Source organism: Ruegeria marisflavi, from assembly GCF_025673445.1.
Taxonomy (GTDB): Bacteria; Pseudomonadota; Alphaproteobacteria; order Rhodobacterales; family Rhodobacteraceae; genus Ruegeria_B; species Ruegeria_B marisflavi.
On record NZ_JAOVQN010000018.1, the window covers coordinates 1 to 114275 of the forward strand.

Sequence of the window (114275 nt, forward strand, 5' to 3'; positions counted from 1 at the left end):
TGATCCCGCAAAAATCCACTCAACAACTCACGACCCTCAACCGTACCTACAACAGCACGACCGTTCACAGTCATCGAAATTGAAGCCATTCCTTCCTCCCTTCGAGATGCCTTTGCCCGGCTCAACCGCCAATCACGCGTTTGAACCAGCCTTTCTTCTTTTCACCATCCGGCGCCGTATCCGGCGCATTGCCATCGGGCTCGCCCGGCCCCTCAACCACCTCCTGAAAGCGGGTGAAGAACTGATCCGCCATCTTGCGGGCGAACCCGTCGATGATGCGGCTGCCCAGTTGCGCCAGCTTGCCGCCGACCTTGGCCTCGACGAGATAGTGCAGGATCGTGGAGCCGTCCGCGTTCTCTTCGAGCCGCACATTTGCGGCGCCCTTGGCAAATCCGGCGGCGCCGCCCTTGCCCTCGCCCGAGAGCGTCAGACTTTCGGGTTCCACCATATCCGACAGGACAACCGCGCCCTTGAAGGTCGCCTTTACCGGGCCGACCTTTTGCACCACGGTCGCCTCGAACCCGTCCGCGGCATTGCCGGACATCTCCTGGCAGCCCGGCACGCAATCCTTCAGCACTTCGGGGGACAGCAGTGCGGCCCAAACCGTGGCCCGATCGGCCGCAATCACCTTGGAGTCGCTCAGTTCCATGTCGTTCCGTCTCCGTCTGTTATGGCCTACGCTATGCGCCGCGGCCTGATTGTTCCATTCGACCTTGGGTGTAGATGCGCCCGATCTAGCGCAGCTCGGGGGCCGAGAATGTCAGCCCGTGGGTCTGAAAGATCCGGGCGATCCTCCCGTCCTGAATTCCGGTCAGGATCGCATCGTCCACCGCATAAGCCAGCGGGCGATAGGCGAAATGCACAGCCACCCCGACCGTCCAGCTGCCGACGCCAAAGCCGGGCAGTGGCGGCGTATGCACCCCGATCCCCTCGGCGGTGCCGAATTCGAGCTGGGCCAGCGGACCCATGGCGGCCTTGGTCTCGCCCGCTGCCAGCCCCGCCATCGCCGCCGCCATGTCGGGATAGCGGTGGATGTTGCCGCCCAGCTGCCCGCCCGGAAAGGAGGTCAGGTAGAAATCCGAAATAGAGTCGTTCTCGACCGCCACCGTATCGAAGCGGAAATAGGCCGGAACCGGCTTTTCCTCGGGATAGGCATCGGTCCGATAGGCGATTGCCACTTTCTCGACATGGTACTGGCCGGTGAACACGACCTGATCCACCCGGCAGGCATAGGTGCTGTCATAAGGGACATGCAGCATGACATTGGCCACCCTGCCGCCGACGACCGGCCCTTTCCAGACCCAGTTGCGCAGATCGGCATCGAGGTTCTCTCCGGCGGCGACCAGGTTGAAGCGCGCTTTGACCCCGAGGCTTTCGGCGATCAGGCGGCCGATCTCGATATCGACGCCGCGGGGCTTGCCGTTTTCCGCCCAGCTCCAGGGCGGGAAGTCCTCGTAGACCGCGAATTCGATCCAGCCCCGCTCTTGAATCTGGTCGAGGTCGGCGCCGACGATATCCCGGGCGGTGTTCTGTGGCCGGGCCTGCGGTACCACGTCCGAACAGCGCGTTTCAGCCAGGGCCGGGCCCGCAAGCCCGATCAGCATCAAGCCCAGAAAGACGCGCTGTCCGATCATCCGCGACCGCCCGTCAGTGCGCGGCCGACAGGCCGATGGTCAACGCCTCGGCCGCGCCGGTGAAATCCGGGCTGGCGCCCGAGATCAGTTCAGCTGCGCGCGAGGCCGCGCTGTCGGCGACCGGCGCGCCCGACGCGGTCCCGACCTTGCCGGCGATCTGCCACAGCTCCTCGGAGAGGGCCGACATATCGCCGCCACCGGCGGCAAGCACATCGCGGATTTCCTTGAGCCGCGGGTTGTACTCGTCGAGCGCCCCGTCATCTGGTCGGGTCTCGATATAGGTGCGGATGGCCCAGGCCGCCTTTTGCCCCAGAAGCTCGCCAAAGGCGGGCATCTTGGTGGTGCCGTTCTGGGTATAGCCGTCACGGAACCGTTCCACGAACCATTCATCACCATATTCGGCAGCCTCGAGATAGCGCAGGTCCGGCGCCAAACCGCCGGAGACGACGCCCAGCCCATGGCAGCGCGCGCAGTTCTGGTTGTAGCCCGAGTCTCCGATCGTGATCGCAGCCCGCCAAACCTCTTCGCCTGCGGCCTCGGCCCGATAGGGGTTCTCGATCAGCCATTCCTCGCCCACATCCGGCAGGGCGTCGGTGTTGACGGGCTGCGGCGCGACGTCGCCATGCGCCCAGGCCGTGCCCGCCCCCAGCACCATCGCGATTGCGCTGACCTTGATTGCGTCAAGCATCTTGGTTCCTCCAGTATCCTCACTCGGGGTCGGTGATAGCCCCTGATTTCCCTTGCCGGTATTCGACCTTGGTTTGATCCACCGGGGAATTGGGACTTTGGTCGAATAGGCGTGGGACGCACCGGGGGACTAGCTTTCCTTTGGGAGAGGACAGGACCGATGAAACAGCTTGCGAGATGCGCCGCCGGTTTGGTGTTTGGGCTGATGTCGCTGGCGGCGCAGGCCGAGGTGACTTTGTCTGCCGGATACCTGAAACAGGGGATCGAGGCGCCTGCGGTCCTGTCGAACCTCGACCCGGTACCGGAGACGCAAGGCGTGGATGGCGCGCAACTGGGCCTGGCCGACAACCAGAGCAGCGGCCGGTTTCTGGGGCATACCTATGCTCTGGAGGTTGCCGAGATCGCCCCGGGCGGCGACCTGCTGGCGGCGGCGCGAGGCCTGTTGACCGCGTCCCCATTCCTGCTACTCGATGCCCCCGCCGAGGATCTCCTGCGGGTGATCGACCTTCCCGAGGCGGCGGGCGCGATGATCTTCAACGTCTCCGCGCCCGACACGCGGTTGCGGGATGCCGATTGTCGGGCGAACCTGTTCCATACCCTCCCATCCGACGCGATGCGGGCGGATGCGCTGATGCAGGTGCTTCTTCGCAAGCGTTTTGCCAGGCTTGCGCTGGTCGCGGGCGAACATGCGGTGGACCGCGCCTTTGCCGATGCCCTGCGACGCTCGGCACAGAAATTCGGGCTGAAGCTGGTGGGGGAACGCGAGTGGCGTTTTGATGCCGACATGCGGCGCAACGCCAGCCAGGAGGTGCCGCTGTTCACTCAGGACCTGCCCGAGCATGACGTGCTGCTGGTAGCGGATGAGACAGGGGATTTTGGCCGCTACATCGCCTATAACACCTGGCTGCCGCGTCCCGTCGCCGGGTCCGAGGGGCTGGTGCCCGTGGCCTGGTCGCGGGTGGTTGAACAATGGGGCGCGGCGCAGTTGCAATCGCGGTTCCAAAAACTCACCCGGCGCGACATGCGCGACCGCGACTATGCCGCCTGGGCCGCCATGCGGGTGTTGGGCGAGGCGGTGACCCGCACCAACAGCGCCGATCCCGCAACCTTGCGCGCCTATATCCTGTCCGATGCCTTTGAACTGGCCGGGTTCAAGGGCCGCCCGATGAGCTTTCGCACCTGGAATGGCCAGTTGCGCCAGCCCATTCCGCTGGTCACCGACCGCGCGGTGGTGATGCAGGCCCCGGTCGAGGGCTTCCTGCACCAGCGCAACGAACTCGACACATTGGGCCTTGATGCGCCCGAATCCCGCTGCACCGCCTTTCAGGAGTGAACCATGAGGCTTGCCCCCCTCTTCTTGTCGCTATCCCTTGCCGCCCCCCTTGCCGCCGAAGAGATCTGGGTGACCAATGAAAAGGATGACACGATCAGCGTGATCGATGTCGCCACCCTGGAGGTGACACGCAGCATCCCCACTGGAGAGCGGCCGCGCGGGATCACTTTTTCCCACGATTTCAGCCGGGTCTATATCTGTGCGTCCGACAGTGACACGGTGCAGGTGATGGACCCCGAGACCGGGCAGATTCTGTTTGACCTGCCCTCGGGCGAGGACCCGGAACAATTCGTGCTGCACCCCGACGACCGCCATCTGTGGATCGCCAACGAGGATGACGCGGTGACAACCGTGGTCGATACCCAGAGCCGCACGGTGGTGGCGCAGATCGACGTGGGTATCGAGCCCGAGGGCATGGCGGTCAGCCCGGACGGACGGATCGTGATCACCACATCCGAGACCACCAACATGGCGCATTGGATCGACACCGAGACTCATGCGCTGTTCGCCAATACGCTGGTCGATGCCCGCCCGCGCCATGCCGAGTTCCTGCATGACGGGGCCGAATTGTGGGTCAGCTCGGAAATCGGTGGCACCGTGACCGTGTTCGACGTCGCCACCCAGACCGAGAAGGCCAAGATTGGCTTTGACATCCGTGGTGTGCACCCGGACCGGGTGCAGCCGGTAGGTTTCGAGGTGACGGCGGACGAAAAGACCGCCTTCGTCGCGCTGGGGCCGTCGAACCATGTCGCGGTGGTGGATACCGCCACCTATGAGGTCGAAGAGTACATCCTGGTGGGCCGCCGAGTCTGGCATATGGCGTTCAACAGCGACAAATCGCTCCTCTTCACCACCAATGGCGTTTCGGGGGATGTGACTGTGATCGACGTCGCCCGGCGCGCACCTGTCAAAACCATCAAGGTCGGGCGGTTCCCCTGGGGCGCCGCTTTGCGCCCGTAACGAAAGGACAGCCGATGATCAGACGCCTGCTTTGCGCTCTTGCCCTTACCTGTGTCGTGGCTGCCCCTGCCCTCGCGGATGGTGACAACCGTGGCTATGGCCTGGCCGGTATCCTGTCGGCCTCGAACAAGGAGGACCTGTCGCCAATCATCCTCTCGGCTGGGGAGCCGCTGTCCGAGGCGCCGTGGGAGTTGCGTTCGGGCTCCTATTACGAGTTCGAGATCCAGGGTGACGGCAGCCAGGAGCTTGGCCTGGTCGGGCCCGAGTTCTTTCGCGCCATCTGGATCGACGAGATCGTGGTCGAGGGGCTGGAAATTCGCCCGCTGGGGCTCGATTCGATCGAGTTTGACGAGGCGGGCGTGATGGAGATTGGGTTTGTCGCGATCAAGCCGGGGCAGTATTACCTGAAAGTGCCGGGCAGCACCGGCGACACCCAAAGGCTGGAGATCACCATCAAGTGACAGGATTGACGGTCCGCAACCTGAGCTACAGCTACGGGTCCCGGCGGGCGCTGGACGACGTGAGCTTTGACGTCGGGCCGGGCCGGTTCGCGGCGCTCCTGGGGCCGAACGGGGCCGGTAAATCGACCTTGTTTTCCCTTCTGACGCGGCTTTTCACGGCGCGCGACGGCGGAATCGAAATTGCCGGTCACGATCTGGCGCGCAATCCGCGCGCGGCGCTGGCTCGGATCGGTGTCGTGTTTCAACAGCCCACGCTGGATCTCGACCTGACGGTGCGGCGCAATCTCAGCTATTTCGCGGCGCTGCACGGGCTGTCCGGGCGCGAAGCGAGCAGCCGCATCGACGCGGCGCTGGAACGGTTGGGCATGGCCGAGCGCGCGCAGGAGCGTGCGCGCGACCTGAACGGCGGCCACCGGCGCCGGACCGAGATCGCGCGCTGTCTGATCCACGCGCCATCGGTTCTGCTGTTGGACGAGCCGACCGTGGGACTGGATGCAGCCAGCCGCAAGGCGATCACCGATCATGTACACGACCTCTCGCGCGACAGCGGACTGACCGTGCTCTGGGCCACGCATCTGACCGACGAGATCGAGGACAGCGACCACCTGCTGATTCTGCATCACGGGCGGCTGTTGCAGGAGGGTCTGGCCGGTGAACTGCGCGGCTCGCAAGGGTTGCGGGATCATTTCCTGAAACAGACCGCAGGCCCGCCATGAGGCATGCTGTTATCGCACTCAACGCCATCGTCCTGCGCGAGGCGCAGCGGTTCGTCCGGCAACGGGGCCGGTTCGTGGCGGCGCTGGTGCGGCCGCTGATCTGGCTTCTGGTCTTTGCGGCGGGGTTCCGGGCGGCCCTGGGCCTGTCGATCGCACCGCCCTATCAGACCTATATCACCTACGAGGTCTACATCGTGCCGGGGTTGTGCGGCATGATCCTGCTGTTCAACGGCATGCAATCCAGCCTGAGCCTGGTCTATGACCGCGAGATGGGTTCGATGCGGCTGTTGCTGACCGCACCGCTGCCGCGCTGGTGGCTGCTTTTTTGCCGGTTGGTGGCATCGACGGCAATCTCGATCCTGCAAGCCTATACGTTTCTGGCCGTGGCGGCGGCATTTGGCATCCGCATGCCCCTGGTGGGCTATCTGGCGGTGCTGCCCGCGCTGGCGGGGGCGGGCATCATGCTGGGCGCGCTGGGGTTGGCGCTGTCCTCGCTGATCAAGCAGTTGGAGAATTTCGCCGGGGTGATGAACTTTGTGATCTTCCCAATGTTCTTTCTGTCCACCGCGCTCTACCCGCTGTGGAAGATGGCCGAAAGCTCGACAGTGTTGCGGGACATCTGCGCCGTGAACCCGTTTACCCACTCGGTCGAGTTCATTCGCTTTGCCCTTTATGGCCAGTTCAACGGCCCGGCGCTTGGCTGGACCGTTCTGGCCGGGGCGATCTTCTTTGTCCTGGCGGTCTGGGGCTATGACCCGGCGCGTGGCCTGCTGCGGCGCAAGGGCTGAGTGCCGAGCTACGACCAAAGAACAAAGGAAAGTTCCGGCCCCTGTTGCTATGGGTCGGGACGGAAACGCGCGACACGGACCGCCTTGGCGGAGACTTCATTCAGGAGAGTCAGATGAAATCCGTTCCTTTCGCGCTTGCCGCCTTGCTGCTGGCAACTCCCGGCTTTGCCGATACCAAGTTCGACCAGATCAAGATCGGCGCCGGTGCCGCCCTGTTCGATGCCGAATGCCGCCGCTGCCATGCGTCGGACACCACTCATGACAGCTATGGCCCGCCGCTGGAAAACGTGGTCGGGCGCGGTGCGGGCACCTATCCCGACTATGATTATTCCATCGCGCTCGAAGCTTCGGGCATCGTCTGGACTCCGGCGGCCCTGCGCGCCTGGATGGAAGACAACAGCGGCTTTATGCCCGGCACCAAGATGCGCCACGTCGGGATCGAAGACCGCACCGTGCAGGATTTTATCCTGGCCTATCTGGGCAGTATCTCGCAACGCGATCCAAAGAAGATCTCGGACTGACATGCGCGAAACGGTCGGCGCCAAAAGGCGCCGGCGCAATTTATTTTTCCACTTTATATCAGATCACTACAAGTCATAATTTGCGCGCCACTTAAACTTTTGAGAGCGCACTTGACGACCGAAACACGCACATCGGCCGTGCCTTTTCGCCCGCCGAGTAACCGCCCCAAGCTGACCCTACGACCTTTGTTCAATTTCCCGCGAACCCGTTCGTTCCAATAATGCCGGACAGCCAAACGCCCGGTCTCTCGGGTTGATCCGGCTAGGAGAGGATGCAAGGGAGGATAATGATGAATCGTTTTGTCATGGCCGCAGCCGCAGGGCTGATCGCGGCCGCTGGCTGGCAGTCCGGCGCACTGGCCGCCGGTGTCACCGAAGAGGACCTGGCCAACGACCAGGCAATCACCACCAGCGTGCTGACCAACGGGATGGGGCGCAACCTGCAACGCTACAGCCCGCTCGACACGCTCAACAAAAGCAACGTCAAGAACCTGATGCCCGCCTGGGCCTTCAGCCTGGGTGGAGAGAAGCAGCGCGGGCAGGAAACCCAGCCGCTGATCCATGACGGGGTGATGTATATCACCGGCTCTTACAGCCGGATGTATGCCATCGACGTCAATACCGGCGAAGAGCTCTGGCAATACGATGCCCGCCTGCCCGAAGGGATCCTGCCCTGTTGCGACGTGATCAACCGGGGCGGCGCCATCTATGGCGACAAGATCTATTTCGGCACGCTCGACGCCCGTATCGTGGCGCTGGATCTGAAAACCGGCGATGTCGTCTGGAACAAGAAGATCGCCGATTACAAGGCAGGTTACTCCTATACCGCCGCGCCGCTGATCGTGAAGGGGCTGGTGATCACCGGCAACTCGGGCGGTGAGTTCGGCATCGTGGGCGAGGTACAGGCGCGCGACGCCGAAACCGGTGAGATGGTCTGGACCCGTCCGGTGATCGAGGGCCACATGGGCACGTTCAAGGGCCAGGAAAGCACCATGACCGGCACGCTGAACGCCAGCTGGCCGGGCGACATGTGGAAGACAGGCGGCGGCGCCACCTGGCTGGGCGGCTCTTATGACGCCGAAACCGACACGCTGGTCTTTGGCGCGGGCAACCCCGCCCCCTGGAACAGCTGGCTGCGCGACGCGGGCCAGGACAATTCCGGCAAGGGCGACAACCTCTATGCCGCCAGCCGTATCGGCATCAACCCCGACAACGGCGAGATCAAGTGGCATTTCCAGACCACCCCGCGCGAGGGTTGGGACTATGACGGTGTGAACGAGGTCGTGGCCTATACCGACCGCGACGGCAACAAGCGCTGGGCCACCGCCGACCGCAACGGGTTCTTCTACGTGTTGAATCGCGAGGATGGCAAGTTCGTGCGCGGCGCACCGTTCGTCAAGGATATCACCTGGGCTTCGGGCCTGGATGAGAACGGCCGCCCGATCTTCAACGAAGACAACCGTCCGGGCAACCCGGCAGCGGCGGCCGATGGCGCCAAGGGCGAAGTGATCTTTGCCTCTCCCTCGTTCCTGGGTGGCAAGAACTGGATGCCGATGGCCTTCAGCCAGAAGACCGGCAACTTCTATGTGCCCTCGAACGAATGGGGCATGGACATCTGGAACGAGCCGACCACCTACAAGAAGGGCGCGGCCTATATGGGCGCGGGCTTTACCATCAAGCCCAACTACGAGGACCATATCGGCAGCCTTAAGGCAATCGACCCGGATACCGGCGAGGTGAAGTGGGAGTTCAAGAACGACGCCCCGCTCTGGGCCGGCGTGATGACCACTGCCGGCGGGCTGGTGTTCACCGGTACGCCCGAGGGCAAGTTCATCGCCTTTGACGACGAGACAGGCGAGATCCTGTGGTCGTTCCAGACCGGCTCGGGTATCGTGGGCCAGCCGGTCACCTGGGAGATGGGCGGCGAGCAATATGTCTCGGTCATCTCCGGCTGGGGTGGCGCGGTGCCGCTCTGGGGGGGCGAGGTCGCCAAGAAGGTCAACTATCTCAACCAGGGCGGCACGCTCTGGACCTTCAAGCTGCCCAAGCAGCTTGCTGCGGCCAACTGAGCCACACGCGAAAAAAGAACAGGACCGCGCGCCGACCGAGGCGCGCGTTTCCTTTTGCCCGCTGAAAATCCGAACATTCGACCTTTGGCCAATGGTCATTCCGCCTCGCCTTGGTACACTCGGGATATGAACAGACCTATGGCCAGTCCCATGCAGATCCCAGCTTCCGCCCCTGCGGCGCGTACTTTCTCCTCGGCATTGATCGTCGACGATCATCCGCTGTTCTGCGATGCGCTGTCGATGACGCTGCAAGCGGTATCGGGCATTCGCAAGGTGGATACGGAATCGCGGCTTGAAGACGCGCTGGGGTTTCTGGTCAGCAAGGGCAAGCCGGATCTCATCATTCTAGACCTCAACCTGCCGGACGTGGACGGGTTGGAGGGCGTGGTGAGGATGCGCACCGCGGCCAAGGCGCCGGTGATCGTGGTTTCCTCATTGACCGACAGCCGGGTGATATCCGGGGTTGTCAGTGCGGGCGCCTCTGGTTTTGTTCCCAAGCATTCCCAGCGCGATGTGTTCCGCATCGCCGTCGAAAGGGTGGCACAGGGCGAGGTCTTTGTCCCCGATGGGTATCAGAAGCTTGCCAGAGAGGATGCAGAAGGCCCCGCCGTCGACGACGCGATCGAGCGGCTTTCGGCGCTGACCAACCAGCAGGCCCGGATCTTGCAGCTTGTGTGTGAGGGCAAGCTGAACAAGCAGATTGCCTATGACCTGTCGATTGCCGAGACAACGGTCAAGGCGCATGTCACCGCGATCATGCGCAAACTGGGCGTTCAAAGCCGCACGCAGGCGGTGCTTATCGCCAAGAAAACCAGTTTTTCGAGTTTCTTGTCAGAGTGATGGAAACACGCGTAACCTGCCTAGCAGGTTACCAGGGAGGAGCCATTGGACCTAACGCAAGGTCCTGAACCGGAGGCACAGGCCGGGCGGGCGGTTTTGCGCACCGCTTCGGTTCGGCATGACGTTCCCGAATCGCTTCGCGTGCTGGCGGACAGGATCGACGATGGCGATCTGGAGCTGGTAATTCTGTTTGTCAGCCCCGAGGCCGACGCGCGCCAGGTTCTCAAGGATGCGGCCGAAGCCCTGCCCGGGATACGGGTCGTCGGCTGCACCACCGCGGGCGAGATTTCGGCCGAGGGATATACCGAAGGCGAAATCGTGGCTATCGGATTTCCCAAAGAGAATTTTCGGATCGAAACCGGGATTATCGCTAAGTTGTCCGACTATGACGTCCAGTCGATGGTCGACCGAATGATCCAGACGCGCAACGATCTGGCGGCCTCGCGCCCGGATTGGCGGTACGAGTTCAACTTCCTTCTGGTCGATGGCCTGTCCACGCTGGAGGACAAGCTGGCCTCCGATCTTGCCATGGGTTTGGGCCCAGTCCAGATGTTCGGGGGGTCCGCAGGGGATGGCGAGACCTTTCAAAAGACCCTGGTATTCCACGAAGGTCAGGCGCACAGCGATGCGGCGGTGCTGATGCAGGTGCGCACCCGCTGCCCGATCCAGGTGTTCAAGACCGATCACCTGATCCCGTCCGAGCAGCGCATGGTCGTGACGGGCGCAGACCCGGTGCGCCGCACAGTGCATGAGATCAACGCCGAACCCGCCGCGCGTGAATACGCGCGCATTCTGGGCAAGGACCCCGAGCAGTTGACCACGTTTACCTTCGCGGCGCATCCGGTCGTAGTACGCATCGGCGGCCAGCATCACGTCCGGTCGATCCAGCGAGTGGCCGAGAACGGCGATCTGGTGTTCTTTTCGGCCATAGACGAAGGGCTGGTCCTGACGCTGGCCCATACCCGCGACATGCCCGAGCACCTGGGCGAGGAAATGGCGCGATTGTCGAGGGATGGCGCGCCCGCTGTCATTCTGGGCTGCGACTGCCTGCTGCGCCGGCTGGAAGCCCAGGAGAACCAGGTGATCAACAAGCTTTCGGAAATCCTGCGCGCAAACAAGGTTGTCGGCTTTTCGACCTATGGCGAACAGTTCAATTCCATGCATGTCAACCAGACACTGACCGGAGTTGCGATCTATCCGCCCGAAGAGGTTTGAACCGGCATGACCGCGTCCCTGATCAATCCCAACGACACGCCGGAACGGCAGATCGAGAAATTGACCAAGATCAACGCCGCCCTGATGCGCCGGGTCGAGCAAGCGGTGGACGCGTCCGGGGCCGCCTATGCACAGTTCGAACGCGCCGCCCTGCTGGAGGAGGAGGTCCGCAACCGGACCCGGGATCTGGAGCGGGCGCTGGACCTGCTCAACGACTCGAACGCCCGTCTGGCCGAAGCCAACCGCGCCACGGAAGAGGCCCGTTCGAACCTGGCCAACGCGATCGAGACGGTGCAGGAAGGATTTGCGCTGTTCGATCCCGACGAGCGGCTGGTGATGTGCAACTCGCGCTTTGGCCTGCACATGCCCGATATCCGCGACGGGTTTCGCCCCGGCATCTCGTTCCGCCAGTATGTCGATCTTGTCAGTGGTTCGCGTTACCTGTCGCTGCCCGAGAACATGACCTCGACACAGTGGGCCGAGGGACGGATGCGCCGTCACCAGGACGACCATGTCATCTTCAACGTGCGGATCGTGGGAAGCCGCTGGGTTCAGGTCAGCGAGCACCGAACCCCGGACGGCGGCACAGTGATCCTGCAAACCGATATCAGCGACATCATGCGGCTGGAGCGGCTGGAACGCGAACGGATGCTGGACGATCAGGCGCGGCTGATCCGCGCCACTCTGGAGCATCTCGACCAGGGTGTCTGCATCTTCAACAACCAGGCGCGTCTGGCCGGCTGGAATCAGCGCGTGGGCGAGATGCTATCGATCCCCGTGCGCAAGTTCTCGATGGGGATGGGGTTCTTTTCGCTGTTCGAGGGATTCGCACAGGTTTCGTCCTATTCCAGCGGCATCACACAAGAAGATATTCGGGCGTGGGTGACATCGACCGAAACCCGCCCTGCAATCAGTTTCGAGATCTGGCAGGGGCAGAACAAGACCCTGTCGGTTCACGCACAGGAGATGCCGGACAAGGGGTTCGTGATCTCCTTCAGCGATGTTTCGGCGGAACGGGCAGCCGTGCGGGCAATCCAGCAGGCCAATGAAATGCTCGAGGCGCGGGTGGCCGAGCGCACGCTGGAACTGGCCGATGCCCTGTCCGAGGCGGAGCGGGCGAATGCGTCGAAATCTCGGTTCGTCGCGGCGGCCAGCCATGACCTGTTACAACCGCTGTCGGCGGCCAAGCTCTATATCGCGTCGATCGAGCCGGGCCAGAACCCGGACCAGACCCATGTGATCGCCGAAAAAGCGCGCCGCTCGCTGGATAGCGTCGAGACGATACTCGAGGCGCTGCTGGACATCTCGACGCTGGATTCAGGCAAGGCCGAAGTCCATCGCGCGCCGGTCTCGCTGGGCCATATCCTGGCCCAACTGGCCGAGGAACTGGGACCGACGGCGCGGGCCAAGGGGCTGGATCTGCGGGTGGTTCCGACCGACGCAGTTGTTCTGTCGGATTACACCTACCTGCGCCGCATCGCTCAGAACCTGATCGGCAACGCGATCCGCTACACATCGCGCGGCAAGATCCTGGTCGGCGTGCGGCACAGGGCGCATTCGGTGCGGCTCGAAATCTGGGATACCGGCCCCGGCATCGCCCCGGAACAGCGCGACATCATCTTTCGTGAGTTCCAACGCCTGGAATCCGCCGCCTCGGCCGCCGAGGGAATGGGGCTGGGGCTGGCCATCGTTGAACGGGCCTGTGCCCTGCTGGGGCACCCTCTGGACCTTGTCTCGACCGTCGATCGCGGGTCGGGATTCCTGGTCGAGCTTGCGATCTCGCACGCACCTGATTTCAGCGGGCTGGTTTCGAACCGCAACAGCAGCAGGAATGAAACCGGCCTTGGCGGGCTGATCGTGCTGCTGATCGAAAACGACCGCGATTTGCGCAATGCCATGACGGTTGCCATGGAAGCCTGGGATGTCTGTGTCCTGCCGGTCGCAAGCGGCGACGAGGCAATGGACCTCATCGGCACCGAAGGTATCCTGCCGGATGCGATCATCGCGGACTGGCAACTGGACAGCGGCGCGTTGGGGACCGATGTCCTGGCCCGGATCGAGACGCAAATCGGTGCTGTGCCGTCCTGCGTCATCACGGCGTCGCGAACCCCCACGATCATCGAGACCTGCGCCAGGCAGGGTTGGCAGTTGTTCCACAAACCCGTCGCGGCCGAAGCCCTGCGGTCCTTTCTGTCCTCGGTGTCCCAGTCCATCCGCCAGCCTCTGCCCTAAGACCAAAGGAGAATATGCCCGAGAGGGATGCTGGGCTAGTCTGAGGTGAGACAACCAGCCAGTGGAGGTGAAAAATGGCCTGGACAGCACCCAAGACTCGCGAAGTGAACTGCGGCATGGAAATCAACATGTACGCCCCGGCAGAGGACGAAGGCGGCCGCGGCGCCGACCCCCTGTTCTAATCATTCCGACTGCGGAGGCCCGGGCAGATGCACATCATCGTACTGGGTGCCGCGGCCGGAGGTGGCCTGCCGCAATGGAATTGCGGTTGTGCCAATTGCAACGATGCGCGCGCCGGACGGCTCAGGCCGTCCGGCCAATCGTCTTTGGCGGTATCCGCCGATGGCGAACACTGGTCGATCCTGAACGCCTCGCCCGACATCCGGCAGCAGATGCTGGACACCCCTGCCCTGCATCCACGGGGTCTCAGGGGGTCGTCGGTGGCTTCGGTACTTGTCACTAACGGCGACATCGACCATATCGCGGGCCTTCTGTCTTTGCGCGAACAGACCCCGTTTAGCCTGTTCGCCACCGGCGAGATCCACGCGGTTCTGGACGGGAACCGCATCTTTGACGCGGTCTCGCATGACAAGGTTACGCGCCAGACCGTGTCCCTCGACATGCCGTTTGCCCTTCACAAGGGGCTTGAGGCGACGCTGTTCGCGGTCCCGGGCAAGGTTCCGCTGTTCCTGGAGGGCGAGAGCGTCGACACCGGCCTGATCGGCGAACAGACGGTCGGGCTGCGCCTGTCCGACGGGCGATCCGTTGCCTACTACATCCCCGGCTGCGCCTATGTGCCCGACGACCTGCTGAGCCGGCTGGCGGATGCCGATCACCTTCTGTTCGACGGCACGCTCTGGGACGACGACGAGATGATCCGCAGCGGCACTGGGGTAAAGACCGGGCGCCGGATGGGCCATATCTCGATCTCTGGCCCCGAAGGGTCGATCGCCCGGCTGGCGACTATCCCCGCGCGCAAGACCTTTGTGCATATCAACAACACCAACCCGGTCTGGCGCCCCGGCAGCGGCGAACGGGCCCATGTGGAACGTCACGGCTGGCAGGTTGCACAGGACGGAATGGAGATTATGACATGAGCCGCGAAAGCCTTGAAACCCGCCTGCGCGCCATCGGCGCCGAACGCTACCACGACAGGCATCCGTTTCATCACCGGTTGCATGGCGGTCAATGCACACCGGATCAGGTGCGCGCCTGGGTGATCAACCGCTGGGCCTATCAGGCGGCAATCCCGATGAAGGACGCTGCCTTCATGTCGCGCTGCACCGACCCCAATATCCGCCGCGAATGGCGCTCGCGGATCGAGGATCACGATGGCGGTGTCACCGAGGGCGGCGGCCTCAGGCGCTGGTTGAAACTGGCCGAGGCTGTGGGGCTCGACCCTGATTACGTGGCCTCTGGCGCGGGCATCCTGCCCGCCACCCGTTTCGCGGTCGAGGCCTATGTTCACTATGTGCGCGAACAACCCCTGCTTCAGGCGGTCGCCTCCTCGCTGACCGAGCTCTTTGCTCCGAAGATCCACGAGAACCGGATCGAGGGTCTGTTGAAACACTATGACTTCGCCAATGACAGCAGCCTCAGCTATTTCCGCAAGCGCCTGACCGAAGCACCGAAAGACGTGGCCTATGGGCTGAAATGGGTGCTGGACCATGCCGACACGCCCGAGAAAGAGGACATGGCCTGCGCGGCGCTGGTGTTCAAGACCGATGTGCTCTGGGCGCAGCTCGACGCACTCTGGGGCGCTTATGTCGACGGTCATGTGCCACCTGGGGCCTGGCGCCCCGGCGAGGGCATGGCATGACACTGGCGCTTGCTCCAGGTGACCGACCGTACCTGCCGCGCGGCGTCCGGATGCGGCCCGATCACGTGCGCGGCGGTCAGGTGCTGCTGGCCCCGGAAAAGGCGGTGGCGCTCGACCCCATCGGCGAGGCGATCCTGAGCCGGGTAAACGGCCAGGCAAGTTTTGCCGAGATCGTCGATGACCTGGCCGCGACATACAGCGCGCCCCGCGCGCAGATCGAGGGCGATGTGCAGACCTTTCTGCAAGGGCTGCGCGCCCGCGTGTTCCTGATGGTGCGGCCATGACAGCACCGCCCCCCATCGCGATGCTGGCCGAGCTGACCCATCGTTGCCCGCTGTCATGCCCCTATTGCTCGAACCCGGTCAAGATGGTTAGCCGCCAGGCGGAACTGGCCACCGAGGTCTGGGCCGACGCGTTCCGCCAGGCGGCGGAATTGGGCGTGCTGCAACTGCACCTGTCAGGCGGCGAGCCGGCCTCGCGCCCCGATCTGCCTGAGTTGACCCGCGCGGCGCATGAGGCGGGGCTTTATACCAACCTGATCACCAGCGGGATCGGGCTGACACCCAACCGGCTCGACGCGCTGGAGGCGGCGGGGCTGGATCATATCCAGCTGTCACTGCAAGGGACGCGGGCCGATCTGGCCGACCGGATCGGCGGCTACAAGGGCGGATTTGCGCGCAAGATGGCCGTTGCGCAGGAGATCAAGGCGCGGGGCATCCCCTTGACGCTCAACGCGGTGATGCACGGGCACAATCTGGACGATCTCGACCGCACCATCGAGATGGCGGTCGAACTGGGGGCGCGGCGGCTTGAAGTGGCCTGTGTCCAGTTTCACGGCTGGGCGACCCGGAACCGTGCCGCCCTGCTGCCCACCCGCGAACAAACAGAGGCGACCAAGCGCAAGGTGGCCGAGGCCGAGGCGCGCTTGCGCGGCACGCTGGCGTTTGATTTCGTGCCGCCGGATTACTATTCGGACTTCCCCAAGTCCTGTATGGGCGGCTGGGGATCAGCGGGGCTGAACATCGCGCCGGACGGCAAGGTCCTTCCCTGCCACGCCGCCGAGACCATTCCGCACCTCCGGTTCGAGCGCATCACCGAGCGGAACCTGCGCGACATCTGGTATGACAGCGATGCGTTCAACGCCTATCGCGGCACGGACTTCCTGCCCGAGACCTGCCGCAGTTGCGAACGCGTGACCGTCGATTTCGGCGGATGCCGGTGCCAGGCGCTGGCCATCGCCGGAGATGCGGCGGCCACCGATCCGATCTGCCGCAAATCGCCGGATCACCACCGGGTCACCACGATGCTGGAGGACGCCATGCGCGACGCCGAAGGAGCGGAGTTTACCTATCGCGTCGCCCCGCGCTGACGTCTGCTAGCCGCTCTGGCAACTCAGGTAGAGGTCGAGCACGGGATCGTCGGCAAGGTCAACATCCGCCAGCCTCAGGACCTCACCCGCCGCAACATCGCGGCGCAACCGCAGCCCATGGGCCAGCCCGATCGGCAAGGCATCCGCCGCCCGTGCGATCGGCTGCGCCTTGCCCCAGACGGTATAGCCGCCTTCGCCATCCAGCATCTCGCCCGCTTTCAGCCCCCGCTTGGCGACGCTGGCAACCGTTCCCCGCATCTCGCGCGCCATGCCGGTAGGTTCGCCCCGCAGCGCCGCCGAGAGGACCGAGACCGACAGTTCCAGCCCGATCAGGTGAAAGGGCTTGTACATCGCCGCAAAACGCCCCGTGCTGTCCGTGGGCAACCCGTACTGCCGGAAACAGGCAGCAGCATAGTCGTTTGGCGCCTCAAGCACCACATAGACGCCCCAGCGCAGATCGCGATAGACCGGCCGCCCGTCCCGTTCGAGCGAGGAGATCGTCTCGACCATGCCGACGCGATCCAGTTGCCCGCCCAACTCGCGTGGGCGCAGCACATGCGCCAGGTCGTCGACCCCGCAGGGTGGAAAGAACAGTCCCTGATCCGGCACATCCAACCCGCAGGCATTGGCGATGGCGACCATCTCGATGGCGCTTTTGGTGCCATCCAGGAAAGAGTTGAACATCTTGGGGTTCATGCCCGCCCGCGCCGCCTCCTCGGCGGTCAGGCCATAGTGGTCCCAGACCTCATCCGGGGTCACGGTATGATAGGTGGGCAGGTATTTTGTGCCCTTGCCCGCCGCCGCGACACGAAACCCTGTCGCCCGCGCCCAATCGATCATTTCCGCGACCAGCGCCGGCTGGTCACCATAGGCCATGGAATAGACCGTTCCGGCCGCGCGCGCGGCGCGCGCCAGCGCCGGGCCGGCCAGAACATCCGCCTCGACATTGACCATCACGACATGCTTGCCCCCGGCAATGGCGGCCTGTGCATGAGCGATTCCCGCGCGCGGATCACCGGTGGCCTCGATGATCACTTCGACATCGTCCCGTACCGCAAGGGCGCGACCATCCTCGACAAAAGCGGTATCGGCGATGCGCTCCTCGCTCCAGCCCACGGCGCGGCAGGCCGCGCGAGCGTGGTCCAGGTCCTGATCGGCAATCGCGCTCACCCGGAGACCCGCGATTGTCGGCACCTGGCCAAGGAACATCGAGCCGAATTTCCCCGCGCCGATCAGGGCGGCGGTCACGGGGTTTCCCGCTTCAGCGCGCTCAGCGGCCAGTCTTGCAAGATTCATGCGCTCTCCTCCCTGTTGACGCGCTAAGCCTGCGCCATTGCGCGGGCATCCAGCACAGCCTGCGCCCATTCAACTGGCCTTTCCTGCGGCAGGTTGTGGCCCGCGTCGCGAAAAACGCGGTAGTCGAACGGGCCGGTGAACCGGCTGAGATGGTCAGCGGTTCCGGCATTCACCCCATCATTGTCCCCGTCAATGGCCACGGTCGGCACACCAATCGGCGGCTGGGCCACCAGTTGCGTTTCGATATGGGCATAGGCGGGATCTCCGGGCACCAGCCCGAACCGGTGGCGGTAGGAATGGATCACAACCTCGACAAAATCGGGGTTGTCGAAGGCGGGCGCGCTGCGGTCGAAGACCGCGTCACTGAACGCCCATTTCGGCGACCACATCCGCCAGAGCGTGCGCGCGATGGCGCGCCGGTCCCGCTGCAATCCGCGACGGCCTCGCTCGGAATGAAAGTAGTACTGGTACCAATAGGTTGCCTCGACCTCAGGCGCTTCTGGTTCGCCCGACCGGGGTATGTTCTGGATGTTGTAGGAATTGCCGGTGACCAGAGCCACCACCCGCTCCGGCCAGAGGGCGGACAGGATGCAGGACGCCCGGCCGCCCCAGTCATACCCGCCCAGAACCGCGCGCCCGATCCCCAGCGCATCCATCAGCGCCAGCAGATCGGCGGCCAGCGCCGCCTGTTCGCCCGAACGGGGCGTGTCCGGCGACAGGAACCGCGTCGGACCATAGCCGCGCAGGTAGGGCAGGATCACCCGTGCTCCGGCATCCACCAGCAGCGCGGCGGTCTCGGCATAGGTTTCCACGTCATAGGGAAAGCCATGGCTCAGGATACAGGGCCAGCCGTCTGCCGGGCCGGTCTCCAGATAGGTGATATCCAGAACCCCTACCCTGACCGATTTTCTTTGCAACTCTCCAACCTCCAGATGTCGTCCTGTCCAGGCAGACTGCGAAACATCCGTGCCTCTGGCAAGCCCGGCCTAGGGCGCGAAGCCGCACCGCGTGAAACGGTATGGCAGTGCATACCGGAATCGCGCTAAACCCCGCGGGAACCCCCTGTTCCGCACCATTCTGCACCCGCGCGACAGGAGAAACAGGCAATCCGGGCAGCGCCGAGGCTGGCACACCCCGGCAGACCCAGGAGGATCGTCATGGGCGTTATCCGCGAAAGCGACCTGATCGAAAGCATCGCCGAGGCGCTGCAATACATCTCGTACTATCATCCGACGGATTTCATCAGCGCCATGACCAGCGCCTGGGAGCGTGAGGAAAACCCCGGCGCCAAGGCCGCGATGGCACAGATCCTCGTGAATTCGCGCATGTGCGCCATGGGCCGTCGCCCGATCTGTCAGGACACCGGCGCGGCCAATATCCATGTCAAGATCGGCGTACAGGCCAAGACCGATTTCACCCGCTCGCTGCAAGAGATCTGCGACGAAGGCACCCGGCAGGGGTACCAGCGCGACACCAACCCGCTGCGCGCCTCGGTGGTGGTCGACCCCTTCGGCACCCGCAAGAATTCGGGCGACAACACGCCCTGCATGCTGACCGTCGAGATGGTGGCGGGCGACAAGATCGACGTCGAGGTCGCGGCCAAGGGGGGCGGGTCCGAGAACAAGTCGAAATTCACCACGCTGAACCCCTCGGGCAATGTGGCCGATTGGGTGGTACAGACCGTCGAGACGCTGGGCGCCGGATGGTGCCCGCCCGGCGTGCTGGGTATCGGCGTGGGCGGCAATGCCGACAAGGCGATGGCACTGGCCAAACAAGCACTGAACGAGCCGCTGGATATGGCGGACCTGCTTCGCCGTGGCCCCTCGGACAAGACCGAGGAATTGCGGTTGGAAATCTATGACCGCGTCAACGCGCTGGGGATCGGCGCACAGGGCTTGGGCGGCGTGACCACCGTGCTCGACGTCAAGATCAAGAGCTTTCCGACCCACGCGGCCTCGCTGCCCGTGGGCCTGATCCCCAATTGCGCGGCCACAAGGCATGTGCATTTCACGCTCGACGGGTCGGGCCCGGCCGAATTCACCCCGCCGCCGATGGATCTCTACCCCGAGATCCTGCTGGAGAAGGCAGGGGAGCAGGCGACCAAGCTGAACCTCGACGATCTGACGGACGAGGTTCTGGCCACGCTGGAACCTGGCCAGACGCTGCTGGTGTCAGGCACGCTTTATACCGGGCGCGACGCGGCGCATAAGAGGATGATCGAGATGCTGGACCGGAGCGAGCCGCTGCCGGTCGATCTGAAGGGCAAGGCGATCTATTATGTGGGTCCGGTGGACGCCGTGGGCGACGAGGCCATTGGCCCGGCAGGCCCCACCACCTCGACCCGGATGGACAAGTTCACCGACCGTATTCTGGCCGACACCGGCCTGAAGGTGATGATCGGCAAGGCGGAACGCGGCCCGGTGGCGCTGGAGGCGATTGCCAGGCACAAGGCAGCCTATCTGATCGCCGTTGGCGGCGCGGCCTATCTGGTGTCCAAGGCGATCAAGGCGGCCAAGCCGGTCGCTTTCCAGGATCTCGGGATGGAAGCCATCTATGAGCTGAAGGTCGAGGACATGCCGGTGACCGTTGCCGTCGACACCCAAGGTAACTCGATCCATATCACCGGTCCCGCCAAATGGCGGCGGACCCCGGTCGCCGCGGGCTAAGAGACACGAAAGCCGCCCGGACACGATCCGGGCGGCTTTTTCAATCGAACTGGCGCTGCGCCACCCGGTCGTTGTCCTTGAGCTCCGCAGACGGGAACAGGATCAGGCGATCGCCTTCGCCAATGCCCGACAGGATCTCGGCATCGCGCCCGTTGTTCTGCCCCACCTCCACCTTGGTCAGAACCGCCCGGCCATCGCGCACGGCAAAGACGACCCATTCCCCGCCATGCCGGAACAGCGCGGCCGAAGGCGCCACCAGCGCATCTTCGCTGTTCCAGACAACGATGCGCACTTCGACCCGGTAGCCATGCCCCAGCGAAAGCCGCTCGGTCGCCGGAGTTCCGATGTCGACCGTCACCTCCACGCGCTGTTCCTCGACACCGAGGGCCGAGAATTTCGTGTACCCATAGGGATCGATCCGGCGGACGGTGCCGTTCAGATCGGTGTCACCGCCCCAGCTGGTGATGATCACCGGATCGCCCACCGTGACCCGTACCGCGTCCGAGGACAGCAATTCGGCCATCACCTCAAGATCGCCCTGAATGTCGCCGATCTCGAGGATCGGCTCGCCTGCAGGCAGGGTGGTTTCGCTCTTCTTGAATACCTTCAGGATGGTGCCGTCGATCGGCGCCCGCAGCGGAATGCCAATATCCGCCGGAACGCTGTCGGCCAGCGCGGTGGCCAGCCCAACATCGTCAAAGCCGATCAGCTGCGCGCGGGCGTTGGCCAGTTCCGCCTCGCGCATGGCAATGGCGGCCTGCACCGTGTCCAGGTTGGCGCGGGCGACCCGGGCGGCCTGTTCGGCGCGTTCCATCGTCACCGCGCTGGCAACCCCCCTCTCGACCAATGTTTTTGCCCGTTCCAGATCGCTTTCGGCAAAATCGAACTTTGCCTGCGCCGCGTTCAGGTCGGCATGCGCCAGCCTGAGCGCGGCCTCGGCTGCGGTCACGGCCGCATGGGCTTGCTCACGCGTGCGCACATCCAGAACCGAGGGTTTGGCCGGGCGCATCTGGGCGACGATGGTTTCACCGGCCACGACCCGTTCGCCGGGCAGCACGGTCACCCGTTGCAACTCTCCGGCGACGGGCGATGAGACCACATAGGGTTCCTTGACCCTGGTCCGTCCCTCCTCGTCGATGGTGACCATTATCGGCCCGCGCGCCGCCTCGGCCATGTCGACCAGAACCGGCCGGGGCCAGAACGCCAGAGCCAGGAAACCGCCCACCAGAACGATGGCACCTGCGGTCAGGACGGAACGGGATCTTCTGCTGTTTTGCCGGGGCACGGTCATCACTCTCTGTTCTTCAACGCCAGAACCAGATCGGTTCGGTCGATATCACGTTTCACCACCCAGCCCGATATCAAGGCCGCCGCGACGACAACCGTCGCCGCCTGGCCAAAGCTTGCAAGGCCGAAACTGGGCGGTATCTGGTATAGATCGGTACTGAATCCCGCGGAAATCGCAAAGCTGAGGCCATAACCGCCCAACGCCCCGACCGGAATGGCCAGCAGGGTCACAACGGCCAGTTCCCCAAGCAGGACAAAGGCGACTTCGGCCCGGGTGAAGCCCAGAACCCTCAGCCCTGCCAGATCCCGTTCGCGTTCAGCCTGCGCCACACGAGCGGCATTGTAGATAACGCCAAACGTGATGACGCCCGCGATCACCGCCATCACATAGCGCATCGCGCCCGCGCCCTGGTCCATCATCTTGCGCATGGCCGACCGGCTTTCCTCCTTGATTGCGACACCGGCGACCTGTGGCATGTCCTTGAGGCGGCGATAGACCTCTCCGGCGCTGTTTGCGTCGACGCGCAGATAGGCCGCCGATATCCGCCCCGGTTCGGACAACACCTGATTTAGGGCCTCGAACTGCATGAACGCCGGAGATCCGATCAGGGATTCGGCGACGGCGGCTACCTGCACCTCGACCTTCGGGCGGCGGCCTTCGCGCACATCGAGCGTCACGCGCTGTCCGGGGACAACCCCGAGTTTGCGGGCAAGTCCGGTCGACAGGATCAGCCCGTGGTCCGGGATGGCAATCGAATTGGTCTCGGCATCGACGGCGCGGTAGAGGCGCGGCGCAGAGACCAGCCCGCTTACCGCGCCGCGATGGCTGTAGCGTCCATTGCGGAACACTGTATCGACCACGCGGACCGGTTCCACCTCGATCACACCGGGCAGCGCCTCCAGGTCGAAGCGCACCTGACCGGCGACCGGATGGGCGAACGACACCATCAGATCGCTGCGGTCTATGTCGCTGAACGACACTGCGACCATGTCGTCGAAACTGGCCAGCAGCGATGCCATCGCAGCGGCCAGCGCGGTCGCGGCGCCCACCCCGGCCACAGCCCCCACCATGCGAAGCGGCTCGCGTGCCAGGCGGCGCAGGACCATGCGCGTGGGTTGGTCCAGCCAGCGCGCCAGCGCCCCGTGAAACGGCCGTGCGCGGTGAAAGTCGGCGGGTGCCGCCGCGCGCATCGCTACTGCCGGTGTCAGCGCGAACACCCGGCGCAGGACCAGCAGGCCACCGGCGGATGCGGCCGTCACGCTGGCGCCGAACCCAATGGCGAAACTGGACGGGTCCAGACGAAAGACGAGAAAGGGAAACTTGTAGTAGATCAGGTAGGCATCTATCAGAGCCCGCCCGGCCAGAATGCCCAGCATACTACCCAGGGCGGCGCCGCCGAGGCTGATCACCAGGACGAGCTTGAGGTAGTGCCCGCCGACTTCCCAATCGGTATAGCCGAACGCCTTCATCAACCCGATCTCGCGCCGCTCGGACTCGACCAGACGCGAAATGACGATGTAGAGCAGGAACGCCGCAACCGCCATGAATACCGGCGGTACCACTGCCGAAACCTGACGCAACCCCTGGATTTCCTGGGTTATGAACGTGTTCGACGGCAGATCCGCCAGCGCATATGCGCCGGCGCCACCATAGCTGTCGAGCAACCGGTCCGCCTCGGCGATCACCCCGGTCACATCCACGCCGCGCTCCAGCGACATCAACGCCTCGTTGAAGGCGCCATCCATGTCGAACATCGAGGCAATCGCGCTCGGGGCCATCCAGAGGACGGCAAAGCGCGCATCGTCCGGCACCATCTCGCCCGGGGCGGTGCTGTACAGAAACTCGGGCGACATCGCGAGACCGGCGATCGAGAATTCGTGCCGGGCGCCGTTCATCGTGGCGCTGATCCGGTCGCCCTGGCCCAGCCCGTGCGCCTTTGCGAAACTGTCCAACAGCAGAACCTGATCCGTTCTGCCTCCGGCCGGTCTTTGGCCTTCGGTCAGCAGAACCGCGTTCAGCCGAGGCTCATGTCGCAAGGACAGGGCCAGCCCCCGCACCGGAACCTCCAACCCCGGAAGGTCGATCAGCGCCGCGCCCGCGACCCGCGTTTCGGCGGCGGCCACACCCGGTATTTTCTGAAGATCCCGAAACAGGCGCTCGGGCGCGCGGGTCACCGGCGCATAGACCTCGGCCAGGCGGTACCTGTCATAATAGGCGCGCCGCGTCTCCTCGAGGCTGACCACCAGACCGCTCTGCATAACCTGAAGCAGCACGCCTACAGCGATCACCATGGAGATTGCAATCGCTTGTCCACGAATCCGCCACAGGTCCCGGCCCAGTTTGCGCGTCAGCGGTGACATGTGCCCCTTACCATTCGATCTCCTCGGGATTCAGCTTGGTCTCGTTCTCCTTGACCTCGATCACCTGCCCGTCGCTGAAACGGATCACCCGGTCGGCCATCGCCGCCTGCGATGCGGCATGGGTCACGACAAGAACCGTCGCGCCAAGTGTTTCGTTGACATCGCGCAGCACCTTGAGAACCGCCCGTCCGGTCGTGCTGTCAAGCGCGCCGGTCGGCTCGTCGCAGAACAGGACATCGGGCTGCTTCGCAACCGCCCGGGCAATCGCCACCCGCTGCTGCTCGCCGCCCGAAAGCTGGGCGGGGAAATGATCGGCCCGCTCGGACAGGCCCACCAGCGCCAGCGCCTTGTCCGGGTCCATCGGTTTTTGCGAGATCTCGGTCACCAGCTCGACATTCTCGCGCGCGGTCAGGCTGGGCATAAGGTTGTAGAACTGAAAGACAAAGCCCACGTGATCGCGCCTGTATCGCGTCAGCTCGCTGTCCGACATGGTGGTCAATTCGCGGTCGCGGAACAGCGCGGTGCCTTCGCTGGCTCGGTCCAGTCCCCCGATGATGTTGAGAAGTGTCGACTTTCCGCTGCCCGACGCGCCCAGCAGGACCACGAATTCCCCCGCCGGAATGTCGAGATCGACACCCCGCAGGGCATGTACGGCGGCTTCCCCGTGACCGTAGATCTTCTTGAGGTTTCGAATGGTATACGTGTTCCCGGTCAAGACCGCACCTTTCGATTATTCCCGAGCCATTCCCTTGTCCTGCGACAGGTCCGGGCCCGGGCTCAATCTAGGACCGCATAGCGTGTTTCAGCAAGGTTCGCGGGCCGGCGTCCACGCGGATGGCGTCGATACACCGCACATCCGGGCTGGTCTCCCGAGACCGGGTTCGTGACCGAAGGAGGACCCAGGCGGCGCTCCTGAATGTGGCGAGCGGGTCAACACATCGATCATGGCTGAGAGCAACTGGATGCCCCGCCAAACGGAAACCGGCCGGGTTCCGAGAGCAGGCGTGCGCGGTAGGCCGCGATGTCGGCGGCGTGCTGACGGGTGAGGTCGATATCGTCCCAGCCATTCAGCAGCTTGGTCCGCCAGACCTCATCCAACTGGAACGGCACTGACACGCCCGCGATACTCATCAATCGGGATGCCAGATCAGCGCTGCCTTGCGCCGGGCCCGAAGAGAGCGCCTTGGTCAAGAGCTCTGCATCCGTCTCGGTCACCTGGGCCGGAAGCAGGCCGTTATTGACCGCGTTTCCGGCAAAGATATCGCCGAAACTGGGCGCCACGACGACGCGTATCCCGGCATCGACAAGGGCGTAGACCGCCGCCTCGCGCGACGAGCCGCTGCCGAAGTTGCGACCCGCAACCAGAATGCAGGCATCCGGATGGGCATTGAGCGGGAACTCCGCGTCGAGCGCGCCTTCAGATGCGCGCCTCACGTCGTGCAGCAGGAACCGGCCATAACCCTCGGCGCGCGGTGTCGACATGAACCGCGCCGGGATCAGCTGATCGGTGTCGATATTGGCCATTGGCAGCAGCACTGCCTTGCCCCGCTGTTCAGCCCACCCCGCCATCAGAGCGCCCTCCCCTGCAACATGGGTCGAACGTCGCACAGCGTACCGGTGACCGCCGCCGCCGCCACCATGGCCGGTGACATCAGATGCGTGCGCGCGCCCTTGCCCTGGCGGCCGCGGAAGTTGCGGTTGGTGGAGGAGGCACATCGCTTGCCCGCCGCGACCAGATCGCCATTCATGCCGACGCACATGGAACAGCCCGAGGCGACCCAATCCAGCCCCGCCTCGGTGAACACGCGGTCCAACCCTTCTTGCTCGGCCTGCGCCTTGACCCGGGCCGAGCCGGGTGAGACCAGCCCCGTCACGCGCGCTTTCCGCCCGGCCAGAACCGCGGCGGCGGCGCGCAGATCCTCGATCCGGCCATTGGTACAGGAGCCGATGAACACCTGATCGACCGGTGTGCCCGCCAACGGGCGGCCCGGCACCAGCCCCATATAGTCTAGCGCGGCGCGGGCGGCCTGTGCCTTGGCGGGTGGCAGTGTTTCGGGGATGGGAACGGACGCGTCGATGGGCAGGGCCTGTTCGGGGCTGGTGCCCCAGGTCACGATGGGCGCGATTTCCTCGGCTGACAGGACGACGTCGCGGTCGAACCGGGCATCAGCATCGCTGGCCAGGGCCTGCCAGTTGTCGAGTGCCCGGGTCCAGTCATCGCCCCGCGGTGCATGCGGCCTGTCGCGCAGATAGGCAAAGCTCACCTCGTCCGGGGCCACCATGCCCATGCGCCCGCCGCCTTCGATGGTCAGGTTGCACAGGGTCATCCGCCCCTCCATCGACAGGCCGCGAATGGCACTGCCCGCATATTCCACAGCGTGGCCCTGTGCCCCGTCGGCGCCAAGCCGCGCGATCCAGTTGAGCGCGATATCCTTGGCCGACACACCCGCAGGCAACGCGCCGTCAACGGTGATCCGCATTGCACGCGGCTTGCGCTGCCAGATGGTCTGGGTTGCCAGCACATGCGCCACCTCGGTCGCGCCGATGCCGAAGGCCAGCGCGCCAAAAGCTCCGTGCGTCGAGGTGTGGCTGTCGCCGCAAGTGATCAGCAGGCCGGGCAGCGTCAGCCCCTGCTCCGGCCCGACCACATGCACGATCCCCTGATCGGGGTCATCAAGGTCAAACAGGCGCAGCCCATGCCGGGCGGCATTGCCGCGCAGGGTGTCGATCATCCGGGCGATCGCCGGATCGGCGATCGACCCCGCACGGCGCGTGGGCGCATAGTGATCCACCACCGCAAATGTCAGGCCGGGTTCGGCCACCGGCAGGCCCCGCTCGGCCAGCCGCGCAAAGGCGTGGTGCGATCCCTCGTGCACCAGGTGCCGGTCGACCCAAAGGAGCGCGCTGCCATCCTCGCGGCGCAGCACTTCGTGCATCGACCAGAGCCTGTCCAGCAAGGTCAGCGGCGCGCTCATCGGGGCGTATCCTTCAGCGGGGTGATGGCCGGTTCCCAATGGCGGCCCTCGCCATGATCGACCCGCGCCAGGCTCATGTCGAGACGGAACATGTCGGGCCGGTAAAGCCCGGTCAGAAACTCGACCCCCCGCCCCTCGGTGTCGCGCACGACCCGGTCCAGCGATAGCAAGGCCGCGCCTTCGGGCAGGCCCAAAGCCGAAGCCACCTCGGGGCCCGCAAGGGTGGCCGAAACCGACTGCCGCGCATCGGCGATCTGCACTCCGTTGCGCTCCAGCAGCACATGCAGCGGCTCGCGTGACAGATCGTCGTCAGAGATACCCGCCGCGATGCGCGACGGTACGTAGGTGGTCAGATGCGAATAGGCCGTTCCACTAATGCTGCGGGTCCGCTGGGCGATCTGCACCGCTTCGCCCGGTGCCAGGTCCAGCGCCCGCACCACATGCTCGGGTGCCTGATCCATGCGGCTCGACAACAGCCGTACCTCGGTGCTGCGCCCGATTTCCACCAGTTGCGGCAGCAGGGTCGAGAAATCCATCGTCACCGGCTGTGGCGCGGATGGCCGGGGCCGCACCCGGGTGCCGCTGCCCGCGCGCCGCGACAGGAACCCGTTTTCCGTCAGCGCATCCAGCGCCCGGCGCACGGTGACGCGGGACACACCGTAATCCTCGGCCAGCTGTTCTTCGCCCGGCAGTTTCTGGCGCGGCTCCAGCCGTCCGGCGGAAATCTGTTCCAGCAAGGACAGGTAGACGCGGCGCGATTTCGCGCCCGCAGGCATCCGCGCGCCGCCCCCCGTCTGCATCCGCACCACAGTCATTTTCGACCCGTTCGAAAGGAAAGAATTGTCTCTGACTATATCCCGGTTAAATGTATTATCAATGATACAGCTTTCATCCGGGGGAGGGATGCGATGCCGGTGGTCGAACTGCACCTGATCGAAGGGTACGGCGAAGAGGACAAGCGCCGCCTGGGCCATGCGCTGACGGATGCGGTGCGGTTCGTCGTGCCTGCTGCACCCGAAGGTGTCGTGGTCATGATCCGCGAAATGGCACCCGATGCCTATTACCGAGGGCGCAACACAAAGACCCCTGCCCCCGCCCTGCCCGACCCGGCCGCAGTGGTGCGTGCCTATCTGGACGCGATGGAGGCGCGCGATCTGGACGCCGCCCGCGCTATGCAAGGTGACGGGTTCACCATGTATTTCCCCGGCACCGGCCCGATGACCGAACTGTCCGAACTGATCGACTGGGCGCGTCCCCGATACCGCTTCGTTACCAAGACCTATGACGGGTTCGATGCAATGCCCGGCGCGGGCGACATCTCGGTCGTTTACTGCCGTGGCACGCTGTCAGGCGAATGGCTGGATGGCACGGCCTTTTCGGGCATCCGCTTCATTGACCGGTTCGAACTGGTGGCGGGCCGGATCACCCGGCAGGACGTGTGGAACGACATGGGCGAAGTGCGGGGGCGGACATGAGCGATATCGACCCGATCACCCTGTCGGTTCTGGCCGGGCGCATGGAACAGATCGCCGACGAGATGGACGCGACCCTGTTTCGCGCCGCCTTCAACCCGATCATCGCCGAGGCGCATGATGCCAGCCACGGGCTATACCATGCCGAAACCGGCGACACGCTGGTGCAGGGCAAATCGGGCCTGCCGATCTTTGTCGGTGTCATGTCCTTTGCCGTAAAGGCGGTGATCGAGAAAGTCGCCGCGGACGGCAATTTGGCCGATGGCGATATCTTCATCTTCAACGACGCTCATATCGGCGGCACGCATCTGAGCGACATGCGCCTGGTGCGCCCCTATTTCCGGGAGGGGAAACTGTTCTGCTGGCTGGCCTCGGTCGGGCATTGGCACGATGTGGGCGGCGCTGTGCCGGGCAACTACAACCCCGCTGCCACCGAGGTGTTCCAGGAGGCGTTTGTGCTGCCGCCCGTGCGGATGGCCCGCGCGGGTGTGGTCAACCAGGACATCATCGACATCCTGCTGCGCAACACCCGCCTGCCGCAATCGGCACAGGGTGATCTGAACGGCCAGTTGGGCGCGCTGGATCTGGGCGTGCGGCGGATGGACGAGTTGCTGGACGAATATGGCGCGGACACGGTCGATGCGGCGCTCGACGCGCTGGGCATCCGGGCCGAGCGGCTTATGCGCACGGAGCTTGCGGCCATTCCCGATGGGCGCTGGGAGGCCGATGATTTCCTCGACAACGATGGCATTACCGACACCCCGCTGCCGATCCGCGTGGCGCTGGAGATCCGGGGCGACCGGATGCATCTGGATTTCTCCGGCTCGGCCCCGAAATGTGCAGGCCCGGTCAATATCGCGCTGCCAACCACCATCGCCACCGTCTATGTGGCCATCAAGCACATCTTCCCGCTGCTGCCCGCCAATGCGGGTGTGATGCGGCCTATCGAGGTCACAGTGCCCGAGGGCTCGATCCTGTCGGCGGAGTTTCCCGCGCCCACCGGCGGCTATACCGAAACCATCCTGCGGATGATCGACGTTGTGTTCTGTGCCTTTGCCCAAGCGGTGCCGGACCGGGTGGTGGCCAATGCCTATGGCACCATCAACGCGCTCTCCATCGCCGGGCGGCGCAGCAATGGCAAGCCCTGGGTGATGTTCAGCTTTTACGGCGGCGGCCATGGCGGATCGCCCGAAAGCGACGGGCTGAACCATGGCAATGCACCGATTTCGACCGCGACCATCCCGCCGCTCGAGATCCTCGAGGCCGCCTATCCGGTGATGTTCCGGCAATGGGCGCTGAGGCGCGACAGCGCCGGTGCGGGGCGGCATCGCGGCGGCTTGGGCGCGGTCTATGAGATCGAGGTGCTGGAGGAGAACGGCGCCGAGGGTTTCCTGTTCGGCGAGCGCGGGCGTTTTGCGCCCAAGGGCGTGGCAGGTGGGCAGGAGGGCGCGCTGAACGTGTTCTCATATCAACAGGGCGCCGCGTGGCCGCACCCGCCGCTGGTATCCAAGATGCGTGGCATCCGCCTGAAACAGGGCGAGGCGGTGCGGCTGGAAACTCCCGGCGGCGGCGGCTATGGGCCGCCATCCGAACGCGACGCCGCTGCTGTGGCGCTGGACGTGGCGCGCGATTATCTGAGCGCGGCCGAGGCCGACCGCCTTTATGGACCAAACTGGCGCGAGGGCGTGCGATGAGCGGCAAGATGATCGGTGTCGATGTTGGCGGCACCTTCACGGATATCTTTGTTCTGGATGAAAGCGACGGCACGGCCCGCGTCGGCAAGGTGCCGACCTCGCGTCCCGACCAGTCCACGGGCTTCCTGCAAGGGATCACCGAGGCGGTCACCGATATCGGCAGTGTCGGCGTGGTGGTGCATGGCACCACGGCGGGCACCAATGCGCTCTTGGAGCGCAAGGGCGCGCGGACAGGTGTGATCTGCACCCAAGGCCTGCGCGACGTGCTGGAGATGCGCCGCCGCGACCGGCCCCGCACCTGGGGCCTACGCGGCGATTTCGAACCGGTTGTCGACCGGCGCGACCGTTTGGAAGTGCCCGAACGGACGCTGGCCGATGGCACCATCCGCACACCCGTCGACCTGGAGGCGGTGCGCACTGCCGCCCGGCAATTGCAGGATCAGGGCTGTGTCGCCGTCGCGATCCTGTTTGCCAATGCCTATGCCAACCCCGCCAACGAGGCCGCCGCCGTGGCCGCCCTGCGCGAGATCTGGCCCAACGAACATGTCTCGGCATCCTCGGAAATCCTGCCCGAGATCCGCGAATACGAGCGGTTCTCGACCACCGCGCTGAACGCCTATCTGCAACCCGAGGTCTCGGGTTACCTGGGGCGGCTCGGGGCGGCGCTGGACAAGGGCGGATTTGGTGGCGAATTCATGATCGTGCAGTCCAATGGCGGCGTGATGGATGTTGACACCGCCTGCCGTTTTCCGATCCGCACGGCGCTTTCGGGCCCTGCTGCGGGGGTGATCGCGGCGGGCTATATCGCCCGCTCGGCCGGGTTCGACAATGTGATCACCGGTGACATGGGTGGCACCAGCTTCGATGTCTCGCTGATCGCCGAAGGGCGCTCGATGCTGGCGCCGCAGACCTCGATCGACTTTGGCATGGTGGTGCGGACCCCGATGATCGAGATCACCACCATCGGCGCGGGCGGCGGCTCCATCGCCTGGGTGGACAAGGGGGGCCTGTTGAACATCGGCCCGGAAAGCGCAGGCTCCGATCCAGGGCCGGTGGCCTATGGGCTGGGTAACGACCGCCCCACCGTGACCGACGCCAACGTGGTGCTGGGCCGTATCGACCCCGAGAATCCCATCGGCGGCAAGCTTGCGCGGTTGGATGTCGAGGCGGCGGCGCGGGCCATCGACGCCCATGTCGGCCAGCCGCTGAGACTCGATACTCTGGCCGCCGCCGAGGCGATCCTGCGGGTGGCCAACTCGCGCATGGCAGGCGCCCTGCGGCTGGTCAGTATCGAGCGCGGTTTCGACCCCAAGAAATTCGCCTTCATGCCCTTTGGCGGCGGCGGCGCGCTGCATGCAGGCGCCATGCTGGCCGAGGTGGGGATCGCCCGCGCCATCGTGCCGCGCTATCCGGGCGTGACCTCGGCACTGGGTTGCGTGATCGCGGACATGCGGCAGGATTTCGTGCAGACCCTCAACGCGATGCTCGACGGGCTGGATACCGATATGCTGGGCACGGTGATGCAGAATCACCATGACCGCGGCATGGCGATGCTAGAGGCCGCCGGCACCCGGTTCGTGGCGCGCGAGGCGACATTCGGGCTCGACATGGCCTATATCGGCCAGACACACACGGTATCCGTGCCGATCCCGGTGAGCGTGACCGAGGGCAAGGTACAGCCGCCTACGCAAGCCCAGATCGCCGCCGCCTTTGACACCGTTTATCGCGACACGTTCGGGCGGCTTTTGCCTGGCGGGGTGCGGCGCATCCTGAACCTGCGAAGCGCGGTGACCGGCAAGCGGACCAAGTTCGACCTGGCCACGCTTGCGCCCACGGTGACCGACCCGGCCCGGCCGAAATCCTCTCGAAAGGTGCATTTCGGCACCGATTGGCATGAAACCGCGATCTATGACCGGCTGTCGCTGCCGGTCGGATCCGTGATCACCGGGCCCGCGATCCTGGAACAGCCCGATACCACGGTGCTGATCGAACCGGGCCTTGTGGGCCGGGTCGACCCGCTGGGCAATGTCATCATCGAAACCGGACCGGAGGCAGGCGCATGAGCGATCCACAAGGCTGGGCCCTGGCGCAGACCGCGCTGCTGACCATCGACCTGCAAAACGACTTCCTGCATCCCGAGGGCGCCTATGGCCGGGCCGGACAGGGAGCCGCCGCCATCGCCGCGCTTCCCGCCCGCATCGCACCGCTGGCGCGGGCGCTGAGGTCAAGGGGCGGGCTTTACATTTCGGCCCAGTTCACGCTGGTGCCCGGACCGGGTGGCCACCCCCTGATCTCGCCACATCTCAAGGCGCTACGCCCCTTTCTGACGCGCGGCGATTTCGCGCCCGGCAGTTTCGGGCATCAACTGGTCGATACGCTACTCCCTGCCGATTTCACCGTCGAGAAAGTGGCCTATTCCGCCTTTTACCAAACCCGACTGGAATACATCCTGCGCGCGATGGGCATCCGCCAGCTGATCGTCGGCGGCATCGTCACCAATGGCGGCGTCGCCTCGACCCTGCGCGACGCGCATCTGCGCGACATCGACACCGTGATGCTGACCGACGGCTGCGCCGCCTTTCGGGACGAGGTGCATGACGCCACCCTGCTGTCGCTGGGAACGGTCACGCATCAGATGACCTGTGCCGAGGCGCTTGGCTGGATGGAGGGCGCGTCATGACACTCAAGGCAAGACTGGCCAGAGATGGCATCGTTCTGGCGCCCGGCATCTATGATGGGCTTACCGCGCTGATCGCCGAACAGGCGGGGTTCGAGGCGCTTTACCTGAGCGGCGCGGCGGTGGCCTATACCCGCCTTGGCAGGCCCGATATCGGCCTGACCTCGGTCACCGAAATGGCCGAGACCATGACCCTGATCGCCGACCGCACCCGCCTGCCGGTGATCATCGACGCCGATACCGGCTTCGGCAACGCGCTGAACGCCCAGCGCACCATGCGGCTTTATGAACGTGCAGGCGCGGCAGCGTTGCAGGTCGAGGACCAGACCTATCCCAAGCGCTGCGGCCACCTGAAAGACAAGGCGCTGATCCCGGCTGCCGAGATGGCAGGCAAGATCGCCGCTATGGCCGACGCCCGCCGCTCGGACGCCACACTGATCATCGCCCGCACCGATGCCATCGCGGTCGAAGGCTTCGACGCGGCGCTGGAGCGCGCCGAGACCTATCTGGCCGCCGGAGCCGATGTTCTGTTCGTCGAGGCGCCGCAGACCGAGGCAGAGCTCTCGGCAATCGCGGACAGGTTCGCGGCGCGTGTCCCGCTGCTCGCCAATATGGTCGAGGGGGGCGCAACGCCGATCCGCTCGGCCGAGGCGTTGCAGGCGCTGGGCTTCCGCCTCGTGATCTTTCCCGGCGGCATCGTGCGGGCGCTCGCCCATACGGCGCACGACTATTACACCAGCCTGCGCGCGTATGGCACCACCGCGCCGTTCCGGGACAGGATGTATGATTTTGCCGGTCTGAACGAGGTAATCGGAACTGGTGAGATGCTGGAGCGCGGCAAACGCTATGACCCCGGACAGTGACCCGCATATCGCGCCGCCGCCCATCGCCTTCGATGTCGCCTGCCAGACTCTGATCATCGGCGCCGGGGCCTGTGGGTTGGTGGCGGCACTTGCGGCGCGCGAAGCGGGGCAAGAGGTGCTGGTGGTCGAGGCGGATGCAGTGCCGCGCGGCTCGACCGCGCTCTCGGCCGGGCTGATCCCAGCGCCCGGCACCACCATGCAGCGCGCGGCAGGGATCGAGGACAGCGCCCCACTCTTCGCGCAGGATATCCAGGCCAAGGCCAAGGGGCAGAACGACCCTGATCTGGTCGATACCCTGGCCGCAGGGGCCGGACCGGTCATCGACTGGCTGGCCGAGCGCCACGGCCTGCCCTTCTCGGTTGTCACCGACTTCGACTATCCCGGACACAGCCGACGCCGGATGCACGGCCTGCCCAGCCGCTCGGGCGAAGAGCTGATCGACGCACTGCGCCAGGCCTGCGAGGCGCAGGGGATCGACATCGTCTGTTCCCGGCGGGCGCAAATCCTGCATATGGAAGACGGCCGGGTATGCGGTGTTACGGTCGTTGGCCCAGACGGTACCAGAGAAAGCATCGCCTGCGACCGGCTAATCCTGGCCTGCAACGGCTTCGGCGGCAACCGGCAACTGGTCACCGAGCACATGCCCGAGATCCGCGAGGCGCTCTGGTTCGGGCATGACGCAAATCGGGGCGAGGCGGTGCTGTGGGGTGAAGAATTGGGGGCCGATCTGCGCCACCTTGGGGCCTATCAGGGGCACGGCAATGTCGCCCACCCGCATGGCATCCTGATCACCTGGGCGGTGATCACCTCGGGCGGCGTGCAGGTGAACCGCGATGGCCTGCGGTTCTGGGATGAAAGCCAGGGGTACTCCGAGGCCGCCCGCGCGGTGATGGCACAGCCGGGGGGCGAGGCATTTGCGATCTTCGACGCGCGTATCGCGGGTATCGCGCGGCAGTTCGAGGATTTTCGCCGCGCCGAAGCGACAGGCGCGATTCGGCAGGCGGAGACGCCAGCAGCACTGGCCCGATTGCTTGGCCTGCCGCCCGAGACCCTGGCGCATACGCTGCGGGACCTGCCGCAGAACGGGACAGATGCCTTCGGGCGGACATTCGCGACCCCGCCGCTTGCCCCGCCCTTTTGCGGCGTGCGGGTAACGGGGGCGCTGTTTCACACCCAGGGCGGATTGTGCACCGATACCCGCGCGCGTGTGCTTCGCCCCGATGGCACGCCGGTGCCGGGCCTATACGCAGGCGGCGGCGCGGCCTGTGGCGTCTCGGGCAGCGGCGACAGCGGATATCTCTCCGGCAACGGGTTGCTGAGCGCGGTTGTGCTGGGGTGGATCGCGGGATCGTGTATTGAGCCTCCGTCTTGAACCTGCCCGTAAATCACCATCTCATGTCTTGGAACAACGCCGAGGATATCATGCGCCCAACGCCCTATCTTGCCCCGATCCCCGTTCGTGGCCGCATCAGCAGGCCGCAGCCCAAGGGGTTGCCGGTCATCAACATGGGCTACAACGAGCTGCCCTATCCCCCCCTGCCCGCGATCCGCGCCGCGATGGAGACGGCCGCCGCCCGCGCCCAATCCTATGGCAGCCCACATTGTGACGCGCTACGCGATGCCTTGGGCACGGCGCACGGGCTGGACCTTGAACAAATAGTCTGCGGCAACGGATCAGAGGAACTGCTCGACGTCATCGCCCGCTGTTTTGCCCGGCCCGGCGACGAGATCCTGATCTCGGAGTTCGGCTATGTCCAGTTCGCCCTGACCGCCAACCGGGTGGGTGCGACATTGGTGAAGGCGCGCGAGCGCGACTACACCAGCGATGTCGACGCCCTGCTGGCGGCGGTGAGCGAGCGCACGCGGCTCTTGTTCCTGGCCAATCCGAACAACCCGACCGGCACCATGCTGGAGATGGAGGCGCTTTCCCGACTTACCCGCGACCTGCCTGCGCAGGTCGTGCTGGTGCTTGACCTCGCCTATGGCGAGTTCGCCGCACCCGACTATTGCGCCGCTGTGCACAGCTTGGCGGCAAACCACGAAAACATCGTTGTTACCCGGACCTTTTCCAAAGCCTATGGCCTCGCCGGGGCACGCGTTGGCTGGTGCCACGCGCCCGCCTGGATGGTGCCCGTCCTCTATGCCGCGCGCGGCATGGGCACTGTCAACGCGATGGCGCAGGCCGGGGCGGTGGCGGGTCTTGCAGACCCTGCCGCCATTCAGGCGCGGGTCGATCAGATCGTGTCGGAACGCGGGCGCCTGAGTGGCGCGCTGGGGCAACTGGGTCTGGTCGTCGTACCCAGCCGCACCAACTTCCTGATGGCCCGTTTCCGGGACGTCGATGCGGCCCGGACCGAGGCGCTGGTCGAGCATTTGTTCACGGATGCCGGGATCGTAGTCAACCGCACCCGCGAGGCGGGGCTGGAGGCCTTCTTCCGATTCTCGCTATCGCTGCCCGCGCATAACAATCTGCTACTGGACAGTGTGCGCAGGTTCATCGGGCAAAGTTAAACCGGGGATGGCGGCGCGGAAGGCGCCGGTGCTTTTTAAGTATTTTTGAACAGAAAGAAGCAAGAGGCGGGGTGCAAACTCCGATTTAGTAGCCCTTGACCGGCATCTTGTCGAGGTGCCGCAGCATGGCGGCGAAAGCGCCGATACGCTCCCTCTGATAGGCGGCGACATCGAGCCCGTCATAGTCGAGGAAACCGCGCCCGTCGCGCAGGCCGCGCCGACCCTCGGCCATGTTGGTCTCGATGATGTCGGGGGCGGCGAACCTGTCCTGCCCGGTAGCGCGGGTCATGTAGTGGCTGGCGTGGTAGAGGATGTCGCCGCCGCCCCAGTCGATAAATTCCAACAGGCCCAAGACAGCGAAGCGGAAGCCGAAGCCGTATTTTGTGGCCTTGTCGATATCGGCGCTGCTGGCAACGCCTTCTTCAACCAGACGGGCGGCCTCGTTCATGGCCAGAGCCTGGATGCGCGGCACGATATAGCCGGGGCTGGCGGCGCAAGTGACCGGAACCTTGCCGATCCCTTCCAGCAGGTCGATCAGGCGGGCGGTTATCGCCGGATCGGTGGCATCACCGGGCGAAACCTCGACCAGCGGCACCAGATAGGCGGGGTTGAGCCAGTGGGCGTTCAGGAAGCGTTCGGGCGGGGTGACAAATCCCTGAAGGTCGTTTGACAGGATGGTCGAGGTGGTCGAGGCGATGACCGCATCCTCGTCCGCATGGCGCGACAGGAGATCGAAAACCTCGCGCTTGGCCTCCAGCATCTCGGGCACGCCTTCGAAGACGAAGGGCACCCCGGCAAGCGCCGCCGCCAGATCGTCGTGGCCCACAACCTCGACACGCGCCAGCATGGCGTCAGCTTCGCCCGCCTGCATCAGGCCTACATCGACCATCAGCGCAAAGGTACTGCCCAGCTCGGCCCTTATCTCGGCCTTGAGCCGGTCGAATTCATCCATGGGTCGCGGCTTGGCGTCGATCAGGCGGACCGGGTGGCCGGAAAAGGCGAAGGCGACGGCCATGCCCCGGCCCATGCGCCCGGCGCCCACGGCAGCGATGGTTTCCCGCGCCACCATCTCAGGCCCCGTCCCGCAGCATGGTCTGCAAAGCGGCGCGGTCGGTCCCCGCCAACCCGAGGTTCTCCAATGTCCGGCCGCTCCGGCGGAAATCGTCGTCGCAGATCGCCGAGCCCAGCGCCAGGAGCCCCGTCGCCGTGGGCGCGGGCACCCCGGCCCAATCGGCGACCGAGACCAGCAAGGCCAGCCCCACCGCCACATCCTCGCGCATGTAGCGGTGCTGGGTCAGGACCAGGTGCTCGCGCCAGTCGCCGCTGTCGACCAGCTTGTCATGGGCCAGATTGCCGTACATCCAATCCGAGGTCTCATAGTGATCGGCCAGCGGGAAATGCGGCGCGCCGTAATCCAGCGCCTCGCGCACTGCTATACGCTCGGCATCGAGCCGTGTGGTGACCCGGCGAATGGCGGGCTGGGTACCTTCGTTGTGAATGTCCCAATGGTCGAAATGCTCGATCGGGCCCGCGTTCATCGTGATCAGCGGCGGGTGGATGATGGGCCCGGCGTTCATCAGCGCCCCCGACAGCGCATCGCCCGCCGGCTCGACCGACGGATAGGCCCGCGCAAGGACCGAATGCGCATGTTCCGCGTTACGAAGCGGATAGACCCCGGTCGGCAGACGGGTGGCACGGGTGGTGATGGCGACGGTATCGGCCCCGTGCAACCGCGTGAGGTATGGCAGAGTGCCGGTTTCGGCCCAGCTGACATCGGCGTGGTTTCCCGCCTTGCGGACGATATCGGCCATCATCCAGCTGCCAAAGCTGCCCGGCGGCAGAAAGACCACCTGCCCGTCTGTCAGGTAAGGAGCCATGGCTGCCGCGATGTCGGATTGGGCTGTGGCCGGCGTCGGGCAGACGATCAGTTCGGCGCCCCGGATCGCTTCGCCGATGTCATCCGTGACCATTGAAATGCGAATCGGACGCGCGCCCTCGAAATCCTTGAGCGTGACTACATTGCCGCGCGCCCTGAGCTCCTCTTGCGCGCGCGCATTCCGTCGCCAGAACCGTACGTTGTGCCCCTGCATCGACAGATCAACCGCCGCGGCGGTCGAACCGTTTCCGCCGCCTAGAACCGCAATTTCCATCGCCCTCTCCCGCACCAAATGCCTTGGGAACAGATTACATACATGAAAAATCATATATCAAGGATATTTCTATTGCATTGCCCCTACCTGGCGGTCTTACATGAAAATGCATAGAAGTCGGGACAGACCGACCTAACTTCACCTGAGGGAATGACCGCCCGACAGAAGGCGGCTCATCCTCCGTCGGATCAACAGGGAGTTGTGACATGAAGATCTTCAGCGGGCTTTCCAGAAAAGCCACTTATCTGATGGCGGCGACAGCACTCGCCGTCATGGCTGCCCCGATGTCGGCCAAGGCCGAGGACCGGGTCAGCGCGGTACATGCGTTCCCCGAGTTCCTGGTTTACACAAAGACCTTTCTCGCGATGGTCGCGGACATCAACGAACGCGGCAAGGGCGTCGTGCAGATTGACGTGCGGGGTGGCCCCGAGGCGATCGGCATGTTCGAGCAACCCGCCGCAGTCCGTGACGGCGTGGTCGACATGGTACACACGCCGGGCAGTTTCTATGGTGCCAACGTGCCCGAGATCGACGCGATGGTCGCCTCGCGCGTGACCCCGATGGAGGCCCGGGCCAATGGCGGCGCGGCACTGATGGACAAGGCGCATCAAGAGCGCTTCAACGTCCGTCACCTGGGTTGGATCGACGGCGGGATCAAGTTCCACATCTATATGAACAGCGAGCCCAAGTTCCGTGACGATGGCATCCTGGATCTCACCGGTGTCAAGCTGCGCGACAACCCGATCTATCATGCGTTCTTCGAGCAACTGAACGCGACCACCGCCTCCATGCCGGCGACCGAAGTCTATTCGGCGTTGGAAAAAGGCGTCGTCGACGCGGCGGCCTGGACCGAGATCGGCATTCCGCAGCTCAAGTGGAACGAGTTCCTCAAGTATCGGGTGGACCCGACCTTCTACAACACCGATATCGGCGTGATCTTCAACCTCGACGCGTGGAACGCGCTTTCCCCGGAAAGCCAGAAGCTGATCGAAGAGGTCGTGATCGAGTGGGAAGGCAAATCCTATGCCGACCGTCAGGCTGAAGTTGCTGCCGACGCCAAGACCCTGGCCGATGGCGGCATGACCTTTGTGGCCCATTCCGCCGAAGCGGGCGAGGTCTATCGCAAGATGGCCGACGATGCCGCCTGGGCGCGGATGTACGAGCGCATTGAAGGGGGCGGCGCCGGTGCCGAGACCTACAAGGCCCTGCGCAAGACCTATGCTCTGGACGAGTAACACAGCCTGAAGGCAGGCCGCGGCTGCGACGCCGTGGCCTGCCCCAGCAAACAGAGCCAAGAAATGATGCGCCTGATCGACCGTATTTGCGACCTGCTGGCCATACTGGCCGGTATCTATCTGGTAGGGATCATGTTCGGGATCGTGATCAGCGCGCTGGCCCGCACGCTGAACCTGTCCGGTTCGTGGTCCAGCCATATCTTCACCTTCACCGAATTCGGCCTTCTCTATATCGTGATGGCTGCCTCGCCCTGGCTGGTGCGCCATCGGGGCCATGTGTTCATTGAGCTTCTGAGCGCGGCCCTGCCGCTCCGGATGCAACAGCCCTACAGCCGGGTGATCTCGGCGCTTTGTGTCGTGATATGCCTTGTGCTGGTCTGGTACACCTGGGGCGCCACGGCCCGGGCCTGGAAGTTCGGCGATGCCGAAATGCGCAGCCTCGACATGCCGAAATACCTGCTTCTGGGCGCCATGCCGATCGGGTTCGGCCTGATGGCGGCACAGTTTCTCCGCTTCGTCTTTGGCCCCGAGACCATGCACACCGGCGAAGCGGGCGTGCACGAATGAAAATCAAGAATACAAGAGGCGCAGGCAATGGAATGGTATGAGGCGCTCGTCTTCCTGCTGGGGATGATCCTGTTCTTCATGGCGCTCGGGATACCGGTGGCGCTGGCCTTTCTCGCCGCCAACATGATCGGTGCGGCCTATTTCATGGGCGGGCGCGGCGATATCGCCAGCCAGATGGCACGCGGCATCGGGCAATTGGCCAACAACGCGATTCCCACCGTCACCTCGTTCAATCTGATGCCGGTGCCGATGTTCCTGCTGATGGGCGAGATCTTCTTCTTTACCGGGCTCGCCAACCGCATGTTCGGCGCGGTCGACCGGCTGATGGGCAAGCTGCCCGCGCGCCTGTCCTTTGTCACCGTCGCAGGTGGCACCGCCTTTGCCACGCTGTCGGGATCCTCGATGGGCTCCACCGCGCTTCTGGGCTCGCTGATGGTGCCCGAGATGCAGAAACGCGGCTACAAGAAGCACATGGCCATCGGCCCGATCCTGGGCACCGGGGGCCTCGCGATGCTGATCCCGCCCTCGGCGCTGGCGGTGCTGCTGGCGACGCTGGCGGAACTCGACATCGGCGACCTGCTGATCGCAGGCATCATGCCCGGGCTGATGCTGGCAATCTTCTACGCAATCCTGATCCTCGGCATGGCGCTCTACGATCCCAGCGCTGCCCCCGTCTATGAGGTGGAAAGCTCCAACTGGACAGAGAAACTGCGCCTGCTTTTCGTCGATATCCTGCCGATGGTCTCCATCGTGATCGGTGTGATCCTGGTAATCATGTTCGGCATCGCGACCCCTTCGGAAAGCGCCGCCTTCGGCTGCCTCGGCGTTGTCGTGCTGGCCGCCCTCTATCGCTCGCTGACCTGGGAGGGGATCGTGAAATCCGTGGCGGGCGCGCTGAAGGTGACCACCATGGCGCTCCTGATCATCTTCGGCTCGGCCACCTTCTCGGCGCTCCTGGCCTTCTCCGGCGCCTCCTCGGGGCTGATCCGCTGGGCCACGGGATTCGACCTGGAACCCACCACGATGCTCCTGATCATGTTCGCCATCCTGCTGGTTCTGGGCATGTTCATGGACCAGCTCAGCATGATGCTGCTGACCGTGCCGATCTTTTTTCCGCTGGCGCAGACACTGGGGTTCGATCTGATCTGGTTCGGGGTGATCGTGCTGCTGGCGCTCGAGATCAGCTTCACCACCCCGCCCTTTGGCCTGCTGCTCTTTGTGATGAAAGGGGTCTCGGCCCCCGGCACCAGCATGCGCGACATCTATGTGTCGGCCATTCCGTTCATCGGCTGTTCGATGCTGCTGGTTGCCCTGCTGATCGTGTTCCCGGGTATCGCGCTCTGGCTCCCCGGGCTCGGGCAGTAGCGGCTACAGGCATCGGCCCAAAGAGCGACGAGATCAGCGGGTCGGAGCCCACTTGCCGCGGAGGCTCCAGCGCACCGCGTGGGAGCCCGGCATTCGCTTCGAGCGAAACAGATCGCCTCATTGTGGGACAGTGCAGAGTGTATGAAAGATCAAGTGACCATTGGTGCAGAACATTATGTCAGTTTCAGCAGAATTGATCTAGAAACTCTAAGATCTCAGATTTGATCTGCGGCCAGCAAGGATCATTCGCTGACGGCAAATGGCTGGCACTTTCGTAAGTCACAAACCTGGCATTTGGAAGATGAGACGCCATCAGCCTACCCTGCTCGGCCGGATGCATCCGGTCGCCATCGCAGTGCAAGACGAGGCAAGGGGCTTTCACTTCCGAGAGAATGTCGGTCACATCGATATCATCAAGAACCTTGCGGTAGCGGCTTATTATTTCGGGCGTCACCATGTCACGCATCGCCTCCGCGAATTGCCTGCGATCTTCGACACTGGCCAAAGGCACTATGATGTCCGCCATCATGTCACGAAGCGACGGGTAGTCATCGTCCCACCCTGCCTTCATCATGGCCTGCATGGCCACCGCACGATCACGATCCCTTTGGGTGTGCCGTTTGGCCCGTCCTAGTGGGAAACCTCCGACCATGACGATCCCTTTGACCCGTTCAGGATAGCGCGCGGCAAATGCCGCGGCTACGGCGCACCCCTGCGACATACTGAGAATGGCCGAACTTTCGACTTTGGCGGCATCGAAAACAGTCCGCAAGTCTTCAACCATTTGCTCGAAGGTGATCTCGGGAATATCCCGATCAGACAACCCATTGCCGCGCGCGTCGAAGCGGATGAATCTGTGTGACTGTGAAAAGGATCTCACAAAGTGGGCGAGATGCGGAAGGCGCAAATCCATATCAAGACGACTGATCCATGCGGGCGCTTTCACCAGTGGCGCGCCTGTGCCCGCTGCGGTCCATGCCAGACGGACACCATCGTCGCTTTTGGCGAAACGAATATCTTCTCGGGCATCGGGGATCTTTTTCTTCGAGGCGAAATCGTCGCGCTTCGCAACGATTGACAAGACATGCAGCGGCTCCTCGATGTTCTTGAAGCGATGTATCCCTTCGTTGCGAAACGTGAGTGGAAGACTGCTCCCTGCCAGATCGGCAACAAGCTTGGAAATAAGAACACCGCCTTCGGGCGCTGCAGCCTCGAGCCTCGCCGCCACATTGACGGCCTCCCCAAAGATATCGCCAGCAGAGGCCGTGACATCCCCTGCGTGAATGCCCATCCGAAGTGCAAGCTGCTCCGAAAATCCATACGGTATTGAATCAGACCGCATCCACTCTTGAATTTCCGCCGCACATAGCACCGCGTCTCTGGCAGAACCGAACTCCACGATGGCTCCGTCACCCATCAGCTTTACAACACGCCCACCATGCGCCTTCACTTTTGGCCTAACCGAAGAACGAAACACTTGATCAAGCGCGCGAAGAAGTTCGTCTCGACCTTTCTCCATCAAGGCGCTGTAGCCGACCACGTCCATCGCCAAGATACTGGCAAGCCTGCGTTCCGCCATAAGCCTCCTCCTGCGATAGACACCCCATTGGAGAGCGTAATAAGCGGTCTCACTTGAAGCAACCATTGTGGTTTCAGAGAGTTCAACCTAAGCCTGCGAAGTAGAAGCGAAGAATAGGGCCAGGCCACAGGGGACCTGGGTCCGCATCGGGCTCGACACGCGCCCTTCGTTACGCCAGAGATCAAGATCCGTAAAGGGCGGGAGAATTTAACTGAGAGGGCCTTACATATTTATGCTTCCGCTGGCCCCCCGCAGCCTCACAGCCCCTTGGGATGGGTCATGAACTCTTCGATGATGTGATTGGGCGCTTTAGTATAGTCGCCCACCCGGCTCACCCCCTGCCCGGTCAGCCGTTTCAGACCCACCGCCATCTCGGCCATCTTGACCGCGATCGGAATGCCGTTGACCACCGGTGCCCCGTCGATCTGATGGTCGTGGAACTGAGAGAACAGCAGCATAGGAATCCCGCCACCGGGGATCAGCACATCGGTGCCCGCCGCCACCAGTGGCCGGCCCTGTTCCTCGAACAGGCGCTTGACCTCGGCGGCCTTGGCGGCGTCGCCATAGGCGCCCAGGATCTGCCCCGGCTCGAAGGTCATCGCATGTACTCCGGTCACCCGTTCACGCAGCCCGTACTTGCCGATCTGGTGATGAAACCACGGGATGAAACGCGGGTTGATGGTGACAATCCCCAGCCGCTGGCCCATCTGGCAGCACCATAGCATGGTCGCCTCGCCGAGACCGATCACCGGGATATCCACGACCGAGCGCGCCTCGTAGAGGCCCGCATCCTGGAAATGGCCGACGATAAACGCATCATAGCCCTCGCGCTCGGCCCGGATCGCGTTGCAGATCATCTCGCGTGCGCAGCGGAATTCCACCAGCGGATGCGCGTAGCTGTCAAAGGGCGTTATGCCCCGGATGTCGACCTGTGTCCCGGGTCCTGACACCGCATCGAGATGCGGCTGGAGCATGTCCCAGTACTCCGCCCCGTTTTCGTAATCCACATAGCTCTGATACCAGAGTTTCATCGCCGTCCTCCCTGTCCTGCCGCGCCGAACCGCGCCTTTGCCCTTCCAGTTCACTATGCAAGGATCGCGAGGCGCAGCCTCGCCCCACCCTGGCCATCACTCCGCGAAGGACCGCACCGTCCGCAGCGCCCCTTCCAGCGCCTTGCCTTCCTCGTCCTGCAACGCCGCCTCGCGCAGCCGCCGCACCCAGTCGGCGGCATCGGCTCGCCCGGCGACCAGATCGGCCCCTGCCATCACAAGATCGAACTTGGACAACCCCCGCGCATGGGTGTCGGAGTAGCCCTTGATCAACCTGCGGCAGCGCAAGAGTTCCACCGCCAGATCATAATCGGCCTGCCGCGCCTCGGTCACACGCTCTAACCAAGCGTCCAGATGCGCCTGCTCCTGTGCATGGCGCAGGGTGCGGCGGCGATAGCCGCGCAGCCCGGCCAGCAGGTAAAGCTGCAGGAAGCCGCTTACCCGGTCACTGCGGATGCGGCGGCCCCGGTTGAACCAACGGTCCAGCCGAGCCATCCATAATGCAGAGGCCTGCACCCGTGCCCCCAATCCCGCCGGCAGCAGCGAGGAAATCTCCTCGGCGCGCGGGTGCAGGAACTCGGTCACCTGCATCCCCTGCTCTGCCGAGCGCCCCATTTCGGCGTCGATACGTTCGCGCCGGGCGGCCCGCGTCTTGCGGTCGGCCACCCGGATCACATCGTCATAGGACATCGCATTGGCAATATGTTTGGCCGCCTCGTGGGTCAGAGCATGGTCGCGCACCGGGTCGTCAATGGCCGCGATCCGCTCCAGATGATCCAGATAGGCGGTGCCATAGGCGCAATCCTGAAACGCCACCACCTTTTGCAACCCGGCGCGGGCCATGTCGCGGATGAGCTCCGGCAGCGTCTCCACCCGGTTCAACAAAGCGGCCCAGTCCGACAGGGCAGCAGCCGGGCCGGAAACTTGCAATGCCGCCTCCAAAGGCTCCGCCTGCGGAACCTGAACCGCCCCCTGGACCGCTTCGAACCCGGCGGCAAAGGCGGCAAGGCTGGCCTCCACCCCCTTGCCCGAATTGCGGATCGCGGCCTCGAACGCCTCGCGCGAGAAGGGCAGAGCGCCCGATCCCGCCAGCGCACCAAACAGGCTGGCCGAGATGACCGACCCTTTGGCGACCGCCAACCTCTCCATATCGGCGCTCAGAAACCGCAGCGCGGCGATCTCTGCAGCGGCCATCACCTCGTCGGCCTGTGCGATCCCGTTGCCCGGCACCATCTTTTCCGATACCGCCAGCGCCCGGTGTTCCGAGGCGATCAGCACGGTCCGGTCGGGCGTGACAAAGCCGCGCTGGATAGCGCGGCCCGCCTCCATCATCTCGGCGGCGATCAGGATGTCTACATCCCCCGCAGCGGGGGCCAGCGAAAACACCGGCACCGCCACGCCCTCGGGCGCGATTTCGACGTAATAGATGGTGGCGCCAGTGCGCTGGGCCACGCCCGCGACCGAGGTCGCCTGTACCGCCCGGCCAGCAGCGCGGGCCACTGCCTCGATCCAGCCGGTCAGCACGCCGCCGCCCTGCCCGCCCACGGCCATGACCACCAGCTTGGTGATCGCACGGGCACTGTCGCCGCCCTGCGGTGTCATTGCGCTGTCCATCAGGGTCATGACACCTCTCCGAAATCAAGCACCTGCCGGGCGCGGCGCGCTTGCAGCCATGTGATGATGCGGCTGCGCCAGCCTGCCAACAGCCGCTCCCACCGCCCCGGATTGTGCACTAGGTCGGCGCGATAGAACGAGGGGCACAGAACGGCGGCATCCGCCACCTCGCCGCAATTGCCGCAACCGACACAGGTCTGGTCGATGCTGGCCACAGGATCGTCGCGCAGCGGGTCGTCCAGCACCGTGAGCGACAGCGAGGGACAGCCCGAGAGACGAATACAGGCATGGTCGCCGGTGCAGATATCCGCGTCCACGCCAAAGCGCGGCGCCTCGACGCGGCGCCCGTCGCGGATCGCCTGCGTACGCAACGGTTTCTCGCGCCGCTGCCGGTTCAGCATGCATTCCGACGAGGCCACGATCAGCTTCGGCCCGTCATAATCCGTGGTCAGCGCCTCGCGGATGGTGTCGCGCATATGGCCCACGTCATAGGTACGGTCGATCTGGCGCACCCATTTCACCCCAACCCCTTCCAGCGCCTTGGAAATCGGATTTCCCGTCGCCTTTGACGGGTTCTTGGCGCGGGAAGACAGCACATCCTGCCCGCCGGTGGCCGCCGAGTAATAGTTGTCGACCACGATGGCCACACTGTCCGAGCGATTGAACACCATGTTGCCGACCGAGGAGCTGAGCCCGTTATGCCAGAACCCGCCATCGCCGATGAACGAGACCGCCCGCCTCGCGCCGCCACCATCGAACGCCGCGTTCGAGGCCGGGCCAAGGCCATAGCCCATGGTCGAACCGCCAATCTCGAAGGGCGGCAGGGCGGCAAACAGGTGACAGCCGATATCGCCGGTGATCTGGTGCTTGCCCAGTTCCTGCTCGACCAGCTTCATCGCGGCGAAAATGGGCCGTTCCGGGCAGCCGGTGCAGAAGCCCGGCGGCCGGATCGGCACGGTCTGCGACAGGTCCGGCAATTCGGGCGGCGGCGCATTGGGGGCGATCACCTGCCCCGGCAACAGCTGTGGCGCCGTGTCCTTGAGGAAACCCGCGATCCCTTCCAGCATGATCTGGCCGGTATATTCGCCCGCCATCGGGAACAGGCCCTTGCCATGCAGGCGCACCGGCGACCCTGTGCGGTGCAACATCGCGGCCAGCCCCTGTTCGATGAACTCGGGCTGCCCCTCTTCGACGACCAGCAGCGCCTCCTTGCCCTTGGCAAACGCCAGAAACTCATCCTTCACCAGCGGATAGGTCACGTTCAACACATAGAGCGGGATTGCCGAACGCCCCTCTATATCGGCCAGACCCAACCGCTGGAGCGCACGGATCACGCCGTTATACATGCCGCCCTGTACCACCAGCCCCACGGGCGCGCTTTCGGGGCCAAAGACCTCGTTCAGCCCCCGCTCTGTGATGAACCGTTCGGCTGCGGGCCAGCGGTTTTCCACCTTGTCGCGCTCGTGCTGATAGGACATCGGCGGCAGCACCACGCGGGCGAAATCGCGGCGTGGCTCTGACAGCGCGTCGCGCACGCTGAGCGGGGGGCGCTGATTGTCGGCACACGCGAACTGGCCCGTGACATGACATGAGCGGATCCGCACCATCAGCATCACTGGTGTGTTCGACGCCTCGGACAGCTCAAACCCCTGTTTCACCGCCTGCACGATCGAGGGCAGGTTCGGACGCGGATCGAGCAGCCAGAATTGCGATTTCATCGCAAAGGCGTGGCTGCGTTCCTGCATGATCGAGGAACCCTCGCCATAATCCTCGCCAACGATCACCAGCGCGCCGCCGGTGACGCCGGACGAGGCCAGATTGGCCAGCGCGTCCGAGGCCACGTTGACCCCGACCGCGCCCTTGAAGGTGACCGCGCCCCGGATCGGGTAATGCACCGAAGCCGCCAGCATGGCCGCCGCCGCCGCCTCGGACGCGTTCGCCTCGAACCGCACGTCCAGCTCGCCCAGCAGGTCCTGAGCATCGGCCAGCACATCCATCAGGTGGCTGATCGGCGCCCCCTGATAACCGCCGACATAGCCCACGCCCGATTCCAGCAAGGCCTTGGTGATCGCCAGAATACCCTCGCCGGTGAAGGTCTCACCCGCCCCCAGCTTGAGGTCCTGCACCTCCCGTTTGAAGGATCGCTCTGCCATCTTGCGTCAGATCTCGTGGATGCGGATATTGGCGAGCATCTTGTGCAGCGTCGCCAGCAAGGCATGCCGCTCTGCCGAGGAGATGCCCTTGAACATCCGGTCATGGCTGGCCCGCATATGCGGCCAGAGCCGGTCATAGACCGCCCGCCCCTCTTGTGTCAGGAACACGCGGCTCGATCTCTGGTCGTCGCTGTCGACCTCGCGGCGCACCAGCCCGTCGGCCTGCAACCCGTCCAGCGCCCGCGACAGGGTGGATTGCTCGACCACCGCATAGATGCCGAGCATCCCGATGGGCAGGCCATCCTTGGCCGACAGGATTGCCAGCGCCCGCATCTTGGCGGTACTCAGCCCCAGCGCGGTCATCTCCTTGCGCAGGTTGGCGTTGTACCGCCCCATGATCCGGTTCATCAGGTAGGGCGCATAGCCATCAAGGCCGATTTCGGCCAACTCCCTGAGATGTTCGCTGTGATCGGTCGATTCGGCCATCTGGGTCTTTCGGTCGTTTCTATGCTCCAGAGTTCCCGAAATTATATGCAAATGCAAGTAAGTTGATCCCGGTGGGGGAGCATCTTGCCGGTTTTCCAGCTTCGGGCTTGTCAAACCTGTCCAGCCCGGCAATCACGGAACGGACACAAAGGGACCAGAGAAAGGGCGAACCCGCATCATGGACAAGATCTTCACCACCGAACGCGAGCTTCGTTTTGGCGACTGCGACATTTCCGGGACCGCCTATTTCCCCTCTTACCTCGATATCCTCAACAGCGTGAACGAAGAGTTCTGGGCCGTCATGGGCTTTCCCTGGCACCACATCATCTGGAATGAGCGCTGGGGCACGCCCACCGTGCACCTGAGCTGTGATTTCTCGAAACCCTCGTTCTTTGGCGAGACGCTGCGGTTCGAACTCGGGGTGGTCAAGGTCGGACGTTCCTCGGTCACCGTGCGACACCGGATCAGCTGTGGCGAGGAAATCCGCTGGTCCTCGACCCAGGTTCTGGCGGCCAGCGATCTGGACAAGCACATCTCGATTGCCTGGCCCGATGCGATGCGCGAGGCGCTGGAGACACGCCTCGCCACCCCCGAAGAGCTTGGGTTCTAGATCCTACATCTGCGCCGGCAGATAAAGCGCCAGCGCCGGCACGGCAAGCAACAGCGCCAGCCGGACGATATCCACCACCCAGAACGGCGTGACCCCGCGAAAGATCGTGCCGGTGGTCACGTCACCCACCACGCCCTTGAGAACGAAGACGTTCAATCCCACGGGCGGGGTGATCAGGCTGATCTCGGTCACCACGACAACGATGATACCGAACCAGATCGGGTCATAGCCGAGCGACGTGACCAGCGGAAAGAAGATCGGCACCGTCAGCAGCAGCATCGACAGCGACTCGAATACACAACCCAGCGCGATGTAGATCACCAGGATCACGGCCATGACCTGCCAGGGACGTAGATCATAGGCGGTGATCAGGTCGCTCAGCGCCGCAGGCAACCCCGCCACATTGACGAAGTTCGAGAATATCCAGGCCCCGATCAGCACCGCAAACAGGCTGGCCGCCGTGATCGAGGTTTCCAGCAGAACCTCCAACGTGTCCTTCAGGCTGAGCCGGCGCCGCGCCAGCGCGATCAGGAAAGCGCCCATCGCGCCCATCCCCGCCGCCTCGGTCGGTGAAAAGTTCAGGTTCAGCGGCGGAATGTCGAAGAGACCATAAAGCCCGCCGATCACCAGGAAGAACAGCAGCACCACGGCCCAGACCTCGCGCAGGGCCGCAAGCCGTCCGCGCAGCGGCACGCGAGGACCGGCGGGACCGGCCTCGGGTGTGCGCCAGACCGTCCAGCGCACCGCACAGAGATAAAGCAGGATGCCCAGCATCCCCGGCACGATGCCCGCGACAAAGAGCTTGCCGATCGAGGTCTCGGTCAAGAGGCCATATATCACCAGGATCACCGAGGGCGGGATCAGGATCCCCAGCGTGCCGCCCGCCGCGATGGATGCAGTGGAAAGCTCGTCGGAATATCCGAACCGGCGCATTTCGGGCATGGCCACCTTGGCCATGGTGGCTGCCGTGGCCAGCGACGAGCCGGAAATGGCGGCAAACCCGCCGCAGGCCACGATAGTGGCCATCGCGAGGCCACCGCGCAGGTGACCGAGAAAGGCGTTCGAAGCCGCGTAAAGCTCGCGACTGATGCCGCCCTTGTTCACGAACAGCCCCATCAGGATGAAGAGCGGCACCACCGACAGGCCATAGTCCTGGCTGGTGTCGATGATCAGCCGCGCCACCATCGAGATCGAGGCGCGGAAATTGCTTTCGGCCATGAAACCCACCATGCCGACAAATCCCATGGCAAAGGCGATGGGCACGCGCACGAGGATCAGGAAAAGAACTGCGGCAAAACCGATAAGCGATGCGGTCATGGCGCACTCCCCGCCAGACGTGGCGCCACGATCAGCAGCACGCCGCGCACCACCAGCACCACCGCAGTGACCAGCGTCATCGCCGCGATGAACCAGCCGACCACGTGCAGCGGCAGGCGCAGGTATTCCATGACATCTCCATAAGACCGCGACCGCTCAGCCAGGTCGAACACCCGCTGCGCGGGCAGGAACAGGATCGCGCCGCAGAACAGACAGACCGCCGCATCGCGCCAGCGCGACAGGCGGAACCGGGCAAATGGGGCATCCAGGAGATCCACGCTTACATGGGCATTCCGGCCCGACAGGACCGGCATGACCGAAAAAACCATCACCGCCATCAACAGGCGCGTCAGGTCGGCGGCCACCTCGATTGGCGCATTGAAGACCGAGCGCAGGACCACGTCGGCAAAAGTCATCACCATAAGGACGAACAGCGCGGCCGAGGCCAGAAGACCGGGCAGCCAGACGGAAAGGGAGAAAAAGCGCATCATATGGTCAATCGCAAACGTGCCGCCCCAAGGATCGGGGCGGCACATGCTTGCATGTCAGTTCGCGGCCATCTCGGCCTTGACCATCTCATAGGCGGCCTGCGCATCCACGCCCGCCCCTTCGAGTTCGGCCAGGACCTTGGCGGTCACTTCTGCCGCAATCGCGGCAAACTTGGCCTGATCCTCGGCCGAAGCGTCGACGATCTTGGTCCCCTCGGCCGACTTGGTGGCCTCGTACCCGATCATGTCCGACTTGTCCCAGGCCGCGCCTGCCATCCGGCTGGCTGGCTCACCAAACACCTTTTCATCCAGCGCCGCCTGAACATCGGCGGGCAGGCTGTCAAAGGTCTCCTGGCTCATGATGATGGCGAAAGACCCGCGATAGAAACCGCCGGGCATGTCGTAGAGGTTCTTGGCCACTTCGTTCAGCTTGAAGCCCACACGCTCGCCCACGTTCATCGCCACCGCGTCGGCGGCACCGGATTCCAGCGTCTCATAGACCTTGGGCGCGGGCACGTTGATCCCCACCAGCCCCAGCGCCGCGCCGACATCGCCCGCAACGCCGCCGCCGATCCGGGTCTTCAGCCCGTTCAGGTCGGCCAGCGAGGCCACATCCTTGCTGGTGTGGATCTGGCCCGGACCATGGGTATTGAGCGAGATCAGTTTGACGCCCCGGTGTTCATCCAGCTTGGCCAGATGCGCCTCGTGCACACGCCAATAAGCGACCGAGGCGGCCTCGGCATTGCCCTCAAAGCCCGGCAGTTCGATCAGCTTTGTGCCGATGAACCGGCCCGGCTGGTAGCCATGGAAGATGATCGCGATATCCGCCGCACCGTCCTGGATCAGGTCCATCTGCGCTGGCGGCGGCGCCAGGCCAAAGACCAGCTCGCCGCTGACCTGCCCGCCGCTGGCCTCTTCGATCATGCCGATCAGGCCAGCAAAAATCTCGGTGTTGATGCCGTGGGTCGGCGGCAGCCAGGTAGAGACGCGCAAGGTGGTGTCAGCGGCCCAGGCGGCCATGCTGGTGCTGGCGCAGACGACCGCTGCGGCGGCAAGGCGTGCAAAATGCTTCATGTAGTCCTCCCTCGTGATGCTGTGCCCGGCGTGACCGGAACTAGTGATCCCGGCGCAAGCATCACACCGCGCCTCGGCAGTTGTCAAGAAATATGAAATTGCATGTATTCCGGCGATCAGGTCGCATCGGGCCGGTCCAGAACGTCCAGCAACGTGCGCAAAACCCCCTTGATACGGGCGGCATCCGTATCGGCCAGCGCTGACAGCAACCGGGTTTCGTGCCGCCGCGCATCCTTGACCAGCGCTTCGGCCAGGTCCCTGCCCTCGGCGGTCAGACGCACCCGCACGCGCCGCTTGTCATTGGAATCGGCAACCCGGCTCACCAGCCCGCGCGCATCCATCTGATCAACGATTCGCGTCATCCGCGACTGCTCCATCAGCGACAGACGGGCCAGACGGGTGATCATCATACCATCATTGTCCACCAGACAGGCCAGCACCCGCCATTCGGGCACCCGCAGGCCGCGCGCGCGGACATGGTCATGAAACTGCGCGCTGGCCTGCTCGCTGGACGCCGCGAGAAGGTACAGCAGATATCCGGTCACAAAGGTGTCGTTCTGGGTTTCACTCATGAGGTCTGAATTTGTCTTGACTCGATTTATATGATTTTTCATATTTTAAGCAGGGAGGCGCCGAGATGCTCAAGCTGACAATTGCGCAGAAACTGGCCGTGACCAAGCGGATTTCGGCATTCACCCTGGTTGCGGCCGATGGTGAAGCCCTACCCGGCTACACCGCCGGGGCCCATATCGCCGTCGAAACCGCCTCCGGACCACGCAGCTATTCGCTGATCGACTGGCCCGGTGACACGCCCGGCCCCTATACCATCGCGGTCCAGCGCGAGGACGCGGGCGATGGCGGCAGCAAGGCCATGCATGCCTTGTCCGAAGGTGACACGATCACCACGGCCGAACCGAAGAATGACTTTGAGCTGCGGACCGAAGACAAGCCCGCGGCCCTGCTGGCGGGCGGCATCGGCGTGACACCGCTGATCTCGATGGCCACCACACTCCGGGCGCAATCACGGCCCTTTGTCTTTCACTATTCCGGCCGCAGCGCCGATGCGATGGCCTGGCTGGACAGGTCGCGCGACGAATTCGGGGGCAATTTCCACGCCCATTTCGACGATACCGCGCCGCTGGACCTGAACACGCTGATGGCCGATCTCACCGGCCACGCCCTATATATCTGTGGGCCAAAAGGCATGATCGAAGCTGCCCGCACCGCCGCCGAGGCGGCGGGTATCGCCGCCGCAGACATTCATGTGGAACTCTTCACCAATGCCGCGCCCAGCGCGGCCGACAGCGCGTTCGAGATCGAGATCGCCTCGTCAGGCGAGGTCATCACCGTGGCGCCCGGCCAGACCATCATCGAGGCGTTGGAGGCCGCTGGCCTCGACCCGCTCTATGATTGCCAACGCGGCGATTGCGGCATCTGCCAGACCGACGTGATCGCGGGCACCCCCGATCACCGCGACGTGGTGCTCAGCCAGGCCGAACGCGACAGCGGCAAGGTCATGCAAATCTGTGTCAGCCGGGCGCTCAGCGCGCGCCTCGTGCTCGATCTGTAAGGGAGGAAGGCATGAACGCGAACGATATCAGGGCGATGATCCAGCCCGCTCAGGTCCATCGCGACGTCTATATCAGCGATGCGGTCTATCAGCTGGAAATGCGCCACCTTTTCACCAATGCCTGGATCTTTGTCGGCCATGACAGCCAGACCCCGAACAAGGGCGATTACATCACCACACAGGTGGGCGACCAGCCAGTGATCATGGTGCGCCACACCGATGGCGAGGTGAAGGTTCTTTACAACCGCTGCCCGCACAAGGGCACCAAGATCGCCATCGACCGGGCCGGCAATACCGGCAAGTTCTTTCGCTGCCCGTATCACGCCTGGAGCTTCAAGACCGATGGCTGCCTGCTCGCCATCCCGCTGAAGAAGGGATACGAGGGCACCGGCCTGTCCGACAGCCAGAACGGCAAGGGGATGCAGGCGGTGGGCGCGGTGCACAATTATCGCGGCTTCGTCTTTGCCCGGTTGGCCGAAGACGGGATCGGGTTCGACGAGTTCTTTGGCGGCTCTCTCAGTTCCATCGACAACATGGTCGACCGCGCGCCTGAAGGCCGCGTGGAAATCTCCGGCCCGCCGCTGCGCTACATGCACAAGTGCAACTGGAAAATGCTGGTCGAAAACCAGACCGACACCTGCCATCCGATGGTCGCGCATGAAAGCTCGGCCGGGACAGCGGTCAAGATCTATGAGCAGATGGGCAACCCCGAACCGCGCCCGCCCGCGATGCAGATCATCGCGCCGTTCATGAGCCCTTATGAGTTCTTCGAGGACATGGGCATCCGCACCTGGCCCAATGGCCACGGCCATACCGGCGTCAACATGTCGATCCATTCGAAATACGATGCCATCCCCGGCTATTTCGAAGCGATGGTCGAAGCCTATGGCGAAAAGCGCGCCAAGGCCATTCTGGACGAGAACCGGCACAACACCGTCTATTTCCCCAATATCATGATCAAGGCGCCGCTGACGCAGCTGCGCAACTTCATCCCGCTGGGGGCAGACCGGACGCTGGTGGAAAGCTATGTCTACCGGCTGGTCGGCGCGCCCGAGCAGCTGACCGCCATGTCGGCTATGTACAACCGGATGATCAACGCCCCCACTTCGATCGTGGGTCATGACGATCTGGAGATGTACGAGCGCGCGCAAGAGGGGCTCCACGCCGAGGGCATGCAATGGGTCGATATCCGGCGGTTGCATACAGGGCCAGAGGATTTCGAGACCGAAGCGGTCGAAAACGGCACCACCGAACGGCAGATGCGCAACCAGTTCCACGCCTGGGCCAAGTTCATGACCATGTCGATGGAGGGCGCCCCCGGCGTCGCCGCCGAATGAGCGAGGGGAATGCAGCAATGACCACCCGCGACGACGTGATCGACTTCATCTATGCCGAAACAAGGATGCTGGACGAGGGACGCTATACCGAATGGCTCGACCTGTGGCTGCCCGATGCGGTCTACTGGATGCCGCTCGACTACAAGCAGGCCGATCCGGTCAACGCCACCTCGTTCCTTTACGAGGACAATTTCATGCTGCGCCTCAGGGTCGAGCGGCTGAATGGCGAGCGGACCTTTTCGCAGAAGCCCAAATCGCGCTGTAACCACGTGATCCAGCGCCCCTTTGTCGATGTCTTCGACCCAGAGGCGGGCAAGTTCCAGACCGTGACCAACATGCATTATGTCGAGACGCGGCTGGACGAACAGCAGCTCTTGGCCCTCACCGTGACGCATGATCTGGCGCTGGTGGATGGCGCTTTCCGTATCGCGGGCAAGAAGGTGGAGCTGCTCAATTGCGACGCCGCCTTTGGCAATATCCAGCTGCTGCCGTGAGCGCCGAGACGGTTTACGCCGCCATCGCGGCCACAGCGGCACGCTGGCCGGACCGCCCGCTGCTTGACGTTTTGCCCGGCACGGCGGCGGCCTATGACATCGCGGCCGGGCCGGTCAGCTATGGCACCTTCCTTGCGCGCGTGGATGCGCGGGCCGAGGCGCTGAAACAGGCGGGCTATGGCGCGGGAATGCGGGTGGCAGCGCTTTTGGAAAACCGGCCCGTGTTCTTTGAGCTCTTTGCCGCGCTCAACTGCATCGGCGCCTCGATCGTACCGATCAATCCCGACCTGCGGGCGGCCGAACTGGAATACCTGATCGGCCATGCGCAACCGGCGCTGATCGTCGCCCTGCCCGCCCGTGCCGAAGAACTGCGCGCGGCGGCCTTGGCTGCGGGTGTCACAACCCCGGTCATCGGGGACCAGGATGCACCGCCCCCACCCCGCGCCGAGGCCACCGTGACCGAGCCACGCACAGGCGAGGCGCGCGAGGCGGCGCTGCTCTATACCTCGGGCACCACCGGCAACCCCAAGGGCTGCGTGCTGCCCAATGCCTATTTCCTGCTGGCCGGGCGCTGGTATGCCGATCTGGGCGGGGTCGCGTCCCTGACCGAAACGGGCGAGCGGATGATCACGCCCCTGCCGATCTTTCACATGAACGCCATGGCCTATTCCTTCATGGCGATGGTCACCGTGGGCGGTTGCCTGATCGCGCTCGACCGCTTCCATCCGTCGAGCTGGTGGGCCGATGTGGCCGGGGCGCGCGCCACCTGCCTGCATTACCTGGGCGTCATGCCCTCGATCCTGATGTCCCTGCCCGAGGCACCTGCGGACCGCGCCCATCACGTGCGCTTCGGTTTCGGGGCGGGGATCGACCCCAAGCTGCAAGCCGGGTTCGAGGCGCGGTTCGGCTTTCCGCTGATCGAGGCCTGGGCGATGACCGAAACCGGGGCAGGCGCGGTAATCGCCGCCCATACGCATGACCGGCTGATCGGCCAATCCTGTCTGGGCCGGGCCGAGGGCTGGGTCGCGGCCCGCGTGGTCACCGATACCGGACAGGACGCCGCCCCGGACGAGCCGGGCGAACTCCTAGTCCGCAACGTCGGTCCCGACCCGCGCTACGGCTTCTTCTCGCATTACGACAAGAACCCCGAGGCCACGGCAGAAGCCTGGGAAGGCGGCTGGTTCCACACCGGGGATATCGTGCGCCGCGATGGTGACGGGCGGTTCTTCTTCGTGGACCGCAAGAAGAACGTAATCCGCCGCTCGGGCGAGAATATCGCCGCGGTCGAGGTGGAAAGCGTGTTGATGCGCCACCCGTCCATCCGGGCGGCGGGCGTGGCCGCTGTGCCCGACCCGATGCGCGGGGACGAGGTGTTCGCCTGTCTAACTGTCGATGCCCCCTCGCCCGATCTTGCCCAGCAGATCGCCCAATGGGCGCTGACCCAGATGGCCTATTACAAGGTGCCGGGCTATATTGCCTTTGTGGACAACCTGCCGATGACCCCGACCCAGAAGATCCAGCGCAAGGCGCTGAAAGAGATGGCCGAGGCGCTGTTGTCGGACCCAGCCACGGTGACGCTGACCCATCTCAAGAAACGGCAGGTGGCGTGATGGCACGACCTGCCAGCTATGAGGGCGTGGCGCTGGTTGCGCCCTTCTCGACGCCCTATCAGCGCTATTCCATCGACACCGCCCATCACTGGATTGCCACCGCTTTGCGCGGCTCGTTGCGGGCGGCGGGGCTGAAGCCCGGCGATCTGGACGGGTTCCAGGTCGCGTCCTTCACGCTGTTCCCCGATACCGCCGTGGGGCTGACCCAGCATCTGGGCCTCTGCCCGCGCTGGCTGGATCATATCCCGATGGGCGGCGCCTCGGCCGGGGTGGCCCTGCGCCGCGCCGCGCGCGCTGTGCAGGCGGGTGACGCCGAAATCATTGCCTGCGTCGCAGGCGACACCAACCATATCGACAGTTTCCGGCAGCTCTTGTCCAGCTTCTCACGCTTTGCGATGGATGCGAGCTATCCCTATGGCTACGGCGGCCCGAATGCGAGCTTTGCGCTGCTCACCGACCGCTACATGACCGAATACGGCGCCACGCGCGCGGATTTCGGGCGGCTCTGCGTGGCCCAGCGCGCCAATGCGCTGAAGAACCCGAACGCGGTGATGAAGAAACCCCTGACGATGGAGCAATACCTGAACGCCCGCCCCATCGCCGACCCGATTGCGCTCTTTGACTGCGTGATGCCCTGCGCCGGGGCCGAGGCGTTTCTGGTCATGTCCGAGGATCGGGCGCAATCGCTGAACCTGCCCTTTGCCCGGCTGGCCGCCGCCATCGAGCGGCACAATGCCCATGCCGACGACCCAATCCAGCTGCGCGGTGGCTGGACGATGGATGTGGATGTGCTCTGGGATCAGGCCGGAATGGGACCGCAGGACATGGATCTGGTGCAGACCTATGACGACTATCCGGTGATTTCGATGATGCAGATCGAGGATCTGGGGTTCTGCGCCAAGGGCGAAGGCCCGGCCTTCCTGCGCGAGAAGGATCTGACCGTTTCGGGCGACTTCCCCCACAACACCTCGGGCGGGCAGCTTTCCGGCGGTCAGGCCGGGGCGGCGGGCGGCTTCATCGGCATGGTCGAGGCGATCCGCCAGGTCACCGGACAGGCAGGCGGCACGCAGGTGCCGGGAGCGGAACGGGCGCTGGTGTCGGGCTTTGGCATGATCAACTTCGACCGTGGCCTCTGTTCCAGTGCGGCGGTCCTCACGACCGGAGCGCGCGCATGACCCATCCCCTGTCCCCGCCGCCCAGAAAAGACCCGCAGAAACGGTCGGTTTCACCGACTCGCCCGCCCGAGGTGCGGTCTCGCGCCGCCCTCCACCTGACCGCCGCCGCTGCCGAAGGCCGCTTTGCCCTGCAACGCTGCGCCGACTGCGGCAAGGTGCAATACCCGCCGCGCGATGCCTGTTCCGCCTGCCTGAGCACAGACCTGCCGTGGCAGGACATGGCGCCGGGCGGCACGCTGATCGCCGAGACCACGGTACAGACCTCGCCCCGGCTTTACTTCCGCGAGCGGATGCCATGGCGCGCGGGCACCGTGCAGCTCGATGCCGGCCCCACCGTGCTGGCCCATATCCATGGCGATGTGGCGCGCCACGCCCGCGTGCGCATCACCGCCCGGCTTGACCAGGCAGGCCAGGGCGTGCTGGTCGCCCTGCCCGAAACCGACACCCCGAACATGGAGGACGATCCGCTGATGCGTGCCCTCTCTGCCGACCCCAAACACCGCCGCGTGCTGATCACCGATGCCCGCAGTGCCCAGGCCCCCGCGCTGGCGCGCGCCCTGCAAAAGGCGGGTGCGGCGATCATCTTCGCCGGTGAGCCGGAAAGCTGGCGGCCCTATCCGCAGCGCGCCGAACTGGAGGCGCTGGGGGTGCAGATCCTGCCGATGGACGTGACCGACACCGCATCGGTGCAGAAACTGGCAGGCGAGATCGGTGGCAAGACCGATATCCTGATCAACACCGCCCGGTTCCTGCGCCCCGGCGGCGTGCTGGATCGAGGCGATACCGGCTTTGCCCGCGACGAGCTGGAGGTGAACTACCTCGGCCTGATGCGGCTGGCGCAGGCATTCGGCCCCGGCATGTGCACGCGCGCCTCGGACGGGGTGAACGCCGCCGCCGCATGGGTCAACCTGCTGAGTGTCGGCGCGCTGAGCAACGCGCGCCCCTTCGGCGCCTATTCCGCCAGCCAGGCGGGGGCCTATTCCCTCAGCCAATCGCTGCGCGCCGAATTCCGCCCCTCGGGCCTGAGGGTGATGAACGTGTTCTTTGGCCCCACCGAAGAGGACGACTGGTACCAGCCGCTACCACCACCGCGCGTCACCGCATCCGCATTGGCGCGGTCCGTCGTGGACGGACTGCAACGGGGATTGGAAGACGTCTGGTGCGGCGACATCGCCCAGGACCTGCGCGACCGCTTCCGCCGCGACCCCAAGGTGCTGGAACGCGAAATGACGCTGGGAGGAGAAGGCGCATGACCACTCTGGCCAATCTCGCCACCCGCATCGCCAGCGGAGAGATCCGGGTGGTGGACCTGACCCACACGCTCGACCCCGATTTCCCGGTCATCATCCTGCCGCCCGAATTCGGCCAATGCGCCCGCTTCCGGATGGAAGAGATCAGCGCCTATGACCATCGCGGCCCGGCGTGGAAATGGCACAATATCTCGATGTCCGAACATACCGGCACCCATTTCGACGCGCCAGCGCACTGGATCTCGGGCCGTGACCTGCCGCGCGCGGCGGTGGACGAGATCGACCCGGCCAACTTCATCGGCCCGGTCTGTGTCATCGACTGTTCGCAAGGCGCGGCAGAGGACGAAGATTTCGAACTGACCGTACCCCTGATCGAGGCGTGGGAGGCCAGCCATGGCCGCATCCCCGCCGGGGCCTGGGTGCTGATGCGCACCGACTGGTCGAAACGGCGCGGTGCCGCATACCTCAACATGCGTGAGGACGGGCCGCATTCGCCCGGTCCCACTCCGCAAGCGATCCGCTTTCTGATCGACCAGCGCGACATTCGCGGTTTTGGCGTCGAAACCGTGGGCACCGATGCCGGTCAGGGCAGCCATTATACCCCGCCCTACCCGGCGCATTACTACCTGCACGGCGCAGGGCGGTTCGGGCTGCAATGCCTGTCGGACCTCGACCAGCTACCGCCCACCGGCGCGGTGCTGATCGCAGCGCCCCTCAAGATCAAGAACGGCACCGGCAGCCCGCTCAGGGTACTGGCGCTGGTGGAGGAGACATGACCCATACCGCCGTCATCACCGGGGGCAACAAGGGCATCGGCGCCGATCTGGCGCAAGCGCTCCTGGCGCGCGACTACACGGTCGTGTCGATCTCGCGCCACGCCCCCGAGTTCACCCATCCCCGCCTCCACTCGGTCGAGGCCGATCTCCTGGACCCACAAGCTGTGGCCGATGCCGCCGCGCAAGCGGCATCCAGCCACCAGGTCACCCACCTGATCCACAACGCGGGCCTGATCTGGCCCAACCTGATCGAAGAGGCCGAAGCCTCGGACATCACCGGGCTGGCACAATTGCACCTCGGCTCGGCGTTGACCCTGCTCAAGGCGTTTCTGCCCACGATGAAGGCGCGGGCCTTCGGGCGGGTGATGTTCAACGGCTCGCGCGCGGCGCTCGGCGCGCCCACCCGCACCGCCTATGGCGCCACCAAGGCGGGCATGATCGGCATGGCCCGCACCTGGGCACTGGAACTGGCGCCGCATGGCATAACCGTCAACGTGGTGGCCCCGGGTCCGATCCTGACCGACAATTTCTGGGGTATCGTGGAAAAGGACAGCTCACAGCAAGAGGCGCTGGCCAAACGCATTCCCATGGGCCGCCTTGGCCGGGTCGATGACGTCACCCGCGCCTTTCTGTTCTTTTGCGACCCCGAAAACAGCTTTGTCACCGGCCAGACTCTCTATGTCTGCGGCGGCGCCAGTGTCGGATCGCTCCAAATCTGAGAAACAGAAGCCGCAGCTATGCGGCCTCTGTCTGTGCCGCCCCGATCGCAGCCCGCAGGGCAACGCGCTTTTGCGCGACCGCTTTAGCGTGGCGTTCACGGACGTGACCATAGCCCCGGATATGTTCGGGAAGGTCGAGCAATTCGATAATTCGCGCTGCCGCCGCGTCCGACCAGTGGGCGATGGCAAAGTCGATATCGGCCTCGTATTCGGTCAGCAACTGACGCGCTAGACGCACCTCCTCGGAATTGCGGAACGGGTCGAGGACGCTGCCGCGCAGGAAACGCAGCCGGTTCATCAGGCCAAAGGCCCGCATCGCGGTCTTGCCCTTGACCGCGCCCTTGACCTGCTTGCCGGTCTTGGGGTCGGTGCCCCCAAAGGGCCAGGCGCCGAAGAAAAAGGTCAGTTCCATATCACCCTCAAAGGTCGCTTCAAGCTGCGCGCGGAACTCAGGCTTGCCGTAAAGCCGCGCCACCTCCCATTCGTCCTTGACCGCCAGCAACTTGTAGTACCCCCGCGCGACCGCGCGCTGCGCCGCCTCGCTCAACCCGGCGTCGGCGATCCGATCCACCATGTCGGTATAGCGTTTGGCAAAGGCCGCGTCCTTGTAGGCGGTCAGCTCCGCCACCCGAAGGTCCATGATCTCAGCCAGCGTCGGTTCGCGGCGTTCACCCAGCGCGACAGGGGCATCATCGCCCGCCAACCGCCGGGCGGCAGCCGGATCGGCCAGCGCCAGGCGCCCCAGATCAAAGGCCTTGCGATTCCGGGCCACGGCAACACCGTTCAGATCAATAGCGCGGTGGATCGCCTCTAACGACAGTGGGATACCGCCCTGCTGCCAGGCTGCCCCCATCAGCACCATATTGGCATAGACCCGGTCGCCCATCACCCGCTCGGCCAAGTGCTGGGCCTCCAGCACCTGCGCATCCGCCCCCAAGAGCCCGGTCAGGCGGGCGGCCTGTTCCGCACCGCTCAATTGCCAGTCGGGATTTTTTGAAAACTCGGACGTCGGCACCACGGTCGTATCGCTTACCGCCACCGACTTGCCCGGCGTCAGTTTCGACAGCGCCTCATCGCCCGCCGCCACCACCAGATCACAGCCAATGAGCGCATCCGCCTCGCCCGCCGCGATACGCGTCGCGCGCATCTGCTCGGGGCTGAGCGCGATCTTGATATGGCTGTGCACGGCGCCGTATTTCTGCGCCAGCCCTGTAATGTCGAGGTTCGAGGAGTAGAACCCGTCGGCATGCGCCGCAACCGCCAGCGTCTGGCCCACGGTCACAACCCCGGCGCCCCCAATGCCCGAAACAAGAATGGACCACGACCCGTCGATGGCGCGTGGGCGCGGCGCCGGCAGGTGGCTCACGTCGATCTCGACCTCGGCTGCCTGCACCTTGCGCGGGGTGGCGCCGGTGACGGTCACGAAAGAGGGGCAGAACCCCTCGACGCAGGAGAAATCCTTGTTGCAGGACGACTGGTTGATCATCCGCTTTCGTCCGAACTCGGTTTCCAGCGGCTCGATCGCCATGCAGGCCGAGACGGTGGAACAGTCGCCGCAGCCTTCGCAGACCTCAGGATTGATGAACACCCGCTTGTCCGGATCGACCCATTTGCCGCGTTTGCGCAGCCGCCGCCGCTCGGTGGCGCAGGGCTGGTCATAGATGATCACGGTCACGCCGGGCAGCTTGCGCATCTCGGCCTGTACGACGGCCAGCTCGGTACGCGGATGCAGGGTGACCCCCTCGCCCAGCGCCTTGCCCTCGTATTTCTCGGGCTCGTCCGACACCAGCGCAACGCGCCCCACGCCCTCGGCCTTCAGCTGGCGCACCATCTGTTCCGGGCTCACCTCGCCATCATGTGGCTGCCCGCCGGTCATCGACACAAAGCCGTTATGCAGCAGCTTGTAGGTCATCGTGGCCTTGGCCGCGACCGCCGCGCGAATAGCCATCAGGCCCGAATGGAAATAGGTCCCGTCGCCCATGTTGGCGAACACATGCGTCTCGTCGGTGAACGGGTATTGCCCCAGCCACATCGCCCCCTCGCCACCCATATGGCTGACCGAGTTGGTTTTGGCCGGATCACGCATCATCGCCATCGTATGGCACCCGATCCCGGCCAGCGCCCGGCTGCCGTCGATCACCTGGGTCGAGCGCCCGTGCGGACAACCGGCGCAGAATGACGGCGCCCGGATCACCCCGCCCGCCAGCGCCGGTGGCCGGCTAGGATGGTTCGGCATCGACAGGCCGCAGTCGGGGTCTGTTTCCTGCGCCACCCGCACCAGAATGCGGGTGACCATGTTCGGATCGATCTCGCCAAACCCCGGGAAGGCCGTATCGCCCGCCTGCGGGTCATAGGCCCGGCCCGAGAATGTCTTGCCCACGATCCGGGGCGCGCGCGCCGTTCCATAAAGGCTGGCGCGGATCTGGTCCTCCAGCATTCCGCGTTTTTCCTCGACTACGACGATTGCGTCGAGCCCTTCGGCGAATTCCCTGATCACCGTATCGTCGAGCGGCCAGATCATGCCGACCTTCAACAGCCGCACCGGCATCCCGCCCAGTTTCCCGTCGCGATAGCCAAGCCCCGACAGCGCCTGGTTCAGGTCCTGCCAGGCCTTGCCAGCCGCCACCACGCCGATCCACGCGTCAGACGCACCGCTGATCCGGTTCAACCCATTGGCGCGGGCGTAATCCAGCGCCTTGCGCAGCTTGACGTCCCACAGCACCCGCTCCTGCTCCAGTATCGGCACAAAGGGTTTGATGGAGGTGTCCGGGCCGCCGTCCTCGGGCAGCGCGATGGCCGGGCTGTCCGGCGCCACATAGACCGAGCCGCCGCCCTCGACCACATCGGTCACCAGTTTCATGCCCACGATAGTGGATGAAAACCGGCTCATCGCGATCCCGTGCAACCCCATGTCCAGTACGTCCTGCGCATTCGCAGGCGCCAGAAGCGGCACGCCCAGCGAGGCGAAGTTCATGTCGGAATAGCACGCAACGGTCGAGGATTTGGCTCCGTGGTCATCGCCCACCAGCATCAGCGAGCCGCCCTTGGGATTGGTCCCCGACAGGTTTGCATGCCGCAGCGGATCCATCGACCGGTCCATGCCCGGCGCCTTGCCGTACCAGATCGAGAATACCCCATCCACACGCGCGCCCGGAAACAGACCTACCATCTGCGACCCCCAGGTCGCGGTGGCGGCCAGATCCTCGTTCACCCCTGGCTGGAAATGGATGTTATGCGCCTTCAGCTCTTTCTCGGCCTGCCACAGCGCCATGTCATAGGTGCCCATGGGCGAGCCGCGATAGCCCGAGATATAGCCGCCGGTATTCAGCCCCGCCACCGCATCGCGCCGGTGCTGCTGGATCGGCAGCCGCACCAGCGCCTGCATCCCGGTCATATAGACCCAGCCCTCGTCCTGGTGCAGCCGGTCGCGCAGGGTCATGCCAAGACGTTTGGGGGGCGTCTGGTCGGTCATGCGGCGTCTCCCTTCAAGCCCTGGAGGACATCGGCCATGACCGCACGGCGGTACAGGATAGCTATCATCGTCACGTCCTCCCTCTCCGCTAACGACTGTAAGGATTTTCCGCGTCTGGCCAATCCTTTCGACAGCGCCGGAGCAGGCAGGAAGCCCTTTGCCGCGACGTCACGGCTGGCGCGCCCGTCACCAGTCGATGTCAAAGGCGCGCACCACCGCGCGAACCTGTTCTTCGCTCAAGGCGCGCGGGTTCACCCCCCGGGTCAGCAGAGCCAGCTTGGCGGTTTCCTCCAGCTCCTCGATGGCATAGGCCGCCGCCCACAGATCCTTGCCCGCCACCACCGGCCCATGGTTGGCCAGCAGCACCGCCGAGCGTTTGCCCGCCAGCCCACGCACCGCAGCCCCCATGCCCTCGTCGCCGGGCAGAAAGAACGGCAACAGCTGTACCTTGCCCAACCGCATCAGCGCATAAGGCGTCAAGGTCGGCAGTACGTTGTCGGGGTCAACCTCGGGCAGCATTGACAGGGCGACAGAATGGGTCGAGTGCAGATGCACCACCCCGCCCGTCCCGGCCCTGGTGTCATAAAACGCGGAATGCAGAGGGATTTCCTTGGTCGGCGCATCGCCGCCCAGATGGCGGCAATCCCCGGACATCAGGCTGATACGGGCCGGATCGAGAAAGCCCATCGAACTGCCCGTGGGCGTCACCAGCAGGCGCCCGTCGGACAGGCGAACCGAGATATTGCCCGAGGCACCGCAGGTCAGCCCGCGGTCGAACATCGACTTGGCGATGCGGCAGATATCCTCGCGGGCACGCGCCTCTTCGCTCATCCCCTGCCCTCCATCAGTGCCAGCGCGGTTTCAAAGAAATCTTCGTCCCCGAAATTCCCCGATTTCAGCGCCAAAGCCACATCTCGCCCCTCGATCCGCACCACCGGCACGCCCGGCGCGATCCGGGGGCCGATGTTCAGAACCCCGGCCTTCAGCCCCGAAACAACCGCACCCGAGGTCTCGCCGCCCGCGACAACAATCCGGCTGTATCCCTGCTCCACCAGCGCGGCGGCCAGTTGCGAAAACAGCCCCTCGATGGCATGTGCTGCAACCTCGCGCCCATATGTCTCCTGCGCGGCCTGCACAACCTGCGGGTCGGCCGAGGAATAGACCAGCGGCACACCGTCCTGCGCCACGACCCATTCGGCCAGAGTCGCTGCGGTCACCGCTCCGGCAACAGCCGCCTCGGCGGTCACCTCAAAAGCCGGATGCGCGGCGGCATATCTTGCCACCTGCGCCCGCGTCGCTCGCGAACAGGAACCCGACAGGACAACCCCCGGCCCCGTCACCGGCTGCCAGCCCGGCTGCGCCGGTGTCGCGCCATGATTGGCGGGCAGGCCCAGCGCGATCCCCGACCCGCCACAGATCAGCACTTGCCCCCGCGCCGCCTGACCGATGGCAAAGAGATCCGCATCGCGGATCGCATCGACGATCACCATCGCGCGCGCCTCGGGCAGGGCCGCGACAATCGCCTCACTACCCTGCGCCACCACCTGCGCCGGAACGTGCGCGACAGGCCAGGTGGTCTGCGCCGCCAGAACCCGGCGCAGATCGGCATCGGTCATAGGTGTCAAAGGGTGATCCTGCATCCCGCTTTCGTTCAACAGCCGGTCGCCGACAAAAAGATGCCCCTGATAGACCGCGCGCCCATTTTCAGGAAAGGCGGGGCAAACCAGCACATGCCGCGCGCCCAATCGCTCGGCCAGCGCTTCCAGCACCGGGCCGATATTGCCCTCGGGCGTGCTGTCGAAGGTCGAACAGACCTTGGAGACGATCTGCTGACATCCTTGCGCCAGCAGCCAGTCGCAGGCGGCAAGACTGTCGCGGACAGCCTCCTCCACCGGCGCCGTGCGCGATTTCAACGCCACCACGCCTGCATCCAGCGACCCCTCCGCCGGGTCATCGGGCACGCCGATGAACTGCGCCACGCGAAACCCGGCCTCGGCCAGCGTCAGCGCGATGTCGGATGCGCCGGTGAAATCATCCGCGATGACGCCGATCTTCATATGCTGATCTCCCGAACCGGACCCTTGTCCAGTCTGGTGATATGCGCTGCCACCTCGGATGGAAACACCTTGCGTACCAGTGGGTCATGCCCCGGCACGATCAACTCCCGGCGCGAGGCCAGTTTTTCCAGCCGGGTGAATCCCTCCAGCATGTCCTCCATGTCGACCACGATGGGAAAGGGTTTTCTCAGCCAGAGGTTCTCGTAGAAATGCGCCGCGTCCGAGGCCAGCACCAGCCATCCGGCGGTGGTGCGCACCCGCACCGCCTGCAACCCGCGCGAATGGCCGCCAATGCAATGCACCGTTACACCATCGGCAATCTCGGCATCGCCCTCGTGGAAACTCAACTTGCCGCGATAGAGCCGCGTCACCGCCTCGCACACGTGACCGGCGGTAAAGGGCATGCGCAGCGTGTCGTGGCACATGCAGGGACCGGTGGCATAGGCCATCTCGGCTGCTTGCAGATGCAGATGCGCATTGGGAAACAGCGCCAGACCGCCCGCATGGTCGTAATGCAGATGGGTCACGATGATCTCGTCCACCTCGTCGGGCGTGACCCCCAGCGGCGCCAGCGCCGCCTGGGGGTCGATCCTGATCGGTCGGCCCCGGTCGCGCGCCTCACCATCGTCATAACCGGTATCGACCAGGATCACCCGGTCACCGCGCCGCAGCAGCCACATGTAATAGTCCATCGCATGCGGCGCGTCGTGATTGTCGTCAAAGATGAAGCTGTCCGCGCGGGTCCGGTTGTCGCGGTCGGCGTATTTCACCGCATGCACTTCCCAATCGCTCATCGGATCACCTCCTCGTAGAACCGCACCGTCTTTTCGGCCACCATGCCAGCGACGGCGGCATCGAAGGCCCTGTAATGCGCGCTGGCCAGATGTGCGTCAAAGGCGCGCCGGTCGTCATAGATTTCATAGAGGAATATCTCGCCGCCGTCGCGGCAGATGTCGAATTGGCGACATCCCGGCTCCAGGTCCCGCGATGCGCGCGCATTCTCGATCATCAGGGGCAAGAACGTATCCACCCTCTCGGGATGAATCCTGAAGCTTACAGTGACTGCGAACATCCCGCCTCCCCGCTCCGGCCTGGCAAAGCTTTTGTCTTGTCGATTGACGGTAGACATACTGCAATTCTTTTCGTATGCGTTAACGTATACATTGTCAACATTTCAGAAAACCAACCCGCGCGCCCGTCGCGGACGCCGTCAGAAAGGGACCGAACACGATGCAAAATGCCTATCAGATCGCCGTCTTTCCGGGCGACGGCATCGGCCCCGAGATCACCGCCCCAACCGTGGAGATCCTGCAATCGCTTGCCGATGCCGCCCCGGATTATGCGCTCCATTTCGCCGAGGCGCCCGCCGGGGCAGGCCATTATCGCGACACCGGCACCGCCCTGCCCGCTTCATCGCTGGCGCTGGCCCGCGCCTCGGATGCGATCCTGCTGTCGGCGATGGGCCTGCCCGACGTGCGCTATCCCGACGGCACCGAGATCACTCCGCAGATCGACCTCAGGATGGAGCTGTCGCTCTTTGCCGGGGTGCGGCCGGTGACGCTGCGCCCGGGCCAGCCCGGGCCGCTGACCCTGCCGCCGGGCAAGACCATCGACTTTGTCCTGATCCGGGAAAGCACCGAGGGGCTGTTCTTTACCAAGGGCCGTGGCGAGGTCACCAACACCGAGGCCCGCGAAACCCTGCGCATCACCCGCGACACCTCCGAAAAACTGTTCCGCTTTGCGTTTGACCTCGCCGCCCGGCGCAAGGCATCGGGGCGCGGCAAGGGCCGGGTCACCTGCGTCGACAAGGCCAACGTGTTCCGCGCCTTCGCTTTCTTCCGCAAGATTTTCGAAGAAGAGGCCGCACGCCACCCGGACCTGACGGCAGATCACGCCTATGTCGATGCCATGGCGCTGTGGATGGTGCAGAGGCCCTGGGATTTCGACGTTCTGGTCACCGAAAACATGTTCGGCGACATCCTGTCCGACCTCGGGGCCGGGCTGATGGGCGGGCTCGGCATGGCGCCCTCGGCCGATATCGGGCTGGATCACGCGGTGTTCCAGCCCTGCCATGGCACCGCGCCCGACATTGCGGGCCAGGGTCTTGCCAACCCGTTTGCCATGCTGCTGTCGGCGGCGATGATGCTCGACTGGCTGGGCGACAAACACGACAATGACGGACTGCGCCGCGATGGCAATCGCCTGCGTCAGGCGGTCGAACAGGTGATCGCCGAGGGGGCTGCCCTGACCCGCGACTTGGGCGGCACCGCCGGAACGCGGGCTGCGGCGGATGCGGTCGCCCGGGCTTTGTCTCTGCCATGACCCTGCTGCGTGTCGCCTGTGCCGGTGCCGGATATTTCAGCCAGTACCATCTTGGCAGCTGGTCGCGGATGGACAATGTCGACCTCGTCGGCACCTGCGACCGCGATATCGCGCGCGCCCGGGCCACCGGCCTGCCCGGCTTTGATGACCTCGCCCGGATGCTGACCGAAACGCAACCGGACCTGCTCGACATCATCCTGCCACCTGAAGCCCAGGCAGCAGCGATCCGCACCGCGCTGGCGCACGGGGTCAAGGCGATGATCTGCCAGAAACCCTTTTGCCGCGACCTGGCCGAGGCGCGACAGATCACGGCCGAGGCCGAGGCCGCCGGCGCCCTGCTCGTGATCCACGAGAACTTCCGTTTCCAGCCCTGGTACCGCGCCGCGAAACAGGCGATCGACGGCGGGCGGATCGGCGCCGTACAGCAGGTCACGTTTCGCCTGCGTCCCGGCGACGGACAGGGGGCCGATGCCTATCTTGATCGGCAACCCTATTTCCGGACGATGAAACGCCTCCTAATCCATGAAACCGCCGTGCATTGGATCGACACCTTCCGCTACCTGCTTGGCGAGCCAACAGCCGTCTACGCCGACCTGCGCCGCGTCAACCCGGTGATCGCAGGCGAGGATGCGGGCCTGATCCTCTTCGACCATCCCGGCGGCGTGCGGGCGCTCTTTGACGGCAACCGCTGCCTGGATCATGCCGCCGACAACCTGCGTCGCACCATGGGAGAGGCGCTGATCGAAGGCGCGGGCGGCAGCCTGTCTCTGCGCGGCGACGGCTCTCTCTGGTACCGCCGGTTCGGCGCGCTGGAGCTCACCTGTATCCTGCCCCCCGACAACTGGACCGGGTTCGGTGGCGACTGCGTGCATGCCTTGCAAACCCATGTCGTATCTAGCCTTCTGGCCCGGGCCCCGCTGGAAAACCGCGCCCGCGACTATCTGCGTGTGCTCGAAATCGAAGCCGCGATTTACACCTCGGCCGAAACCGGCCGCAAGATTACGTTGGAGGCCCCGTGAAACAACCCGACGCCAAACCTCTGTCCAACACCCAGCGCGCCGTGCAGGACTTGCGCCGTATGATCTTTGACGGCACCCTTGCCGCAGGGTCCGACCACCTGGAAACCGAACTGGCCGACCGGCTTGGCATGTCGCGCACTCCGGTGCGCGAAGCTGCCCTGATGCTCGAAGGCCAGGGCCTGCTGGAATTGCGCCCGCGCAAGGGGGTGCGCATCCTGCCCGTCTCCCCCTCCGACATGCGCGAGATCTATGACATCCTCACCGAGCTTGAAAGCCTCGCCGCACGGCGCGCCGCCGAGCGGCGGCCCGACGACGCGGAACTGGCCGGGTTGGCAAAGGCGATCTCGGATATGGACGCGGCGCTCGACAGGAACGATCTCGACGCCTGGGCCGAGGCGGACGACCGGTTTCACCTGGAACTGGTCCGTCTCGGGGGCAACACCCGCCTCGGCGCGATGGTCATGCTGATGACCGACCAGGTGCGCCGGGCGCGCGCGGTCACCCTGTTCATGCGGCCCAAACCGATTCAGTCCAACGCCGATCACCGCCGCGTCTACGAGGCCATCCGCGCAGGCCACCCCTATCTGGCGGGTGACATCCACCACCAGCACCGCCGGGCCGCCGGCGACATGATGGTCGCGCTGCTCGAACGCCATCGTCTGAACCACATCTGACCGGCACCGGCGTCCCGGTGCCACCGGGCCTCTCGCGTCAGAGCCGCAGCAACGGGCGGCTTTCCGACCACGCGCCCTCTAGCCGCGCCTTGCCCACATGGATCGCCGCGGCATCCGATGCCTTCGCCGCATCCTCCATCTCGGCCAGCAGCGTCTGTATCTCGACCAGCCCGAACGCCCCCGCGCTGCCCGCCGCCTTGTGGATGCTGTCCGCCAGCGCGGGCCATCCGCAACCGGCCCGCAAATCGGCATCGATACCGGCGAGAAGATCGTCGAACTCGCAGGTGAGACGCTGCAACAGCTGTCCGGTCCCGTCGTCCCCCAGCACCTCGCGCATTTCCGAGATCCGGGTCCGAACCAGCTCGGAACCGTCCGGCTCGGCCACATCCACTGCACCGTTTGCCCGCTTTGCACGCGCCTTTGGCACATGCTCCAACAACAGACGACGGAGGTCCTTCAGAACCAGCGGCTTGCCCAGAAACCCGTTCATGCCCTCGGCAAGAAAGTTCTGCCTGTCACCGGGCAGAACATTGGCCGAAAAGGCAACGATAACGGAATCGCGCGAGGCGCCGGTTCCCCTGCGGATCAGGCGGGTTGCCTCCAATCCATCCATGACCGGCATGCTGATATCCATCAGGATGAGATCGAAACGCCGGCCGGCGGCCTGTTCTACAGCCGCCTGCCCGTTCACCGCGGCCGCCACCCGGTGCCCCTGCTTTCTCAGCATGGTGCTGACGACCTGCAAATTGATCTCGTTGTCCTCGACAACCAGGATATCGAACGTTGCCGATTCCAAGAAACCGCTATCCACGTGCCTGTGCGCATCCGGCGCCGTGGCGATTTGTACCGGGATGTGGAAATGAAAGACGCTGCCCTCACCCAGCATGCTTTCGACACCGATCTCGCCGCCAAGGTTGCGCGCCAACCGTCTAGCGATCCCCAAGCCCAGACCGGTCCCTCCCGCCGATCTCCTAAACGAGGCGTCAGTTGTTCGAAAATCATCAAAGATCAGGTCGAATTGTTCTTCCGGTATGCCCATTCCCGTGTCTACCACCCGAAACTCCAGCCCCGGCTGTTTCCGCCCGCCGTTCGACGGCAGCGGGCTTTGCTCCACCTCGATGGCGATATGGCCGTTTTCCGTGAACTTGATTGCATTGCCCAGCAGGTTCAGCAGGATCTGTTGCAGATGCCGCCTGTCGGTGATCACCCAGGGCGCCCGCTTACCGACCCAATACCATTCCAGACTGTTGCCCCGGGCGGCGGCGCTGGCAAACTGGCTCTCGACGCATTCCTGTAGAACCTCGTCGGTGTCCACCGTACTCAGCACAACCGTCATTTTGCCCGCTTCGAGACTGGCGATATCGAGCACGGAATTGATGTGCCCCATCAGCAGCTTTCCAGAGATCTCCATGCTGCGGACATACGCGGCTTGCTCTTCGGACAGTTCCGTTTCTTCCAAAAGCGAGAGATTGCCAAGTATCCCGTTCAGCGGCGTTCGGATTTCATGGCTCATCACCGTCAGGAACTCGGCCTTCACCTTTTCACCGGTCAGGGCCCGGTCGCGTGCCTCGACGAGTTCCTTTTCGTCCCCGACCTGGCGCGAGATATCCCGGATGAACCCCACGATGATCTCTTCGGTCCCATCAAAGGCCGATTGAAGGGTCAATTCCGCCGGAAAAACCGTGCCGTCCTTGCGCCTGGCGGTAAACTGTTCAAGCCGCGGACCAGCTGTCACTACCTGCTCTCTGGCGGCGCGCTGCCGATCTCTCTGGTGGAGGAGATCCCGCATGTTCAGCGGGATCACGTTTTCGGACACCGGTCGTCCGATCACGTCGGCCGCGCGAAACCCGAACATCCGCTCAGCGACTGCGTTGAACTCTGTCACCCTCCATGAAATGTCGAGCACCACAACCGCGTCCTGCGAGGTGGCCAGAACCGTCTTGATCCGTTCGCTAACCTGCTGGATCTGAATACCCCGCTTGAATGTCTTTCGGTTGACGAACAGCAGATATGCGCTGACCGTGACCAACGCGACCAGAAGCCCCGCAACCAATGCCATCGCCCGTGTGATGGTGGTGACCAGCGCCTCTCTGCGGTTGTCCGATTGCCGGGCAAGCAGCGCAAGACCCTGAACCGAAATCTCGCGCACCTGTGGACGCAGCCCGTCGATTTCCGCCATCAACCCCGGAAGCGCCGCGATCAGACGGTCATCCGGTCCGTCTATCACAGGCAGGTACGCGATCAGAACAGACCGGATTTTACGCAAAGGTTCAGTAAACTCGGGCTGGGAATTGAGCGAAAAGAACAGCTTGCCGTCCTTTAGCATTCCGCTGCGGCTGAAGAAAATGTCGAAGGCCTTACGGATCTCCTCCACTTCGGTGGCAGTCAGCTCACGACCCTGGACAGCCAGGGCGTCCTCCAGCGCGTCCACAAAGTGAACGTGATCCACCTCAGTCTGCGACAACGTCCATTGAACGTTGTCGGACATGGCGGATTTCAGGCTTTCCACATCCTGTAATGCTTGCCGTGTCAGCAACGCCACCAGCAGGACCAGTACCGCCAGCCCGCCGCCGACAATCGCACCAAGAACGGTGCTGCCACGCTCTTGTTTGCGCTGGAACATCATTCTACTGGTTTATGAGGTCCTACTAAAACGCGCAATCTATCTCCTCGTGTCTGTGGTCCCCTGGCCCGAGGTGAAAAGCCTATTGGATGATTTCGATCCGATCCAGTTGCCAAATGCTGCGGGTATAGATCGTTTCTGTCCGGAAACGATCAGACGAGTCATAGGGATAGACGACCCACAACGGTCCCTTGTCACGACGGGACATGGGCTGGCCATTCATCTCATAGGCTACGACCGGCGCATTCGCCTCGACCGAGGCGACGGGGATATGAACAATATAGTCGTTCACCGCATGCGCCCGGATAGTGCCGGATGTCACACCCACACGAGCAAGAATATCCGCCAAGGGGACACCCTTGAACCGCACGACACCCTCGGTCCACAGTGTTGTCGTTTCAAAGGAGACCTGCCGCATCTCTCGCAGCATCGCCAGATCGAACTGGGCGTCTTTTCCCGAATTCGTCTGCTCGATATTGCCTGATATCACCAGAACCACGTCCTGGGATGGAACCGGCAGTTCCCCAGCCGTTACCGAACCAGTCCAAAACAGAAAAATCGCAAAGGAAAGGAGTGTCTTCAGGTACTTCAAAATCATCGCCCCATCTTCAAGCGTACAAGTTAGCAGAACTATGGATATATCCTGATGTTCTGAAAGCAGCCCTTTCAGGTATTTGAGCTATCCTAAAGAATAGTATTGGACTTGCACCGCAGCCTTAGTCATCCCCTTCACTTGTTCGGGAGCTCCGCCTGCCCGTGATCAAGGTCTTTATACGGCCCTTCAGAACAGACCCGCATCTTTTGCAATCAGAGCCGCCTGGGTCCGGTTCTTTGCATGCAACTTGCGGCACAGGGTTTTGACATGCAGCTTGATCGTGACCTCCTGCAGGTCTAACTCCCGGGCAATTTCCTTGTTGGCCAAACCCAGACAGAGGCGTTCCAAAACCTCCAACTCGCGACTGCTGAGGTCGGCCGCAATCGGATGTTTCCGCTCGGCGTCGCTCGAGTTCATGAAATCGACCGGGACGTATGTCTCGCCTGCTGCAATAAAGCGCACCGCATTGACCAGAGACTTTGCCCCCATCGTCTTGGGCAAGAAACCCGCAGCTCCGGCGGCCAAAGCGCTCTGGGCAACAGATTTGCTGGCGGTGCCGGACATGATAGCGACCGGGCGGCCATCGCCGGCCTCCATCGCCTTACTCATCCCTTCAAGGCCATTCATCCCGGGCATAGCGTAATCCAGCAGAACCACATCGAACAATGACTTGCTGGCCGCCTCGCATGCAGAGTTCAGGTCCGGAACAGTGATGACGACTATATCTTTCTCGCTTTCCAGATATGCCTTCAATGCGTCCCGAACCAGATCGTGATCATCTGCCAGCAGAACCTTCATATGCCCGCCTTGAACTTTCTACACACCAACTTGTTTATACATCTTCGGTTAATAGGACCGCATTCGCAATCACTTACTGCAATACCCGCAAACTTGGAGCGTTGCCGTCCCCCCTTGGCGCGGCGAGATACGACAAGCTCTCACCCTGATGGGCAAGCCATGATGTTTAAAACAGAGCAGAGTTCAATCATTGCGTCCGGCTCACTACCCGACGACCAACCGGTCCAGGCTTCTCACCCCGCGCCCCTGAATCAGGAATGTTCCTCTGCCGCCGTCGCCGCCAGCGCCCGGTTGTAAGCCTTGAGCGCGTCCACATGATAAAGCGCGCCGACCGGGGTTTCACCGCCATCCTCGTCCCGGATCACCACCGGAATGCACCACATCTCGTCCCGGTCGAACCAGGGCATTGCCGCCTCCAGCGTCGCGCCCGCCTGGATCGACACGCCGTCGGCCATCAGCGTCTCGCATTCCTCGCGCGAGATACAGCGCGCATCGCCCAGCGGCCGCATCACCGCACCTGCCCGCAGCAACGCCAGCAGATAGGCCTGCGGACCGGCGGCCAGATGCACATCGCGCCGCTCCAGTTGCGTCAGGAAGAACGACCGGTCCACAAGGCGCGAGGCCAGCGCCGTCGACATGCTGACCGCAACCATCACCGCCAGCCCGATCTGCCAGTCCCCGGTCAGTTCGAACACGATGAGCGTGGTCGAGATCGGCGCCCCCAGCACCGCGGCCGCCACCGCCCCCATGCCCGCAAAGGCATAGAGAACGTGCGTGCCCGAGACATCCGGCAGCAGGCTGGTGGCGATCAGGCCAAAGGCCAGCCCGGTCAGCGCCCCGATCATCAGCGCGGGTGAGAACACGCCGCCGCCCATCCGCCCCCCCATGGTGATCGCCAGCGCCGCCGTCTTCATCACCGCAAACAGGATCGCCGTGCCCAGCGCCAGCTCGCCGCTCAGCGCCAGGATCGTGGTCTCGTAGCCGACACCGATGATATGCGGGAACCAGATCGCCATCAGCCCCAACAGCGCGCCCGACACCGCCGGGCGCAGCCACCGGGGAAAGCGTAACCGGTTCTGCACCAGCGTGCCGAAGCTGTCGGCAAAAAAGATCGCCCGCATCAGCACCAGCGAAACGAGCCCGCAGATCAGCCCCAACAGCAGAAAGGCGGGCAGTTCCACATAGAATTGCAGCGAGCCCGGCGTCTCCAGCACGAACTCGGTCACATCGCCACGTTCCAGCCGGTTGACTACCGTTCCCGCCACCGCCGCAATGGTAATCGGGGCAAAGGCATGCACCGCGAAATGGCGCAGCACCACCTCCAGCGCAAACAGAACCCCCGCGATCGGCGCATTGAAACTGGCCGACACCGCCGCCGCCACGGCGCATCCCAACAGGTCGCGCCCGGTGATCCCGTCGGCGTCGATCCTGCGGCAGACCCAGGTCGAGATCACCCCCGCCATATGCACCACCGGCCCCTCGCGGCCGGACGACCCGCCGGAACTCAGCGTGATCAGCGAAGCGATCATCGACCCGATCCCGGCGCGCACCTCGACCCGTCCATCGCTAAGCGCGGCGCCCTCGATCACATCCGCGACCGCGCGCACACGCCCATCGGGCGTGGTCCAGTGCAGCACAAGACCTACCACAAGCCCGCCAAGGGTCGGGATCAGCAGGATCCAGGACCAGTGCAGATGCTCGGCAAAACTGTGCAGGAAATGCACGTCCTCGGTGCCGTAAAGCGCCGCCTGCAACCCGTTGATCCCCTTGCGAAAGGCAACCGCCGCCGCCCCGGCGGCGACACCGATGGCCAGGGCGATGAACCAGAACTGCACCTGGCTCGGGCCACGATGGCGCAGCACTTTCCAGGCATCGGCGAGTTCCGCCTTTGCCTGCATCATCTGCTGCACCAGAACGGTACGGATGGACTGGATCATTCTGCGCCCGGGATGCCTTTTCCCCTTAGTAGGACAGCCAGCCCCGTCAGGAAAGACGCTTTGCCCCTCCGCTCACTTGCAAGTGCCCAGGTGTTGCGCCCGGGTCAGGACGTGAGCAGCGCCCGGGCCGCCGCCCGGGCCGCCTCGGTGATCGTGTCTCCGGCCACCATGCGCGCGATCTCGTCAACGCGGTCCTCTGCGTCCAGCGGCACCACTGTCGACAGAGTCGCGCCTTCTGTAACATCCTTTTGCACCCGCCAATGATACCCGCCGCGCGCCGCCACCTGGGGTGAATGGGTCACCACCAGAACCTGCCCGCCCTCGGCCAGCGCCGCCAGCCGCCGCCCGACCGCATCTGCCGTCGCGCCGCCGACCCCTCGGTCGATCTCGTCGAATATCATGGTGACGCCCCGGTCATCGCCATGCAGGCAGACCTTGAGCGCCAGCAGGAACCGGCTCAACTCGCCGCCCGAGGCGATGCGGTTGAGCGGCCCCGCAGGCGCACCGGGGTTGGTGGCTACCTCAAAGGTCACCGCGTCCCGCCCCTCCGGGCCCGGCTCCGCCGGTTCCATCCGGGTCTGGAACACCGCGCGCTCCATCTTCAGCGGTGCAAGCTCCGTCATCACCGCCGCATCCAGGTCCAGGCCCGCGGCCAGCCGTGCCTGCGACAGCATACCGGCAGCGGTGTCATACTCTGCCTCGGCCTGGGCCAATGCCTTCTGCAAATCCGCCAGGTCAGCATCGCCCGCATCCAGCGCCGCCAGCTTGCCACGGAGTGTATCGGCATAACCCGCCAGTTCGTCGGGCAACACCTCGTGCTTGCGTGCCAGCGCCCGGATGGCAAACAGCCGCTCTTCGGCTTGTTCCAGCTCGACCGGGTTGAAATCCAGCGCCTCAAGGCAATCCTCGACCCCGGAATGCGCCTCGCCCAGCTCGATCATCGCCCGACCAAGGGCGGCAACCGCGCTCTCCAGCCTGCCGCCCGCCTTGTCGCTCACCCCTTCGAGCCAGCGCAGGGCATCGCCCATCGCACCCTCGGCCCCCTCGGCCCCCAACAATTGGAAGGCGCGGGCCACGTCGTCGCGAATGCGTTCGGCCCCCTGCATCATTCGGCGCTGCGCATCCAGCGCCGCCTCTTCGCCCGGCTGCGGCTCCAGCTTGTCCAGCTCGGCCACCGCGTGGCGCAGGAAGTCCTCCTCGGCCCGCACCGCCGCCAGTTCGGCCTCTACGGTCTCGACTCGGCGCCGCGCCTGTGACCGTGCGGTCCAGGCCCGGCGCACTGTCTCCATCAACTCGGAATGGCCGGCATAGGCGTCCAGCATCGCGCGATGACCGCGCGGGTTCAAAAGCCCGCGATCGTCGTGCTGGCCGTGCAATTCCACCAGCGTCTCGGATAGCGCCCGCAGCACCTCGCCCGAACAGCGGCGGTCATTGACCCAGGCAGTCTTTCGGCCATCCGCCGTGTTCACCCGCCGCAGGATCAATTCGTCGCCGCCCGGCAACCCGGCCTCAGCTAGGATCTCCTGCGCTGGATGGCCGTCTGCCAGATGAAACTCCGCCGTCACCTCGCCCTGTGCCGCGCCCTGCCGCACCAGTTCCGCGCGGCCACGCCAACCCAGCACGAACCCCAAACTGTCCAGCAGGATCGACTTGCCCGCCCCGGTCTCGCCGGTCAGCACGTTCAGACCCGGCTGGAACTCAAGCTCCAGCCGGTCGATGATAAGCATGTCCCTGATTTCAAGCGCCCGAAGCATCAGCGGCCCCGCAAGACGGGCCAGAGGCCCGCCATTCCCTTACAACCACTGCCCCTTGATCGACTGGCGATAAATCTGGCTCAGCCAGTTGTTGCCCGGATCGCGCATCTTCAGACCGCGCGCCGTCAACAGTTTATAGCTGGCCTCGTACCATTCCGAGGACTGATAGTTGTAGCCCAGGATCGCGCCCGCGGTCTGCGCTTCGTTCACCAGCCCCAGCGACAGATAGGCCTCGACCAGACGGTGCAGCGCTTCTGCGGTATGGGTGGTGGTCTGGAAATCCTCGACCACGACGCGGAACCGGTTGATCGCGGCGGTGTAATGCTGACGGCGCAGGTAATACCGGCCGATCTCCATCTCCTTGGCCGCAAGGTGATCAAAGGCCAGGTCGAATTTCAGAATCGCCGAGGTCGCGTATTCGCTGTCCGGATAGACCTCGATCACCGTCCGCAACGCTTGCAGCGCCTGAAAGGTCAGTCCCTGATCTCGCCCGACCTCGTCGATCTGGTCGTAGTAGCTCAGCGCCAGAAGATACTGCGCATAGGCCGCATCCTCGTCCGCCGGGTAAAAGTCGATATAGCGCTGCGCCGCCGCCCGGCTTTCGGGATAATCCTTGCCGGCATGGAACGAGAACGCCTGCATGATCAGCGCCCGCTTGGCCCAGTTGGAATAGGGATAAAGCCGCTCGACCTCAGAGAAGTAAAAAGCGGCGTCGTCGGTGCGTTTCTGCGACAGCTCGTATTCGCCGCGTTCGAAAATCTGTTCCGGCGTATAGGATTCAAGGTTCTGGGTACGATCCGCCGCAGGGCGGAATCCGCCTCCGCTACATGCTGCCAGAACCGTCGCCAGAAGTAACGCGCCGATAATCCTGGCCCCTGCCCTGATGCCCATCATGCCGCTTGTCCTTGTCGTCTTGCGAGCGGAGTGTGTCCCCCGGTTGCGCCTTGGTCTAGCACATTAATTTCCGCTGCAAAACGCCCTAAACGCATCGCCCGGCCTGTTGGCCGGGCGACGGTGAATTTGAGTCGTGCCATGCGCGGCATGGACAAAAACTCAGGCAACCTGCGGAATTTCAGCCCAAACCAGGCCCTGACCCGGCAACAGCGCCGCCTGTTCCGGCGTGCACAGGATCGGGCGCACCGCGCCCGGCTCCTCGAACAGGGTCCGGAGCAAGGTGTTGGTCAGGGAATGCCCCGCCTTTTCACCCACATACCGGCCAAGAATCGGACCGCCCGCCATATAGAGATCGCCCAGCGCATCCAGCATCTTGTGGCGCACCGCTTCGTCGGCATGGCGCAACCCGCCCGGCGTCAACACCTCGGCACCATCGACCACCACCGCGTTGTCCAGCGTCCCGCCCAGGGCCAGCCCGTTGGCGCGCATCGCCTCGACATCGGCCCGGCGGCAGAAGGTGCGACTGTCGCTCAACTCGCGGGCGAAACTGCCGTTGCGCATGTCCATCCGGCGGGTCTGGCGACCGATCGCCGCATCGGCAAAGTCGATAGTGAATTCGATCTCCAGCCGGTCCGAAGGCATCAGGGTCGCCCGGGCGCCATCCTTCTCGACCGTCACCGTCTTGAGCACCTGATAGGCCAGCACCGGCGCCGCTTGGCGCCGCACACCACGCGCCATGATACCGCGCACGAACTCCACAGCCGATCCGTCCATTATCGGCACCTCGGGCCCATCGATCTCGATCAGCGCGTTATGCACGCCACATCCCGCCAGTGCAGCCATGATGTGCTCGACCGTCGAAACAGAAACACCGGCGTCGTTGACCAGACGGGTGCACAGCGGGGTGCGCTCGACCAGATCATAGATCGCCGGGATCATGGAGTCGCCGATCTCGATGTCCGTCCGCTTGAACCAGATTCCATGGCCGGCGGCGGCAGGACGAAGGGTCAGTTTGGCGGGGGCTCCGCTGTGCAGACCATTCCCCTGGAAGGTCACCGAGGTTTTCAGCGTATGTTGCAAGATGGGCCTCTGCCAGCTGTTTACAGCCTCTACGAGCTGTGTTGCATCTCAGGTAAGCGACCACCCCCAAAGGCTCAACTCAATCTTTGTAACCGATTGAAACAAGTCTGTAACAGATCGGCAAAACTCCGCCCGGCCCTATACAACAACCTGTTTTACAACAGAAAAGGGTCGCCCAGAGGCGACCCTATCCAGAAGTATTGTGACCGCTATCAGTTGGCTTGACGGCGCAGGAAGGCCGGGATTTCAATCCGCTCCTGATCCGGATCGCTCTCTGCCCGCGCGGGTGCCGTAGCGTCAGTCTGGCGCATCGTCGGCTGCTGCCGCGCCGGTGCGGCGGCGCGTTCGGGCGGCACGTCGGCGGCATGTCCGGTCATCCGGTCAATCAGCCGGTTGAACCCGAACCGCGGCTTTTCGGCTGTCCCATGCGGTGCCGGGCGCTGGCCTTGCTGCGGTGCCTGCGGCGCTTTTTGGGCGGCGGCCTGAAGCCGGCGCAGCGCCTCAGGCGAGGGTGTGCCCGGCGCCGGAGCGCGCGGTGCCACAAATGCCTCTACCTGCACTTCCTCTTCCTCGTAAGCACGCGGCGCAAACTCCGGCACTTGCGGTTGATAGGCCGGTGGCGGCAGGCCGTCGTCATCCAGGAGTTCTGGCTCGTCGGCCTCAAAGATATCCTCGCCCAGATCATGGGCCGCAATCTGCTCGACTTCCATACCTTCGAACAGCGTCGGTTCTTCTGCCGCTTCGGCAACCGGGGCCGGAGCCGCAGCCGGCTGTTCCAGGGTCAGCGGCGCCGGTCGCTCTTCAGCGGCAACCTTCTGCTTGAGCGGAGCGTTCATCGACCGGCGCGGCACCGGCAAGTCGGCATTGACATCGACCGCATCGATCCCAGTCGCCACGACCGAAACCCGCATTGCCCCTTCCATAGAGGTATCGAGTGTGGAACCGACAATGATATTCGCGTCCGGGTCCACTTTCTCGCGGATGATATTGGCCGCCTCGTCCAGTTCGAACAGGGTCAGGTCATGACCGCCGGTGATGTTGATCAGCACGCCCTTGGCGCCGTTCAGGCTGATTTCGTCCAGCAGCGGGTTGGCGATGGCCTTTTCGGCCGCCTGCACCGCGCGGTCTTCGCCCTCGGCCTCGCCGGTGCCCATCATCGCCTTGCCCATCTCGTCCATCACCGCGCGTACGTCGGCAAAGTCGAGGTTGATCAGGCCGGGCCGCACCATCAGGTCGGTCACGCCCTTGACGCCCTGGTACAGCACGTCGTCGGCCATCGAGAACGCCTCGGTAAAGGTGGTCTTTTCGTTGGCCAGGCGGAACAGGTTCTGGTTCGGAATGATGATCAGCGTATCGACGACCTTTTGCAGCGCGTCGACCCCGTCCTCGGCCTGACGCATCCGCTTGGCGCCTTCGAACTGGAATGGCTTGGTCACCACGCCCACGGTCAGCACACCCAGCTCCCGCGCTGCCTGCGCGATGATCGGGGCCGCACCGGTACCGGTACCACCACCCATACCAGCGGTGATGAAACACATATGCGCGCCCGCCAGATGATCAACGATCTGTTCGATGCTCTCCTCGGCGGCAGCAGCGCCGACCGAGGCCCGTGCCCCCGCGCCCAGCCCTTCGGTGACCTTGACACCCAACTGGATCCGCAACGGCGCCTGGCTTTGCTGCAACGCCTGCGCGTCGGTGTTGGCGACGACAAAATCGACGCCCTCCAGCTGTTTCTCGATCATATTGTTGACAGCGTTGCCACCAGCGCCCCCGACCCCGAAAACGGTGATCCGCGGCTTCAAGTCGTCCTGTCCGGGCATCGAAAGGTTCAATGTCATGCTCTGTCCGCCTGTTCTACACCCCGCCTTTGCGGGATTTTTCTTACCTATCCACAGGCAATCCTACCGTTCTCGACCGGCTTCGTCACCTGCAAAACGTAAAATCAATACAAAATATGGAAAGATTCTTCGCTCAGACGCGGTATTTCGCCGATCGTCACAGATATTGCGGGAAACTGTCAGACAGACACAACAAAGCCGATCCCCGCACGCCGTCCGACGGCGGGAATCACAAGTTCGATATTTCCGAGGGACCTGCTCGCCCCATATGGCGCCACGTGCCGGGCGCTTGTATTCAACCTATCACGGCCCGGATCGTTTGTCACCGGCAAGTGGGGCCGTTTTCCAGCAAAAATCGCAGTAAAAGCCCCCCCGAAGACACCTTACCAGTTGTCGCGGAACCACTTCACCGCCCGCCGCAGCGAGCGGGCCGGATAGCGATCCACGGGCACCTCGAAATCCCACCACTCATCCTGCGGATGGGCGGCGAACAAGCTCAGCCCCACCACCGAAGAGAACCCCGGCCCGGTCGCCGATTGCGGCAGCCCATGCACCCGCAGCGGCCGGCCAAGGCGCACCCGCTGACCGAGGATACGGCTCGCCAACCCGTCCAAGCCCATGATCTGGCTGCCGCCCCCGGTCAGCACGATCTGCTGACTTGGCAGATGGTCGAACCCGGCCGCATCAAGACGCACCCGCACCTCTTCCAGAATCTCCTCGACCCGCGGTCGCATGATACCGATCAGTTCTGCCCGGCTGACCGAACGGCGATCATGCTCCCAATCGCCGGTATCGCCGCCGATGTCGATCATCTCGCGGTCGTCGGCGCCGGTGGCATGCACCCCGCCGGAAAAGGTCTTGATCCGCTCGGCAGCCGCCATCGGCACGCCCAGCCCCATGGAAATGTCACCGGTCACATGATCGCCGCCCATGCGCACGCAATCGGCATAAATCATATGTTTCTTCAGAAAGATCGACACGCTGGTGGTGCCGCCCCCCATGTCGATACAGGCCGCGCCCAGTTCCTGCTCGTCTTCGACCAGCGCCGAAACCCCCGACACATAGGCCGAGTTGGCAATCCCTGCCAGTTCCAGGTCACAGCGCTTGATGCAATGGGCAAGGTTGCGGATTGCGGTGGAATCCACCGTCAGCATATGCATGTCGACCGACAGGGTCTGACCCAGCTGCCCGCGCGGGTCGATCAGGCCCGACCGGTTGTCAAGCGAGAAATTCACCGGCTGCGCATGCAGAACCTCGCGCCCGGCGCCATATTCCGGCACCTCGCAGGCGTTCAGCACCCGCCCGATCTCGGCCTCGGTCACCACCTGGGTTTCCAACTCGACCTTGGCATCCAGTCCATAGGAACGCGGGTTCGCCCCCGAAAAACAGGCGATCACGTGATCGACCCTGATATCTGCCATCTTCTGCGCCGCCTGAAGCGCGGTGCGGATGGCGCGCTCGGTCTCCTGCATGGCGGTGATCTCGCCAAACTGCACCCCGCGCGACCGGGTGGTCGCGGCGCCGATCACCCGGAACCCGGTCTGCCCCGCCATCGAGCCCACCGAGGCATCATCACTCAGCCGTCCGGTTCCATCGAACCGCAGGACAAGACAGGATATCTTTGAACTTCCGACATCCAGAATGGCCACCACACCCCGCTGAATGGCCTGCTGGCGCATCTGACGCATTGCACGCTGCGACTGATAAAGATCCGTCATCATCTGTCTTACTGCCCGTTTCCGCTCGTACTTCTTACCCGCCACCATTCGGTGGCGGCTGCCTCTGTCATCTTGATCGTGGGCCGCGCGCCCAGCCGCATGTCGATATCCGCGACGCCGCGCTCGAGCAGCTCCTGCACCTCGTTGACCGCCAGCACCCGCTCCAGCGCCTGCACCGGCCGTTCCGTCGGCAGCAATATCCGTTGCCCCCGATCCAACACAACATCCCAACGGCGCTCGCCGATCCGCACCAGGCCCCGCATCCGCTCGCCCAGCGGCCGCGCCGCCCGGATCAGCCGCAGCGCCTCGGCCACGTGTTTGTCCGCGCCTTCGCCCACGATCAGCGGCAGGTCCGGCCGCTCAGCGCGGCGGGCCAGATCATCTACATGGGCGCCGGTCTCGTCCAGCATTTCCAGCCCGCCACGTGTCCGCCAGGTCACGGCAGGCTGGCGCTCGACCACATCTACCTGCAACACGCCGCCGGGCCGGATCCGGACCGTAGCGCTCTTGACCGGGTCCAGCCCGATGATCACCTGCCGGATCTGCTCCACATCCAGATCGAACGAGCTGACCGGAAAGTCGAGCGGCACCACCTCGCGGATATCCTCGGCCAGGTTGGTCCCCGCCCCATCGATCGCCATCAGCTTGACCATGAACTCCGGCCGCTCCTGGATCGAGGCGCGCACGTCAGCGACAAAGGCGTTCAGCGCATCGCGGCGTTTTTCGCTGGCCAGAAAGCCGCTGCCCAGGGCGAACACCAGGCAGAACGGCACCCCGATCCGCATGCCCAGCCGGATCCCCGGCGTCAGCATCCAGCGCTGCATCCGGTAGCTCAGCCTTGACGGCGCCGGGTCGGATTTCTTCGGGCTCTGCTTCAGCCGCGACAACCCCTCCAGCCGCATCCCGGTTCCCGTGGGCGGCACCCTGCCCGCCGCTTCGAACGCGGCATCCTGCCCCGCGGGCAGCTGCGGCCGGAACCGCACCGGTAAAAGGACACGCTTCAGCGATTGCACGAGGCGTCCTCCACCAGCCAGGCGCAAAGCTGGCCGAATGTCATGCCCAGCGCCGCCGCCTGTTCCGGTGCCAGCGAGGTGGGCGTCATGCCCGGCTGCGTGTTGGTCTCAAGCAGGTAGAGCCCCTCGGCGCCGCGCGCCTCGTCCCAGCGGAAATCGGTACGGCTGACCCCCCGGCACCCCAGCGCCCGATGTGCCCGCAGCGCATAGTCAAGGCAGAGGTCGAAGATCTCCTGCGGAATATCCGCGGGCACCACATGGCGTGAGCCGCCGGGCGCGTATTTGGCGTGATAGTCATACCAACCATCGGTGATGATATCTGTCACCGTCAGCGCCCGGTCGCCCATCACCGTGGTCGTCATCTCGCGCCCCGGCACATATTGCTCGACCATCACCTGCGCCGGCATCTCCCGCGACAGTTGCGGCGGCCGGTTGGCGTTTTCCTGCACGATATAGATCCCGACCGAGGAGCCCTCGTTGTTCGGCTTCACCACATAGGGCGGCGCCATCACATGCGCGGCCTCGACGGCCTCCCGTTCGGCGATGATGCTCTCGACCACCGGCAGGCCAGCGGCGCGGTACACGTCCTTGGTGCGCTGCTTGTCCATCGCCAGCGACGAGGCCAGCACACCGGAATGCGTATAGGGAATGCGCAGCCATTCCAGCAGCCCCTGAACGCAGCCATCCTCGCCCCAGCGGCCATGCAATGCGTTGAACACGACGTCGGGCGCGACCGCGCGCAACCGGTCGCACAGGTCCGATCCCGCATCCAGTTCGACCACCTCGAACCCTTCTCCCCGCAGCGCAGCGGCGCATTCACGCCCGCTGACAAGCGAAACCTCGCGCTCGGCCGAAGGTCCGCCCATCAATACCGCCACCTTGGGGTGTGTCCCGCTCGACTTACCCAACTCAGTGCCTCAGTGTTTTCCGGGTCTTGTTGTGCGACCCGTTGCTGTCCTGATCCCCGGATTCCGCCCCTGTACTTGCCTGAAAGGGTTAACGGTTTCGGGGTTTTAGTCTTGTAACGGATCACCGACCCGCATGATTTCCCACTCTAGCGTTATGCCGCTGTTGTCGTAAACCTTTTTTCGCACCTCTTCGCCCAGACCTTCCAGATCTGCGGCGGTGGCGCCACCGGCGTTGATCATGAAGTTCGAGTGTTTCTCGCTCATCTGCGCCCCGCCCCGGCGCGCGCCGCGCATCCCGGCGTCATCGATCACCTTCCACGCCTTCAGCTCATGCGTGTCATCCGCCCGCCCGGTCGAGGAAAACCCGGCCGGATTGCGAAAGGTCGATCCGGCGCTGCGCTCCTTGGTCGGTTGGGTTTCGTCGCGCTTTTGCAACTGCGCCTCCATCCGCGCATGCAGCTCCTCGGGGTCGCCCTCGGGCCCGTGCAGCACCGCCGAGACCAGCACCGCGCCCTCGGGCAGGTCCGACTGGCGATAGCGGAAATTCAGATCCCCGGCGCCCAGTTCCGCAATCTCGCCATCGCGCATCACCACGGTCGCGCTGTGAAACACATCCGCCACATAGCTGCCATAGCAGCCCGCATTCATCCGTACTGCCCCGCCGATCGAGCCGGGAATGGTCCGCAAAAAGGTCAGGTCAATGCCCGCATCCGCCGCCTTCTTGGCCACATGCGCATCCAGCGCCGCCGCCCCGGCGGTCACCGTGTTGCCCTCGACCTCAATCATGTTAAACCCGCGCCCCAGCCGGATCACCACGGCCCGGATGCCGCCATCCCGCACGATCAGGTTCGACCCGACCCCGATCGGAAACACCGCCACATCGGCCGGAAGCAGGCGCAGAAAGGTTTGCAGGTCCGCCACATCGGCCGGCTGAAACAGCCAATCCGCCGGTCCGCCCACCCGCAGCCAGGTAAGCTCCGACAACGCCCGGTTCGGGGTCAGCCTGCCCCTGATTTTGCTGGTGTCGATCATCTCTGCCCGCCCGTCTTGTTCGCACCGGGCATGTAACCCGGATCGCCCTCCGCGAACAACGGCAAAGCTCAGCGCCGCGCCCTGAGCCAGCCCAGCGCGCCCCCGGCCAGCAGCCCGACCACCACAGGCCCCAGCCCCAGAACCGTCAGCGCCGCGGTTGCGATCCCGGTCCAGGGATCGTCCATCGCCTCGGCATAAAGCAGCAACAACGCCAACGCGGCGCTCGACATCAGGCCAAGCGTCAGCACCCGCCGCATCCGCCCGGTCCGGCCCAGCCAATGGCCCAACCAGGCCGCGCCGCCAAAGATCATCAGCGGAATGATATAGAGAAGCAGGTTGTCACCCACGCCTGCGCCTCCAGCAGCCGAAACCCGCGCCGCCCAGTAGCCCCAGCGCCATCGGCAGGCAGAACAGGACGCCCACAATGCCCGGGCCCATCCCCTCCCAGCCGAAAAGTTGTGAATGGAAAACCAGTAGCCAGGCAACAACCACCGCCGCCACCGCAGCCAGCACCGCCCAGATCGCGGCCCCGATCCGCGCCAGCAGAACGCCCGCCGCTAGGCCCAGCGCCAGCAAACCGACCGGTATCAGAAACTCCGGATCCACCGCTCAGGACCTCGGGCGCCGCAGCCAGCGGCCCAGGTAGATCACCGGCCAGCGTAACACCGACATTCCGCCCGCCAACACAACCAGCCCGATCCACGGCCCGTTCTCATAGGTGACATAGCCCAGGATCGAAATACCCACCACGATCAGCATATACGCATTGCGCCAATGATGGTCGCGGCTAGGCAGCATCGCGATGACATTTGCAGCCACGGCCCAAACACAGGCGAGGATGAGGGAAACGCTCATTCCGCAGGCTCCTGTTCACGCCGCGTGGCCTTGCGCCACAGATACCGCAAGGGATTGCGGAACATCGACACAAAAGCCCCCAGCGCCAGCAGCCCCGGCAGCACCCCGTGCTCGTACCCAATAGAGAAAATCAGCACCGGCGCCAGTATCAAGAGCGCAACTCCCGGAACGTATTGCCGCCGCATCGGCAGCATCGCGACCACGGTCGAGGCCAGCACCCAGAACGCGCCCAGAATGATTGACCAGCTCATGTCATCCCTTTCAAAGCAACCGCCAGCGCCGCCAGCGACAGCACCAATCCCACCACCGGGACTGCCATAGGCACCCGGAACCGGGCCTCCGGCTCCCGCCTTTTCTGGACGATCAGCGCCGCGTTGACCAGCGCAAACACCGCCAAGAGGATCGACGAGGTGGTTCCCGCCAGCGTTTCAAGCTGCACATAGAGCGCGCAAAGGATCACCGCCGCCCCGACCAGAACCGTCGCCAGCACCGGCGTGCCAAAGCGCGGATGCGCATGGTGGAACCGGCCCAGCGCCGGGTACCGGCCGCCCAGCCCGTAAAGAACCCGCGCCGCCATGACGATCTGCGCCAATATTCCATTCAGCGCGGCAAAGACCGCGATGGCCGACAGAAACGCCGCATCGCCACCCCGCGCGGTCTGCCAGACCAGCGCCAGCGGGCTGCGCGACTGCCCCAGCTGTTCCAGCGGCACCGCCCGCACCGCCGCCAGCGCCACCAGACCGTAAAGCAGCGAGGTGATCACCAGCGAGATCAGGATCGCCCGCGGCAGAGTGCGCTCGGGGTCCTCGACCTCTTCGGCCATGTTGACGATATCCTCGAAGCCGATAAAGGCGAAGAACGCCAGGATGCCGCCCAGCCCGATGCCGCTCCAGACCGGCGCCACCGGCATCGCCCAGTCGGGCGAGGCCTCGGCCCCCAGCCCGGCCCAGATCACCAGCACCAGCCCACCAAGTTCTATCGCGGTGAACACGGCGGCCAGCGCCAGGCTCTCCAGCACGCCTGCCACTGCCACCAACATCAGCGCCACGCCCAGGCCCACCATCGCCCAGACCGGATCGATCGCGACGATCCCGGTCAGGTACCCGACCCCGCCGCGTAACACCGCCCCCGCCGATATCGTCCCCGCCGAGACCACCGCCAGCCCCACCAGCAGGGCCAGCGCCCGGCTGTTCAGCCCGGTCCCGACATAGGCCGCCTCGCCCGCCGCCTCGGGCAGCCGGGTCGAGAATTCGGCATAGCTCAGCGCCGTCGGCGCCGCGATCAGCCCGGCCACGACAAAGGCCAGCGGCGCCCAGATCCCGGCATCCGCCGCCACCGCGCCCACCAGCACATAGATCCCGGCCCCCACCATCACGCCGACGCCATAGGCGGTCAGCAATCCCAGACCGATACGGCGTTTCAGCGGGGGTTCCGTCATCTCTGCTATCCTTTCAAGCGCTCCGGCAGGTTATTGGCCCATGCGCTGATTGTACCAGCCCCCAGGCAAACCACCATGTCGCCCGGGCGCGCATGTTCGCGCACCAGCCGCTCGAGGTAATCCTCGCTCAGGAGCGCGCTGGCATGCTTGTGGCCCCGGCGGATCAGCCCGGCGACCAGCGCGTCGCGGTCGGCGCCCTCAATCGGGTCCTCGCCCGCGGCATAGACTTCGGCGATCGCCACCACGTCGGCGGCATCGAAACAGGCGCAGAACTCCTGAAACAGGTTATGCAGCCGCGTATAGCGATGCGGTTGATGCACCGCGATCACCCGGCCCGAACTGGCCTGCCGCGCCGCCTTCAGCACGGCTGCAATCTCGACCGGGTGATGGCCGTAATCGTCGATAATGGTCACGCCGCCGACCTCACCCACCTTGGTGAACCGGCGCCCGACGCCGCCAAAGGCCGCCAGAGCCGAGCGGATATCCTCGGCGCTCATCCCCAGATGACGGGCCACCGCCACCGCGCTCAGTGCGTTCGACACGTTGTGATCGCCCGGCATCGGCAGGGTACAGCCCTCGATCACCGCGCCCTCGTAGCGCAGCGCCACATCGAAATGCGCCACCCCGCCCTGGTAGCGCAGGTTCACGGCGCGCACGTCGGCCTCTTCGTTGAACCCATAGGTGCGCACCCGCCGGTCGGTCACCCGGTCCACAAGCGCCCGCACCTCGGCATGATCGGTGCAGCACACCGCCAGCCCGTAGAACGGGATATGCGACAAAAAATCGAAAAATCCCTGCCGCAACGCCTCGATAGAGCCCCAATGCTCCATATGCTCGGGATCGATATTGGTCACGATGGCAATGGTCACCGGCAGCCGGTTGAACGAGCCGTCGCTTTCGTCGGCCTCGACCACCATCCATTCGCCCTGCCCCATCCGCGCGTTCGAACCATAGGCATGGATGATCCCGCCATTGACCACGGTCGGATCGAACCCGCCCGCCACCATCAGTTCGGCCATCATCGTCGTCGTCGTGGTCTTGCCATGGGTTCCGGCAATGGCGACGTTGGATTTCAGCCGCATCAGCTCGGCCAGCATCTCGGCCCGCCTGACCACCGGCAGACCGCATTTGCGCGCCTCGTCCAGCTCGGGGTTGCCCGGCTTGATCGCCGATGACACCACCACAACCTCCGCCTGCCCCAGGTTTTCGGCGCGCTGGCCGACAAAGATCTGCGCCCCCAGCTCGGCCAGACGATCGGTGATTTTCGACGCCTTCAGGTCCGAACCCTGCACCTGGTACCCCAGCCGCAGCAGCACTTCGGCAATGCCCGACATGCCGATACCGCCGATGCCCACGAAATGGATCGGGCCGGTCTCGGGCGGCAGTTTGGTCGCTGCGCTCATCATGTCTCCTTCCCGGTCAGCTCTTCCACCAGCCGCAACAGTCTTTCGGTCGCGTCCGGCGCGCCCACCGACAGGGCCGCATTCGCCATCTGCAAGGCGGCATCCGGGTTCGACAGCACCGCCGTGATCTGCGCCGTCAGCGCCGCAGGCGTCAGCGCGCTTTCGGGGATCAGGATCGCGGCATTGGCGCCCGCCAGCCCGCGCGCATTTGCGGTCTGGTGATCGCCCGCCGCCGCCGCATAGGGGATCAGGATCGAGGGCCGCCCGATCACGCTGATATCGGCCACGCTCGACGCGCCCGCCCGGCTGATCACCAGCTGCGCCTCGGACATGCGCCGGGGAATATCCTTGAAGAACGGCTGCACATCGGCGTCGATCCCATGCGCGGCATAGAACTCGGTCACCCGCTGACCGTCCTCGTCCCGCGCCTGATGCGATACCCGGATATGCTGGCGCAGCTCGTCGGGCAGCGCCGCGATGGCCTCGGGCACCACATCGCTCAGAATGCGCGCGCCCTGACTGCCGCCCATCACCAGAACCGACATCGGATAGGGTCCGGGCGCGATATAGGCCGCACCGGCGCGCTCCAGCACCGCGCCCCGCACCGGGTTGCCCACATGGAACCCCTTGGCGCCCTCGGGCAGATCCGTCGGCCAGACACCGCAGGCCACCTGCGCCACCCGTTTGGCAAAGATCTGGTTCACCCGACCCAGCACGCCGTTCTGTTCATGGATCATCCGGGGCACGCTCAGCAGCGTCGCCGCCGCCAGTGCCGGGATCGACGGATAACCGCCAAAGCCCACCACCACGTCGGGCCGGTCGCGCCGCATCTGCATCGCCATCGACAGCACGCCCCCGCCAATCCGGGGCGCGACCATCGCCTTGGCCAGCAGGCCGCCCCGCGCAAATGTCGCGCTCGACACCTGCACGATCTCGGTCGAATGCGGAAATCCGCCGGTATAGCGCGCGCCGCGCTCGTCGGTCGACAGGCGCACCCGCCAGCCCTTGCGCAGCATCGTCTCGGCCAGCGCCTGCGCGGGGAACATATGCCCCCCGGTTCCGCCCGCCGCGATCATCAGGTATTTCCGCGTCATCTCAACCGCCTGTCTATCCGCGCCCGCGCAACAGATCGCCAAGCTCTCCTTGCGGGCGGGAGCGGGTGAAACACAGAAGCATGCCCACCGCAATACCGCCCGCGATCAGGGACGAGCCGCCATAGCTCACAAACGGCAACGTCATGCCCTTGGCCGGCAGCAGGCGCACCGCCACCCCCATGTTGATCATCGCCTGCACGCCAAAGGTGCAGGCCAGCCCGGTTCCGGCCAGACGGATGAACATGTCCCGCTCGCGCATCAGCCGCAACAGCGAACGCACCACGATCGAGGCATAGAGCGCGATGATGATCAGCACCAGCACCAGCCCGTATTCCTCGGCCGCCACCGCGATGATGAAATCGGTATGCGCGTCCGGCAGCGACCACTTGACCTGCCCCTCGCCGACGCCGACGCCGAACAGCCCGCCCTCGCGGATCGCATTGGTGGCATAGCCCAACTGGGTCGTCGGATCGACATCGGGGTTCAGAAACCCGTCGATGCGGCGGGCGAAATGCTCGGAATTGGAATAGGCCACCATGCCGCCCAGAACCACCACACCGGCCATCAACACCAGCAGCAGCATCGGCGCCCCGGCGACAAAATACATCACGCCCCAGCCGAACAGCACCAGACAGGCCTGGCCGAAATCGGGCTGCATCACCAGCATCAGCACGATCGCCATGCACAGCGAAAAGGACCACAGCCGCCCCGGCGGGCCGTTGATCTCCTGCGCGGCGGCAAACAGCCAGGCCGCCACCACCATGAATCCGGGCTTCAGAAACTCCGACGGTTGCACCGAGGCAAAACCCAGGCTGTACCACCGCACCGCGCCCTTGCCGAAATCGGTGCCAAAGACCGGCAGCAGCGCCAGTGAAACGAAAGCGCCCAGGAACCCCAGCACCGCCAGCCGCCGCACCAGCGTGGGCGACATCATCGAGGTGAGCAGCATCGCAACAATGGCCAGCCCGCCAAAGAACGTCTGCCGCTGCACGTAATGGAACGGGTCGAACCCGTTGCGCGCGGCCAGCGGCGGCGAGGCCGCGAGCCCCAGCAGCAGCCCGATCCCGAACAGGATCAGCACACAGGACATCGACCATTTGTCGAGCGTCCGCCACCACTTGGGAAGAATCGGTTCGCCGCCCCGTTCCGGGACGGCCCCATACACCATGTCGGTCATGACACCACTGCCGTTTGCTGCCTCGTTCGCGCCCCTGTTCGGGGTCTTCGTGCCCGGTTCGCGCCGGATCTGGGGGCAGAGTACTGCAAAGGCGCCAATCGTGCCAGCCTCTTTGTCGGCAGGCGGCATATCTCCGCCCCGGGGCAACCGGGGCGGAATCCGGGGGTCAGACCGCCTTGCGGCGGCGGTACTCCTCGACCGGCAGCCCGGCGATCCCCCAATGCTCCATCTCCACCTCGTCGACGACGACAACCGTGGTCTCGGGGTTCTTGTCCAGCACCTGCTTGAGCAGGTCGGTGACACCGGCGATCAGCTCGGCCTTTTGCGCGGGCGTGGCCCCTTCGCGGGTGATCTTGATATTGACGTAAGGCATGAAAACCCTCCTCTTGGCTCTAAGGAACGGCGCGCCGGGTCGCGCCGCCCGCCTATTCAGAGCGCTATGTCAGCGGCTCGGCATGAAACACCTTGGCCAGGATCTGCCAGCGCCCGTCCTGTCGCACAAAGGTCAGGAAATCGGTGAAATAGCTGTCGCCGATGGCACAGTTCACCACCGCCCGCGCCGTATCCGGCCCGGCAAAGTCGATCGACTGGATACGATCCCGCCGCGCCTCGCCCTTGCTGGCAGGTGACACCCGCTGATCGACCACCGCGAAATAGGTCTCCATGTCGCGATAGAGCCAGTCGCCGCCGCTGGCACAGGCATAGATCGCCTGCGGGTGGAACACCTGCCGCAGCCGGGCGCTGTCGGCATGGTGCAGCCCGTCGAAATAGGTCCCGATCACCGCCTGAACGGCGGCAAAGGGCGCCTCTCCGGTCGTCATGCTCATCCCAACAGCCCCTCGGCCTGCATCGCGGCACGGGCCGCGGGGCGCTCGGCCACCCGGGCCACCAGCGCCTTGAGGTTGGGCACGCCGTCCAGCGACAGGCCCAGGAAATTGGCCCAGTTGGTGACCACGAACAGATAGGCATCGGCCACGCTGAACTGTGCCCCGTTCAGATAGGCGCGGCCATCCCCCAGCATCGCCTCGACCAGCTGCATCCGGCCATTGACCCGCTCGACCGCCGCGTCGCGCGCCTCACCCTCCAGCGGCTTGCCCGAGAAGAACGGCCCAAACGCCTTGTGCAGCTCGGACGCGATGAAGTTCAGCTGCTCCTGCACCCGCGTGCGACCCAGCCCACCAGCCGCCGGAACCAGCCCCGCGTCCGGGTTGCGCTCGGCGATCAGTTGCAGGATGGCCGCGCCCTCGGTCACCGTCTCGCCCCCGTCCAGCGTCAGCACGGGCACATATCCCTTGGGGTTGATCGCGCGGAAATCGCCGCCCGATGCGGTCTTGCCCTCGGCCGTATCCACCTGTTCCAGCTCGAATTTCTCGCCCGCCTCGATCAGGGCGATATGGCTGGCCAGCGAACATGCGCCCGGTTTGTAGTAGAGTTTCATCTGTCATTCTCCTGTTTCGGAAAGCTCCGTGGGCAACAGGTAAGAACGCAGTTACCAAAGTAAACTTGATTTCCACTTGTAACTGAATTATCGGGTTACCCCATGGTTACCAGGTAAACTCCCATGGCGCTCAAGATCACCCGCAACAAGGCCGCCCCGCTACCCGAAACCTGCCCGCTCAGCGAATGCATGGCCATTCTCGGCGGCGCCTGGACGCCCAATGTCATCTGGTATCTCAGCGGCGGCGCGCGCCGCTTCAACGAGCTCAAGACCGACATTCCCGGCATCTCGGCCAAGATGCTGACCACCCGCCTGCGCGAACTCGAAGACAAGGGCGTGATCCTGCGCGAGGTGCGGCCCACCTCGCCGCCCTCGGTCGAATACTCCCTCACCGACCTCGGCCAGGATCTGGTTCCCGCGATCGAGGCGATCGTCGCCGTGGGCCACCGGCTCAAGAAGCGGGACGGCGCAACCGCCTGAGACGCCAGCCTTTTGCGGCGCATCGCGTCGCGAACGGAACAGACGCGCCCTTGCCCCGCCGCCACCATCGCCCGGAAAATCGGGCAGAGGGCGCGACGCATGAGCTATTCGACAGGTGTCATTCTGGTGGCGACCGCCGCCGTGCTCTGGTCGCTCATGGGCCTCGCCATCCGCGAGATCCACGAGGCCGGCACCTGGGCGATCCTGTTCTGGCGCTCGGCGGCGATGGTGCCCGCGCTTCTGGCCTTTTTCGCCTGGCGCAGGCGCAAGCCCATCCTGCCCGCCCTGCGCGCCACCGGCCGGGCCGGGCTGATGGCGGGCTTCGGCCTTGTGGTCGCCTTTGCGGGCGCGATCTTTGCCATCCAGTCCACCACCGTGGCCAATGCCGTGTTCCTCTTCGCGGCCTCCCCCTTTCTCGCCGCTGCGCTCAGCTGGGTGGTGCTGCGCGAAAGCGTGCGGCGCGCCACCTGGGCCGCCATCGCCATCGCCCTGGTCGGTCTGGTGGTGATGGTGCGAGAAGGGCTGGCGCTGGGGGCGCTGGCGGGCAACCTGGCGGCGCTCGCCTCGGCCATGGGGTTTGCGCTTTTCACCCTGTCGCTGCGCTGGGGGCGGCTGGGCGACATGATGCCCGCCGTCGCCATCGGCGGCATGCTGTCGATGGTCGTGGCGCTGGGAATGCTCGGGCTCACCGGCCAGCCGCTCTGGGTGCCCGCGCGCGACATCGCCATTGCCATGGCGATGGGCGCGGGCCTGCTGGCCGTGGGCATGGCGCTCTACACCCTCGGCAGCCAGGTGGTGCCCGCCGCCGAACTGACGCTGATCACCATGATCGAATCCATGCTGGCGCCGGTCTGGGTCTGGCTGGTCCTTGGCGAAGAGGCCAGCGCAGGCACCCTCTGGGGCGGCGCGATCATCCTCGCCGCCGTAGCGCTCAACGCAGTCAGCGGCATGCGGCGAAAACCGGTGATGCCGCCGATGGCCTGACCCCCAATCACCTGACCCCTTGCCAAATCGCGCGCGGTGCGGCACCCCCGGCAGATGCAGTTGAACACGATCATCCTGGGCGCAGGCGCCGCCGGCATGATGTGCGCGGCCCATGCGGGACCGGGCACGCTGGTGCTCGACCACGCCCGCGCGCCGGGGGAAAAGATCCGCATCTCCGGCGGTGGCCGCTGCAATTTCACCAATATGTACGCAGGCCCCGAGAACTTCTTGTCGCAGAACCCGCATTTCTGCAAATCAGCGCTGGCCCGCTACACCCAATGGGATTTCATCGACCTGGTGAACCGCCACGGCATCGCCTGGCACGAAAAGACCCTGGGCCAGCTTTTCTGCGACGGTTCGGCGAAACAGATCGTCGCCCTGCTGCTCTCGGAGACGGAACGCGCGGGCGCGACCCTCTGGCTGAACACCAGCCTCAAGGACCTGTCCCATGCCGACGGGCGGTTCGCGCTGACGGTCGAACGCGAGGGCCGGACGGAACGCCTCACCGCCCGCAATCTCGTGCTGGCCACCGGCGGCAAGTCGATCCCCAAAATGGGCGCCACCGGGTTGGCCTATGACATTGCCCGGCAGTTCGACCTGACAGTGATTGAGACCCGCGCGGGCCTTGTCCCCTTCACCTTCCCCGAGGGGCGGTTTGCCCCGCTCGCAGGTCTCTCGTTGCCCGCCCGCCTGTCGAACGCACGCGCCGCGTTTGACGAGGCGCTCCTTTTCACCCATCGCGGCCTCAGTGGCCCGGCGGTGCTGCAACTCTCCTCCTACTGGCGCGAGGGCGAAGAGATCCGGGTTGATCTCGCCCCCGACCGCGACCTTTACACCGCGCTGCGAGACCAGCGGCAGACCTCGGGCCGCCGCGACCTGAGCACCGAATTGGCCCGCCTCCTGCCCGCAAGGCTGGTCGAGGCGCTGGCGCCGCACCTGGGCCTGTCAGGCCGACTCGCCGACCAGTCCGACAGCGCGCTCCGCGCGCTCTCCGAGGCGCTGCACGACTGGCGCCTGACCCCCTCGGGCACCGAGGGCTATCGCACGGCCGAGGTCACGCTCGGCGGCATCGACACAGACGCGCTCGACGCCCGCACCATGGCGGCAAAATCCCTCCCCGGCCTCTACGCCATCGGCGAGGCGGTGGATGTCACCGGCTGGCTCGGCGGCTACAATTTCCAATGGGCCTGGTCCTCGGGCCACGCCGCCGGCACCGCGATCGCCAAATCGCAGCGCTAGCCGCAGGCGCAGATGCGAGGCTCTGCCTCGCGCTCCGGAGTATTTGCGGCGAAATGAAGCCCGGACATTCCCCATATCTTCATTTCGCTCAAAATACTCCGGGGGAGTCACCGCAGGTGACGGGGGCAGCGCCCCCTACCCGTCCAGACGCTTTTGCACTTCGGCCATGAAATTTTCGCCACGCCGTTCGAAATTGTCATATTGATCGAAGCTGGCCGCAGCAGGAGCCAACAGCACGGTATCGCCGGGCTCAGCCTCGGCCATGGCGCGGGCGACCGCCTCGTCCATGGTGGTGCAGACCTCGCTCTCTGCCTCCAGCTGGAGCGCGAAACCGGCAGCCTCACGCCCGATGACATAAGCCTTCAGCACCTCGGCCAAGCCATCGTTCAGCGCCGCGATGCCGCCCTCCTTCTGCAAGCCGCCACAGATCCAGCGGATCCGCTTGAACGCGCCCAGCGCCTTCAGCGCCGCGTCCACATTGGTGGCCTTGCTGTCGTTGACATAGGTGATCCCACCCGCCTCGGCCACGATCTGGCTGCGATGCGGCAGGCCCGGATAGCTGCGCATCCCCGCCTCGATCGCCTTCGGGCTCAACCCCAGCGCCCGGCAGGCGGCATATGCCGCACAGGCGTTCTGGTGATTGTGCGCCCCCGGCAGCCCGCGAATGTCGCGCAGGTCGATCGACCCCGCCTGCCGCCCCTTGCGGTATTCGCTCAGATACCCCTTGCGCGCAAACACCTGCCAGCCCGGCCCGGTCAGCTTGCGGCTGACCGACACCCGGATCACCCGGTCATCGCCCGGCCCTTCGGACATCTGCCCGGCCAGGTACAGCCCTTCGGTCTCGTCCACCCCGATCACCGCCCGATCCGGCCCGCCCTCGGCAAAGAGCCGCCGTTTGGCCGCGAAATAGCCGCCCATGCCGGCATGCCGGTCCAGGTGGTCGGGCGAGAGATTGGTGAACACCGCCACATCCGGCGTCAGCGCCCGCGCCAGATCGGTCTGATAGCTCGACAGTTCCAGCACCACGACCGACCCCTCTTCTCCCGGCTCGATATCCAGCACCCCGCGCCCGATATTGCCCGCCAGTTGCGAAGGCCGCCCCGCCTCGCTCAGGATGTGGTGGATCAGCGCCGAGGTGGTCGACTTGCCGTTCGACCCGGTCACCGCCACCACCCGCGGCAGCGTGTCGAACCCGTCCCACTCGGGGCCCGCGAAGGACCGGAAGAAGAGGCCGATATCGTTATCCACCGGCACCCCCGCCTCCAGCGCGGCCGCCACCACCGGGTTCGGCGTGGGGTAAAGATGCGGAATGCCCGGCGACACGATCAGGCAGGCGGTATCGTCCCAGACCCCCGCCTTGCGCAGGTCGCGCAGGCCAAACCCCTCGCCCTCGGCCGTCTCGCGCGCGGCGGGACTGTCATCCCAGCACAGCGCCTCGGCGCCCCCCGCGCGCAAGGCCCGCGCCGTGGCCAGCCCCGACCGGCCCAAGCCCAAAACCGCCACCTTCGCGCCCGCAAATCCTCTGACCGGGATCATGCCTGCTCTCCCTCAAATCCATCCGCCGCCACCCTGTACCCAGGCCTTGCCGATTTGCAAGCGGGGCCAGTCGGGGATCCGGAAAAGGAACCTGTTCCGGTCCGTGCGGTCGGGCCATGATCTCGACGTACACGGTCGTTTTCCAGTGCGGGACAGACCGGGCCGTGATATTTAACCCAGAATGATGGACCTGATCGCATTTTCATTCGGCACAGGCCCGCCCCTCCGTCTCACCCGCTCCAGCAAAGGTCGTTCGTCATGACTCGAGATCAAATGATCGCCCATATTCTCGCCGCCAATGCCGTTGCCAAAGGCGCCGCTGAACATGGCCATCACCCCTTCGGCGCGGTGCTCGTCGGTCCCGACGATACGATCCTCATGCGCCAGGGCAACATCGACACCGTCCACCATGCCGAAACCGAACTCGCCCGGCGTGCCGCGTCGGCCTATACGCCAGAGTTTCTCTGGACCTGCTCTCTGGTTACCACAGCCGAGCCCTGCGCCATGTGTGCCGGTACGCTCTATTGGGCCAATATCGGACGGCTGATCTACGGTTTTGAAGAGACGACGCTTCTTGCCCTTACCGGAGACCACGCCGAGAATCCGACCCTGAACATGCCCTCGCGGACCGTGCTCGCATCCGGGCAAAAGAAGATCGAGGTGCTCGGGCCCTTCCCGGAAATCGAAGACGAGCTTGTCGCGCCGCATCGCGATTTCTGGCGGCAATAGACTGCCGGTACCTGCCCTCCGGCTGGCCCCAGCCTTTTCACGCCCGGTTGGTGCCGGAGTTGAAACCCGGGCGGTTCTGCCGCCTTTCCCGTGCAACCAGAGCGACGCTCGGCGCAGGCGCGATCTCGTCAGACACCGCGCCCTTCGGCCCAATCCAGACGCGAGATGCGAAAGACATCAAGGTCGCAGTCCCTGATGCCGCGCCCGAAAGCCTCAGAGACAATCCGGTCGATCTCGGTGTCATCGACATCGCCGCCATCTGGATGCTTTTTGGCCGCGGCCAGCAAGTCGGTCAGTGTCTCGGTTTCGCCTGCCACACCTGCGCTCACCAACAGACCGGCCTTGAACGGCGCCTGAAACAACAGGGACCGGAAATCCAGACAAGCGCCCTTGCCCAGCCTCCATATCTCGTAATCAAGAACATCCCGGCCCAGTTGCTGCTCTGGCAGGAAGTCAGCGAACCGCATCTTTCCGGTCCGAGTCATGCCAAGCTTTCCGGCAACGGCAGAGGACCCCGGATTCAACACGCCGAAGATCACCGCATCGATACTGTCACAGATGTCGCCTTCAAAGGCCCAGTTGATCGTTGCCCGCGCAGCCTCGGTCGCCAACCCGCCTCCCCAATGGCTTCGCGCAAAGCCATAGAGGATCTCGGGCGTCGGCCCGTGGGATGTCGAAGTCAGGCCGCACCAGCCGATAATCGGATCTGACGGCGAAGCATCCGGTCGCTTTTCACGAAGGGCCCAAACGCCATAACCCTCCGCATCCCAATTTGAGTTGTGCCAGGCGATCCTTTGCTGCGCACATTCCAGGCAATGCTCCGGCGTCGTCGCCTTGGCCATGATGCTCCGCGTCACCTCGGGGTCAGACAGCACACGCGCAAACGCGGGCACATCGGTTTGTGTGAAACGCGAGAACACAAGACGATCGGCCTGCGGCGCCAGATCAGATGGTTTTGACGACATTCCGGGATGCTACTCGACACCATGCTATCTGACGAGATGTTATGTTTTGTCGTCCCTGATCATTAAGCTGCCGCACGTCTCGCATCGCTTTTCACATGCGAACCCAGGCGTGTGTATCGCAACGAAGTGGAAGTCAGGACAGGACCGGACTAGTGTCGGACCATGCACATGTTTCGAAATGCCCGCCCGTGTGATGCAGATCGCTGCTTTGAGATCGAGACTTCAGCCTACGAAGGGGACGAAGCGGCGACCCGCGAGAAAATCGCCAAAAGGATCGAAATCTATCCGGAGGGGTTCCTCGTCCTAGAAACCGACGGAGAGGTGGTCGGGTTCATCAATTCCGGCTGTGCGCATGAGGTCGAAATGTCCGACGAAGAGTTCAAGGAGCTTGTTGGACACGACCCCGAAGCGTCGAACGTCGTGATCATGTCCGTCGTCGTTGCCCCCGCGCACCAGGGCAAGGGTCTGTCAAAGGCGTTGATGGTCGAGTTTGTCGAGCGGATGAAACGGATGGGCAAGACCACGATACATCTCATGTGCAAGGAACATCACGTGCCGCTCTATGAGTTGTTCGGATACAGATACATCAGGCCGTCAGCCTCCGACCACGGCGGCATGGCCTGGCACGAGATGTCCATGGACTTGTGATTGTTGTCGCCATGCAGGCAAGGCCGGTCCAGGCATTTCATCCAGCCCACCGCTCGACCCGATATGTCCAAGCCAACCTCCGGCAACCCAGCGCGGTTCACAGAGCGGTTTCGCTAGACCCCGGCCATTTCAGCCAATATTGTTAATGGATAGCCCCTCTGGGTCCGTCCCGACACCGAAAGCAATTTCTTTGGAAAGGCGACTTACAACAATCTTGGCTGCGGATGTTGCTGGCTACAGTCGGCTGATGGAGGCCGATGAACGCAGCACCTACCTTGCACTCCAGATTCATCTCAACGAGATCATTAGGCCGCAAATAGAAAAACATGGCGGCCGATTGATTAAACTCATGGGCGACGGTGTGCTGGCAGAGTTTGCCAGCGTGGTGGATGCTGTCGGTTGTGCCCTGGAAATCCAAGATGAATGCAGAGCATGGGAGGCGTCCAATGAGACCAAAAGCCCCCTTCTATGGCGGATCGGCGTACACTTGGGCGATGTGATCAGCGAGCACGACGACATTCACGGAGACGGCGTCAACATCGCCGCGCGACTGGAAAGCCTCGCCAGCCCGGGATCGGTCTGCATCACGCGGCAGGTCCTCGAACATGCCGCAACGCATTTCAACATCGAATGGCATGATCTGGGCGCTTGCAAGGTCAAGAACATAGAACGCCCCATTCATGTATTCAGTACGGTTCCGCAGACGCAAAATGCGAAGAAGCGTCCGAGCAGGATGCAAGTAACTTTACCCCGGCTCGGCGCGGCACTCTTGCTCGTTGCCGGTGTTTCCGGCGCCGCATACTGGCAGCCCTGGATCCCCCCACAGCCTGAACCGTCGGAACAGGCCGGACTGCGTCAGGAAGACTTACTGCCTTCGTTGGCCGTCATGCCCTTTGAAAGTCTGTCTGATGAAACGGATAAGGAATATCTCGCAGACGGGATGACCGACGATCTGATCACGGATCTGTCCAAGGTATCCGGGTTGGTGGTGATCGCCCGCAATTCGACCTTTGCCTACAAGGGCAGCAACTATGACGTAGGGGAATTGTCCGAAAGGTTGGGCGCCCGGTACATCGTGTCAGGCAGCCTGAGGCAGGCGGGCGAACATATCCGCATCAACGCGCAATTGGTGGACACAGGAACCGGTGCCAATATCTGGGCGGAACGTTACGAAGGGCACAGCACTGAAATCCTCGCCTTGCAGGACGACGTGCGAACCAAGATTGTCGCGGCGCTCAAGGTCAAATTGACCCCCGAGGAAGCCGAATTGTTGTCAAGGCCGATTACTGACAGCCCCGAGGCCTATGACGCTTACCTGCGCGCCCGGCAGCAAGAGAGCTTTTTCACCAAGGACTCGACCCTCGCAGCCATCCGTTTCTATCATGAAGCCCTCGAAATCGACCCGCGCTTTGTAACCGCGAAAGCGCGGCTTGCCTCCGCCTACACGCTTGCCGTGGATTCGAACTGGGTCGCCGATACGAAGGCCACGCTCGAACTCGCCCGCAGCATGGCACGCGAGGCTATATCGCAGGATGAAAACCTGCTTCTGGCGTACTGGGCTTTGGCCCGTGTCTATACACGCAAAGAGCTCTTCGATGGCGAAAAGGCGATCGCCAGTTTGCGCCGCACTCTGGAGATCGACCCGAACTATGCGGACGGGCATGCATCGCTTGCCAACGTGCTGCATTTCACCGGGAATGCCGAAGAAGGGTTGTCGCATATTGAAACAGCTATGCGGCTGAACCCGCAGTCGCCGTTCTGGTACTATTTCGTTCTTGGGGCGAACCAGTTTCAACTGATGCAATACGAAGCGGCCCGGGACAGTTTGGTAAAATCGACCGAGCAGAACCCGCGATGGCGGTCCAGCCGGCTTTACCTGGTATCTGTGCTTGGCCATCTTAATGAAATCGAAGACGCCGAATGGGAAATGGACGAGCTGCGCCTTCTAGGTTTCGAACCCACCATCCAAAACTGGAGCGAAACGATGAAATTGCAGGATCCTGTCTACAACGACAGGTTCTTCGAAGGATTACGAATGGCGGGCGTGCCGGAAGAGTAATCTGCGAGGCGCGAAAGGACCATCGCACACAGGGCTGTAAAGACATGCGTTGGGTGCGACGCATATGATTTCACAAGGGGCGCATCGACCAATCGACATTGCAAGCGCGAGAACGTCTGCTTCGAGCCCAAACTGGTATGGGCAATTCCGCGAGTTTGCACAATCATAGGCGCCATTTTGACAAAGAGCGCTTGATGCAGAGGCAGGATCAACCGACACTGCGGTCAAACTACCGCCCTCTTGGGAAATGTCAGATGGATCTTCTGGACAAAGAGCGCCTGGCACCGTTATACGCCCGAGAACTCGCGCGGTTCCATGCTCGGATTCCAAAATCCATGGCAGCGCGTGAAGTCGCGCGCAGGTTCATGCCCGACGGCGTACCCATGTCATGGATGTCGGCGTTTTTCAGTCACCCCCCGGTCTTTGTAGACGGCGGCGAGGGTAGTGTCTTTCGCGATATCGACGGCAATGAGTTTGTGGATTTCAACCTTGCGGATCTCTCAAATACCGTCGGATACGGCAAAAACGCGGTTTCCAGAGCACTTGCCGACTGTGCCGCACGGGGTATCCAGTATTTGCAGCCGTCCATGGACGCGATCAACGTGTCTGCCGCGCTGGCCGCAAGGACCGGAATGCCGTTCTGGCAATATACGGGCACCGCGTCAGCTGCGAACATCGAGGCGATCAGGATTGCGCGGGCCTATACTCGTCGCGACAAGGTGGTGCTTTTCACCGGCAAGTACCACGGCCATATCGACACCACTCTGGCTAAAGGTGGCAGCCCGGAAGGCAACGAACCGGCCCGCCCGTCCAGCATGGGTGTGTCTGCCCGTGCGACGGCCGATGCGGTTAATGTCGCCTTCAACGATCTGGACCATCTGAAGGCCGCGCTGGGCAAGGGCGATGTCGCGCTTGTCTTGATCGAACCCGCACTGACCAACTGCTCTCTCGTGTTGCCCGACCCTGGCTTTCTGGAGGGGGCATTCGAGCTGACCAGCGCGGCCGGCGCATTGTTCGCCCTTGATGAAACGCATACCCTGCAAATGGCATACGGCGGTTTGATCGGTGAACGCGGACTAAAGGCCGATATCCTGACGCTCGGAAAAGGTTTTGGAGCTGGCGTGTCGCTGGGCGCTTACGGACTGACCCCGAAACTCGCCCGCTTCATCGACCAACATCAGGACAGCGATACTGTGCCCGAACCCGGTATCGCGCTTGGCGGCACGACCTATGGCAACGCACTATCGATGGCGGGCGCACGCGCAATGCTGGATGAGGTGGCCACGCCCGAAGCCCACACCCGCATTGCAAAACTCGGCGCGCGCCTTGCTGACGGCCTTGATGCGATAATCGCCAAGTATGACCTGCCTTGGCGTGCGTTTCGCTATGGGCCGCGGTCGGGTTTTTGCCTGACGCCCTCACTTCCCCGCACCTACGTCCAGGCGTTACGCTCGGTCCACGCCGACTTTTACAACCTTCGCCACACCTATCTTGCCAATCGCGGCATCTGGGACGCGATCGTATCAGCCGGACCCCAAGTCTCGTTCGCACACACCGAACAAGACGTCGATTGCTATATCGAGGTTTGCGCCGAATTGATCGACGAGATTGCCACCGGGTGAGTGTCCGCTTCGCCCGCATGGCTGCCGTCAAAACCACGGCTCCAGTAAGTCGCTATAGTCACCCCGCACGCCATCCGTTGCCCGTTTCACGTCATGGTCCAGCCGCCTCGACAGAGTGACCTATGAGTGGACCATGAAGAACGGGAACAGGGCGTACCGCCCCGTACAAAACGGTCAATCGTCTCTTCTGACCACGTACAAAACGGTCAATTCGCAGGACAAAAGGCCCACCTCAGCGGACCTTGAGTGTGGCCAGCCCAATCATCGCCAGGATCAGCGAGATGATCCAGAACCGGATCACGATGGTGGGTTCGGCCCAGCCCTTTTTCTCGTAATGGTGATGGATCGGGGCCATCAGGAACACCCGCTTGCCGGTGCGTTTGAAATAGAGCACCTGGATGATAACACTCAGAGCTTCCACGACAAAAAGCCCGCCGACGATGGCCAGCACCAGCTCGTGTTTGGTCGCCACCGCAATCGCGCCCAGCGCGCCCCCCAGCGCGAGGGAGCCGGTATCGCCCATGAACACGGCCGCAGGCGGCGCGTTGTACCACAGAAACCCAAGGCCCGCGCCAAAGAGAGCGGCGGTGAAGATCAGGATCTCTCCGGTCCCCGGTACATAATGTACATCGAGATATTCGGTGAAATCGACCCGCCCCACAGCATAGGCAATGACGCCCAAGGTGGAGGCCGCGATCATCGCCGGCATGATCGCCAGACCGTCCAGACCGTCGGTCAGATTGACCGCGTTGGCGGCGCCGACGATCACGCAGATCGAGAAGGGGACGTAGAAATAGCCGAGGTTTATCAACGTGTTCTTGAACACAGGCAGGGCCAGTTGGTTTTGCAGCGCCTCGGGGTGGTTGTAGCTCGCCCAAAGGGCTGCGATCACCGCAATGATGATGCCCAGCGCCAGCCGCATCCGGCCCGAGACGCCCTTGGTGTTCTGCTTCGAGACCTTGGCGTAATCGTCGGCAAAGCCGATCAGCGCATAGGCCATCGTGACGAAAAGTACCATCCAGACAAACGGATTGTCCCAACGCGCCCAGAGCAGGGTCGAAGTCATCAAAGCCCCAACAATCAGCAACCCCCCCATAGTAGGCGTCCCCGCCTTGGAGAAATGCCCCGCTGGCCCATCATCTCGGATCGGCTGGCCCTTGCCCTGTTTGCGGCGCAGAACGTTGATCAAGGGGCGTCCAAACAGGAAGCCGAAGATCAGCGCCGTCATGAAAGCGCCGCCTGCCCGGAAGGTGATATAGCGGAAGAGGTTCCAGACATCCCCCCCGTCCGACAAGGCCGTCAACCAATATAGCATGCGCCGCTGTCCCTAATCGTTTGCCGATTTTTTCGATCCGGCCCCATGGCCGATTTCGCGCAGCGCGTCAACAAGCCGCGCCAATCCCATGCTAAGCGACCCCTTAATCAGCACGATATCGCCGACCGCAACCAGGTCCTGTACCTTGGTCGCCATATCGGCGCTGGTTTCGGACCACAGCCCACGTTTTCCTTCGGGCAACGCTGCGTGCAGGGCCCGCATCAACGGGCCGAGGCAATGCACGCGGTCGATCTGCGCCATCGCCGGATGGGCCGCCAGAGCGGCATGTAGCGCTTCAGCTTGGGGGCCCAACTCCTTCATATCGCCCAGAAAGGCGATGCGGCGTGAGCCTGAGCCCAAGGCCAGCACGTCCAAAGCCGCCCCTGTTGATGTCGGGTTGGCATTGTAGCTGTCGTCAAGCAGGGTGATCGCGCCACCCTCCAGCGCGATGCTCTCGCGTGCGCCGCGTCCCTTGTAGGGCATCCAGCTTTCGAGACCTGCCAGCGCCTGCGCGCGATCCGCGCCCAGTGCATCGCAACAGGCCAGCGCACCCAGCGCGTTCATCGCGAAATGGGCGCCTGCCGATTGCAGGGTGAAGTGGATGCGACCCTCGGGGGTTTGCGCCTTTGTATGCGTCTCGGTTCCCACAACCTCGGCCGCGTTCAGGCAGTAGTCCCGGGCGCTACGGCCAAAGGTGACCTGACGCGCGCTGACGCTGGTGGCGACCTGTCGCAGGATATCGGCCTCGGCGATGTCAGTATTCAGCACTGCGACACCGCCGGGCTCCAGCCCCTCCATGATCGCAGCCTTTTCGCGGGCGATGCCCGCCACGTCGTCAAAGGCCTCGAGATGTACAGCAGCGACAGTGGTGACCATCGCCACATGCGGGCGCGCCTGGCGGGCCAGCGGTGCGATCTCGCCGGGATGGTTCATGCCGATCTCGATCACCGCAAATTCGGTGTCGCGCGGCATCCGCGCCAGCGTCAGCGGCACGCCCCAATGGTTGTTGTAGCTGGCGACACTGGCATGAGTGCGGCCCTGCGCGCCCAGCATGGCGGCCAGCATTTCCTTGGTCGAGGTCTTGCCGACGCTGCCAGTCACTGCCACCACCCGCGCCTGCGTACGGGCGCGCCCGGCGCGGCCCAAAGCCTCAAGCGCGGTCTGAACATCTTCGACCAGCAAGAGTGGCGCATCCGGGGCCACCCCCTCGGGGATGCGCGAAACCAGCGCGGCGCCCGCGCCCTTGTCCAGCGCCTGCGCCACAAAGTCATGGCCGTCACGGGCGGCGGTCAGTGCGACAAACAGATCGCCGGGCGCAATGGTGCGGGTGTCGATCGAGATGCCGCTGACCTGCCAGTCGCCCATGGCGCGGCCCCCTGTGGCCTCGGCGGCCTCGGCTGCGGTCCAGAGGGTCATGCCAGCCGTCCTTCCAGCGCGGCCACCGCGATGCTGGCCTGTTCCACATCGTCAAAGGGCAGCACCTGGTCGCCCACCACCTGCCCGGTCTCGTGCCCCTTGCCGCAGATCAGCAGAGCATCGCCCGGTTCCAGCGTATCGACACCGCGAAGGATTGCCTCGGCCCGATCGCCGACCTCGGTCGCACCGGGCGCGCCCTGCATCACGGCGGCGCGGATCAGGGCGGGGTCCTCGCTGCGCGGATTGTCATCGGTGATGATGACGATATCGGCATTTTCCACCGCCGCCTTGCCCATCAGCGGACGCTTGTAGGGGTCACGGTCGCCTCCGGCGCCGACAATGGCCACCAGCCGGCCCATCACATGCGGGCGCAGTGCCTTGAGCGCGGTGGCCACAGCATCGGGGGTATGGGAGTAATCGACAAAGACCGCCGCACCATTGGCACGGGTCGCGGCCAGCTGCATCCGACCCCGGACCGTGCCCAGATGCGGCAGGGTTTCAAAGACGCGCTCGGGCGCGTCGCCGCTGGCGATGACCAGCCCGCAGGCCAAAAGGATGTTTTCGGCCTGGAAACCGCCGATCAGGTCAAGCCGTGCCTGATAGGCCTTGCCCCGCCACGAGAACAGCAGGTCTTGACCGGTGGCGTCGAACCGCTGGTTGGTCAGGCTCAGGTCGCAGGGGCCGCGCCCCACCGTCAGCACGTTCTGGCCGCGCGCGGCGGCAATGGCGCGCATCTCGGCGCCCTTTGGGTCGTTCATGTTGATCACCGCCACCCCGTCGGGCGGCAGCACCCGACGGAACAGCCCCGCCTTGGCGGCGAAATAGGCCTCGAAGGTGGCGTGATAGTCCAGATGGTCCTGGGTGAAATTGGTGAACCCGGCGGCCTTGAGCACCACTCCGTCCAACCGCCGCTGTTCCAGCCCGTGGCTGGAGGCCTCCATCGCCGCATGGGTAACGCCGTTTGCCGCCGCCTCGGCCAGACAACGATGCAGGGTTATCGGCTCGGGCGTGGTATGAGCCAGCGGCGCGGTCCAGGCGCCCTCTACCCCGGTGGTGCCAAGATTGACGGCGTCATGGCCCAGCTCGGTCCAGATCTGGCGCACGAAGGTCGAGACCGACGTCTTTCCATTGGTGCCGGTGACCGCGACCATGGTGGCGGGCTGCGCCCCGAACCACAGCGCCGCCGTCAGCGCCAGCGCCTGGCGCGGATCCTCGACAACCACCAGCGCGGCCTGCGAGGCGGCCAGTTCATCGGCCGCGATGCGGGCGCCCTCGGCATCGGTCAGCACGGCGCTCGCGCCCATGCGCAGCGCGTATCGGATGAATTCCCCGCCATGGATGCGGGTCCCGGGCAGCGCGGCGAAAAGATAGCCATCCTTGACCTGGCGGCTGTCCACCGCCAGCCCGGTGATCACCGGATCCCGGCCGCTCCGCGCGGTCAGGCCCAGTTGGCCGAGTGTCTTTGCCGTATCGCCCATGGCGCCCCTACCCCTATTCAGTTCGAGGTGAGCGTATAACCAGCCCCTTGCCCGGGCTCAAGCTGTGGCCTGAGACCCAGCAGCGGTGCGACCCGACCGATCAGTTCTGCGGCGACGGGAACAGCCGTCCAACCGGCGGTGCGGCGCTTTTCGCCATATGCCACGATCCAGGGCTCGTCCAGTGTCACCACCAGAACGTATTTCGGGTCATTGGCCGGGAAGATGCTGGAGAAGGTCGCGATCACCTTGTCCTCGTAATATCCGCCGCGCGGCTTGGGTTTGTCGGCGGTGCCGGTCTTGCCGCCAACAACGTATCCGGGCACCTCGCCAAAGCTGGCGGTACCGCTGGTGACGACCTTGCGTAGCATCATGCGCGCCTGTTGCGCCGCGTTTTCCGACATCACGCGCGGGCCGTATTGCGGACCTTTCTGCTTCAGGATCGTGGGACTGACATATTGCCCGCCATTGGCAATCGCCGCATAGCCCGCAGCTAGGTGCATCGGGCTGGTCGACAGGCCATGACCGTAAGAGATGGTCACGGTGCTAAGCTCACCCCAAGTCTTGGGTTTGAGAGGCTGACCACCTGCCGCTTCGACGATTTCAAAGGGTGTTGGTTCGAACATGCCCAGTGCGCCAAGGAACTGTTGCTGCCGATCGGATCCGATCTGAAGCGCCAGGCGCCCGGTGCCCCGGTTAGAGCTGTGTACAATCACGTCCGCGACGCTGATCTTGCCATAGTTCTTGTTGTTGAATTCGCCGATGGGGAACTTGCCGATCCGCATCGGTCCCGAGGTGTCGATGACGGTTTCGGAATTGACCAGCCCAAGGTCCACGGCCTGAGCTGCGGTAAAGATCTTGAACACCGACCCGAGTTCATAGACACCCTGCACATAGCGGTTGAACAGAGGGCTGTCCGAGGGGTCGAACCCGCTGACGGGCGGGCGCGGCCGGTCGTTGGGATCAAACGAGGGCAACGATGCGGCTGCAACCACTTCCCCCGTGTGAACGTTCATCAGAACCGCCGAGGCGCCTTTGGCGTTCATGATCTTCATGCCACCATACAGCACCTGCTCCATCGCCGCCTGAACCGTCAGGTCCAGCGACAGTTGCAAGGGCTTGTCGCCATTTGCCGGATCGCGCAGATAGCCGTCGAACTGCTTCTCCACGCCGGCAACACCGATCACTTCGGCAGCCTCGACCCCCTCGCGACCGAACCCGGCCCCGCCCAGGATATGCGCGGCAAGCTGGCCATTGGGATAAAGCCGCATCTCGCGCGGGCCGAACAACAGGCCCGGATCGCCGATATCGTGAACCGCCTGCTTCTGCTCTGGACTGATGCGTTTCTTGATCCAAATGAATTTCCGCTTGCCGGTGAAATCCCGGATCAGCCGCTCCTTGTCGAGATCCGGAAACACCCGCGCCAGCCCCTCGGCGGCGGCCACCGGATCGACCATCAGGGGGGGCTGGGCATAGAGCGAGTGTGTCTCGAAATTCGTCGCCAGAAGCCGTCCTTCGCGGTCGATGATGTCGGCGCGCTGGGTGGCGATAGACGCGCCGGTGGCGCTGGCCATCGGCTCCTGCGCCTCGGACGAGGCCAGCATCCCCATGCGGGCGCCCACGACGGAGAAGGCACAGAAAAAGAAGACACCGAGAACCAGCAACCGCCCCTCGGCGCGGGCGCGGGCACGGTCCTGCATCTCGTCATGCCTGCGGCGGATGTTCTCGCGTTCGATCAGGTCGGGGTTTTCACCCTTGGCGCGGGCATCCAGAATACGGGCAAGCGGGCGCAGCGGGGTGCGGATCATGGCTGTTGCTCCGGCGGCAGGGTTCCGAGATCGGAGAAGTTCGACACATCGACACCGTCGACAATCGGCAATTCGGGATCGACGGCAAACATGATATCGGCCACCCGGCCGAACTGGTCCGGGCGCATCGGCAACAGGCCTAGGCTTTCGAAATTCAGATCCGCCAGTTCCCGCAGCCGGTCCGGGCGGTTGAGATAGGCCCACTCTGCCCGCAGAACGCTCAGGCGCACCTGCGCCGCGCCAATCTCGCGCTGAAGCCGCTGGGTCTCGTTCAGCACTTCCTGCGTCCGGTAATTCTCTTGATAAGCCCAGAGCGCCAATCCCAGAACCGCCAATGCGGTCAGCACATAGATCACGCTTTTCACCGCGTCCCCCCCTTGAGTTGCGGCATTCCGATCGCCCTTGCCTCTATTTCTCCAGCCGGGGCGTCCGTGCGCACCGCGACCCGCAGCTTGGCCGAGCGCGACCTTGGGTTTTCCGACAGTTCCTGATCGTCGGGACCAACCGCCTTGCGGGTCAGCAGCTCGAACCGCGGGAGATCCTCGATAGTTTCGGGTGCATATCGGTTTGCGCGCCCGGTGCGCCCGGCACGATCCTGGAGGAACCGCTTGACCATCCGGTCCTCGACCGAATGAAAGGTGACCACAGCCAGCTTGCCACCGGGTTTCAAGGCGCGTTCGGCGGCCATAAGGCCCTGGAACAGCTCTTCGTACTCGGCGTTCACTGCAATCCTGAGCGCCTGAAAGCTGCGCGTCGCCGGATGCGAATGGCCCGGCTTTGCGCGTGGCAGACAGGACTCGACAATCGCAGTCAGTTGCAACGTGGTCTCGATCGGCGCCGTACTCCGGGCCTTGACGATGGCACGCGCGATGCGGCGACTGGCGCGCTCTTCGCCATAGTGAAACAGGATATCGGCCAGATCGCTTTCCGAGGCGGAATTGACCAGATCGGCGGCACTTGGCCCGTCCTGGCTCATCCGCATGTCGAGCGGGCCGTCTTTCATGAACGAAAATCCGCGTTCGGCCTGATCGAGCTGCATCGAGGAGACGCCGAGATCCAGCACGACCCCATCCAGCTCCGAGGCGTATTCGTCCAGACGCGAAAACACGCCGGGCTGCATAACCAGGCGGTCACCATACTGGGCGGCCCAATCGGCGGCCATTGTGAAGGCCAACGGGTCGCGGTCGACCGCTATGACCTTGTCGGCCCCGGCCGCGAGCAGGCCGCGCGTGTAACCGCCAGCACCAAAGGTACCGTCCAGCCAGACGCCGGACACCGGGGCCACCGCCGCCAGAAGGGGGCGCAGCAGAACCGGAATGTGGGGATCGTTAGAAGGGGGGGCAGCGGCAGCGGACATGACCTCAGGTGCCCCCGGCCCCGTCGAGAAACTGCATCGGATCGAAGTCGTCCGGCAACTCGTCGAGCCATTCCTCGGCCGCCGCCAGTTCTTCGGCATCGTAGGTCGCGGGGTTCCAGATCTGGAACGTGTCACCCGCGGCGATAAAGAATGCCTCGTCGTTCAGCTCGATCTTTTGGCGCAGTTTGGCGGGCAGAACCAGGCGACCGGTTTCATCGACCGAGGTCGGAAAGGACTGACCATGGAACATGCGCTGGAGCATCTTGCGCTCCATCGAGCCGCGCGGCAGCGCGTCGATCTTGGCATCGACCTCGTCGATCGCCTCCATGGTATAGCACTCAAGGTATTTACGGCGATGGTCGCCATAGACAATGACCAGTTCGGGGTTGCCACCGGATTGCCAGTTGGGGTCACCTGCCTCCAGGACACGGCGAAACGAGGCGGGTATCGACACCCTCCCCTTAGCATCCACCTTGTGGTGGCTTTCGCCTCTAAACCTGCGCGCCAAGCTGACTGTCCCTTTCGCTTGCGCCCCCATTGTCTTTCCGTCCCCCAGAATGAAAACGGCGGGTTGATCTGCTGCCACTGATCAACCCGCCGACTTTGCCCGCCTTGCGGGGTGTCCGACTGCGCGCGCCACCTGGGGGGATGTCTGCTCGCTCGCGCGCCGGATCTCTTCGTTCGATGAAAGCGAGATGCCTGTATGAAACCTTTATTTTTTGGTTGGGGTCGTTTGGTGCCCCTGTCGCCTCGTCCTCATCGGATGAACAAGGGATGCCATGGGAAATCATGGAAATCAACTGCATTTTGAGGGCCTCATCCAAGCCTGATGGTAAGAAAAGCCACACAATATCATGTAATGAACGATTTAGTCACCACAAATTGTCACCTTTTCTACTCATGCAACTATATATAGTATACGAGGCATGTCCCCTCGATTTCCCAAAAAATCCCAGAAAAATTTCCCCTGCTCTGGTTAAACAAGAAATGTTCTTTGATTGTTCTGAACTAGCGCCGCGAATCAGCGCCGTTCATTGAAAAACAGCGACCCGACCCAGGGCACGCCCCGTCCCCGCCCACGATTTCCCATGGGAACGCTCGCCCTCTCACAACACGCCGCGAGAATCCCGCGCCGTTGTCGATTCCCTGTAGCTCAGCAAAGCACGCCAGATAGAGAGAGCTCTCCCTCGTCCGAGGCTGCCTCAATGCCTGACTTTTTTTGCGCCGCAAAATAAGTCACGTGGCGTAACTTTCAGGCGTCAAAGCTTGAATGTTCATTCAGGATTTTCCCGCACCCCACACCCGCCCCACAAAAAGCTCAATAAAAAAAGGAAAATTCTGCGATTCCATAGGGTTTCCAGGAAAGTATGCGCTTGCTGCATAGCAGCATTGACCCGAAAAGCTATTGTGCACTTGCAGCATTCCCCTATCTTCAGTCTCAACAGGGCGCCACCCGAAGGCGCTACCGAACAGAGACGGAAGACGACAATGGCGATGGCAAGCGAACATACCGCAATAAAGGTCGAGCACGGGTTTGGCCTTTCGGCGATGATCGAAGCGGCAGCGGCGCGCTTCACCCGGTACCGCGTGTACCGCGAGACGGTCAACGAGTTGTCGAAACTCTCCGGCCGTGAATTGGCGGATCTTGGCCTTCACCGGTCGATGATCAAACGCGTCGCTCTTCAGGCGGCGCAGGAGTACACCGCGCGCTAAGCGCAAGAGTTTTACGGATCAGGCCTCTCTCCTCCTCCCTGGGGCCTGAAACAAGGCGGCGGCATCCTCCTCCTCCCTGATGCCGCCGCATCAATACCGGCAAAGAAAGCCGGATGCCGATACACCGGGCTCTCCTCCTCCCTGCCTGGTGTAGAAAGCGCGCGGCGGTGCTCTCCTCCTCCCTGCACCGCCGCGACCCTCATACCGGGCGTCGATCCCGGGTTCGGATACATCGGGGCCTCCTCCTCCCTGCTTCGGTGTTGCAAAGAACGGCGGTTCCCCTCCTCCTCCCTGGGAACCGCCGTTTTCTTTTGTTCGTGGAAAACCTAGACTGAAGTCACAATTTCCATGGGGGGATGCCGAATGCCTGCCTACTTCATTGCGCAAATAGAAATCCGAGATCCGACAGGATATCAGGAGTATCTCGCAGGCTTCATGCCGATTTTCGAACGCCACAATGGCCGCCTGCTTACGGTTTCGTCAAAACCGGTGGAATGCGTCGAGGGAACTTGGCCTGAAGGCGGTGTGGTGCTGATGGAGTTTCCAGATATGGAAAAAGCCCGGGCCTGGAAGAATGACCCGGACTATCAGGAGCTGGCGAAAATCCGACAGCATACCGCGACAACCAACATGGTTCTTGTCGAAGGTCTCTAGGGTCTGTTGAGATTCAGGATTCCCATCTGGTCTAGGTTCTGATTCAAACTCCCAAAAGGGAGGTCTGAATGG

106 protein-coding genes are annotated in these 114275 nt (G+C 64.2%); 47 read left to right on the forward strand and 59 right to left on the reverse strand.

Going from position 1 to position 114275, the window contains the following annotated elements:
* Positions 1-121 precede the first annotated feature (121 nt).
* The 3 genes from OEZ49_RS16420 to pedF all read right to left on the reverse strand — a co-directional run bounded on the left by OEZ49_RS16420 (position 122) and on the right by pedF (position 2322).
* Positions 122-649, reverse strand: coding sequence for a CoxG family protein (locus OEZ49_RS16420; RefSeq protein ID WP_263389330.1), 528 nt, complete (start codon positions 647-649; stop codon positions 122-124).
* A gap of 85 nt (positions 650-734) precedes the next feature.
* Positions 735-1634, reverse strand: coding sequence for a substrate-binding periplasmic protein (locus tag OEZ49_RS16425; protein ID WP_263389331.1), 900 nt, complete (start codon positions 1632-1634; stop codon positions 735-737).
* Between the two features lie 13 nt (positions 1635-1647).
* Positions 1648-2322, reverse strand: a complete 675-nt coding sequence (gene pedF, locus OEZ49_RS16430) for a cytochrome c-550 PedF (RefSeq protein ID WP_263389332.1) — start codon at positions 2320-2322, stop codon at positions 1648-1650.
* A gap of 159 nt (positions 2323-2481) precedes the next feature.
* Between pedF and OEZ49_RS16435 the strand changes: the two genes are divergently transcribed.
* The 15 genes from OEZ49_RS16435 to pqqE all read left to right on the forward strand — a co-directional run bounded on the left by OEZ49_RS16435 (position 2482) and on the right by pqqE (position 16644).
* Positions 2482-3654, forward strand: a complete 1173-nt coding sequence (locus tag OEZ49_RS16435; RefSeq protein WP_263389333.1) for an ABC transporter substrate-binding protein — start codon at positions 2482-2484, stop codon at positions 3652-3654.
* 3 nt (positions 3655-3657) lie between these two features.
* Positions 3658-4614 carry a YVTN family beta-propeller repeat protein gene (locus tag OEZ49_RS16440; protein ID WP_263389334.1) on the forward strand — a complete coding sequence of 319 codons (957 nt, stop codon included), beginning with the start codon at positions 3658-3660 and terminating at the stop codon, positions 4612-4614.
* A 14-nt stretch (positions 4615-4628) separates the two neighbouring features.
* Entirely contained in the window at positions 4629-5075 is a 447-nt protein-coding gene (locus tag OEZ49_RS16445) for a cupredoxin domain-containing protein (RefSeq protein ID WP_263389335.1), read from the forward strand.
* Positions 5072-5791 carry an ABC transporter ATP-binding protein gene (locus OEZ49_RS16450; RefSeq protein ID WP_263389336.1) on the forward strand — a complete coding sequence of 240 codons (720 nt, stop codon included), beginning with the start codon at positions 5072-5074 and terminating at the stop codon, positions 5789-5791. Before OEZ49_RS16445 ends, OEZ49_RS16450 begins: the two co-directional genes overlap by 4 nt.
* Positions 5788-6579, forward strand: a complete 792-nt coding sequence (locus OEZ49_RS16455) for an ABC transporter permease (RefSeq protein ID WP_263389337.1) — start codon at positions 5788-5790, stop codon at positions 6577-6579. The genes OEZ49_RS16450 and OEZ49_RS16455 overlap by 4 nt, the downstream gene beginning before the upstream one ends.
* Positions 6580-6692: 113 nt before the next feature.
* The gene (locus tag OEZ49_RS16460) at positions 6693-7100 is read left to right on the forward strand and encodes a c-type cytochrome (protein ID WP_263389338.1); all 408 of its coding nucleotides are present in this window, start codon (positions 6693-6695) and stop codon (positions 7098-7100) included.
* 290 nt (positions 7101-7390) lie between these two features.
* Positions 7391-9169, forward strand: a complete 1779-nt coding sequence (locus OEZ49_RS16465) for a PQQ-dependent methanol/ethanol family dehydrogenase (protein ID WP_263389339.1) — start codon at positions 7391-7393, stop codon at positions 9167-9169.
* Between the two features lie 150 nt (positions 9170-9319).
* Positions 9320-10009: a LuxR C-terminal-related transcriptional regulator gene (locus OEZ49_RS16470; protein ID WP_263389340.1), complete on the forward strand. Its 690-nt coding sequence runs from the start codon at positions 9320-9322 to the stop codon at positions 10007-10009.
* A gap of 45 nt (positions 10010-10054) precedes the next feature.
* Entirely contained in the window at positions 10055-11224 is a 1170-nt protein-coding gene (locus tag OEZ49_RS16475) for an FIST N-terminal domain-containing protein (protein ID WP_263389341.1), read from the forward strand.
* A gap of 6 nt (positions 11225-11230) precedes the next feature.
* Positions 11231-13456, forward strand: a complete 2226-nt coding sequence (locus OEZ49_RS16480; protein ID WP_263389342.1) for a hybrid sensor histidine kinase/response regulator — start codon at positions 11231-11233, stop codon at positions 13454-13456.
* Between the two features lie 74 nt (positions 13457-13530).
* Positions 13531-13638, forward strand: coding sequence for a pyrroloquinoline quinone precursor peptide PqqA (gene pqqA / locus OEZ49_RS16485; protein ID WP_263389343.1), 108 nt, complete (start codon positions 13531-13533; stop codon positions 13636-13638).
* 27 nt (positions 13639-13665) lie between these two features.
* Complete coding sequence (gene pqqB, locus OEZ49_RS16490) at positions 13666-14553, forward strand: pyrroloquinoline quinone biosynthesis protein PqqB (protein ID WP_263389344.1); 888 nt, start codon at positions 13666-13668, stop codon at positions 14551-14553.
* Positions 14550-15275, forward strand: coding sequence for a pyrroloquinoline-quinone synthase PqqC (gene pqqC, locus OEZ49_RS16495; RefSeq protein WP_263389345.1), 726 nt, complete (start codon positions 14550-14552; stop codon positions 15273-15275). The genes pqqB and pqqC overlap by 4 nt, the downstream gene beginning before the upstream one ends.
* Positions 15272-15559: a pyrroloquinoline quinone biosynthesis peptide chaperone PqqD gene (gene pqqD, locus OEZ49_RS16500; protein ID WP_164131754.1), complete on the forward strand. Its 288-nt coding sequence runs from the start codon at positions 15272-15274 to the stop codon at positions 15557-15559. The genes pqqC and pqqD overlap by 4 nt, the downstream gene beginning before the upstream one ends.
* Positions 15556-16644 (forward strand): pyrroloquinoline quinone biosynthesis protein PqqE, encoded by a 1089-nt coding sequence (gene pqqE / locus OEZ49_RS16505; RefSeq protein ID WP_263389346.1) that lies wholly within the window; start codon positions 15556-15558, stop codon positions 16642-16644. The genes pqqD and pqqE overlap by 4 nt, the downstream gene beginning before the upstream one ends.
* Before the next feature lie 6 nt (positions 16645-16650).
* Here the strand turns inward: pqqE and OEZ49_RS16510 are convergent, their stop codons facing one another.
* Both OEZ49_RS16510 and OEZ49_RS16515 read right to left on the reverse strand, forming a co-directional pair.
* On the reverse strand, positions 16651-17940 hold the full coding sequence (locus tag OEZ49_RS16510) for an NAD(P)H-dependent oxidoreductase (RefSeq protein WP_263389347.1): 1290 nt from the start codon (positions 17938-17940) through the stop codon (positions 16651-16653).
* 23 nt (positions 17941-17963) lie between these two features.
* Entirely contained in the window at positions 17964-18857 is an 894-nt protein-coding gene (locus OEZ49_RS16515) for an alpha/beta fold hydrolase (protein WP_263389348.1), read from the reverse strand.
* Positions 18858-19097: 240 nt separating this feature from the next.
* On the opposite strand from OEZ49_RS16515, the gene OEZ49_RS16520 reads away from it, so the two are divergent.
* Positions 19098-20606, forward strand: coding sequence for a fumarate hydratase (locus OEZ49_RS16520; protein ID WP_263389349.1), 1509 nt, complete (start codon positions 19098-19100; stop codon positions 20604-20606).
* Between the two features lie 40 nt (positions 20607-20646).
* On the opposite strand, the gene OEZ49_RS16525 is transcribed toward OEZ49_RS16520, so the two are convergent.
* The 6 genes from OEZ49_RS16525 to OEZ49_RS16550 form a co-directional block, all read right to left on the reverse strand.
* Entirely contained in the window at positions 20647-21897 is a 1251-nt protein-coding gene (locus OEZ49_RS16525; RefSeq protein WP_263389350.1) for an efflux RND transporter periplasmic adaptor subunit, read from the reverse strand.
* Positions 21897-24254 (reverse strand): ABC transporter permease, encoded by a 2358-nt coding sequence (locus OEZ49_RS16530; RefSeq protein ID WP_263389351.1) that lies wholly within the window; start codon positions 24252-24254, stop codon positions 21897-21899. The genes OEZ49_RS16525 and OEZ49_RS16530 overlap by 1 nt, the downstream gene beginning before the upstream one ends.
* A 7-nt stretch (positions 24255-24261) precedes the next feature.
* Entirely contained in the window at positions 24262-24969 is a 708-nt protein-coding gene (locus tag OEZ49_RS16535) for an ABC transporter ATP-binding protein (protein ID WP_317853181.1), read from the reverse strand.
* 227 nt (positions 24970-25196) lie between these two features.
* Positions 25197-25823: a 3-isopropylmalate dehydratase small subunit gene (gene leuD / locus OEZ49_RS16540; protein ID WP_263389352.1), complete on the reverse strand. Its 627-nt coding sequence runs from the start codon at positions 25821-25823 to the stop codon at positions 25197-25199.
* Complete coding sequence (gene leuC / locus OEZ49_RS16545; protein WP_263389353.1) at positions 25823-27229, reverse strand: 3-isopropylmalate dehydratase large subunit; 1407 nt, start codon at positions 27227-27229, stop codon at positions 25823-25825. Before leuC ends, leuD begins: the two co-directional genes overlap by 1 nt.
* Positions 27226-28044, reverse strand: a complete 819-nt coding sequence (locus OEZ49_RS16550) for a GntR family transcriptional regulator (protein ID WP_263389354.1) — start codon at positions 28042-28044, stop codon at positions 27226-27228. The genes leuC and OEZ49_RS16550 overlap by 4 nt, the downstream gene beginning before the upstream one ends.
* A 93-nt stretch (positions 28045-28137) precedes the next feature.
* Between OEZ49_RS16550 and OEZ49_RS16555 the strand changes: the two genes are divergently transcribed.
* Genes OEZ49_RS16555 through OEZ49_RS16585 form a run of 7 tightly spaced genes read left to right on the forward strand, consistent with a single transcriptional unit; the run spans position 28138 to position 36446 of the window.
* Positions 28138-28704 carry a 4-oxalocrotonate tautomerase family protein gene (locus tag OEZ49_RS16555; RefSeq protein WP_263389355.1) on the forward strand — a complete coding sequence of 189 codons (567 nt, stop codon included), beginning with the start codon at positions 28138-28140 and terminating at the stop codon, positions 28702-28704.
* Positions 28701-30395, forward strand: coding sequence for a hydantoinase B/oxoprolinase family protein (locus tag OEZ49_RS16560; RefSeq protein ID WP_263389356.1), 1695 nt, complete (start codon positions 28701-28703; stop codon positions 30393-30395). Before OEZ49_RS16555 ends, OEZ49_RS16560 begins: the two co-directional genes overlap by 4 nt.
* Entirely contained in the window at positions 30392-32458 is a 2067-nt protein-coding gene (locus tag OEZ49_RS16565) for a hydantoinase/oxoprolinase family protein (protein WP_263389357.1), read from the forward strand. The genes OEZ49_RS16560 and OEZ49_RS16565 overlap by 4 nt, the downstream gene beginning before the upstream one ends.
* The gene (locus OEZ49_RS16570) at positions 32455-33075 is read left to right on the forward strand and encodes a cysteine hydrolase family protein (protein WP_263389358.1); all 621 of its coding nucleotides are present in this window, start codon (positions 32455-32457) and stop codon (positions 33073-33075) included. Before OEZ49_RS16565 ends, OEZ49_RS16570 begins: the two co-directional genes overlap by 4 nt.
* Positions 33072-33935: an isocitrate lyase/PEP mutase family protein gene (locus OEZ49_RS16575; protein WP_263389359.1), complete on the forward strand. Its 864-nt coding sequence runs from the start codon at positions 33072-33074 to the stop codon at positions 33933-33935. Before OEZ49_RS16570 ends, OEZ49_RS16575 begins: the two co-directional genes overlap by 4 nt.
* Entirely contained in the window at positions 33919-35307 is a 1389-nt protein-coding gene (locus tag OEZ49_RS16580; protein ID WP_263389360.1) for an FAD-dependent oxidoreductase, read from the forward strand. The genes OEZ49_RS16575 and OEZ49_RS16580 overlap by 17 nt, the downstream gene beginning before the upstream one ends.
* 23 nt (positions 35308-35330) lie before the next feature.
* Complete coding sequence (locus OEZ49_RS16585; protein ID WP_263389361.1) at positions 35331-36446, forward strand: pyridoxal phosphate-dependent aminotransferase; 1116 nt, start codon at positions 35331-35333, stop codon at positions 36444-36446.
* An 85-nt stretch (positions 36447-36531) separates the two neighbouring features.
* Here the strand turns inward: OEZ49_RS16585 and OEZ49_RS16590 are convergent, their stop codons facing one another.
* Together OEZ49_RS16590 and OEZ49_RS16595 are read right to left on the reverse strand one after the other, a co-directional pair.
* Positions 36532-37515 (reverse strand): 3-hydroxybutyryl-CoA dehydrogenase, encoded by a 984-nt coding sequence (locus OEZ49_RS16590; protein WP_263389362.1) that lies wholly within the window; start codon positions 37513-37515, stop codon positions 36532-36534.
* Position 37516: 1 nt separating this feature from the next.
* Positions 37517-38596, reverse strand: a complete 1080-nt coding sequence (locus OEZ49_RS16595; RefSeq protein WP_263389363.1) for an NAD/NADP-dependent octopine/nopaline dehydrogenase family protein — start codon at positions 38594-38596, stop codon at positions 37517-37519.
* 206 nt (positions 38597-38802) lie between these two features.
* On the opposite strand from OEZ49_RS16595, the gene dctP reads away from it, so the two are divergent.
* The 3 genes from dctP to OEZ49_RS16610 all read left to right on the forward strand — a co-directional run bounded on the left by dctP (position 38803) and on the right by OEZ49_RS16610 (position 41763).
* The gene (dctP, locus tag OEZ49_RS16600) at positions 38803-39831 is read left to right on the forward strand and encodes a TRAP transporter substrate-binding protein DctP (RefSeq protein WP_263389364.1); all 1029 of its coding nucleotides are present in this window, start codon (positions 38803-38805) and stop codon (positions 39829-39831) included.
* 63 nt (positions 39832-39894) lie between these two features.
* Entirely contained in the window at positions 39895-40398 is a 504-nt protein-coding gene (locus OEZ49_RS16605; RefSeq protein WP_263389365.1) for a TRAP transporter small permease, read from the forward strand.
* 27 nt (positions 40399-40425) lie between these two features.
* Positions 40426-41763 carry a TRAP transporter large permease gene (locus tag OEZ49_RS16610; protein WP_263389366.1) on the forward strand — a complete coding sequence of 446 codons (1338 nt, stop codon included), beginning with the start codon at positions 40426-40428 and terminating at the stop codon, positions 41761-41763.
* Positions 41764-41947: 184 nt separating this feature from the next.
* Here the strand turns inward: OEZ49_RS16610 and OEZ49_RS16615 are convergent, their stop codons facing one another.
* The 5 genes from OEZ49_RS16615 to OEZ49_RS16635 form a co-directional block, all read right to left on the reverse strand.
* Positions 41948-43342: an alpha/beta fold hydrolase gene (locus tag OEZ49_RS16615; RefSeq protein WP_263389367.1), complete on the reverse strand. Its 1395-nt coding sequence runs from the start codon at positions 43340-43342 to the stop codon at positions 41948-41950.
* A 257-nt stretch (positions 43343-43599) separates the two neighbouring features.
* Entirely contained in the window at positions 43600-44373 is a 774-nt protein-coding gene (locus OEZ49_RS16620; protein WP_263389368.1) for an aspartate/glutamate racemase family protein, read from the reverse strand.
* A 96-nt stretch (positions 44374-44469) separates the two neighbouring features.
* Positions 44470-46014 carry an indolepyruvate oxidoreductase subunit beta family protein gene (locus OEZ49_RS16625; protein ID WP_263389369.1) on the reverse strand — a complete coding sequence of 515 codons (1545 nt, stop codon included), beginning with the start codon at positions 46012-46014 and terminating at the stop codon, positions 44470-44472.
* Complete coding sequence (locus OEZ49_RS16630) at positions 46011-48158, reverse strand: indolepyruvate ferredoxin oxidoreductase subunit alpha (RefSeq protein ID WP_263389370.1); 2148 nt, start codon at positions 48156-48158, stop codon at positions 46011-46013. The genes OEZ49_RS16625 and OEZ49_RS16630 overlap by 4 nt, the downstream gene beginning before the upstream one ends.
* A 6-nt stretch (positions 48159-48164) precedes the next feature.
* Entirely contained in the window at positions 48165-48644 is a 480-nt protein-coding gene (locus tag OEZ49_RS16635; RefSeq protein WP_164131781.1) for a MarR family winged helix-turn-helix transcriptional regulator, read from the reverse strand.
* A gap of 178 nt (positions 48645-48822) precedes the next feature.
* Between OEZ49_RS16635 and OEZ49_RS16640 the strand changes: the two genes are divergently transcribed.
* Complete coding sequence (locus OEZ49_RS16640; protein ID WP_164131782.1) at positions 48823-49254, forward strand: acyl-CoA thioesterase; 432 nt, start codon at positions 48823-48825, stop codon at positions 49252-49254.
* Positions 49255-49257: 3 nt separating this feature from the next.
* Here the strand turns inward: OEZ49_RS16640 and OEZ49_RS16645 are convergent, their stop codons facing one another.
* The 4 genes from OEZ49_RS16645 to OEZ49_RS16660 form a co-directional block, all read right to left on the reverse strand.
* Positions 49258-50571 carry a TRAP transporter large permease gene (locus OEZ49_RS16645; RefSeq protein ID WP_263389371.1) on the reverse strand — a complete coding sequence of 438 codons (1314 nt, stop codon included), beginning with the start codon at positions 50569-50571 and terminating at the stop codon, positions 49258-49260.
* The gene (locus tag OEZ49_RS16650; RefSeq protein WP_239059861.1) at positions 50568-51059 is read right to left on the reverse strand and encodes a TRAP transporter small permease; all 492 of its coding nucleotides are present in this window, start codon (positions 51057-51059) and stop codon (positions 50568-50570) included. Before OEZ49_RS16650 ends, OEZ49_RS16645 begins: the two co-directional genes overlap by 4 nt.
* Positions 51060-51116: 57 nt before the next feature.
* On the reverse strand, positions 51117-52133 hold the full coding sequence (locus OEZ49_RS16655; RefSeq protein WP_164131785.1) for a TRAP transporter substrate-binding protein: 1017 nt from the start codon (positions 52131-52133) through the stop codon (positions 51117-51119).
* 116 nt (positions 52134-52249) lie between these two features.
* Complete coding sequence (locus tag OEZ49_RS16660; protein ID WP_164131786.1) at positions 52250-52705, reverse strand: MarR family winged helix-turn-helix transcriptional regulator; 456 nt, start codon at positions 52703-52705, stop codon at positions 52250-52252.
* 65 nt (positions 52706-52770) lie between these two features.
* On the opposite strand from OEZ49_RS16660, the gene OEZ49_RS16665 reads away from it, so the two are divergent.
* The 8 genes from OEZ49_RS16665 to OEZ49_RS16700 are packed head-to-tail and all read left to right on the forward strand — an operon-like array spanning position 52771 to position 61064.
* Positions 52771-53703, forward strand: a complete 933-nt coding sequence (locus OEZ49_RS16665; RefSeq protein ID WP_263389372.1) for a PDR/VanB family oxidoreductase — start codon at positions 52771-52773, stop codon at positions 53701-53703.
* An 11-nt stretch (positions 53704-53714) separates the two neighbouring features.
* Positions 53715-55040 carry a Rieske 2Fe-2S domain-containing protein gene (locus tag OEZ49_RS16670; protein ID WP_263389373.1) on the forward strand — a complete coding sequence of 442 codons (1326 nt, stop codon included), beginning with the start codon at positions 53715-53717 and terminating at the stop codon, positions 55038-55040.
* A gap of 17 nt (positions 55041-55057) precedes the next feature.
* On the forward strand, positions 55058-55534 hold the full coding sequence (locus tag OEZ49_RS16675) for an aromatic-ring-hydroxylating dioxygenase subunit beta (protein ID WP_234137923.1): 477 nt from the start codon (positions 55058-55060) through the stop codon (positions 55532-55534).
* Entirely contained in the window at positions 55531-57144 is a 1614-nt protein-coding gene (locus tag OEZ49_RS16680) for an AMP-binding protein (RefSeq protein ID WP_263389375.1), read from the forward strand. Before OEZ49_RS16675 ends, OEZ49_RS16680 begins: the two co-directional genes overlap by 4 nt.
* On the forward strand, positions 57144-58319 hold the full coding sequence (locus tag OEZ49_RS16685) for a thiolase family protein (RefSeq protein ID WP_263389376.1): 1176 nt from the start codon (positions 57144-57146) through the stop codon (positions 58317-58319). The genes OEZ49_RS16680 and OEZ49_RS16685 overlap by 1 nt, the downstream gene beginning before the upstream one ends.
* Complete coding sequence (locus OEZ49_RS16690; protein ID WP_263389377.1) at positions 58316-59572, forward strand: SDR family oxidoreductase; 1257 nt, start codon at positions 58316-58318, stop codon at positions 59570-59572. The genes OEZ49_RS16685 and OEZ49_RS16690 overlap by 4 nt, the downstream gene beginning before the upstream one ends.
* Positions 59569-60345 (forward strand): cyclase family protein, encoded by a 777-nt coding sequence (locus OEZ49_RS16695; RefSeq protein WP_263389378.1) that lies wholly within the window; start codon positions 59569-59571, stop codon positions 60343-60345. Before OEZ49_RS16690 ends, OEZ49_RS16695 begins: the two co-directional genes overlap by 4 nt.
* Complete coding sequence (locus tag OEZ49_RS16700) at positions 60342-61064, forward strand: SDR family NAD(P)-dependent oxidoreductase (RefSeq protein ID WP_263389379.1); 723 nt, start codon at positions 60342-60344, stop codon at positions 61062-61064. Before OEZ49_RS16695 ends, OEZ49_RS16700 begins: the two co-directional genes overlap by 4 nt.
* Before the next feature lie 16 nt (positions 61065-61080).
* Here the strand turns inward: OEZ49_RS16700 and OEZ49_RS16705 are convergent, their stop codons facing one another.
* The 5 genes from OEZ49_RS16705 to OEZ49_RS16725 all read right to left on the reverse strand — a co-directional run bounded on the left by OEZ49_RS16705 (position 61081) and on the right by OEZ49_RS16725 (position 67722).
* Positions 61081-64536, reverse strand: a complete 3456-nt coding sequence (locus OEZ49_RS16705; RefSeq protein WP_263389380.1) for an indolepyruvate ferredoxin oxidoreductase family protein — start codon at positions 64534-64536, stop codon at positions 61081-61083.
* A 186-nt stretch (positions 64537-64722) separates the two neighbouring features.
* On the reverse strand, positions 64723-65367 hold the full coding sequence (gene otnC / locus OEZ49_RS16710; protein ID WP_263389381.1) for a 3-oxo-tetronate 4-phosphate decarboxylase: 645 nt from the start codon (positions 65365-65367) through the stop codon (positions 64723-64725).
* Complete coding sequence (gene otnK, locus OEZ49_RS16715) at positions 65364-66593, reverse strand: 3-oxo-tetronate kinase (protein ID WP_263389382.1); 1230 nt, start codon at positions 66591-66593, stop codon at positions 65364-65366. The genes otnC and otnK overlap by 4 nt, the downstream gene beginning before the upstream one ends.
* On the reverse strand, positions 66590-67387 hold the full coding sequence (locus OEZ49_RS16720) for an N-acyl homoserine lactonase family protein (RefSeq protein ID WP_263389383.1): 798 nt from the start codon (positions 67385-67387) through the stop codon (positions 66590-66592). The genes otnK and OEZ49_RS16720 overlap by 4 nt, the downstream gene beginning before the upstream one ends.
* Complete coding sequence (locus OEZ49_RS16725; RefSeq protein WP_317853182.1) at positions 67384-67722, reverse strand: putative quinol monooxygenase; 339 nt, start codon at positions 67720-67722, stop codon at positions 67384-67386. Before OEZ49_RS16725 ends, OEZ49_RS16720 begins: the two co-directional genes overlap by 4 nt.
* A 101-nt stretch (positions 67723-67823) precedes the next feature.
* On the opposite strand from OEZ49_RS16725, the gene OEZ49_RS16730 reads away from it, so the two are divergent.
* Genes OEZ49_RS16730 through OEZ49_RS16740 form a run of 3 tightly spaced genes read left to right on the forward strand, consistent with a single transcriptional unit; the run spans position 67824 to position 70608 of the window.
* Positions 67824-68915 (forward strand): isocitrate/isopropylmalate dehydrogenase family protein, encoded by a 1092-nt coding sequence (locus tag OEZ49_RS16730; protein WP_263389385.1) that lies wholly within the window; start codon positions 67824-67826, stop codon positions 68913-68915.
* Positions 68912-69934: a Gfo/Idh/MocA family protein gene (locus OEZ49_RS16735; protein WP_263389386.1), complete on the forward strand. Its 1023-nt coding sequence runs from the start codon at positions 68912-68914 to the stop codon at positions 69932-69934. Before OEZ49_RS16730 ends, OEZ49_RS16735 begins: the two co-directional genes overlap by 4 nt.
* Entirely contained in the window at positions 69931-70608 is a 678-nt protein-coding gene (locus tag OEZ49_RS16740) for a GntR family transcriptional regulator (RefSeq protein ID WP_263389387.1), read from the forward strand. Before OEZ49_RS16735 ends, OEZ49_RS16740 begins: the two co-directional genes overlap by 4 nt.
* Before the next feature lie 37 nt (positions 70609-70645).
* On the opposite strand, the gene OEZ49_RS16745 is transcribed toward OEZ49_RS16740, so the two are convergent.
* The 23 genes from OEZ49_RS16745 to gstA all read right to left on the reverse strand — a co-directional run bounded on the left by OEZ49_RS16745 (position 70646) and on the right by gstA (position 94203).
* Complete coding sequence (locus OEZ49_RS16745) at positions 70646-73231, reverse strand: ATP-binding protein (protein ID WP_263389388.1); 2586 nt, start codon at positions 73229-73231, stop codon at positions 70646-70648.
* 82 nt (positions 73232-73313) lie between these two features.
* On the reverse strand, positions 73314-73829 hold the full coding sequence (locus OEZ49_RS16750; RefSeq protein WP_263389389.1) for a molybdopterin-dependent oxidoreductase: 516 nt from the start codon (positions 73827-73829) through the stop codon (positions 73314-73316).
* Positions 73830-74012: 183 nt separating this feature from the next.
* Positions 74013-74624 carry a response regulator transcription factor gene (locus OEZ49_RS16755; RefSeq protein WP_263389390.1) on the reverse strand — a complete coding sequence of 204 codons (612 nt, stop codon included), beginning with the start codon at positions 74622-74624 and terminating at the stop codon, positions 74013-74015.
* A gap of 251 nt (positions 74625-74875) precedes the next feature.
* On the reverse strand, positions 74876-76561 hold the full coding sequence (locus OEZ49_RS16760) for a chloride channel protein (RefSeq protein ID WP_263389391.1): 1686 nt from the start codon (positions 76559-76561) through the stop codon (positions 74876-74878).
* Between the two features lie 104 nt (positions 76562-76665).
* Positions 76666-78315 carry a DNA repair protein RecN gene (recN, locus tag OEZ49_RS16765; protein WP_263389392.1) on the reverse strand — a complete coding sequence of 550 codons (1650 nt, stop codon included), beginning with the start codon at positions 78313-78315 and terminating at the stop codon, positions 76666-76668.
* A 39-nt stretch (positions 78316-78354) separates the two neighbouring features.
* The gene (locus OEZ49_RS16770; protein ID WP_263389393.1) at positions 78355-79209 is read right to left on the reverse strand and encodes an outer membrane protein assembly factor BamD; all 855 of its coding nucleotides are present in this window, start codon (positions 79207-79209) and stop codon (positions 78355-78357) included.
* 159 nt (positions 79210-79368) lie between these two features.
* A complete protein-coding gene (lpxC, locus tag OEZ49_RS16775; protein WP_263389394.1) occupies positions 79369-80289 on the reverse strand; it encodes a UDP-3-O-acyl-N-acetylglucosamine deacetylase in 921 nt (306 codons plus the stop codon).
* 212 nt (positions 80290-80501) lie between these two features.
* A complete protein-coding gene (gene ftsZ / locus OEZ49_RS16780) occupies positions 80502-82127 on the reverse strand; it encodes a cell division protein FtsZ (protein ID WP_263389395.1) in 1626 nt (541 codons plus the stop codon).
* A gap of 383 nt (positions 82128-82510) precedes the next feature.
* On the reverse strand, positions 82511-83845 hold the full coding sequence (gene ftsA / locus OEZ49_RS16785) for a cell division protein FtsA (RefSeq protein WP_263389396.1): 1335 nt from the start codon (positions 83843-83845) through the stop codon (positions 82511-82513).
* A gap of 8 nt (positions 83846-83853) precedes the next feature.
* Complete coding sequence (locus tag OEZ49_RS16790) at positions 83854-84858, reverse strand: cell division protein FtsQ/DivIB (RefSeq protein WP_397545681.1); 1005 nt, start codon at positions 84856-84858, stop codon at positions 83854-83856.
* A complete protein-coding gene (locus tag OEZ49_RS16795) occupies positions 84846-85766 on the reverse strand; it encodes a D-alanine--D-alanine ligase (protein ID WP_263389397.1) in 921 nt (306 codons plus the stop codon). The genes OEZ49_RS16790 and OEZ49_RS16795 overlap by 13 nt, the downstream gene beginning before the upstream one ends.
* A gap of 105 nt (positions 85767-85871) precedes the next feature.
* Positions 85872-86798 (reverse strand): UDP-N-acetylmuramate dehydrogenase, encoded by a 927-nt coding sequence (murB, locus tag OEZ49_RS16800; RefSeq protein WP_263389398.1) that lies wholly within the window; start codon positions 86796-86798, stop codon positions 85872-85874.
* A 68-nt stretch (positions 86799-86866) separates the two neighbouring features.
* Positions 86867-87145 (reverse strand): hypothetical protein, encoded by a 279-nt coding sequence (locus OEZ49_RS16805; protein WP_263389399.1) that lies wholly within the window; start codon positions 87143-87145, stop codon positions 86867-86869.
* Positions 87138-87404 (reverse strand): hypothetical protein, encoded by a 267-nt coding sequence (locus OEZ49_RS16810; protein ID WP_263389400.1) that lies wholly within the window; start codon positions 87402-87404, stop codon positions 87138-87140. Before OEZ49_RS16810 ends, OEZ49_RS16805 begins: the two co-directional genes overlap by 8 nt.
* Before the next feature lie 3 nt (positions 87405-87407).
* The gene (locus OEZ49_RS16815; RefSeq protein WP_263389401.1) at positions 87408-87653 is read right to left on the reverse strand and encodes a DUF2484 family protein; all 246 of its coding nucleotides are present in this window, start codon (positions 87651-87653) and stop codon (positions 87408-87410) included.
* Positions 87650-87904 carry a DUF2484 family protein gene (locus OEZ49_RS16820; RefSeq protein WP_263389402.1) on the reverse strand — a complete coding sequence of 85 codons (255 nt, stop codon included), beginning with the start codon at positions 87902-87904 and terminating at the stop codon, positions 87650-87652. Before OEZ49_RS16820 ends, OEZ49_RS16815 begins: the two co-directional genes overlap by 4 nt.
* Positions 87901-89091: an APC family permease gene (locus OEZ49_RS16825; RefSeq protein ID WP_263389403.1), complete on the reverse strand. Its 1191-nt coding sequence runs from the start codon at positions 89089-89091 to the stop codon at positions 87901-87903. Before OEZ49_RS16825 ends, OEZ49_RS16820 begins: the two co-directional genes overlap by 4 nt.
* A gap of 5 nt (positions 89092-89096) precedes the next feature.
* A complete protein-coding gene (gene murC, locus OEZ49_RS16830; protein WP_263389404.1) occupies positions 89097-90494 on the reverse strand; it encodes a UDP-N-acetylmuramate--L-alanine ligase in 1398 nt (465 codons plus the stop codon).
* The gene (locus OEZ49_RS16835) at positions 90494-91588 is read right to left on the reverse strand and encodes a UDP-N-acetylglucosamine--N-acetylmuramyl-(pentapeptide) pyrophosphoryl-undecaprenol N-acetylglucosamine transferase (RefSeq protein WP_263389405.1); all 1095 of its coding nucleotides are present in this window, start codon (positions 91586-91588) and stop codon (positions 90494-90496) included. Before OEZ49_RS16835 ends, murC begins: the two co-directional genes overlap by 1 nt.
* 13 nt (positions 91589-91601) lie before the next feature.
* On the reverse strand, positions 91602-92765 hold the full coding sequence (gene ftsW / locus OEZ49_RS16840) for a putative lipid II flippase FtsW (protein WP_263389406.1): 1164 nt from the start codon (positions 92763-92765) through the stop codon (positions 91602-91604).
* Positions 92766-92931: 166 nt separating this feature from the next.
* The gene (locus OEZ49_RS16845; RefSeq protein ID WP_164131829.1) at positions 92932-93138 is read right to left on the reverse strand and encodes a 2-hydroxymuconate tautomerase family protein; all 207 of its coding nucleotides are present in this window, start codon (positions 93136-93138) and stop codon (positions 92932-92934) included.
* A 64-nt stretch (positions 93139-93202) separates the two neighbouring features.
* Positions 93203-93592 carry a nuclear transport factor 2 family protein gene (locus OEZ49_RS16850; protein WP_263389407.1) on the reverse strand — a complete coding sequence of 130 codons (390 nt, stop codon included), beginning with the start codon at positions 93590-93592 and terminating at the stop codon, positions 93203-93205.
* Positions 93589-94203 carry a glutathione transferase GstA gene (gstA, locus tag OEZ49_RS16855; RefSeq protein ID WP_263389408.1) on the reverse strand — a complete coding sequence of 205 codons (615 nt, stop codon included), beginning with the start codon at positions 94201-94203 and terminating at the stop codon, positions 93589-93591. The genes OEZ49_RS16850 and gstA overlap by 4 nt, the downstream gene beginning before the upstream one ends.
* Before the next feature lie 123 nt (positions 94204-94326).
* Here gstA and OEZ49_RS16860 point away from each other — a divergent pair, with 123 nt between their 5' ends.
* The 3 genes from OEZ49_RS16860 to OEZ49_RS16870 all read left to right on the forward strand — a co-directional run bounded on the left by OEZ49_RS16860 (position 94327) and on the right by OEZ49_RS16870 (position 96906).
* Complete coding sequence (locus OEZ49_RS16860) at positions 94327-94683, forward strand: winged helix-turn-helix transcriptional regulator (protein ID WP_164131832.1); 357 nt, start codon at positions 94327-94329, stop codon at positions 94681-94683.
* Between the two features lie 99 nt (positions 94684-94782).
* Positions 94783-95667 carry a DMT family transporter gene (locus OEZ49_RS16865; RefSeq protein ID WP_263389409.1) on the forward strand — a complete coding sequence of 295 codons (885 nt, stop codon included), beginning with the start codon at positions 94783-94785 and terminating at the stop codon, positions 95665-95667.
* A 54-nt stretch (positions 95668-95721) separates the two neighbouring features.
* Positions 95722-96906 carry a BaiN/RdsA family NAD(P)/FAD-dependent oxidoreductase gene (locus OEZ49_RS16870; RefSeq protein WP_263389410.1) on the forward strand — a complete coding sequence of 395 codons (1185 nt, stop codon included), beginning with the start codon at positions 95722-95724 and terminating at the stop codon, positions 96904-96906.
* Between the two features lie 135 nt (positions 96907-97041).
* Here OEZ49_RS16870 and murD read toward each other — a convergent pair whose 3' ends face one another.
* On the reverse strand, positions 97042-98442 hold the full coding sequence (gene murD / locus OEZ49_RS16875; protein ID WP_263389411.1) for a UDP-N-acetylmuramoyl-L-alanine--D-glutamate ligase: 1401 nt from the start codon (positions 98440-98442) through the stop codon (positions 97042-97044).
* A 258-nt stretch (positions 98443-98700) separates the two neighbouring features.
* On the opposite strand from murD, the gene OEZ49_RS16880 reads away from it, so the two are divergent.
* On the forward strand, positions 98701-99171 hold the full coding sequence (locus OEZ49_RS16880) for a nucleoside deaminase (RefSeq protein WP_263389412.1): 471 nt from the start codon (positions 98701-98703) through the stop codon (positions 99169-99171).
* Positions 99172-99299: 128 nt separating this feature from the next.
* Here OEZ49_RS16880 and OEZ49_RS16885 read toward each other — a convergent pair whose 3' ends face one another.
* Positions 99300-100136 carry a GNAT family N-acetyltransferase gene (locus OEZ49_RS16885; RefSeq protein WP_263389413.1) on the reverse strand — a complete coding sequence of 279 codons (837 nt, stop codon included), beginning with the start codon at positions 100134-100136 and terminating at the stop codon, positions 99300-99302.
* Between the two features lie 168 nt (positions 100137-100304).
* On the opposite strand from OEZ49_RS16885, the gene OEZ49_RS16890 reads away from it, so the two are divergent.
* The 3 genes from OEZ49_RS16890 (at position 100305) to OEZ49_RS16900 (ending at position 104465) form a co-directional block, all read left to right on the forward strand.
* Positions 100305-100784: a GNAT family N-acetyltransferase gene (locus OEZ49_RS16890; RefSeq protein WP_263389414.1), complete on the forward strand. Its 480-nt coding sequence runs from the start codon at positions 100305-100307 to the stop codon at positions 100782-100784.
* A gap of 214 nt (positions 100785-100998) precedes the next feature.
* Positions 100999-102843, forward strand: a complete 1845-nt coding sequence (locus OEZ49_RS16895; protein ID WP_263389415.1) for an adenylate/guanylate cyclase domain-containing protein — start codon at positions 100999-101001, stop codon at positions 102841-102843.
* Positions 102844-103097: 254 nt separating this feature from the next.
* Positions 103098-104465 carry an aminotransferase class III-fold pyridoxal phosphate-dependent enzyme gene (locus OEZ49_RS16900; RefSeq protein ID WP_263389416.1) on the forward strand — a complete coding sequence of 456 codons (1368 nt, stop codon included), beginning with the start codon at positions 103098-103100 and terminating at the stop codon, positions 104463-104465.
* A gap of 232 nt (positions 104466-104697) precedes the next feature.
* Here the strand turns inward: OEZ49_RS16900 and mraY are convergent, their stop codons facing one another.
* From mraY to mraZ, 7 genes are read right to left on the reverse strand one after another with little or no spacing between them, the layout of a single operon-like run.
* Positions 104698-105780, reverse strand: coding sequence for a phospho-N-acetylmuramoyl-pentapeptide-transferase (mraY, locus tag OEZ49_RS16905; protein WP_263389417.1), 1083 nt, complete (start codon positions 105778-105780; stop codon positions 104698-104700).
* 12 nt (positions 105781-105792) lie between these two features.
* Positions 105793-107196: a UDP-N-acetylmuramoyl-tripeptide--D-alanyl-D-alanine ligase gene (locus OEZ49_RS16910; protein ID WP_263389418.1), complete on the reverse strand. Its 1404-nt coding sequence runs from the start codon at positions 107194-107196 to the stop codon at positions 105793-105795.
* Positions 107193-108674: a UDP-N-acetylmuramoyl-L-alanyl-D-glutamate--2,6-diaminopimelate ligase gene (locus OEZ49_RS16915; RefSeq protein ID WP_263389419.1), complete on the reverse strand. Its 1482-nt coding sequence runs from the start codon at positions 108672-108674 to the stop codon at positions 107193-107195. Before OEZ49_RS16915 ends, OEZ49_RS16910 begins: the two co-directional genes overlap by 4 nt.
* A gap of 17 nt (positions 108675-108691) precedes the next feature.
* The gene (locus OEZ49_RS16920) at positions 108692-110479 is read right to left on the reverse strand and encodes a peptidoglycan D,D-transpeptidase FtsI family protein (protein ID WP_263389420.1); all 1788 of its coding nucleotides are present in this window, start codon (positions 110477-110479) and stop codon (positions 108692-108694) included.
* Positions 110476-110844 (reverse strand): cell division protein FtsL, encoded by a 369-nt coding sequence (gene ftsL / locus OEZ49_RS16925; RefSeq protein WP_164131845.1) that lies wholly within the window; start codon positions 110842-110844, stop codon positions 110476-110478. Before ftsL ends, OEZ49_RS16920 begins: the two co-directional genes overlap by 4 nt.
* Positions 110841-111836, reverse strand: coding sequence for a 16S rRNA (cytosine(1402)-N(4))-methyltransferase RsmH (rsmH, locus tag OEZ49_RS16930; RefSeq protein WP_263389421.1), 996 nt, complete (start codon positions 111834-111836; stop codon positions 110841-110843). The genes ftsL and rsmH overlap by 4 nt, the downstream gene beginning before the upstream one ends.
* Before the next feature lie 4 nt (positions 111837-111840).
* Positions 111841-112344 carry a division/cell wall cluster transcriptional repressor MraZ gene (mraZ, locus tag OEZ49_RS16935; RefSeq protein ID WP_263389422.1) on the reverse strand — a complete coding sequence of 168 codons (504 nt, stop codon included), beginning with the start codon at positions 112342-112344 and terminating at the stop codon, positions 111841-111843.
* 980 nt (positions 112345-113324) lie between these two features.
* Here mraZ and OEZ49_RS16940 point away from each other — a divergent pair.
* Both OEZ49_RS16940 and OEZ49_RS16945 read left to right on the forward strand, forming a co-directional pair.
* Positions 113325-113549, forward strand: coding sequence for a DUF1127 domain-containing protein (locus OEZ49_RS16940; protein ID WP_263389423.1), 225 nt, complete (start codon positions 113325-113327; stop codon positions 113547-113549).
* A gap of 363 nt (positions 113550-113912) precedes the next feature.
* Entirely contained in the window at positions 113913-114203 is a 291-nt protein-coding gene (locus OEZ49_RS16945) for a DUF1330 domain-containing protein (RefSeq protein ID WP_263389424.1), read from the forward strand.
* Positions 114204-114275: the final 72 nt, after the last annotated feature.

Excerpts from the sequence above, each read along its gene's own strand:
- OEZ49_RS16420 (WP_263389330.1), bottom strand. The coding sequence starts at position 649 with ATGGAACTGAGCGACTCCAAGGTGATTGCGGCCGATCGGGCCACGGTT.
- OEZ49_RS16425 (WP_263389331.1), bottom strand. The coding sequence starts at position 1,634 with ATGATCGGACAGCGCGTCTTTCTGGGCTTGATGCTGATCGGGCTTGCG.
- pedF (WP_263389332.1), bottom strand. The coding sequence starts at position 2,322 with ATGCTTGACGCAATCAAGGTCAGCGCAATCGCGATGGTGCTGGGGGCG.
- OEZ49_RS16435 (WP_263389333.1), top strand. The coding sequence starts at position 2,482 with ATGAAACAGCTTGCGAGATGCGCCGCCGGTTTGGTGTTTGGGCTGATG.
- OEZ49_RS16440 (WP_263389334.1), top strand. The coding sequence starts at position 3,658 with ATGAGGCTTGCCCCCCTCTTCTTGTCGCTATCCCTTGCCGCCCCCCTT.
- OEZ49_RS16445 (WP_263389335.1), top strand. The coding sequence starts at position 4,629 with ATGATCAGACGCCTGCTTTGCGCTCTTGCCCTTACCTGTGTCGTGGCT.
- OEZ49_RS16455 (WP_263389337.1), top strand. The coding sequence starts at position 5,788 with ATGAGGCATGCTGTTATCGCACTCAACGCCATCGTCCTGCGCGAGGCG.
- OEZ49_RS16460 (WP_263389338.1), top strand. The coding sequence starts at position 6,693 with ATGAAATCCGTTCCTTTCGCGCTTGCCGCCTTGCTGCTGGCAACTCCC.
- OEZ49_RS16465 (WP_263389339.1), top strand. The coding sequence starts at position 7,391 with ATGAATCGTTTTGTCATGGCCGCAGCCGCAGGGCTGATCGCGGCCGCT.
- OEZ49_RS16470 (WP_263389340.1), top strand. The coding sequence starts at position 9,320 with ATGCAGATCCCAGCTTCCGCCCCTGCGGCGCGTACTTTCTCCTCGGCA.
- OEZ49_RS16480 (WP_263389342.1), top strand. The coding sequence starts at position 11,231 with ATGACCGCGTCCCTGATCAATCCCAACGACACGCCGGAACGGCAGATC.
- pqqA (WP_263389343.1), top strand. The coding sequence starts at position 13,531 with ATGGCCTGGACAGCACCCAAGACTCGCGAAGTGAACTGCGGCATGGAA.
- pqqB (WP_263389344.1), top strand. The coding sequence starts at position 13,666 with ATGCACATCATCGTACTGGGTGCCGCGGCCGGAGGTGGCCTGCCGCAA.
- pqqC (WP_263389345.1), top strand. The coding sequence starts at position 14,550 with ATGAGCCGCGAAAGCCTTGAAACCCGCCTGCGCGCCATCGGCGCCGAA.
- pqqD (WP_164131754.1), top strand. The coding sequence starts at position 15,272 with ATGACACTGGCGCTTGCTCCAGGTGACCGACCGTACCTGCCGCGCGGC.
- pqqE (WP_263389346.1), top strand. The coding sequence starts at position 15,556 with ATGACAGCACCGCCCCCCATCGCGATGCTGGCCGAGCTGACCCATCGT.
- OEZ49_RS16510 (WP_263389347.1), bottom strand. The coding sequence starts at position 17,940 with ATGAATCTTGCAAGACTGGCCGCTGAGCGCGCTGAAGCGGGAAACCCC.
- OEZ49_RS16520 (WP_263389349.1), top strand. The coding sequence starts at position 19,098 with ATGGGCGTTATCCGCGAAAGCGACCTGATCGAAAGCATCGCCGAGGCG.
- OEZ49_RS16525 (WP_263389350.1), bottom strand. The coding sequence starts at position 21,897 with ATGACCGTGCCCCGGCAAAACAGCAGAAGATCCCGTTCCGTCCTGACC.
- OEZ49_RS16530 (WP_263389351.1), bottom strand. The coding sequence starts at position 24,254 with ATGTCACCGCTGACGCGCAAACTGGGCCGGGACCTGTGGCGGATTCGT.
- leuD (WP_263389352.1), bottom strand. The coding sequence starts at position 25,823 with ATGGCGGGGTGGGCTGAACAGCGGGGCAAGGCAGTGCTGCTGCCAATG.
- leuC (WP_263389353.1), bottom strand. The coding sequence starts at position 27,229 with ATGAGCGCGCCGCTGACCTTGCTGGACAGGCTCTGGTCGATGCACGAA.
- OEZ49_RS16550 (WP_263389354.1), bottom strand. The coding sequence starts at position 28,044 with ATGACTGTGGTGCGGATGCAGACGGGGGGCGGCGCGCGGATGCCTGCG.
- OEZ49_RS16555 (WP_263389355.1), top strand. The coding sequence starts at position 28,138 with ATGCCGGTGGTCGAACTGCACCTGATCGAAGGGTACGGCGAAGAGGAC.
- OEZ49_RS16560 (WP_263389356.1), top strand. The coding sequence starts at position 28,701 with ATGAGCGATATCGACCCGATCACCCTGTCGGTTCTGGCCGGGCGCATG.
- OEZ49_RS16565 (WP_263389357.1), top strand. The coding sequence starts at position 30,392 with ATGAGCGGCAAGATGATCGGTGTCGATGTTGGCGGCACCTTCACGGAT.
- OEZ49_RS16570 (WP_263389358.1), top strand. The coding sequence starts at position 32,455 with ATGAGCGATCCACAAGGCTGGGCCCTGGCGCAGACCGCGCTGCTGACC.
- OEZ49_RS16575 (WP_263389359.1), top strand. The coding sequence starts at position 33,072 with ATGACACTCAAGGCAAGACTGGCCAGAGATGGCATCGTTCTGGCGCCC.
- OEZ49_RS16580 (WP_263389360.1), top strand. The coding sequence starts at position 33,919 with ATGACCCCGGACAGTGACCCGCATATCGCGCCGCCGCCCATCGCCTTC.
- OEZ49_RS16585 (WP_263389361.1), top strand. The coding sequence starts at position 35,331 with ATGTCTTGGAACAACGCCGAGGATATCATGCGCCCAACGCCCTATCTT.
- OEZ49_RS16590 (WP_263389362.1), bottom strand. The coding sequence starts at position 37,515 with ATGGTGGCGCGGGAAACCATCGCTGCCGTGGGCGCCGGGCGCATGGGC.
- OEZ49_RS16595 (WP_263389363.1), bottom strand. The coding sequence starts at position 38,596 with ATGGAAATTGCGGTTCTAGGCGGCGGAAACGGTTCGACCGCCGCGGCG.
- dctP (WP_263389364.1), top strand. The coding sequence starts at position 38,803 with ATGAAGATCTTCAGCGGGCTTTCCAGAAAAGCCACTTATCTGATGGCG.
- OEZ49_RS16605 (WP_263389365.1), top strand. The coding sequence starts at position 39,895 with ATGATGCGCCTGATCGACCGTATTTGCGACCTGCTGGCCATACTGGCC.
- OEZ49_RS16610 (WP_263389366.1), top strand. The coding sequence starts at position 40,426 with ATGGAATGGTATGAGGCGCTCGTCTTCCTGCTGGGGATGATCCTGTTC.
- OEZ49_RS16615 (WP_263389367.1), bottom strand. The coding sequence starts at position 43,342 with ATGGCGGAACGCAGGCTTGCCAGTATCTTGGCGATGGACGTGGTCGGC.
- OEZ49_RS16620 (WP_263389368.1), bottom strand. The coding sequence starts at position 44,373 with ATGAAACTCTGGTATCAGAGCTATGTGGATTACGAAAACGGGGCGGAG.
- OEZ49_RS16625 (WP_263389369.1), bottom strand. The coding sequence starts at position 46,014 with ATGACCCTGATGGACAGCGCAATGACACCGCAGGGCGGCGACAGTGCC.
- OEZ49_RS16630 (WP_263389370.1), bottom strand. The coding sequence starts at position 48,158 with ATGGCAGAGCGATCCTTCAAACGGGAGGTGCAGGACCTCAAGCTGGGG.
- OEZ49_RS16635 (WP_164131781.1), bottom strand. The coding sequence starts at position 48,644 with ATGGCCGAATCGACCGATCACAGCGAACATCTCAGGGAGTTGGCCGAA.
- OEZ49_RS16640 (WP_164131782.1), top strand. The coding sequence starts at position 48,823 with ATGGACAAGATCTTCACCACCGAACGCGAGCTTCGTTTTGGCGACTGC.
- OEZ49_RS16645 (WP_263389371.1), bottom strand. The coding sequence starts at position 50,571 with ATGACCGCATCGCTTATCGGTTTTGCCGCAGTTCTTTTCCTGATCCTC.
- OEZ49_RS16650 (WP_239059861.1), bottom strand. The coding sequence starts at position 51,059 with ATGCGCTTTTTCTCCCTTTCCGTCTGGCTGCCCGGTCTTCTGGCCTCG.
- OEZ49_RS16655 (WP_164131785.1), bottom strand. The coding sequence starts at position 52,133 with ATGAAGCATTTTGCACGCCTTGCCGCCGCAGCGGTCGTCTGCGCCAGC.
- OEZ49_RS16660 (WP_164131786.1), bottom strand. The coding sequence starts at position 52,705 with ATGAGTGAAACCCAGAACGACACCTTTGTGACCGGATATCTGCTGTAC.
- OEZ49_RS16665 (WP_263389372.1), top strand. The coding sequence starts at position 52,771 with ATGCTCAAGCTGACAATTGCGCAGAAACTGGCCGTGACCAAGCGGATT.
- OEZ49_RS16670 (WP_263389373.1), top strand. The coding sequence starts at position 53,715 with ATGAACGCGAACGATATCAGGGCGATGATCCAGCCCGCTCAGGTCCAT.
- OEZ49_RS16675 (WP_234137923.1), top strand. The coding sequence starts at position 55,058 with ATGACCACCCGCGACGACGTGATCGACTTCATCTATGCCGAAACAAGG.
- OEZ49_RS16685 (WP_263389376.1), top strand. The coding sequence starts at position 57,144 with ATGGCACGACCTGCCAGCTATGAGGGCGTGGCGCTGGTTGCGCCCTTC.
- OEZ49_RS16690 (WP_263389377.1), top strand. The coding sequence starts at position 58,316 with ATGACCCATCCCCTGTCCCCGCCGCCCAGAAAAGACCCGCAGAAACGG.
- OEZ49_RS16695 (WP_263389378.1), top strand. The coding sequence starts at position 59,569 with ATGACCACTCTGGCCAATCTCGCCACCCGCATCGCCAGCGGAGAGATC.
- OEZ49_RS16700 (WP_263389379.1), top strand. The coding sequence starts at position 60,342 with ATGACCCATACCGCCGTCATCACCGGGGGCAACAAGGGCATCGGCGCC.
- OEZ49_RS16705 (WP_263389380.1), bottom strand. The coding sequence starts at position 64,536 with ATGACCGACCAGACGCCCCCCAAACGTCTTGGCATGACCCTGCGCGAC.
- otnC (WP_263389381.1), bottom strand. The coding sequence starts at position 65,367 with ATGAGCGAAGAGGCGCGTGCCCGCGAGGATATCTGCCGCATCGCCAAG.
- otnK (WP_263389382.1), bottom strand. The coding sequence starts at position 66,593 with ATGAAGATCGGCGTCATCGCGGATGATTTCACCGGCGCATCCGACATC.
- OEZ49_RS16720 (WP_263389383.1), bottom strand. The coding sequence starts at position 67,387 with ATGAGCGATTGGGAAGTGCATGCGGTGAAATACGCCGACCGCGACAAC.
- OEZ49_RS16725 (WP_317853182.1), bottom strand. The coding sequence starts at position 67,722 with ATGTCTACCGTCAATCGACAAGACAAAAGCTTTGCCAGGCCGGAGCGG.
- OEZ49_RS16730 (WP_263389385.1), top strand. The coding sequence starts at position 67,824 with ATGCAAAATGCCTATCAGATCGCCGTCTTTCCGGGCGACGGCATCGGC.
- OEZ49_RS16735 (WP_263389386.1), top strand. The coding sequence starts at position 68,912 with ATGACCCTGCTGCGTGTCGCCTGTGCCGGTGCCGGATATTTCAGCCAG.
- OEZ49_RS16745 (WP_263389388.1), bottom strand. The coding sequence starts at position 73,231 with ATGTTCCAGCGCAAACAAGAGCGTGGCAGCACCGTTCTTGGTGCGATT.
- OEZ49_RS16750 (WP_263389389.1), bottom strand. The coding sequence starts at position 73,829 with ATGATTTTGAAGTACCTGAAGACACTCCTTTCCTTTGCGATTTTTCTG.
- OEZ49_RS16755 (WP_263389390.1), bottom strand. The coding sequence starts at position 74,624 with ATGAAGGTTCTGCTGGCAGATGATCACGATCTGGTTCGGGACGCATTG.
- OEZ49_RS16760 (WP_263389391.1), bottom strand. The coding sequence starts at position 76,561 with ATGATCCAGTCCATCCGTACCGTTCTGGTGCAGCAGATGATGCAGGCA.
- recN (WP_263389392.1), bottom strand. The coding sequence starts at position 78,315 with ATGCTTCGGGCGCTTGAAATCAGGGACATGCTTATCATCGACCGGCTG.
- OEZ49_RS16770 (WP_263389393.1), bottom strand. The coding sequence starts at position 79,209 with ATGATGGGCATCAGGGCAGGGGCCAGGATTATCGGCGCGTTACTTCTG.
- ftsZ (WP_263389395.1), bottom strand. The coding sequence starts at position 82,127 with ATGACATTGAACCTTTCGATGCCCGGACAGGACGACTTGAAGCCGCGG.
- ftsA (WP_263389396.1), bottom strand. The coding sequence starts at position 83,845 with ATGACGGATCTTTATCAGTCGCAGCGTGCAATGCGTCAGATGCGCCAG.
- murB (WP_263389398.1), bottom strand. The coding sequence starts at position 86,798 with ATGATCGACACCAGCAAAATCAGGGGCAGGCTGACCCCGAACCGGGCG.
- OEZ49_RS16815 (WP_263389401.1), bottom strand. The coding sequence starts at position 87,653 with ATGAGCGTTTCCCTCATCCTCGCCTGTGTTTGGGCCGTGGCTGCAAAT.
- OEZ49_RS16820 (WP_263389402.1), bottom strand. The coding sequence starts at position 87,904 with ATGAGCTGGTCAATCATTCTGGGCGCGTTCTGGGTGCTGGCCTCGACC.
- OEZ49_RS16825 (WP_263389403.1), bottom strand. The coding sequence starts at position 89,091 with ATGACGGAACCCCCGCTGAAACGCCGTATCGGTCTGGGATTGCTGACC.
- murC (WP_263389404.1), bottom strand. The coding sequence starts at position 90,494 with ATGAGCGCAGCGACCAAACTGCCGCCCGAGACCGGCCCGATCCATTTC.
- OEZ49_RS16835 (WP_263389405.1), bottom strand. The coding sequence starts at position 91,588 with ATGACGCGGAAATACCTGATGATCGCGGCGGGCGGAACCGGGGGGCAT.
- ftsW (WP_263389406.1), bottom strand. The coding sequence starts at position 92,765 with ATGACCGACATGGTGTATGGGGCCGTCCCGGAACGGGGCGGCGAACCG.
- OEZ49_RS16845 (WP_164131829.1), bottom strand. The coding sequence starts at position 93,138 with ATGCCTTACGTCAATATCAAGATCACCCGCGAAGGGGCCACGCCCGCG.
- OEZ49_RS16850 (WP_263389407.1), bottom strand. The coding sequence starts at position 93,592 with ATGAGCATGACGACCGGAGAGGCGCCCTTTGCCGCCGTTCAGGCGGTG.
- gstA (WP_263389408.1), bottom strand. The coding sequence starts at position 94,203 with ATGAAACTCTACTACAAACCGGGCGCATGTTCGCTGGCCAGCCATATC.
- OEZ49_RS16860 (WP_164131832.1), top strand. The coding sequence starts at position 94,327 with ATGGCGCTCAAGATCACCCGCAACAAGGCCGCCCCGCTACCCGAAACC.
- OEZ49_RS16865 (WP_263389409.1), top strand. The coding sequence starts at position 94,783 with ATGAGCTATTCGACAGGTGTCATTCTGGTGGCGACCGCCGCCGTGCTC.
- OEZ49_RS16870 (WP_263389410.1), top strand. The coding sequence starts at position 95,722 with ATGCAGTTGAACACGATCATCCTGGGCGCAGGCGCCGCCGGCATGATG.
- murD (WP_263389411.1), bottom strand. The coding sequence starts at position 98,442 with ATGATCCCGGTCAGAGGATTTGCGGGCGCGAAGGTGGCGGTTTTGGGC.
- OEZ49_RS16880 (WP_263389412.1), top strand. The coding sequence starts at position 98,701 with ATGACTCGAGATCAAATGATCGCCCATATTCTCGCCGCCAATGCCGTT.
- OEZ49_RS16885 (WP_263389413.1), bottom strand. The coding sequence starts at position 100,136 with ATGTCGTCAAAACCATCTGATCTGGCGCCGCAGGCCGATCGTCTTGTG.
- OEZ49_RS16890 (WP_263389414.1), top strand. The coding sequence starts at position 100,305 with ATGTTTCGAAATGCCCGCCCGTGTGATGCAGATCGCTGCTTTGAGATC.
- OEZ49_RS16900 (WP_263389416.1), top strand. The coding sequence starts at position 103,098 with ATGGATCTTCTGGACAAAGAGCGCCTGGCACCGTTATACGCCCGAGAA.
- mraY (WP_263389417.1), bottom strand. The coding sequence starts at position 105,780 with ATGCTATATTGGTTGACGGCCTTGTCGGACGGGGGGGATGTCTGGAAC.
- OEZ49_RS16910 (WP_263389418.1), bottom strand. The coding sequence starts at position 107,196 with ATGACCCTCTGGACCGCAGCCGAGGCCGCCGAGGCCACAGGGGGCCGC.
- OEZ49_RS16915 (WP_263389419.1), bottom strand. The coding sequence starts at position 108,674 with ATGGGCGATACGGCAAAGACACTCGGCCAACTGGGCCTGACCGCGCGG.
- OEZ49_RS16920 (WP_263389420.1), bottom strand. The coding sequence starts at position 110,479 with ATGATCCGCACCCCGCTGCGCCCGCTTGCCCGTATTCTGGATGCCCGC.
- rsmH (WP_263389421.1), bottom strand. The coding sequence starts at position 111,836 with ATGTCCGCTGCCGCTGCCCCCCCTTCTAACGATCCCCACATTCCGGTT.
- OEZ49_RS16940 (WP_263389423.1), top strand. The coding sequence starts at position 113,325 with ATGGCGATGGCAAGCGAACATACCGCAATAAAGGTCGAGCACGGGTTT.
- OEZ49_RS16945 (WP_263389424.1), top strand. The coding sequence starts at position 113,913 with ATGCCTGCCTACTTCATTGCGCAAATAGAAATCCGAGATCCGACAGGA.